The organism is Rathayibacter sp. AY1C5 (genome assembly GCF_002931705.1).
In the GTDB taxonomy this organism is placed as follows: Bacteria; Actinomycetota; Actinomycetes; order Actinomycetales; family Microbacteriaceae; genus Rathayibacter.
This window is the reverse complement of sequence record NZ_PSWD01000008.1, coordinates 1-108,307: the sequence shown is the minus strand read 5'-3', so window position 1 is coordinate 108,307 and position 108,307 is coordinate 1. Positions and strand designations below refer to the sequence as shown.

Here is a 108,307-nt window from a genome sequence, read left to right as displayed (position 1 = left end):
GCCGATGGTACTGCAGGGGGGACCCTGTGGGAGAGTAGGACACCGCCGGACACCATTCACGATGGCCACCCAGAAATGGGTGGCCATCGCTGTTTAACCACCACCTCGGATCCCCGTTGCTCACTGGAGCGCGGTGCGGGTTAGGGTGGTGCGACGGTTACGGCCGTCCTCCCCGCCTTCGGGTGGGTCAACTCCACAGAGCATCACCACGACAGGCGAGGAACGCATGGACGACTCAGGATCCGACCGCAACGACCGGGACTCCGGACGTCGTGACGAGCGGCCGCCTCGCGCCGGCGGCCCCGGCCGCTCCTCGAACGATCGCGGCGGTTCGGGCGACTCCCGCCCCCGCCGCGACGGTGATGCTCGTCCTCCCTATCGTGGCGGTGGCGACTCCCGTCCGCAGCGTGATGGGGACTCTCGTCCTCCGTATCGTGGTGGTGGGGACTCCCGTCCGCAGCGTGATGGGGACTCCCGTCCTCCTTACCGTGGCGGTGGCGATTCGCGTCCGCGGCGTGATGGGGACTCGCGTCCTCCGTACCGTGGTGGTGGGGACTCCCGTCCGCAGCGCGACGGGGACTCCCGTCCTCCTTACCGTGGCGGTGGCGATTCGCGTCCGCAGCGTGATGGGGACTCGCGTCCTCCGTACCGCGGTGGCGGCGATTCCCGTCCGCAGCGCGACGGGGACTCTCGTCCTCCTTACCGTGGCGGTGGCGATTCGCGTCCGCAGCGTGATGGGGACTCGCGTCCTCCGTACCGCGGTGGCGGCGATTCCCGTCCGCAGCGTGACAGTGACTCTCGTCCTCCTTACCGCGGCGGTGGCGATTCGCGTCCGCAGCGTGATGGGGACTCGCGTCCTCCGTACCGCGGTGGCGGCGACTCTCGTCCGCAGCGTGACAGTGACTCTCGTCCTCCTTACCGCGAGGGTGGGGATTCCCGTCCTCAGCGCGACGGGGACTCCCGTCCTCCTTACCGTGGCGGTGAGGACTCCCGTCCGCAGCGGGACGGTGACTCGCGTCCTCCCTATCGCGGTGGCGACTCGCGTCCGCAGCGGGACGGTGACTCTCGGCCTCCCTATCGCGGTGGCGAGTCGCGTCCCCAGCGTGACGGGGACTCCCGGCCTCCTTACCGTGGAGGTGGGGACTCGCGTCCGCAGCGGGATGGTGACTCCCGCCCTTCCTACCGTGGTGGTGGCGACTCTCGTCCGCAGCGTGACGGGGACTCGCGTCCGCCGTTCCGCGGTGGATCGCGCGATGGGGGAAGCCGGCCGTGGTCGGACGATCGTCGGGGCGGCGGAGACCGCCAGGGCGGCGGACGCGGACGCGAGGGCTTCGGCGGCGGACGCGGCGGCCCCCGCGAGGAGCCGGAGCTCACCGAGGAGGAGCGCGAGCGGCGCTCCCTCCAGTCGGTGCGTCCGCGCCACGACGACCCGGACCTTCCGGACGACGTGCAGGCCAAGGACCTCGACAAGGTCGCCCGCAACGAGCTGCGCACGCTCTCGAAGGACAACGCCGAATGGGTCGCCCGTCACCTGGTGATGGCCGGCCGCCTCCTCGAGGAGGACCCCGAGCTGGCGCACCGCCACGTGCTCTCGGCGGCTCGTCGCGCGGGACGCATCGCCGTTGTCCGCGAGTCGCTGGCCATCTCGGCGTACGCGACGGGCGACTTCGCCCTGGCGCTGCGCGAGCTGCGGACCTTCCGTCGGATCTCCGGCTCGGACGAGCAGGTGCCGCTGATGGTCGACTCCGAGCGCGGCGTCGGCCGACCCGACAAGGCGCTCGAGCTGGGACGGTCGATCGACCGCACCACGCTGAGCCCCGGCGCGCAAGTGTCGCTGGCCATCGCCATGTCCGGCGCCCGCCTTGACCTCGGCCAGGCGGAGCTCGCTCTCATGGAGCTCGAGATCCCGCAGCTGGACCCGGACCGCGCGTTCTCGTACAGCCCGGATCTCTTCGCCGCCTACGCACTCGTCCTCGAGGAGGTCGGCCGCTCCGAGGAGGCGGCCGAGTGGCAGCGTCGCGCCGACATCGCGGCGCAGGCCGTCTTCGCGGCCGAGGGCGGCGGTGACGACGAGACGATCGAGGTGATCGAGGAGGAGCACGAGTCGGCCGACGCCGCGTCCGCTCCCGATCGCGCCGAGGAAGGGACCGCGGTCGACGACGCGGATGACTACCTGGACGACGAGGACGAGGACGACCCGACCGCCGTCGACGACGCGGACGAGGACGACGCCCGGCGGACCGTCTCCGAGGAGATCGCCGACGGTGACGACGCGGACGCGGACGACGCCGATGCGACCGCTGGCGCCGAGGCCGACCTCGTCGACACGGACGAGCCGACCTTCGCGGACGAGTCCCTCGAGTCCGACGATCTCGCCGAGACGGACCCGGATGAGGCTCTCGACTCGGCGGAGCCGACCGCCGACGATTCGGTCGAGCCCGCCGACGCCGCTGAGACGGCCGGTTCCCCGGACGCCCGCGAGACCGACGAGTCCGCCGAGCCCGCGGACAGCGGCGAGCCCATCGACTCCGACGAGCCGACCGACACAGAGGAGCCGACCGACTCCGACGGGCCGACCGACTCCGCGGACACCGACGAGCCCGCCGACACCACCGAGTCCGCCGAGCCCACCGAGCCCGCCCACGTCGACGAGTCCGTCGCTACCGACGAGCCCGTCACGACGACCCGCCCCACCACGCCCGCCGACACCATCGAGGAGGACGCCGATGTTCCGCAGCAGCAGGACTGAGCCCACTCCGCTCGACGGCCGCGACTCCGTCCTGGCCGACCTCGACGGGGTCGTCTACAAGGGTGCCGACGCGATCCCCTTCGCGGTGGAGAGCCTCAACCGAGCGGCCGAGACGCTGCGGGTCGGCTACATCACCAACAACGCCTCCCGCACGGACGCCTCCGTCGCCGGGCACCTCTCCGAGCTGGGGCTGAGCGTCCGGCCCGAGGACGTCGTCACCTCCCCCCAGGCGGCGGTCGTGCTGCTCGCCGACCTGGTGCCGGCCGGCTCGACGATCCTCGTCGTCGGGGCGGAGGGCCTCACCTCCGAGGTCGAGCGCGCCGGGTTCACCGTGACGCGCAGCGCGGAGGACTCGCCGGCGGCGGTCATCCAGGGCTTCGCGCCCACGGTCGGCTGGGAGCAGCTGGCCGAGGCCTCGTTCGCGCTCCACACGGGGATCCCGTGGGTCGCGACGAACACCGACTGGACGATCCCCGTCGCGCGCGGCATCGCCCCGGGCAACGGGACCCTCGTCTCGGCCGTGCACACCGCGGTCGGCCGGCTCCCGGTCGTCGCGGGCAAGCCCGAGCGGGCCATCTTCGACGCGGCGACCGCGCGCTTCGGCTCGACGAACCCGCTGTTCCTCGGCGACCGGCTCGACACCGACATCGCCGGCGCGAACGGCGCCGACATGGAGAGCGCCCACGTGCTCACCGGGATTGACCGGGCCAAGCAGCTCCTCGCCGCGGAGCCGAAGCTCCGGCCGACGTACATCCTCGGCGACCTGCGCGAGCTGCACCTGCCCTACCCGGCGACGACGGTCTCGCGGAACGGCACGCACGCCGTCCGCGGCGCCAAGGTCCGCCTCGACGGCGACTCCGTAGTGATCGTGGACGCCGGCGACGACGCGACCGATCTGCTCCGGGCCGCCTGCTCGGTGATCTGGTCGTCCGGCCGCGCGATCTACGGCCTCGACGTGCCGGAGTCGCTCTACAGCTGAGCCTGCTCGGCGGGCTCCCGGCTTCCCTCGCGGCGCAGGAGCCCGTCGAGCCGGCCGGCCAGACCGACCGCGACGATCGCGATCAGCGCGGCGTACGAGAAGGTCGCGGCGAAGACCCCGGTCCCGGCCCCGATCAGGCCGGTGACCGCCGCCGCGAGGAGGCCCGTCAGCGCGAGGGAGACCGAGGCGCCGGTCGAGTCGGCGATCTGCAGGGCCGAGCTGTTGAAGCCCTCCCGGCCCGGAGCGGAGAGCGCGAGCGTCATCGTCCCCATCCGCGGGAACATCGTGCCCATGCCGCCGCCGGCCAGGAACCAGCCCACGCCCGCGACGATCGGGCTGAGGGCGAGCACCGTGACGAGCAGCACGACTCCGATGCCGGCGAGCACGAGCGACGAGCCGAGCCGCATCGCTCCGCCGTGGCTGAGGCGGGTGCCCGGGCGTCCCTGGATGTTCGAGCCGAGAGCCCAGGAGACGGCGCCCGCGGTGAGCATGGCGCCCGAGAGCCAGGGCGGCAGGCCGTACTGCTCCGAGAGCAGCAGCGGCAGGTAGACCTCGGTGCCGAAGAACGCCGCGGCGACGAGGGCGCGGAGGAGGATCACCGACGGCAGGACGCCCCGAGCGCGCAGCGTGCCGTCGGGCAGGAGCGCGCGAACCGCCACGACCACGACCACCACGGCGGCCGCGGCCAGGAGCCCGGCGAGATCGGGCGCGAGCTCGGCGCTCGTGCTCAGCACGACGACTCCGGCCGAGACGACCACGGCGCGGGCGATGCGGCCCACTGCCCGGCGGTCGAAGGGGAGGCGCTCGCGCGGCTCGAGCGAGCGGAGCGTCGGCGCGATCGCAGCGCTCGCGAGGGCCACCAGGGCGACGACTCCGAAGAAGACCCAGTGCCAGCTCACGAGCTCGGCGACGACTCCGGCCACCAGCGGCCCCACCAGCGACGGCACGACCCAGGCCGCGGCGAAGGCGCCGAAGATCCTCGGATGCAGCTCGCTCGGGTAGACCCGTGCGACGAGCACGTAGAGGGTGACGGTGATCCCTCCGCTGCCCAGCCCCTGCAGCAGGCGGGCCGCCACGAAGACCGGCATCGACTGCGCGGCACCCGCGGCGACGAGACCCAGGGTGAAGAGCAGGATCGCGACCACGAGCGACGGCGTCGGGCCGCGGCGGTCGGCCGAGGAGCCGGCCGCGACCATCCCGACCACGGCGGCGGCGAGCGTCGCCGCGAAGGCCAGGGGGTAGAGGGCGCGGCCGTCGAGGTCGGCGCTGACGATCGGCATGATCGTCGTCACGGCGAGCGACTCGAACGCGCAGAGGAAGACGAGGCTCGTCGTTCCGATGGTCGTCAGGAGGAGGGGAGCCGAGGTGATGCCGCGGCGATCACGAGAACGCACCTGCTCAACAGTACGCCGAGCGCAGAGCCGGTCAGCGGTAGACGGCCCAGTCGTCCTTCGCGAGCACCGTCGGGGTGCCCTCGATCTCGACCAGCCAGCCGCGGTCGTCGCGCTCGAGGTAGCGCCCCTGCACGATCTCGGGGGCCCAGCCGCCGTCGCGGGAGGAGATCCAGCGGACGAAGCGGACGGTGCCTCCGCGCCGGAACAGTGTGCCGTTGTGGTCGCTCATGCGGGGATCTTCTTCACGGAGAGGTCGTCGGGCGACGAGGTTTCGGGGAGGAGGTGGAGGCCGAGGCGGCCGTTCGAGGCGTTCGAGAGCTCGCGCAGCCAGTGCGGGTTCAGCTCGATCGCGGCGGTGCCGTCGTACTCGTAGCGGGTGGGGATGCCGGGGTGGAGCCACAGTTCGGACCGGCGGCCCTCGGCGTCCTCGATCGTCAGGAGGAAGCCCTCGCCGCGGCGGAACCGCGAGGTGATCACGGTCTGGAGGTGGGCCAGGGCGCGGTCCTCGAAGGAGTGCGAGCTGGCGGGTGCGCCGTAGAGCAGTTGTCCCATCGCGCGCACCTCCTCACCGTCGGCGGCGCACGGAAGGCGTGCCGCACGGTCGACACTAGGTATTGCTAAGTCGGTTGACTAACAGTCTCGGCGCCGACTGCGCTTTCGGGACACACGCCGTCCGATCGCCGGAGAAGTGGTTCGATGGGGGCAGCGAGTTCCCGTCCGGGGCGCCTGCCGCTCGGAAGGTGCACCTCGATGGACGCTCGGCCAGACCTGTTCGCTCTGCTCGCGCGATTGCGCACGGCGGAGCGCGACTACGACGGCCGCGTGGAGCGCCGCCTGGGCATCGGCGCCACGGATCTCGCGGCCCTGCGGCTGATCGGGGTCGGGGAGCGGCGCGACGAGATCGTCCGCGCCGTCGACCTGTCCGCGGCCCTGTCGATCACGACGGCGGCCGTCTCCCTCCTCGTCGACCGCCTCGCCCGCGCCGGCTACGTGAACCGCACTCCCGACCCGTCCGACGGCCGCGGCCGCATCCTCTGCCTGACGGAGCGCGCGCAGAAGGCCATCGTCGGCACCGACGACCCGACCTACGAGCAGATCCGCGCGATGGTCGCGAAGGTGCCCGAATCGGAGGCCGCGACCGTCGCGGTGCTGCTCGACGGCCTCAGCCGCATCCTCGAGGGGCAGCCGCCGCCCGAGCTCGTCGACTGATCAGCGCTGCAGCGTGGCGCTCGGCGACTCGCCGAACCGCTCCGCGTAGGCCGCGCTGAAGCGGCCCGCGTTCCCGAAGCCCCAGTGCCGGGCGACGGCGGCGACCGTCGTCCCGAGGGGCGGACTCACGGCGAGCTCCTCCCGGGCGCGGTCGAGCCGCACCAGGCGCAGGTAGGCGATCGGGCGCATCCCGAGCACCCGCTGGAACGCGGACTGCAGGCCCCGGACGGTCAGGCCCGACGCCGCCGCCATCTCGGCGGGGCCGATCGGCTCGCTGCAGTGGGCGTGCACGTACTCGACGGCCGTGCGGATCCGTGCGTTCCGGGGGGCGAGGAGCTCGGGCGGGACCGGAGCGGACTCCGGAGGGTAGAGGTCGAGCAGCGCGGAGGCCGTGGCACGGGTGAGCTCGTCCCAGAGCAGCTGCTCGACGCGCTCGCTGCGCAGCGCGCGGGCGGAGTCGGCGACGGCCGTGCGCCACCGGCGGATCGCCGCGGCGTCGGGGCGGTGCTCGGAGTCGAAGACGAGGGACCCGACGAGGCCCCGCTCGGCGGCGACCCGGTCGACCACTCCCCGGTCGAGGTGCACCAGGCGCTGGTCGAAGTCGACGTAGTCGAAGGCGAACGGCCGGCCGACGGGGAAGAGGACTGGACGGTTCTCCTCCATCGCGATCGAGGCGCGGCCGACATCGATCCGGGCGGAGCCGCCGACGATCCACTGCACGACGACGTCGTCCGAGTCGCCCACGCCGCCCGCGAGGCGCCCGGACATCCGCGAGGTGCGGAGGGTCATCCCGCCGTCGCCGATGGCCGCGTAGCGGTAGCTGAAGTCGGCCGCGGTGGTGGCGGCGCGCCACTCGTCGCCGTTGTAGAGCCGCGCGAGGCTGTGCCGCGCCTCGTCCGGATCCTCGCCGCGGGCCTCGAGCCGGACGCGAGGGTGGTGATCGTCCACAGGTCGTTCCGGTGCCTCAGCGCGTGAGGCGCTCGATGAGCTCGCGGTAGCGCGCGGCCGTGCGCTCGACGATCTCGGACGGGAGGGTCGGCGGGAGGCCCTGGCCGTCCCAGTTGTCGGAGAGCCAGTCGCGCACGATCTGCTTGTCGAACGAGCGGCCGCGGATGCCGGCGTCGTAGTCGTCGGCGTCCCAGTAGCGGGAGGAGTCGCTCGTGAGGACCTCGTCGCCGAGGGTGACGACTCCGGTCCCGCGGTCGACCCCGAACTCGAACTTCGTATCGGCCAGCAGCACGCCGCGGGCCAGGGCGATGGTGGACGCCTCGCGGAAGACCGCGAGCGAGAGGGTGCGCAGCGCCTCCGCGGCCTCCTCCCCGACGATCTCGACCGTGCGCTCGAAGGTGATGTTCTCGTCGTGCTCGCCCTGCGGGGCCTTCCACGCGGGGGTATAGATCGGCTCGGGGAGCGCGTCGCCGTCCTGGAGGCCCTCGGGGAGCGGGACGCCGCAGACGGAGCCCGTCTCCCGGTACTCCTTCCAGCCGCTGCCGGAGAGGTAGCCGCGCACGACGCACTCGATCGGGAACATGTCGAGCGTCTTCACCAGCATCGACCGGCCGCGGACCGCCTCGGGGATCGCGCCCGGGATCAGATGGTTGGGGACGTCGGAGAGCTGCGCGAACCACCAGAGGGAGAGCGTGGTCAGCAGCTCGCCCTTGCCGGGGATCCCGGGCTCGAGGACCGCGTCGTACGCGCTGACCCGGTCGCTGGCGACGACGAGCATGCGGTCGGCGCCGAGCACGGGGTCGGCGTCGTCGGGGGTGTAGAGGTCGCGCACCTTGCCGGAGTAGGCGTGCTGCCAGCCGGGCAGCGGCACCGTGGTGTCGAAGGACAGGGAGTCGTCGCGGGTCACCGCACCATTCTCCCCGATCCGGGGGGCTCCGCGGCTCCTGAAGACCTCCTGTGTCCTGGCGGATCGGGGCTGTCAAGCACGCGCGGTCGCCGATCCCGCGCACCTAGCGTCGAGACATGACTTCGCAGAACGACCAGACTCCGCAGAACGACCAGTACACGTTCCAAGACCCGACCGCGATGTTCGCCGACATCGACACGGAGGCCCAGTACCAGGAGGGCTCCGGCCTCGACTCGAAGATGGACGACCCCGCCGACCGCGGCGAGTCGACCTACCGCGGCTCCGGCCGCCTGACCGGGCGCAAGGCGCTCGTCACCGGAGGCGACTCGGGCATCGGCGCGGCCGTCGCCATCGCCTACGCCCGCGAGGGCGCCGACGTCGCGATCGTCTACCTCCCCGAGGAGGAGTCGGACGCGAAGAAGGTCGTCGCGCTGATCGAGGAGGCCGGACGCACCGCCGTCGCCATCCCCGGTGACATCACCGACCACGACTTCGCGGTGGGCGCCGTCGCGAAGGCCGTCGAGGGCCTGGGCGGACTCGACATCCTCGTCAACAACGCGGGCAAGCAGCAGCACGTCGAGGACTTCCTCGAGCTCTCGGACGAGCAGTTCGACGAGACCTTCAAGACCAACGTCTACGCGATGTTCTGGATGACGAAGGCGGCCGTGCCGCACCTCGCCCCGGGCTCCGCGATCATCAGCACCTCGTCGATCCAGGCCTACCAGCCGTCGCCGATGCTGGTCGACTACGCCAGCACGAAGGCCACGATCAACACGTTCTCGAAGGCGCTCGCGCAGCAGCTCGCGCCCAAGGGGATCCGCGTGAACGTCGTCGCCCCGGGCCCGATCTGGACGCCGCTGCAGACCGCGGGCGGCCAGCCGTCCGACAAGCTGCCCGAGGTCGGCTCGCAGACGCCGCTCGGACGCTGGGGTCAGCCGGCCGAGCTCGCTCCCGCCTACGTGTTCCTCGCCTCCCCGGAGTCGAGCTACGTCGTCGGCGAGACGCTGCACGTCAACGGCGGCATGCCCACGCCGTAACACTCGGCGCTCACGGCGGGCCCGGTCGCGGAGCGGAGGAACCTCTTCCGCGCCGTGGCGGGGCCCGCCGTTTTGGTTGTCGTAACAATCGACTGCTGTGCAGGTTCGTGCGCAAGAGTCGGTGCATGACCGATTCCCTGCCGATCCTCGACCTGTCCCGCCTCGACCGGGGGGAGGCGGAGGCCGCCGCCTTCCGCCGCGACCTCCGGGAGACCACGCACGACGTGGGCTTCTTCTACCTCGTCGGCCACGGCGTGCCCCAGGACCTCCTCGACGACGTCGTCGCCGTCTCCCGCCGCTTCTTCGACCTGCCGGAGGAGGAGAAGCTCGCGATCGAGAACACCCTCAGCCCGCAGTTCCGCGGCTACACCCGCTTCGGCGCCGAGCTCACCAACGGCGACGTCGACTACCGCGAGCAGGTCGACATCGGCATCGACCGACCGGCCGTTCCCGCCGGGCCCGGCGTCGCCGACTACGAGCGCCTCGAGGGGCCGAACCTCTGGCCCGAGGCGCTGCCGGAGTTCCGCGAGGTCTTCGAGCGCTGGCACGCGGAGCTCGCGGCGGTCGCGATCCGGCTGCTGCGCACCTGGGCCGTCGCGCTCGACGCCCCGGAGGACGTGTTCGACGAGGCGTTCGCCGAGCGGCCGTTCTCGCTGGTGAAGGTCGTCCGCTACCCGGGCACCTCCGACCCGGAGCCCAAGCAGGGCGTGGGCGCGCACCGCGACGGCGGCGTGCTGACACTGCTGCTGGTCGAGCCCGGCAAGGGCGGCCTGCAGGTCGAGCACGACGGCTCGTGGATCGAGGCACCCGCGATGGAGGGCGCGTTCGTCGTCAACATCGGCGAGATGCTGGAGCTCGCCACGGGCGGCTACCTCAAGGCCACGCTGCACCGCGTGATCTCGCCGCTGATCGGGACGGACAGGATCTCGATCCCGTTCTTCTTCAATCCCGCGCTCTCGGCCACCATGCCCTCGCTCCCGCTGCCCGAGGAGCTCAAGTCCGGCCTCTCGGTCGACCCGACGAACGCGCCGATCCTCGAGACCTACGGCGAGAACGCGCTGCGCTACCGCCTCCGGGCCCACCCGAACGTGGCGGCCGTCCACCACGCGGACCTGCTCGCTCCCACCGTCTGACCCGGGAACGACGAAGGGCCCCCTCCCGCGCGAGCGCAGGAGGGGGCCCTTCGTCGTCAGTGCGTCAGCAGCGCGCGGCGGCCACGGGGACCGTCGCGGTGAACGCGGGCTGGCCGGTCGCCGATCCGGTCACCGTCACCGTGCCGGCCGGCATCGAGGCCAGGCGGGTGGTGAAGGCGGCGGAGGCGGACGAGCCGGGAGCGACCGCGGTGAACGACTTCGAGCCGTAGGCCGAGGTGATCGTGACGTCCGCGGCAGCGGTATCGGTGTTCTTCACGGTCGCGGTGAGCACGATCTTGCCGGCGACGCAGCGCGTGGCGACCGCGGGGACGAGCTCGAGGGTGTCCAGCGGGACGACGGCCGAGACCGACGTGCGCACCAGCTTGTCCGCGTACCCGGTGTAGGAGGCCGTGACGCCGGTCACGTCCGCCGGGACCGAGACGCTCGCCGAGCCGCCGGAGAGCGGGACGGTCGAGGTCCACGAGCCGCCGGTGAAGGTGACCGAGCCGACGACGTCGCCCTTGTCGGCCGCCGCGACCGTCGCCGTGACCGTGCGGCCGTCGGCGGTGAGGGTCGTGGTGGAGTCGACGGCGGTGACGCCGGTCCAGTTCTTCATGGCGGTGAGGACCGTCTGCGGGACGCTCACGAACGCACCGTGCCGCGGGCTGGCCGGGAGGCCGGCGCGGCTCTTGGGCGAGACGTTCCAGTCGGCCGACTGCGAGAGGCGGTTCGTCTGCGAGCTGCCGGCGATGGCCGCTCCGGAGGTGAGGAAGGCCTTGTAGCCGCCGTCGCCGTAGTTGTCGACGAGGAACGCGTAGCCGTCGCCCGTGCCGGTGGTGTCGTTCGGGTCGCCCGCGTTCAGCTTGATGATCTCGGGTCCCTCACCGGCCTGGCCGGTCTCGAGCGAGGTCATCCGGGTGTCGGTGAGCTGCCAGGTGGTGTTCGGGTCGGCACTCCAGTTCGAGGAGGTCGTCCCGGCGGTCAGGACCTTCGACTTCTCGAGGAAGATGTCCTTTCCGGCCTCGAGGGTGCCGGCGGCGCCGCCCTCCTCGTTCTTGGTGAAGCGGTAGTAGTAGTCGCCGATCTTCGTGATCGTCGAGTCGATCCGCGCGTAGCCGGTGTCCTGCCAGGTGGCGGGAGGAGCGGTGAAGGTGCGGAAGTCGCGGGTGATCACGGAGAAGACGCGGGCGTAGAGCTTGTCGCTGTTGGTCTTCGTCGCGTCGGAGTAGAGGCGCGAGGAGAAGAACACGACGTAGGACTGCAGGGCGTCGTCCCAGTACGCCTCGGGCGCCCAGGTCATTCCGGCGGCCGGCTGGTTCACCGTGATGCCGGTGTCGGCGCCGTTGGTGCGGGTCCACTGCACCAGGTCGGTCGACTCCCAGACCTCGATCTTCAGGCTGCCCTTGGACTGGGCGTCGCCCCAGCCGGTGCCGCAGGAGATGCAGAGGTCGGTGGCGACCATGTAGTACTTGTCGCCGTTGTGCGAGCGGAGGATGAACGGGTCGCGCAGGCCCTTCGTGTCGGTCGTCGAGGTGATGACCGCCTTCCCGCCGTTGACCGGCGAGAAGGTGAAGAAGTCGTTGCCCGAGGTCGCGGCCTGGTAGATCTTCTCGTCGCCGTCCGACTTGAAGTACGCCGAGGCGTAGCCCGCGTCGGGAGCGGTGCGGCCGAGCTCGGCGACCGTCAGCGTGAAGGCGCGCGTCTCGGTGACGCCGTTGAGGGTGGCCGTCGCGGTGAGGGTGACGGTCCTGTCTCCGGAGCCGTAGGCCGGCCGGGTGACGACGCCGCCGCCGCGGTAGGGGTCGGCCGCGCCGACCGCCGGAGCCGCGTAGGAGGTGTTCGTCGGCGTGACGAGGGCCGGGTCCGAGGAGGTCCAGGTGATGTCGGTGCCGTTCCGGGCGCCCTTCACCGCGAGGGGGAGGTTCTCGGTGGTGCGCGTGGCGAGCTTCAGCGCGTCGAGGTCGTCGTTGATGCTCGGGGCGAGCACGACCACCTCGAAGGCGATCGTCGCGCCCTGGGCGGTGGTCGCCGTCAGGGTGACCGGGGTGTTCTGCGCGATCGAGCGCGAGACGACGCCGGTGGTCGAGACGACCGCGCTGTTCGAGGAGGTCCAGGTGAGCGGGACGCCGCTGCTGGAGGCGGGCAGCGTCAGGTTCGAGGAGACCTGGGCCAGCGACGGGTTGCCGGCCAGCAGGACGGGCTGGATGTCCGAGCGCAGCAGGGCGGAGGTCGCGGACGCCTTCGCCGCGGCGGTCGGCATGCTCGAGGCGACCTGCTCGGCGGTGAGGGAGGTGTCCCAGAACTTCACGTCGGTGACGTCGGCGGTCACGAGCGCGTCGCCGGAGTAGAGCGAGCGGCCGAGGTAGCCGAGCGTGGACCCGGTCGGGACGATGCTCGCCATCGACTTCGTGGTGTTCGCGGTCGAGATCTGCGTGCCGTCGCGGTAGAGGGTCAGCACGGTGCTCGACCCCGTGCCGGTGCCGACGAGCGTGAGGGTCGTGAACCCGGGGTTCAGCGTGCCGCCGAACGGCATGCGGGTCTCGCCGTTGCTGGTGGGCTCCTTGACGCGGATGCCCGCGAGGACCTGTCCGCTGGGCGAGCCGTCCGGGTTGCGCGGGTTCACGAAGACGTGGTTGCCGAGCTGCGTGGTGTTCCACGGGCCGACGCCGTCGCCGATGACCCAGCCGAACTGGTTGGCGGTGGTCTGCGTCTTCACCGTGTACTCGACGGCGAACGCGTTGTCGGCTCCGGTGACCAGGCCCTGGGGGAGGCTCGCGTAGCCGTCGTTCTTGAACCGGGCGACCTGGTCGCCGCCGGCGTTCGCGAAGGACGCGTCGGTGAGGCCGGTCAGGGTGGCGTTGCGTCCGTTGCCCGAGATGTCGAGCAGGGCCGAGCCGGCGTGGGACATGTCGTAGTGCGCGGTGGGCGCCGGGACGTCGACGGCCTGCGCCGAGACGGGGACGAGAGCGCCGGTGAGGGCGACGCTCGTGCAGGCGAGAGCGGAGAGGAAGAGGGATCGCACGCGGCGCCGAGGCGCGGCGGCAGGGGGCTCCGGGGAGCGTCGTCTCATCGTCGAGACCTTTCCTTCAGGGGAGGGATGCGTCGAGCCGAGGGGACCGACGCGTCTGTTCACGTTAACATGTGGACCGCCTCAGAGCCATGGGGGAATTGCTCGGGCGTCGGGAGCGAACCATGCGCCAGGGGCACGCCTCGGCGCAAGACCTGCACCCGCGAGCGCCCGGGGCGTAGCGTGAACGCACCGCATCCTGGCCCCCGGTGACGGAACCATGCCCATCCGCCTGCCCTGCGAGGACTTGACCATGACGACGCTCTTCCACACCGGAGGCTCCCTCTCCCTCGACGACGCGACCGCCGACGCCGTCGTCCGCTACTCGCTCGCGCTCGCGCAGCAGCACCGGATGAGCACGGTCAGCGTCGCCGACGACTCGGCCCCCTCCTCCGTCGTGACGCTCACCGTCGGGCTCGGCGTCCCCCTGGTCGTCGCGGGCAGCGATGGCGCAGCGGCGGAGTCGAGCGACGAGATCCTCGAGCGCCTCGACGCGCTCGACAGTGCGGGCGGACCGGTGCCCGCCTCGGACGTCGACCCCCGCGCGACGTGGGAGCTCGAGAACGAGTACTGAGCTCTGAGCCGCGGCGCTGCCGGCGCGGATCCGCCCCGCTCCTGCTCCGCGGGGCGCGGAGCGTCAGCGCCGGTAGCCGCGGATGATCTCCTGGGCGAGCGTCGTGATCGGAGTCGACGTCGCTCGCGCGCGGACCCGCAGCACCTCGAAGGCCTGCTCGACCGTGGTGCGGTGGGCGTAGGCGAGGATCCCCTTCGCCTGCTCGATCAGCACCCGGCTGTCGAGGGCGTGCTGCAGCTGCTCCTGAGTGACCGTGCTCTGCTGGAGCGCGCGCTGGTGCAGGATCCCGATCGTCGCGACGTCGGCGAACGCCTGCACGACCGCGATGTCGTCCGGATCGAGCCGCCCCGGCCGGGCCTGGAAGAGGTTGAGGGAGCCGATCGTCGTCCCCGCCGAGCGCATCGGCACGCAGTGCGCCGAGAGCACGTCGAGCTCGACCGCCAGCGTCCGGAACTCCGCCCACTCCTCGCCCACGGCGCGGGCGTCCTCGACGATCACCGGCCGCCCGGTCTCGAAGCACTGGATGCACGGGCCCGACCCGCTGTCGAGCTGGAGCAGCTCGATCAGCCGGGTGTCCTCGTCCGTGGAGGCGAGCACCTCGAGGGAGCCGGAGGAGTCGGCGAGGACGAGCCCCGCCGAGACGGCGTCGAAGAGGGTCGCGCTGCTCTCCACGAGGGTCTGCGTGAAGTCGACGACGTCGTAGTCGTCGACCAGCGTGTCGGAGAGGGCGACGAACGTCTGGATGACGCTGCGCTCGCGGGAGTTCGTCACCATGTGTCGTCCTGGGCGGTGAGAGGGCGGTCGGGGAACCCGTCGTGCCGGGCCACGATGCCGGAGGCGACATCGACGACGGAGCGCTGCTGGGCGAAGGCGTGGGCGCGCAACAGCAGCTGCGCCTCCTCGGCCGTGCTGCCGTAGCGCGCGATGATCATGCCGGTCGCCTGGTGCACCACGCGTCGCGAGCGCGGATTCGTGCTCTCCTCGACCTCGTTGTCGCGCAGCACCGCGGCCAGCACCAGCAGCGCCGTCGCGGTGGTCGAGGCACTGATCCGGCCGAGGAGGGAGTCGCTGAGCGACGTGGGGCGGCGGGAGTAGAGGTCGACCGCGCCGATCGAGAGCCCCGCGATCGAGAGCGGGAAGGCGAAGACCGCGCGCACCGCCGTGGGGCCGATCGCCTCGGTGAAGAGCGGCCAGCGCTCCTCCGCGCCGGTGTCCGGCACCGAGACGGGGCCGGCAGCGCGGATCGCCTCCCAGCACGGGCCCTCGCCGAGGTCGATCTGGATCTCGTCCAGCCGGCTCGCGGTGCTGTCGCTCGCGGCGACGGTCTCGCCGCCGAAGGGGCTGCCGAGCGTGGAGATCGCGACGCCGTCGATCGGGTACCCGCGCAGATACGGGTCGCAGAGAGCGTCGGAGTCGTTCACCGCCCCCATTTTAGCCGTCGGCTCCGCTCGGCGCGACGCTCCGCCGGACCGGCGGGGACGACGACGCGGTGACGCGCCGGAGCCCGCCTGGCTGCGCTGCCCGGGCGCACGAGGCGACGGCCCGTGAAGCGGCTCGTCGGGCGCGGACGGTGCATGGTGCGGGGCGACGGGAGCCGGAGGACGGCGGCCTGCACGGCGACGGAGCGGCTCAGGCCGGGGTCGATCGAGCCGGGACGCTCGAGGGCGGCGATGAGGTCGTCGAGGACGGCGAAGGCGGGATCTGTCATCACGGCTCCTGGCCGGGTGTCCGCGGCCGTTGTTCTGCGCGCCGGGGCGCGGGCGGTGTCGATCGGGTGTCGCCGTGCGGGGTCCGCGCACGACGTCGACGAGGTCCTGCCCGACGGTACGGGGCGCGGATCGACCGGACGACGTGGTTGACCTCCCCGAGGTCCGCCGCTACTCGTGCTCTGCGTTGAGCTCGTCGAAGTCGTTCGTGATGATCGACAGCGGGGTGTACGGCGTGATGAGGAGGAGCGCCGGGTTCGCGCGACCCTCGCCGTAGTTGACGGTCAGCCACTGCGGGGTCGGGGAGGCCAGGGCGGCCTCGACCTCGGCGCGGAACTCGTCGAGGCTCCTGTTGTTGACGGTGTAGGCGGTGCCGTTGTAGATCAGGTCGATGCGCTTCACAGCTGGTCGCCCTTCGCCGGGGGACGCACCGGTTCGGCGGGTTCCGAGATCACGTACAGCCCGCCCGCGGAGTTCGCGAGGTCGGTGAGCGCGGAGATCCAGGCGGGGTTGATGCGGGGCATCCGGCCGCCGAAGTACTTGTAGCGGAGCGCGTGGGAGGGGTGGATCCAGATCGCGCTGCGGCCGTCGCCCATGCTGTGGTCGTCGCGCCAGCTGAGCAGGAACGACTCGTTGCGGCGCAGCTTCGCGGTGATGACGATCTGCAGGTGCGCGAGCACGCGGTCCTCGAAATCGATCTCGACGGTCCCGTCGTAGTGCAGCTTCCCCATCGGCGTCTCCAGCCCCTGATCTCCGGCCGGCAGGCGCCCGCCGTTGCCACCACCCTTCCGCAGACCGGAGGGATCCGACAACCCGGTCTGCCATTCTCTGCTCGATCTGTCCAGGTCTTCCGTCAGCGGCGGTCCTCTGTCAACCTCCTCCCTCCACGCAGCCGGCGCTGCCGAGCATGGGCGGCATGAAGCACATCCTCTTCGCCGACAAGACGATCCTGGTGGGGGACGAGGCGGCCGACGCACTCGTCGAGTACGCCGTCGCCCTCGCCTCGAAGGGCGCGGCCGACACCGTCGAGTACACGGGGATCGGCGCCGACGGCGGGACGGTCGACGCCACCTTCCTCGTGAACGCCGCGGCCGCCCTCATCGTCGAGACCACGCCGAGCGACCTGCCCGAACCGGACAACGCGGCGGAGGTGGCGCGGCTGCGCGCTCGTATCGACGCGCTCACCGGCGAGCATCCGGTGCAGCCCGGCGACGGCGAGCTGACCAGTGGTGCCGACTACGAGGACTCCTACGAGCAGTGAGTGGTTCCCCGTGGTGCGCGTCCGGGCGCGACCGGCGTCCGCTACCACTGCGAGGCTCCGCAGTGAACCCCCTGATCGGCTGAGGGGAGGCGGACGTACCGTGGCCCTGCGGGTCGCCGACGACACGATCACCGGCCGACCGCTACGGGCACGGCCGCGGGTCGGCCGGGGAGGACGGACACCATGACCGGAGACCATCCCTTCTGGGTGCGCCTCGCGCGCAAGGAGCCGCAGTGCGCCATCGTGCGCGGCCGGGTCTTCGAGATCGGCGCCCCCGACGAGCGGGACGGCGCCTTCCTCCTCACGGTCTGGGAGAAGGGGCGGCCCGTCGGGCACGTCCTGAACGTGGATCCGCCCGCCTACAAGCCGTGCGGACCCGGGCACCCGGTCGAGCCGCAGCGGGTCGACGGGGTCGAGGAGCTGCTCGAGCTCCTGGTGCCCCAGCGCACCCGGCTCGCGGCGCACGGCTGACGCCGCTCCCGTCCGCGGGGGCCGCCCGAGTCCTGTGCACCGGGAGCGGGGCGAGCGCTGAGCACCCGCTGACGGACGCCCGGGACGGGGGAGTCGTGCGGCCGGGCGGCGGCTGGCATCCTGACCTCGGTGCGACGAGCGTGCCCGCGAGGGGGAGCCCGATGAGCACCGCCGAGGACGTCGACGACGGGACCGCCGAGTTCGGGTACCGCCCTTCGCTCACCCGCGGCATCGGCCGCTTCGGCAGCTTCGCCGCGGGCGTGAGCTACATCTCGATCCTGACCGGCACGTTCCAGCTCTTCTCCTTCGGCTTCGCGCTCGGCGGTCCCGCCTACTGGTGGTCCTGGCCGATCGTGTTCACCGGGCAGCTCATGGTCGCGCTGTGCTTCGCCGAGCTCGCCGCCCGCTACCCGGTCGCCGGCTCCGTCTACAACTGGAGCAAGCGCCTCGCCGGGCCGACGGTGAGCTGGATGGCGGGCTGGCTGATGGCCACCGCGTCCGTGGTCACGCTCGCGGCCGTCGTGCTGGCGTACCAGGCGACGCTCCCGCAGATCTGGAGCGGGTTCCAGCTCGGCGGCTCCGCGGGGGTGAGCGCGGTGGTCTGGGGAGGACTGCTGATCGCGTTCACCACCGCGGTCAACGCGCGCGGCGTGCAGCTGATGGCCCGGATCAACAGCGTCGGCGTGCTGATCGAGCTCGTCGCGGCGGTGCTGCTGGTGGCGGTGCTCGCGGTGAACGTGGTGCATCCGCCGACCGTGCTGCTCGACACCAGCGGCTACGGCGGGAGCACGCCGGGCGGGTACGCCGGCGCGTTCCTCATCGCCGCGATCGCGTCGGCGTACGTGATGTACGGGTTCGACACCGCGGGCTCGCTCGGCGAGGAGACGGTCGATCCGCGCCGGACCGCGCCGACGGCGATCCTGCGGGCGGTGACCGCCTCCTTCGTCCTCGGCGGCCTCATCCTGCTGCTGGGCATCCTCTCGGCGCCCGACCTCGCCGACCCGGCGCTCGGGCAGGCGTCGGGCGGGCTGCAGCGGATCGTGCTGCAGGTGCTCGGCGGCCCCCTCGGATCGGTCCTCCTGCTCTGCGTTGTCGTCGCGATCACGGTGTGCGCGCTGGCGGTGCACACGGCGGCCATCCGACTGATCTTCGCGATGGCCCGCGACAACGCCCTGCCCGGCAGCCGCGTGCTCGCCCGCGTCGACCCGCGGCGCGGGACACCGGTGGCGCCGGCGCTGGTCGTGGGGGTGCTCGCGGTGCTGATCCTGGTCGTGAACATCGGGACGCCGGCGATCTTCACGGCCGTGACGAGCGTGGCGGTCATCCTGATCTACCTCGCCTACCTGCTGGTGACGGTGCCGCTGCTGATCGCCCGGCTCCGCGGCCGGTGGCCCGCAGCCGCGCCCGGGCGCTTCTCGCTCGGCCGCGCGGGCCTGCCGGTGAACGTCGTCGCGGTGCTCTGGGGCGCGGCGATGACGGTCGACCTCGCGTGGCCGCGCGTCGAGGTCTACGGGGAGGAGCTGCGCTGGAGCGCGGTCGTCGTGATCGCCGCGGTCGTCGGGATCGGCCTGGCCTGGTTCCTCCTCCGCGGCCGGCACCGCCTCGGCACCCTGCCCGCGCACGCGCTCCCCTCGCCGCCGCCGCAGGGCTGAGTCGCACGAGAAGGCCCGTTCGAGGGGGCAGGACGATCCTTCCCGGGCGACTCGGCGGCGGCACCGGGAGGAGGATGGGGGAGCGGGTGCTCGGCCGAGCGCCGCGGGAAGGAGCGCGCGTGCGGAACCGCCTGGCGACTCCGTCCCTGCTCGCGCACGCCGTGCTCATTCAGGCCGTCGCGTTCCTGCTCCGGCCGGCCGCCGTCTACCAGGCGATCCGGCTCGACGTGCCGGCTTGGGCGCTCGGGGCGCTCGGCGCCTCGTTCGCGCTGGTGCCGCTGCTGATCGCGCTGCCGGTGGGCGGGCTGGTCGACCGGGTCGGCGCCCGGGCCGTGATGGCCGTCGGCTCGCTCGTCGCGGTGGGAGCGGCCGCGGTGCTGCTCCTGGCGGGCGGGAGCGTCGCGGGGCTGCTCCTCGGCATCGCCCTGCTCGGCGCGGGGCATCTGGGCTGCGTGGTCGGGCAGCAGACCGTCGTCGCTGGCGGCACCGGAGGGACGCGTCTCGACAGCCGCTTCGGCTACTACACGTTCGCCGCGTCGCTCGGGCAGGCGATCGGGCCCGCGTTCATCCCGGTGCTCGCGGGCGGCTCGGTGCGGCCCGACCCGGCGCCGCTGTTCCTCGTGGGCGGGATCCTCGCGGTGCTGCTGCTGGTCTCGACGGCGGGGATCCGCAGCCCGTCCCCGCGCGGACTCGCGGTGGAGGGGGCTGCGGCTCCGGGCTCGACGCTCGGTCTCCTCCGGGTGCCGGGCCTCGCGCGCGCCCTGCTGACCAGCGCGACCGTCGTCGCCGCCGTCGACCTGACCGTCGTCTACCTCCCCGCCCTCGGCGCCGAGCGCGGGCTCCCGGCCGGCGTCGTCGGGGCCCTGCTCACCGTGCGCGCGCTCGCGTCGATGGCCTCGCGGCTCCTCCTCGGCGCGGCCACCGCCCGGCTCGGGCGCACCCGAGTGATGGTGGGCGGCATCCTGATCTCGGCGCTCTGCCTGGTGCTGGTCGCCCTGCCCGCGCCGACCGTGCTCCTCTTCGTCGCGGTCGCCGCCCTCGGCCTGGGCCTCGGGATCGGCCAGCCCATCACGATGTCGTGGCTGATCGAGCGGACCCCCGCCGACCGCCACGGCCGCGCCCTCGCGCTGCGCCTGGCCGGGAACCGCCTCGGGCTGATCGCCCTGCCCAGCCTCCTCGGCGTCCTCGCGGCGGGGGCCGGAGCGGGCGGTGTCCTCATCGGCACCGGTGCCGCGGTCGGCGCGACCCTCCTCCTGCTGCGCGGGGTGCGCCTGGACTGAGGTGCCCGGGGGCGCAGCGGATCGGCGGCGCGAGCTGCGTTCCCGGGCCTCTCCGTCGGAAGACCGGAGGGTCAGCTGCCCGGCTCCTCCACGCGGACGTCCTCGGCGGCCTTGTCGGCGCGCCAGCCGCGCCAGACCGGCTGGCGGAGGGTGCCGGAGGCGGTGCGCTCGCGGTAGCGGACCTCGCCGACCAGGACGGGCGACACCCAGTGCACGCCGCGCGACTCGAGCGGAGGGACGGAGACGGCGGGCTCCTCGGTGGCGTGCTCGGCCAGGCGGTCGACCAGTCCGCGGCGCTCGCGGTCGCTGAAGCCGGTGCCCACACGGCCGGAGTACGCGAGCCCGTCCTCGCCGGGGATCGCGGTCAGCAGCGCCCCGACCGACCCCTGGAGGCCGCCCTCGCCCTCGCGCCAGCCCACGATCACGACCTCCTGCAGCCGGTGGTGGGTGAGCTTGATCCAGTCGCGCGAGCGGCTGCCCTCCTGGTAGCGCGAGTCGCGGCGCTTGGCGACCACGCCCTCGAGGCCGAGGGTGCGGCTGGTGGCCATCGCCTCCTCCAGGTCGCCGTCGAACACGGACGGGACGTGCACGCGCTCGTTCTCGGCGACCAGCTCGACCAGTGCCGAGCGACGGGTGTCGTAGTCGCTCCCGGTCAGGTCCTCTCCTGCGCGCTCGAGCAGGTCGAAGACCATCAGGTGCACCGGAGTGGACCGGGCGGCCGCCTCGATCTCGCGCGGCTTCGTCAGCCCGCCGCGGGTCTGCAGGGCGCCGAAGTCGGGGCGCCCGCGAGCGTCGAGGGCGACGATCTCGCCGTCGAGCACGGCGTCGGCGGCGGCCTCGGCGAGCGGGGCGAGCAGATCGGGGAACGCTGCGGTCAGGTCGTTGCCGTTGCGGCTCGTGAGGGTCGCGGTGCCGCCCTGCACCCGCACGAGAGCGCGGTAGCCGTCCCACTTCATCTCGATCGCGGCCCCGGGGTCCACGTCGCCGCGGCGTCCGGCCGTGGCGAGCATGGGGCGGTGGCGGCGCGGAGCGGAGTCCTCGGCCGGGCGGTCTGCGGAGGGTGCGGGGCGGGGAGCGGGCGACGCGGCGGACGCGGCCGCCCGGCCCCGTCGCTGCGTCCCGTGCCCGTGAGCGGGACCCGGCGCCATCAGGTGCAGGAGCCAGTTCTTCTCGGCGCCCTCCCTCGAGCCCGTGTGCAGCAGGGCGTAGCGACGGGGCTGGCCGCCGAGCCCGCCGTCGGGGCGGCCGGTCAGCACCGCGATCACCTCCTTCCCCTCGCGCCACTTCTCGAGCGCGTAGGTGCCCTCGTCCCAGATGCGCACCTCGCCGCCGCCGTACTCGCCGGCCGGGATCGTGCCCTCGAAGGTCGCGTACTCGAGGGGGTGGTCCTCGGTCTGCACCGCGAGCCGGTTCGGGTCGCCCTCCAGCGGCGGGCCCTTCGGCACCGCCCAGCTGACCAGGACGCCGTCGTGCTCGAGCCGGAAGTCGTAGTGCAGGCGCCGCGCGTGGTGCTCCTGGATGACGAAGGAGTCGCCCGAGGAGGAGCCCGCGGACCCCGCCTCGGGCACCGGCTCCGGCGTCCTCGACGCGTCGCGCATGCTGCGGTAGGTCGCCAGGCGGTCGGAGGAGGCGTCCGTCGCGGCGAAGCCCGCCATCCGCTCCGGGGTCGGCTCGAGCCCGGCACCCCGGGCGGCGAGCAGCGGGCGGAGGAGGTCGCCGTCGCTCCGCAGCCGCTCCACCACCTCGTCGGGCGACAGGTGGCGCAGGTCCTCGGCACCCAGCTCCTCCCACGTGCGGGGCGCGGCGGCGGCCGGCCGGAGGCGCCCGCGGAGGGAGTAGGGGGCGATGGTCGTCTTCGCCGCGCTGTTCTGGCTCCAGTCGACGAGGACCTTGCCCTCGCGCAGGGTCTTCTTCATGTCCGAGACGACGAGGTCGCGGTGGTCCGACTCGAGCACGCGCGCCAGCTCGTGCGCGACCGCCGAGATCTGGTCGCTGGAGGCGGAGGCGTCCAGCGGGCAGTAGAGGTGGATCCCCTTGCTCCCGCTGGTCACCGGCAGCGGAGACAGCCCCATCCCCTCCAGCAGGTCGCGGGCGAGGAACGCGACCTCGGCGCACTCGGCGAGGCCCGCCCCCTCGCCCGGGTCGAGGTCGAGCACGAGGCGGTCGGGCGGACGGCGCTCGCCGTCGGAGCCCACCCGCCACTGCGGGACGTGCAGCTCGAGCGCCGCCTGCTGCGCCAGCCAGGTGAGCCCGGCGACGTCGTCGACCAGCGGGTACTCGACGTCGCGCGACGAGTGCGCGAGCCGGGTCCGGCTCAGCCAGTAGGGGGCGGAGGAGGGGAGGTTCTTCTCGAAGAAGACCTCGCCCGGATGCTCGGCGGTGCCCACTCCGTCGACCCAGCGCTTCCGGGTGACCGGGCGGCGCGCGAGATGGGGCAGCATCGCGGAGGCGACGGAGGCGTAGTAGGAGAGCACATCGGCTTTGGTGAAGCCCGTCTCCGGGTAGACGACCTTGTCGAGGTTCGTCAGCCGCAGCCTCCGCCCGCCGACCGAGACGATCTGCTGCGAGGCGGCCATCCCCCCATGGTGGAGGCAGGTGCGCGCCGAGGGAACCCCGGACCGTCGCGGGAACCCGCAGCGAGCCGCCTCCACGACTCGGGGTTCCCTCGGCGGCGGGGAGTAGCGTCGACGCACCACGTCCGAAGGAGCCCTCCGTGCCCGACACGATCGCCGACATCCCCCTCACCACGATCGACGGCACCACGTCGACCCTCGCCGATTACCCGCCCGTGCGGCTGATCGTCAACGTCGCCTCCCGCTGCGGCCTCGCCCCGCAGTACGAGAAGCTCGAGGCCCTGCAGAAGAGCTACGGGGAGCGCGGATTCACGGTCCTCGGCTTCCCGAGCAACCAGTTCCTCCAGGAGCTGAGCGACGAGGACAAGATCAAGGCGTACTGCTCGACGACCTGGGGGGTCACCTTCCCGATGTTCGAGAAGGTCCGCGTCAACGGCCGCTCGGCGCACCCGCTCTACGCGGAGCTCACCAAGGCGGAGGACGAGAACGGCAAGGCCGGCCGGGTGAAGTGGAACTTCGAGAAGTTCCTGATCACGGCCGACGGCACGGTCCACCGGTTCCGCCCGACGGTCGAGCCCGACGACCCGCGGATCGTCGACCTGATCGAGGCGTCGCTCCCCAACTGATCCCGCTCAGGGGCGGGCGCGGGGCGGAGCACGCCACCCGTCGCGGCTCAGCGGTCGCGGAGCCCCAGGGCAGAGCAGGCGTCCGCGGGGTCGACGCCCTCGGGGCAGACGATGTCCGAGACGTCGAACGGCGTTGCGCGCGAGAACGGGATCATCTCGATCCCGTCGACGTGGCGCAGCAGCACGAGGCCGCCCTCACCCTCGCGCAGGCTCCGGCGCACCTGGCGCAGGAAGATGCCGGCCATGTCGAGCTCGACGACTAAGGAGCGGCCGCTCACGTCGATCCGGCAGCCGATGACCGGCTGGGAGCCGACGGAGACGGAGTCCGGCACGCGGCGCGGCTCGATCGGCTGCTCCTTGCGGAGCGTCCGCACCGGGGTGAGGGTGGGCAGGCCGGTCGCTCGCGCGGTGTCCGTCATGGTCGTCTCCGTCCGTCGACGTCCGCCGATGGTTCCGGGGACGTCTTCTCGACGGTACTTCGCGTCCCCCGCAGAGGGGACGGGGTTGACGGCCGTGCGATCAGGGGGCAGCGGGGCCCAGGAGCAGCAGGGCCCGGGAGCGGCAGGGCTCAGGAGCCCTGGCGCTGCTCCTCGGGCTCCGGCAGGACCGAGAGCTCGCCGTGCATGCTGGCGACGCTGAGCATCTGCTCGATCCACGCGCGGTTGAGCTTGGGCTGGTGCGCCTCGGTGAAGCGGAAGTGCAGCGGCACCGACGGGTGCAGCCAGACGGAGCTCCGGCCGTGTCCGGTGGAGGCGTCCTCCATCCACGAGAGCGAGAAGGCTTCGTTGCGGCGCAGCTTCGAGAGGACGGCGACCTTCAGGTGCGCGAGGACGCGCTCCTCGAATTCGATCTCGAGGTTCTGCGGTCCGTAGATGAGCGTGGCCACGGGCCCCCTTCGTTCATCGGGCCGGCCCTGGCGGACGGCTCCTCGGGGGACGGTATCCGCTCGGACCCCGGTGCGGGGAATCGGGCGGGAGACACGCCGGACCCCCATTGACAGTCCCGCGGACGGGACGTAGCACTGCCGCGCGTGCTGGGCGCCACGTTAGCCGACGCGTGACGGCGGAGTCGATGCTCCGTCGCGGATCTCCCGTCGGCCGGGGCCGGCCCGGGAGCGAGCGCGGGCACCTCCGGCTGCCGGCCGCGCCGCTCAGGATCCCGTCACGGCCCGGCCGGCGCGTCCCACCCCTCCTGCGGAGTCGCACAGGTGCCGCGGAAGACGTACTGCGACGGCAGCTTCCGCTGGTGGGAGGACCAGTCGATCGCCGGCCGCCGCTGCTCCGGAGGCAGGTAGCCGAGCCGGTACACCGCCATCAGCTCCAGCTCGTCGGGCACGGCGAGCAGCGACTCGATCCGCGCCCACGCTCCCGGCACCTCCATCGGGAACGACACGAACTGGATCCCCATCCCCAGCTCGACCGTGCTCAGCCAGACGTTCTCCATCGCGGCGCCCATGCTGAACACCGAGTAGAAGGAGGAGAGCTCGCCCGGCCGGTACTCGGAGCGGTCGAGCATCACCCCGAGCAGCAGCGGCGATCCCGCGACGAGCCGGCGGTTCTCCTCGCCGAGCGTCTGCGGGACGCGGAGGGAGTTCATCAGGAACTGCCCGCGCTTCGTGAAGACCTGCTTCGTGAAGGGGCGGAGCGGAGCCGGCAGCTTGTCGAACAGCATCCCGTCGCGCCGCCGCTCCATCTCCTCGCTGCTGAAGCGGAAGTAGGGCTTGTAGCGCTCGAAGAACGTGCCGTTCGACATCGCGGTGGTCATGCTCTCGCCGCTGATCGCGGCGATCCGGTCGATCGTCTCGCGCTCCTCGACGAGCACGAACCGCCACGGCTGGCTGTTGAGCTGCGAGGGCGCCCGGCCGGCCACCTCCATCAGGAGCCGCTGGTGCTCCTCGGAGACGGGGTCGGGCAGGAACGCGCCGTTGGTGGTCTTCCGGCGCCGGACGACATCGAGGAACTCCATGCCTCGATCCTGCCCCGATCGATCGCGCAGAGGGGGGAGCGGCGGCGGCCCGGGGCGCGCGCGGTAGCATCGAGGGTCCTGTGCAGGCTCGAGGGAAGCGGTGGAACGGTGAAGACGAGGGTCATCTTCTACCTCCTCGGAGGTGTGTTCGTGCTCGGCGCGGGCATCAACTCGGTCGTGGGCAGCGGCTTCTCGGTGCCGAACCTGCTGACGATGCTCTGCGGCGCGCTGATCCTCGCGATCGCCGGCTGGCAGGCGCTGCGCTCGTACCGCTCCGACCCCGACCGCGACGTCGAGCCCCCGCGCTAGAAGCCGGGGCGCGTCAGCGCAGGGCCGACCCGGCCCTCAGACGCTGGAGCACGCCTCGGTGCCGCGCCGGCCGCCGCGTCCGCCCGAGAGCGGCGAGCACGAACGGAGCCGCCGCCAGCGCGATCGCCGGGTGCCGGCGTCCGTGCGTCCCCGCGAAGGGGATCACCGCCAGCGGGACGGCGGCGGGAGCCAGCGCGGACGCGGCGCGGGGGTCCGACCGCCGCAGCGTCGCCCAGGCCAGAGCGGTGAGCGTCGACGTGCAGATGTAGAGCGCGTGATGGATCCAGTGCCAGCGGCCCGTGCGGAGAGCGCCGGTGGCGACGGCGGTGCCGAGGGCGCAGTTGGCGGAGTAGCTGACGGCGGCGGCGCGCAGCCAGAGCGGACCGGAAGCGCTCGCCCTCCGCCGCGTCCTCACACCTCGCCCCGCGCGAGCAGCAGCCGGTAGGGCGCCGCGCGCTCGACCCGCCACCCCTCGGGCGCCACAGCCCGCAGCTCGGCGGCGGTGAAGCTGCGCCGCACCGACAGCGACCCGTCGTAGTGGAGGAACGAGCCGGCCGCGATCGGTCGCGTGGCCAGCAGGTAGGCCGTGTAGGCCAGCCGCGAGCGCTCGATGTCGTTGTGGAGGGCGCGCGGGGCCAGGCGCTCGCTGTCGGCGAGCAGGTCGGCGAGTGATTCCGGCGACAGGTGGTGCAGCACGTGGTTGGAGGTCACCAGGTCGAAGTGCTCGCCCTCGGCGACCAGGTCGGCGCTGCTCGCGCGGCGGAACTCGACTCCGGGCGGCGCGGGCGTCGACGTGGCGAAGGCGGAGGCGCGCTCGTCCGGATCGACGGCGGTGATCGCCAGGCGGAGGCCGTCCTCGCGGGCCCAGCCGGCGAGGGAGCGGGCGACGTCGCCGCCACCGGAGCCGATGTCGAGCAGGCGGAACGGCTCGTCGGGCCGCAGCAGCGGACGCAGGCGCGAGCGGTAGAGGCCACGCCACCCCGAGACCAGCCGGTTCACGGTGCCGAAGCGGGCGTAGGTGGCGTCGAGCAGGGTGCGGTCGCAGTCCGGGTCGTCCATCAGCTCCTGCTCGGAGACCTCGCGGTGGCGCAGGTCCGGCGCGAGAGGGGCTCGCGGAGTCACTCCCCGCCCCGCTTGGTGAGCAGCGCGAGCTCGACGGTGAGGCCGGGGCCGAACGCCATCGCGCCGATCCGCTCGCCGTCGGCCGCCTCGCCGTGCAGCAGGCGCCGCAGGATGAAGAGGACGGTCGCGCTCGACATGTTGCCGTTGGTCCGCAGCACCTCGCGCGACGGGGCCAGCTGCTCGTCGCTGAGGGCGAGCGAGGCCTGCACCTTGTCGAGGATGCTGCGGCCGCCGGGGTGGATCGCCCAGCGCTGCACGTCGCTCCGCTCGACCTCGGCGCCGGCCAGCAGCGGGGCGACGGCCGCCTCGATGTTCGCTCCGATGATCGAGGGCACGTAGGTGCTCAGCCGCATCGAGAAGCCGTGGTCGCCGATCGTCCACGCCATCTCGGTCTCGCCCTCGTCGGTGAGCGTCGTGGCGAGCGCGTCGAGCTCGAGCACCGGGGTGCCGGGCGCGGCCTCGCGGGCGGTGACGACGGCCGCCGCACCGCCGTCGGCGAAGACGGAGGTCGCGACGATCTGCTCCGGGTCGTTGGAGCTGGTGAGGTGGATGGTGCACAGCTCGACCGCGACGACGAGGACGACCGCCTCCGGGTCGGCCTCGCAGAACTGGCGGGCGGCGCGCAGGCCGGGGAAGGCGCCGTAGCAGCCCATGAAGCCGAGGTGGAAGCGCTGCGTCGAGGGTGCGAGGCCGAGGCGGCGGACCAGCTGGTAGTCGGGCCCCGGGGCGTAGAAGCCGGTGCAGGAGACCGTCACCACGTGGGTGACGTCCTCGGGGGTCATCGACGCGGACGAGAGGGCGCGGCGGGCCGCCTCCGTGAAGAGCTCGGGAGCGCGCTCGGTGTAGACGGCGTTGCGCGCGGCCGTCCCCGGGTCGAGCACCAGGCCGCTCCCCGCGTCGTAGAAGACGCTCGCACCCTCCCGCTCGACCCGGTCGAGCTCGTCGACCACCGTGCTGCGGGTGTCGATCCCGGACGCGTCGAAGGCCGCGCCGATCAGGCGGGACCCGAGCCGGGTCATCGCGGGCTGGGACGCGAAGAGGTCGCGCACCTCGGACTGGCGCAGGACCGTGGTCGGCACCGCCGTCTCGATGCTGCGGATGTGGACACTCACCCGCAGGAACCTATCGCGGAATCCTGCGGGTGAGCGGTGCCCTGGAGCGTGATCAGAGGATCGGCTTCCCGCCGGTGACGGCGATCGTCGACCCGCTGATGTAGCTCGCCTCGTCGGAGGCGAGGAGGACGTAGGCGGGGGCCACCTCGGCCGGCTGCCCGGGGCGGCCCAGCGGGACCTGCTCGCCGAACTCGGCGACGGCCTCCTCCGGCATGGTCGAGGGGATCAGCGGCGTCCAGATCGGGCCGGGCGCGACCGAGTTGGCGCGGATGCCCTTCTCGCCGAGCGCCTGCGCGAACGAGGCGGTGAGGCTGAGGATCGCCGACTTCGTGGCGGCGTAGGGGAGCAGCTGGTACGACGGCTGGTCGGACTGCACCGAGCTCGTCGCGATGATCGACGCGCCCTCCTTCAGGTGGGGCAGCGCCGACTTCACGAGATGGAAGTAGGCGCTGATGTTCGTCGCGATCGTGCGGTCCCACTCCTCGTCCGGGATGTCGGTGACGCTCTCGCGGCTCATCTGGAAGGCGGCGTTGCTGACGAGCACCTCGAGGTGGCCGAAGCGCTCGACGGTCTCGGTGACGACGGCGCGGCAGTGCGCCGGGTCCTGCAGGTCGCCGGGGAGGAGCAGCGCCTCGCGGCCGGCCTCCCGGACCCACGTCGCGGTGTCCTCGGCGTCGTCGTGCTCGTCGAGGTACGAGATCGCCACGTCGGCGCCCTCGCGCGCGAACGCGATCGCGACGGCCTTGCCGATGCCGCTGTCGCCGCCCGTGATGAGGGCGACCTTGCCGCTGAGGCGGCCGGTGCCGCGGTAGGTGGTCTCGCCGTGGTCGGCCTTCGGCGTCAGCTCGGCCTCGGTGCCGGGCGGTGTCTGCTCGGGGGATTCCGGAGTCATGACTCTCCCTCTCGTGTCGTCGGTCGGTGTCTCCATGCAAGCGGGTGGGAGGGAGGGGGCGCAGGGGGTTGACGCCCGGACCGCTCCGTCGTGTCGTCAAGCCCGCGACACCGAGGGCTCCCTGGGTCTTGACTGAGCGTGTCGCCCTTCTTCGGGGCGCTCGGCCAGGAGGTTCGACATGAGCACGACAGACAGGGATCCGGCTGACGGCGGACTGCCGCGACGGGCAGAGGGCTCGGCGGCGGGCGGCACGGCGCGAATCGACTCCGCGGGGGATACGGGAGCGGCTGCGGCGACGGACCGCTCCGTGACTCCGGACCGCTCCGCGACTCCGGACCGCTCCGCCTCCTCGGACCGCTCCGCGACTCCGGGCCGCTCCGCCTCGACGGACCGCTCCGCCTCGACGGACCGCTCCGACTCGGCGCACTCGGCCCCCGAGCACCGCGCGCCCGTCGACCCCGACTCCGCCGAGGCGAAGCAGGCCCGTGCGGCTGCGCGCAAGGACATCCACCAGCGCGAGCGCGACCGCTTCGGCGGCTTCAAGATCGGCTGCGCCTTCTTCGGCTGGCTCGCCGCCACCGGACTCGCCGTCCTCCTGACCGCCCTCGTCACCGCGATCGGGGCCGCCGTCATCGGCACCCAGGACGTCACCGGCGACCTCGCGGCCGACCCCGCCGCGTTCGGCTGGGCGGGCGCGATCGCACTGCTGGTCATCCTCCTCGTCGCCTACTACTGCGGCGGCTACGTGGCAGGCCGCATGGCCCGCTTCAGCGGAGCGAAGCAGGGCGTCGGAGTGTGGGCCTGGGCGGTCGTCGTCGCGATCGTCGTGGGCATCGTCTCGGCGATCACCGGCGGCAGCCAGGCGCTCTCCGCGGTGAGCGGCTTCCCGACGATCCCGCTCGACGCCGGCGACGCCACGGCCGCGGCGGTCGTGACGGCGCTCGCCGCCCTGGTCGTCGCGCTGGTCGGCGCCGTGCTCGGCGGTCTCGCCGGCATGCGCTTCCACCGCCGCGTCGACCGCGAGGGCCTCTCCGGCCTCTCCGTCTGACGCTCCCGTCCCTGCTCCCTCCCCGGAAGCTGCCGCTCCGTTACGCCACGCACGCCGTGTCGCGCACCGGAGTGGCAGCTCGCGGAGGGGAGGTAGGGTCCATCGCGTGACGGGGGAGCGAGGGACGCGGCTGGCGGACGAGCTGCGGGAGTGGGACGCGGGCGCGCTCGCGGACCTGCGGGACGAGTACCTGGCGTTCCTCGAGCAGCGCGGCGAGTCGGCGCTCGAGCGCGACGGCGGCCCCGAGCACGTCACGGCGAGCTGCTTCGTGCTCTCGCCGAATCTGGCGCAGGTGCTGCTCTGCTTCCACCGCAAGGGCCGGTTCTGGGTGCAGCTCGGCGGTCACGTCGAGCCCGGTGACGACTCCACGGCCGACGCGGCCCTCCGCGAGGCGCAGGAGGAGAGCGGAGCGGCACGACTGCAGCCGCTCGGCGTCCTGCCCCTCGACCTCGACCGGCACGCGCTCGGCGACGGCTTCGGCCGCTGCTCCCGCCACTGGGACGTGGGCTACGGTGCGATCGCCGATCCGGACGCTCCCGTGACCGTCAGCGACGAGAGCGACGACGTGGCCTGGTGGCCGGTCGACGCGCTGCCCGCCGAGGTGCCGCCGGGGTTCGCCGAGCGGCTGGCCGGGGCGCTCGCCGCGGCGCGTCTCCTCCGCGATGCGGGGTCGTTCGGCGGCTGATCGAGGCCCGCCTCCACCCACTCCGCGTCCCGGCAGCGCGCCTGCGACGAGTCCTCCCCGTGACTCCGGCGCCGTGCGGCACGATGGGGCGATGAGCAGCACCGCTGACCCCGTCGTCGTCCTCGCCGGTGCGAGCGGATTCCTCGGGACGGACCTCGCCCGCCGCTTCACCGCCGACGGCTGGACGGTGCGGAGGATCGGCCGCTCCGGGCCGGACGCGCGCTGGGGCGACACCGTCGGCATCACCCGCGTGCTCGACGGTGCGCGCCTCCTGGTGAACCTGGCCGGCAAGAGCGTCGACTGCCGGTACACCGCGGCGAACCGCGCCGAGATCCTCCGCTCGCGCGTGGCGACCACCGCGGAGCTGCACCGGGCGGTCGCGGCGGCCGCGACTCCTCCTCCGGTCTGGATGAACGCGAGCACGGCCACGATCTACCGGCACGAGGAGGAGCGGGCGAACACCGAGGACGAGGGCGTGCTCGGCGAGGGCTTCTCGGTCGACGTGGCGCGGGCGTGGGAGTCGGAGTTCTTCGCCGGGGAGACGCCCGGCGTGCGGCGCGTGGCGCTGCGGATGTCCATCGTGCTCGGAGACGGTCCGGCGACGGCGATCCTGCTGCGGCTGGCGCGGCTCGGGCTCGGCGGTCCGCAGTTCGACGGGCCGTGGCCCTCGACGCGCGCGCGCCGCGAGGCCGGCGTGCACCACGAGCACCGGCGCACCCGCGGCCGTCAGCACTTCAGCTGGATCCACGTGGAGGACGTCCACCGGTCGATCCGCTTCCTCGAGGAGTCGACCCTCGACGGGCCGGTGAACCTCGCGTCGCCGAATCCGAGCGACAACACCGAGCTCTCCCGGCTGCTCCGCGCCGCCGTGGGCCGCCGGATCGGCGTGCCGGCCCCGCGCTTCGTCCTCGAGCCCGCGACGCTCCTGCTCCGCACCGAGTCCGAGCTCCTGCTCAAGTCCCGCTGGGTCGTGCCCGCCCGCCTCGAGGACGCCGGCTTCACCTTCGCGCACCCCCACCTCGCCGAGGCCCTCCGCACCCTGGCCTGACCCGCCCCCCGCGAGGCGACCGACCTCCGCCGCGAGCCCGTGTCGCGGAGGTCCGAGTCCGAGCGCGGATCCACCCCACCCCGGCCACCCTCGAGGCGTCGACCGGAACGCGTGCCGAGCGTTCTGGACGCGCCGACCGCGCCCCGCTCTCCGAGTACCCGGCCGGTCTCTGAGTCGACCGCGCCACGCCGCGCGGGGAGCGGCGTGGCCGACATCACGTCGGAGGTCGCGCTACTGCGCGACCTTCGCCGCGATGTCGCTCCGATACAGCCCGCCGTCGAGGTGGATCAGGTCGAGCGCGCGGTACGCCCGCTCCCGCGCCTCGGCGAAGTCGGCGCCGCGCGCGACGACGTTGAGCACGCGGCCGCCGGTGGCGACGAAGCTCCCGTCGACCAGCTGGGTCGCCGCGTGGGCGATGGTGACGCCGGGGACGTCCGCCGCCGCGTCGAGTCCGGTGATGGTCCGTCCGGTGACGGCGTTCTCGGGGTAGCCCTCGCTCGCGAGGACGACGGTGACGGCGACCTCGTCCGTGAACGCGGGCCACGGGACGGAGGCGAGCGCGCCGGTGGCCGCCGCGTGCAGCAGCGCGGACAGCGGGGAGGCGAGGCGGGGGAGGACGACCTGGGTCTCGGGGTCTCCGAAGCGGGCGTTGAACTCGATCACGCGCAGGCCCGCGTCGGTCACGATGAGGCCGCAGTAGAGGAGTCCGACGAAGGGGGTGCGCTCGCGCTCGAGCTGGCGGATGGTCGGGATGGCGACCGTGTCGATCACCTCGTCGACGAAGGCGCGCTCGCTCTCCCAGAGGTCGGCGAGCCAGGGGAGCGGGGAGTAGGCGCCCATGCCGCCGGTGTTCGGCCCCTCGTCGCCGTCGCCCAGGCGCTTGAAGTCCTGCGCGGGGGAGAGAGGGACGACGTCGTGGCCGTCGGAGAGGAGGAAGAGGGAGACCTCCTGGCCGGCGAGGAACTCCTCGATGAGGACGTCGCCGGACTGCAGCCAGAACTCGGCGTGCGCGATCGCGGCGCTGCGCGACTCCGTCACCAGGACGCCCTTGCCCGCGGCGAGGCCGTCGGCCTTGACGACCGAGGGGAGTCCGTACTCGTCGATGGCGCGGGTGGCGTCGACCAGGGTGGAGACGCGGGTCGCGCGGCCGGTGGGCACGCGGGCCATGTCCATCACGCGCTTCGCGAAGGTCTTCGAGCCCTCGAGTGCGGCGGCGGCCCGGTCGGGGCCGAAGGTGGGGATGCGGCGCTTGCGGAGCGCGTCGGCGACTCCGGCGACCAGGGGCGCCTCGGGGCCGATGACGACGAGCTCGATGCCCTGCTCCACCGCGAAGTCGCTGACCAGCCGGGGGCTGTTCGTGTCGAAGTGGATGACCTCGACGTCACGCGCGATGCCGGCGTTGCCGGGCGCCGCGATGATCTCGTGGTGCTCCTCCTCCGCGAGGAGAGCCGTGATGATGGCGTGCTCACGGGCACCCGAACCGAGGACGAGGATCTTCACCCTGACAGGATAGGGCGCCCCGCCCCGGGGCTGGTCCCTGTGACGTCCTCCTCCGCAGGGCGGCGCTGCGGACGCCGACACGCCGGGCGGAGCCGGCGGGAGGCCTCCGGGAGCGAGCGGCGGCGGCAGGATGGATGCATGGCCAAGGGCAGGATCGACGAGGCGAGCGGGCAGTCCGCGGTGCGGGCGGCGCTCGCCGGAGGAGCGGACCGGAACACGACGGCGACGGCGGTGCGGTTCCTCCTGCAGATCATCGAGACGAACGTCCCCGGACGCAGCGTCGAGGTGCGCGTTCCGCCGTTCGGCGCGGCCCAGTGCGTCGAGGGACCGGGCCACACCCGCGGGACTCCGCCGAACGTGATCGAGATGGACGCGGCGACCTGGCTGCCGCTCGCGACCGGCTCCCTGCCGTGGAGCGAGGGTCTCGCGAGCGGGCGGATTCACGCCTCCGGAGTGCGCGCGGACCTCACGCCGTTCCTCCCCATCCTGCGCGTCGGCTGAGCGTCGGCGAGTTAACTTCTCGTAAACGCGGCGGCGAGCCGTCGTCGGATCGTTTGACCTGGGGTCCGCCGTCGGGTTGTCTGGGAATAACCCCCTCACGCGGCACGAATCCTCTCCGGATCCACCGCTCGATGCTTGGAGTCCCCTTCACGATGCGCAGTACTTCCCCGGGCCGACGCGGCCTCACCCGACTCCTCTCCGCGACCGCCGTCGGCGCCGTCGCCGGAGCGGCCCTCCTCGGCGCCACGCCCGCCGTGGCGGCCGAGGGCGATGTCGCCATCGACATCCTCTCGATCAACGACTTCCACGGGCGGCTCGCCGCCGACCGCGCCGTCGCCGGAGCCGCCGTGCTCGCCGGTGCCGTCGACTCCTACCGCGCCGCCAACCCGAACACGCTGTTCGTCTCGGCCGGCGACAACATCGGCGCCTCGACCTTCGTGTCGAAGGTGCAGGGCGACATCCCCACGCTCGACTCGCTCAACGCGATGGGCCTCGACGTCAGCACCCTGGGCAACCACGAGTTCGACCAGGGCCGCGCCGACGTCGACGGCCGCGTCGTGGACGCCTCGGCGTTCCCCTACGTGAACGCGAACCTCTACGACACCGCGACCGGCGAGCGCGCCTACTCCCCGTACGTGATCACCGAGCAGGACGGCGTCTCCGTCGCCTTCATCGGCGCGATCACCGAGGACCTCGGCAAGCTCGTCAGCCCCGCCACGATCTCGACGCTCTCCATCGAGCCGATCGCCGAGAACGTCAACGAGGTCGCCGCGCAGCTCCAGGACGGCGACGCGGCCAACGACGAGGCCGACGTGGTCGTCCTGCTCCTGCACGAGGGAGCCGACGCCGACGCGGCCGAGCTGAACACTCCGGAGGCGGACCCCAAGTTCGGCGCGATCGTCAACGCGGTCGCCCCGAACGTCGACGCGATCGTCTCGGGCCACAGCCACCAGGAGTACGACGCGGGCATCGACGCGGGCCGGGCCTTCCCGACCGTCGTGTCGCAGACCGGCAGCTACGCCGAGAACATCGGCCGCATGTCCCTGACCGTCGACCCGGCGACCAAGCAGCTCACGTCGCTCACCAGCGAGGTCGTGCCGCTGACGAAGGTCGTCGACGACCCGACCTCCGACGACCCGGCCAAGACGATCGTCGTCGGCGCCTTCGAGTCCGACCCCGAGGTCGAGACCATCGTCGCCGACGCCCAGGCCGTCGCCGTCCGCGAGGGCAGCGTGAAGGTCGGCACCATCACCGAGGACATCTCGCGCGCCTACCGCCCGGACGGCACCACGACCAACCGCGGCTCGGAGTCGACCCTCGGCAACCTCGTCTCGGACGCCCAGCTGTGGGCCACCCGTGAGCTCGGCACGCAGATCGCCTTCTCGAACGCGGGCGGCCTGCGCGACGACCTCTCCTACACCGCGACTCCGGACCAGCCCGGCGACGCGGACGGCGTGGTCACCTACGCCGAGGCCTCCGACGCCCAGCCCTTCGCGAACACCCTGGTGACCCTGCAGCTGACCGGCGAGCAGATCTCCGACCTGCTCGAGGAGCAGTGGGTGGGCAGCTCCAGCCACCCGCAGCTGAACCTCTCCACCTCGAAGGACCTCACCTACGTCTTCGACGCCACGGCGCCCGAGGGCTCGCGCATCTCGCAGGTGTTCTTCCAGAACGAGCCGATCGACCCGGCCGCGACCTTCACCGTCGTGACCAGCAGCTTCCTCGCGAGCGGCGGCGACGGCTTCAGCACCTTCACCGAGGGCACCGGCACGGCCGACTCCGGCCGCATCGACCTGGACGCCTTCGTCGGCTACATCCAGGACCTCGGCACCGTCAGCCCCGACCCCGTGCAGCGCACGATCGGCCTGACCGACAACGTCCCGGACTCGGGCGAGTACGCGGTCGGCGACACGATGACCGTCGACCTCTCCTCGCTCCTGTTCAGCACCGGAGCCGCGGCCGACACCACCGTGACCGCGAGCGTCGACGGCACCGTCGTCGGCACCGCGACGATCGACCCGACCCGGGCCGTCACCGACGACTCGACCGGTCGCGCCTCGTTCTCGGTCCCGATCGACGAGAGTCTGGCGGGCGGCGCGCACACCGCGACGTTCGTGCTCGACACCACCGGCACCGAGATCAGCGTCGGCTTCGCCGTCGCGGCCGGCGCCGGAGCGGGCACCCCGACTCCCGGACCGACCACGGAGCCGACGCCCGCGCCGACCACGCCGCCCACCACGGGCCCCGCGCCGACGCCGACCACTGCTCCGGTCGCCGGCTCGCACCACCTCGCCGAGACCGGAGTGGACGCGACCCCCGCGTTCGCCGCCGGGATCGCCGCTCTGCTGCTCGGTCTGGGCATGACGGTCGCGCGCCTGCGCCGCCGCACCGCCGCGAAGTAGCCGCACCGCGCGCACGACGGGCCCTCGACTCCGGTCGGGGGCCCGTCGTCGTGTGCGGGCGAGCCGATGGTCGACCCCCGGGAGCCGTGGCGGGGGGCGCTCCCCGAGGAGCGGCAGCAGCCCCCGGAGACGCGAGAACGCCGCCTCCCGGTCGGGAGACGGCGTCGGAACGCGATGAGGTGCTGTCGCGGAGCGGCGGGGCTCAGTGCTGCGCGGGGACCTGACGGTAGCCGTCGCGGCTGGCGACGAGCACCGTCGACACCGTGCCCCACGCGGCGAGGCCACTGAGGACGACGAGGATTGCGATGCTCATGAGTGTTCTGCCTTTCGTTGCGGCGGCTTCTGATCGATCCGCCGGGATGCTGTGTACAACGTCCAGTGTCCGGCCCCGTGTTCCGTAGGACAATCGAACTGTTCTTGCCCTGACGTGTAGTTTCTCTACATGGACGTGCGACGGCTGGAACTGCTCCGCGAGCTCTCGATGCGCCGCTCGATCACGGCCGTGGCGGAGGCGACGCACCGCACGCCCTCCGCGGTCTCGCAGCAGCTCAAGGTGCTCGAGCGCGAGGCCGGCGTGCCGCTGATCGAGCGCTCCGGCCGCGGTGTGGTGCTCACGGCGGCGGGACGCGAGCTCGCCCGGAGCGCCACCGAGATCGCGATCGCGCTCGAGCGGGCCGACGCCGTCTGGCAGACGTTCAAGAACAACCCGATCGGCGAGGTCACCATCGCGACCTTCCCCACTGCGGGCCAGATGCTCCTCCCGAACGCGCTGGTCGCGCTCCGCAGCGTCGAGGGACTCGTCGTGCAGTGCGAGGACGCGGACCCCGGCACCGACGAGTTCGCCGACCTGACCGCCGACTTCGACATCGTGCTCGCCCACTCGCCCACCGGCAGAAGCGCCTGGGCCGGCCGCGGCCTCGCGATGGCGGAGCTGATGATCGAGCCTCTCGACATCGGCCTGCCGGCCGGGCACCGCCTCGCGGACCGGGCGACGGTCTCGGCGGCGGATCTGGTCGGCGAGACCTGGATCGGCGTCCCGGACGGGTTCCCGTTCGAGCGCGTGATGCAGGACATCGAGACCGCGTCCGGCGAGGCGGTGCGGGTGGAGCAGCGCTTCGCGTCGACCCGCGTGACGGAGGCGTTCGTCGCGGCGGGCCTGGGCATCGCGGTGCTCCCGCGCTACACGGCGGGCGGCGCGGGAGTGGTGGTGAAACCGCTCCGCGGGGTGAACTCCGTGCGGCACATCGTCGCACTGATGCGGCCGGACCGGGCGGAGCGGCTCTCGGTCCGCACCGTCGTCCGCGAGCTGCGCGCGCAGGCGGGCCGGCTCGTGCACGCGCTCTGAGCGATCACGGTGCCGTGCCCTCGCCCGCGCGGGGGAGAATGGAGGCATGAGCGATCCCGCCCGCCCCGAGGTCACCCGCGAAGAGGTCGACGTCCGCCGCTCCCCGCGCGTCTGGCGCATCCTGACCCTCGGCGTCGGGCTCGGAGCGATCGCGGCCTTCGTGCTGACCTTCGCGCTGCCCGAGACGCAGGGCTTCTCCCGCGGGCAGGTCTTCGGCTTCAGCCTGCTGCTCTTCGTGACGCTGTTCGGCGCTCTCGCGGGGCTCGTCGTGGTGCTGCTCGACCGGGTCGTCGGCCGGAAGGTCGTCCGGACCACCGCAGAGCGGATCGTCGAGCGCGAGGACGCGGCCGAGGAGCCCGTGGCCGACGTGCGCACGACGTCCGACGAGGACGACCCGCGGACGGGGTCCGACCGGGTCTAGCCGGCGGAGGCAGGCCGCATTGCGGCCGCGGCACTCCGCCCTGCGCTGAGTGTCCCGCCCGCGGCTCGCGCTCGCGGACGGGACCGCGGCGTCAGCGTCCCCGGCGCGACGAGGAGCGGCGGCTGCTGCTCGGGGCGAACGTCGGGCGCTTGGCGGCGGCGCGCTTGGCCTTCTGCGACTTCGAGATCTTCTTGGCCACGAAGGTGAGCAGGAACGGCAGGATTCGGTAGATCACGGGGGACTCCTCGGGTGCATGCGCGCGGGGCCGCGCACCCTCCGATCATGGAGCGGCGCACGGATCCGCGGCACCCGTTGCGCCGCGCCCGGCGCTGTGCAGAGCTCAGCTCAGCTGAGTGCGCTCCACCCAGTCGAGGTACTCCGGGGTGACGGTGCCCGTGACGTACTCGCCGGTGAAGCAGCTGGTCTCGAGGTCGGTGACGTCCGAGCCCTCGAGGATCGCCGCCTTCATGTCGGCGACCTCCTGGTAGATCAGCTGGTCGGCGCCGATCGCCTCCGAGATCTCGGGGATGCGGCGGTTGTGGGCCACGAGCTCCTGGCGCGAGGGCATGTTGATCCCGTACACGTGCGGGTAGCGCACGGGAGGCGCGGCGGACGCGAAGGTGACCGTGTTCGCGCCGGCCGCGCGGGCCATGTCGACGATCTCCTTGGAGGTGGTGCCGCGGACGATCGAGTCGTCGACGATCAGGACGTTCTTGCCCTTGAACTCGCTCGACATCGCGTTGAGCTTCTGACGCACCGACTTCTTGCGGACCGCCTGCCCGGGCATGATGAACGTCCGGCCGACGTAGCGGTTCTTGTAGAAGCCCTCGCGGTACTCGATCCCGAGCTTCTGCGCGACCTGCATCGCGGCGGGGCGGGAGGAGTCGGGGATCGGCATGACGACGTCGATCGCTCCGCCCGGGGTGTACTGCGCGATGGTGCCGGCGAGCCGGTCGCCCAGGCGCAGGCGCGCCTCGTAGACCGAGATGCCGGACATCACGGAGTCGGGGCGGGCGAGGTAGACGTACTCGAACGAGCACGGGATGAGTCGCGGATCCTTCGCGCACTGGCGGCTGGCCATCCGGCCGTCGGGGGTGATGAAGACCGCCTCGCCGGGAGCGACGTCGCGGACGATCTCGAAGCCCTGCGCCTCGAGCACGAGCGACTCGGAGGCGACGACCCAGTCGTCCGGCGCGCCGGTGTTGCTGCGGCGGCCGACGATGAGCGGGCGGATGCCGAAGGGGTCGCGGAACGCCAGCAGCCCGACGCCGGCGATCAGCGCGATGGTGGCGTAGGAGCCCTCGACGCGCTCGTGCACGCGGGCGACGGCGTCGAACACCTCGTCGGCGTCGAGGTCGCGGCCCGACATCGAGGCCTGCAGCTCGTTCGCCAGCACGTTGACCAGCAGCTCCGTGTCGGAGGTGGTGTTGAGATGGCGGCGGTCGATGCGGAAGAGCTCCTCGGTGAGCTCGCGCGTGTTCGTGAGGTTGCCGTTGTGAACGAGGATGATGCCGTACGGCGCGTTCACGTAGAACGGCTGGGCCTCCTCCTCGCGCTCGGCGTTGCCCTTCGTCGCGTAGCGCACGTGGCCGAGGCCCATGGATCCGAGCAGCGAGCGCATGTCGCGGGTGCGGAACGCCTCGCGGACCTGTCCCGCGGCCTTCTTGATGTGCAGGGTGCTGCCGTCGGCGGTCGCGATGCCGGTCGAGTCCTGGCCGCGGTGCTGCAGGAGGGAGAGGCTGTCGTAGATGGACTGGTTGACCGGTCCGGAGGACACGATCCCAACGATTCCGCACATGCCGGAGGGGCTCCCAAGGGGATAGCAGGGGGGTTTGACGGTCCATCCTGGCACGCGGGGGACTCATCCCCTAATGGTTCGCCGTGGGCGGATCCGTGGTCGCGGGGGTGCTCAGGGCGGCGTCGACCGGCGGATCGGCCGGGCGGTCGGTCGGGGAGCCGCGCGGCCGCTCAGCTGCTCGGAGCCGTCCAGGCTCCGGCGAGGCTGCGGTCCAGGACGCGGCGCCAGCCCTGCGGAGCCGCGGACTCGCGGCTGGTCGTGCCCGCCATCCAGAGCAGGGCCATCAGGTCGTCGTGGGTGAAGTCGGGGGAGAGGGATCCGTCGCGGTGGGCGGCCTCGACGAGATCCCGGCCGAGCTCGATCGAGCGGTCGCAGGCGTCGATGAGGGCGACCGCGTCGGGGAAGCGGCGCAGCATCGCGTCGTTGAGGGCGGGGTCCTCCAGCTGGAGGTCGATCATCCCGGAGACGAAGCGCTCCAGGCGTCCGCGGGAGGACCGCTCGGCGAGAGCGCGCTCGGTCAGGCCCTTCAGCTTCTCGCCGGCGACGGCCGGGATGACGGCGTCGATGAGCTCCTCACGGGAGCCGACGCGGTTGTAGAGGGTGCCGATGCTCACGCCGGCGTGACGGGCGATGTCCTCGAGGGGCGCGGCCAGGCCGCGGGAGCCGAAGACCTCGAGGGCGGCGGCGTGCAGCTTCTCGACGTTCCGCTGCGCGTCCCGGCGCAGGACCTTCTGCTCATCCATGCGATCCTCCCGATGATCTTGAGGCGCCACTCAAGTGATGGTCCAATGAGTCTTGAGGCTGACCTCAACTTAGCAGCCCCGCTCATCGCGCCCCGGGGCGCACGACGACAGGACCTCCCATGCCACTTCTCACCGTCATCGGCGCGGGCCCCGGCCTCGGCCTCGAGATCGCCCGCGTCTTCGGCCGGGCCGGCTTCACCGTCGCCCTCGTCTCGCGGAACCAGGAGAAGCTGGACGGCCTGGCCGCCCGCCTCGCCGAGGAGGGCATCGAGGCGACGGGGTTCGCCGCCGACATCGCGCAGCCCGAGACCCTGACCGCCGCGCTGCGGGCGATCCGTGCCGACCTCGGTCCGATCGACGTCCTCGAGTTCTCCCCCGCCGACTCCGCTCTCACCCCGGTCGGCGTCCTGGACGTCACGCCCGAGAACCTGCAGCCGCAGATCGACTTCTACCTCGGCGGCGCGCTCCGCGCCGTCGGCGAGGTGGTTCCGGACATGATCGCCGCCGGCAGCGGGACGATCCTCGTCACCACCGGCGGCGGCTCCGTCTCCCCGCACGCGGCGCTGGCGAACATCAACATCGCCGCCGCGGGCCTGCGGAACTGGGTCCTCAACCTCCACTCCGCGCTCGAGCCCCGGGGCGTCTACGCCGCCCACGTGGCGATCACCGCCCTCATCGACGGCGGCCACCCGGACGCGGCGGCCGAGGTCATCGCCCGGTCCTACCTCGACCTCCACCGCAGCCGCGACCGCGCCGAGCTGCACTACGTGGCCTGGGACGCGTGACCGCGGGCGCGGAGCGGGAGCCGCCGGTGCGGCGGACCCGGATCCGCGCCGCGGCGGGAGAGGGCAGTCGGTAGGGTCGTCGCGTGAGTGATGAGACGAGCAGCTACGCCCGCGCAGGAGTCGACACGGCGGCGGGGGACCTCGCCGTCGAGCTGATGAGGTCGGCGGTATCGGCGACGCACGACAGCCGGGTCCTCGGCGGGGTCGGCGGCTTCGCGGGTCTGTACGACGTCTCCTTCCTCCGCGACTTCCGAGCCCCCCTCCTCGCGACCTCGACCGACGGCGTCGGCACCAAGGTCGCGCTCGCCCAGGCGATCGACAAGCACGACACCATCGGGCAGGACCTCGTCGGCATGGTCGTCGACGACATCGTCGTGGTCGGCGCCCGCCCCTTCTTCATGACCGACTACATCGCGTGCGGCAAGGTCGTCCCGGCCCGCATCGCCGACATCGTCGCCGGCATCGCGCGCGCCTGCTCCGAGACGGGCACCGCGCTCGTCGGCGGCGAGACGGCCGAGCACCCGGGCCTGCTCGGACCCGACGACTACGACGTGGCGGGCGCGGCGGTCGGCGCGATCGAGGCCGACCAGGTGCGCGGCGCCGACCGCGTGCGCGACGGCGACGTCGTGGTGGCGATGGCCTCCTCCGGACTGCACTCGAACGGCTACTCGCTCGTGCGCCACATCCTCGCCGAGCGCGGCATCGGCTTCACCGACCGCTCCGAGGAACTGGGCGGAGTGGTCGGCGAGGTGCTGCTGGAGCCGACCCGCCTCTACACCCGGCCCCTCCTCGATCTGCTCGACGACGCCGAGCTCGGCCCGGCCGTCCACTCCATCAGCCACGTCACCGGCGGCGGGATCGCGGCGAACCTCGCCCGGGTGCTGCCGCGCGGCTCCTGGGTCGAGGTCGAGCGGGCGAGCTGGAGCCCGTCCGACGTGTTCCGCGCGCTCGCCGGGATGTCCGGCGCGACGCTCGAGAGCACCGAGGGCACCTGGAACCTCGGCATCGGCATGTTCGCCGTCGTCGCGGCGGAGGCGGCCGACGGCGTGATCGCGCGCCTCGAGCGCTCGGGCGTCCCGTCGTGGGTCGCGGGCCGCGTCTCGACCGCCGCGCGCGCATTCGAGGGCTTCGAGCAGGGCGCGAAGGGCGTCGACGGCGGAGCGGTCCGCCTGGTCGGGTCCTACGCGGGCTGATCCCCGGAGGCGCCGCGGATCAGCGCGGTGCGGCGTGCGCGCGCTCCCAGGAGTGCTCGTGCCGGGTCAGCAGCCACGAGCCCGCCGCGCAGAGGGCGCAGGCGGCCGCGGTGGCGAGCAGGGCGGTCGCCCAGGTCGGGGCGTCGCGGCTGACGAGCAGGTTCGCGGAGGCGACCAGCACGCCGAGACCGGCGCCCGCGCTGGTGCCGAGCACGAACGGGCCGTCGCGGCGGCTCGCGACGCGCACCGCGACCATGCCGGCGACCGCTCCCGCGCCTCCGACGACTCCGATGCCCGCGCCGGAGGCCGCTCCCATGAGCAGGCCGAAGCTCACCAGCCCGGGCGGGCCGTCGGCGGCGAGGACGCCGGGCAGGTAGAGGACCAGGGCGACGGCGGCGCCGACCGCGCCGCCCACCAGGATCGCGCCGACCAGCAGGGCGGCGGTGACGTAGCCGACCCGCGCGACAGGCCGCGCGGATCCTCCGGGTTCGAACATTCGCGACTCCATCGACGCGGGCCCGCGGGGCAGCGGGCGGTCCTCGGACAGTACGCCCGAACGCCCCTCGGCGGAACCGCCGTCGGGGATCGGCGGGGCTAGCGGCGAAGGGTCTCGCTCGGGAGCTCGCCGAAGCGCGTCGCGTAGTGCTGGGCGAAGCGGCCACCGCTGATGAACCCCCAGCGGGCGGCGACGTCGCCGACCACCAGTGAGCCGGCCGACCCGGACACGAGCTCCTCGTGCGCGCGCTCGAGGCGGACGTCGCGCAGGTAGTGCCGCGGGGTCTCGCCGAAGGCGCGCTGGAACGCCAGCTGCACGCCGCGGACCGTGAGCCCCGCTGCGTCGGCGATGTCGGCCACTCCGAGGGGCAGATCGGCGTTGGCCTGCACGAACTCCACGGCCCGGCGGAGGCGCCGCGCGCTGACCGAGGGCGGCACGGCCGGCAGCGGGGCGATGCGGTGGGCGAAGGTCTGCAGGGCGGCGAGCGCGGCGATGCGGGCGACGCCGTCGCGCTGCAGCACGGTGGGCGTGTGCGCGGAGGCGAGGGTGTCGCGCAGGAGCCGGATCGCGGCCCACCAGGCGGTCGTATCGCGCGCCACGGGGGCGAACCGCAGCGGGCCGGGCTCGGTGCCGTGCAGCTCGGCGGCGATCGCCTCGAGGTGGGCGGCCTCGAAGTGCACGAGCGCGTCGCGGTACTCGAGGGCCTCGAAGCCGAAGGGCCGGCCGCTCGGGAACATGGCCGGGCGTCCGACGACGAGGCGGTGCTCGTCGCGCCCCAGGTCGAGGGAGGCGCGCCCCGCGGTCAGCCAGAGGGCGACGTAGACGTCGCTCGGGGCCACCGTGCCGCGCACCCGGCCGAGGAAGGAGGCGGAGTGGAGGCTCACGGGCCCGGGCCCGGTCGTCGTGTAGCGGAACGCGAACGGCACGACCGAGCGCTCGGCCCGGAAGCCGGAGCCGTTGTACGAGCCGGCGTAGAAGTCGCGCGCCTCGTCGAGGTCGTTCCCGCGACGCTCCGACTGCCACACGGGCAGCCGTGCGGGCGGGGAAGTGCTCATCCGGTCAGTGTCCCAGGGGGCACCGACATTCTGCACTCAGTGGCGGAAAGCGGGAGAACGTGCTCAGCCGAGCGACCCGCGCTCCAGGTCGGGTCCCTCACCCGCCGGATCCCCGTCCGCACGCGAAACGGGGCCGCCCCGAGGGAGCGGCCCCGATTCACGGGAGGAGTCACGCACGCTTCTGGTGCGGCTCCTCGACGAGGTCCGTGTCGTCGCCGTCGTCCTCGGCGTCGATCCACTTCGAGTAGTCCGGCTCGTCCGGGTGGCTGAGCTCGCGCTCGAGCGCGCTGTAATCGACCGCCGGGCTGAACGACTTCAGCTCACGGGCGATCTTGGTGTTCTTCGCCTTCTGACGGCCGCGCCCCATGGGTGACCCCCTCACGATGACAGGCCAGACGGGCAGTGAGCCGGCTGGGGAAAAGAGCAGACAGGGAAAGTTGAAATCTACGCGGTAGTTTAGCAGACGGGGGACACGCCACCCCGGGCCTCGATCTGCCGGACGGCCGCCCATCCTCGACCGCGTCAGGAGCACCGTGGACAGCGTCGCCCCACCGCGTCCCGTCGTGGTGATCGGCGCGGGTCAGGCGGGTCTGTCCGTGGCCTACTACCTGCGCCGTCTCGGCCTCGTCCCCGGGCGCGACCTGATCGTCCTCGACCGCGGTCCGGAGCCCGGCGGGGCCTGGCAGTTCCGCTGGGAGGCCCTGCGGCTCGGCTCCGCGCACCGCGTGCACGATCTCCCGGGCATGGAGCGGATGGGGCTCTCGTTCCGCACGGCCGATCACCGGCGACCGGCACGGGACGTGGTCCGCGAGTACTACGGGCGCTACGAGGAGGAGCTCGGTCTCGAGATCCGCCGTCCGGAGTCGGTGCGGCGCGTCACGAGTGCGACGCCGCACGACACGGGGTCGCCGCTCGTCGTCGAGTCCGACCGCGCGGTCGAGCGCGCGAGTCTGCTCGTCAACGCGTCCGGCACCTGGGGATCGCCCTTCGTCCCGCACTACCCCGGGCGCGACCGCTTCCGCGGCGTGCAGATCGACCCGACCGAGTACGTCCGCGCCGAGGACTTCGCCGGGAAGCAGGTGCTCGTGGTCGGCGGCGGCACCTCGGCGATCGGCTTCCTGCTGGAGCTCGAGCGGGTGGCGCGCTCGCTGACGTGGGCGACGCGGCGACCGGTGGTCTACCACGACGGCGAGCAGCTGGCGATGGAGTCGGCGGTGGAGGCGGTGGCCGAGCAGGACCGCGCCGCCCGCGCCGGGCTGCCCCTCCCGAGCATCGTCGGCGGCACGGGCGTGCAGCGCACCCGCCGGGTGGTCGCCGGGATCGAGCGCGGGCTCCTGCACGAGCGGGGGATGTTCTCGTCGATCGAGGAGGAGGGCGTGCGCTGGCCCGACGGCTCCTTCACGCGCGCCGACACGATCATCTGGGCGACGGGCTTCCGGCCGGAGCTGCGCCACCTCGCTCCGCTCGGGCTGCGCGAGCGCGAGGGCGGCATCGCGGTCGCCGACGGAGCCTCGCTGACGGATCCGCGCGTCTTCTTCGCCGGCTACGGCCCGACGGCCTCGACCATCGGGGCGAACCGCTCGGGCCGGCGCATCGCGCGCGCGGTCGTGGCGCGCCTGCCCTGAGCGCGCCTGCCCTGAGCCGGTCCGCCCTGAGCGGCGCGGCGCCTCAGATCCTGCCGTCCCAGTCCACCGGCACCACGGAGCCGCGGTAGCGGATCCCGTCCACGCGGATCGGCCCGGCGAGCGCGGGCGAGAGCGGCGCGACGACCAGGGTGTCGCCTCCGGGAGCGAGCCCCAGCGCCGCCGACAGCACGGCGACGGAGGCGGCCGCCGACCAGGCCTGCGGTCGGCAGGCCGCCGGGTACGGCACCGGCGCGTGCACCTCGGCGGCGGGGTCGCCCGAGTGCAGCTCGGGCATCCGGTAGCCGAAGCCCTCGGCCGCGGCGATCAGTCCGCGCGAGAGGGTCGTCGCCTCCGCCCCGAAGCCCTCCCGGGCGAGCCCGGTGACGGCGATCGCGGTGTCGTGGGCCCAGACGGAGCCGCCGTGGTACGACAGCGGCCAGTAGCCGCCCGAGCCGGTGTCCAGGGTGCGCAGGCCGAAGCCCGAGTCGAGCCCGGGGGAGACCAGCAGCTCGGCGACCCGGGCGGCGTGCTCGGGGGAGAGGATGCCGGTGCCGAGGAGGTGGCCGAGGTTGCTGGTGATCGTGTCGACCGGGCGCCCGGCCGCGTCGAGCGCGATCGCCGGGTAGCCGCCGTCGGCGTCGTCGATCCAGAACGCCTCCGCGAAGCGCGCCTTCAGTGTCGACGCCGCCTCGCGCCACTCCGAGCCGTCACGGCCGAGGTGCTCGAGCAGCGCCGCTCCGCCGACCATGGCCTCGTGGGCGTAGGCCTGCACCTCGCAGAGCGCGATCGGACCCTCCGCGAGCGTGCCGTCGCGCCACTGGATCGAGTCGCCCGAGTCCTTCCAGCCCTGGTTGGCGAGGCCGTGCCCCGTGGTGTCGACGTACTCGAGGAACCCGTCGCCGTCGGAGTCGCCGTCGTCGCGGAGCCAGCGCAGCGCCGCCTCCAGAGCGGGCAGCAGCTCCTCGACCTCGTCGTCCGGGAGCCCCCAGCGCCAGGCGTCGTGGAGGAGGCAGACCCAGAGCGCGGTGGCGTCGACCGTGCCGAAGTAGAGCGGGGGCAGCGAGACGCCCTCGCCGGGGATCTCGAGGGTCGTGGCGCGCAGCTCGTGCATGATCCTGCCCGGCTGCTCGGCGGTGTCCGCGACGTGGCGGGTGCCCTGCAGGCCGGCCAGGACGCGGAGGGTGGAGGCGGCGATCCCGGTCCCGAGGGGGAGGAGCATCCGCGCCGCCCAGATCGAGTCGCGGCCGAAGAGGGTGAAGAACCACGGCGCTCCCGCGGCGAGGAAGGGCTCGCCGGGGCGCTCCACGGTGACCATGCGCAGGGCGTCGAGGTCGTCGAGCGCGGCGCGGCACCAGGAGGCGAGGCGGGAGTCGCCGGTCTCGAGCGCGGTCCCCGCCCATTCGGCCGGTCCGGACGCGGCGGCGACCACGGCGGAGGCGTCCTCCGCGGCGACGCTCCACACGACCTCGACGCTCCCGCGGGCCGGGACCACGACGCTCCAGGTGAGCACCGTGCCCGAGATCGAGGCGCCGGGCGCGCGCAGCTCGGCGCGGACCGGGCCGTGGGTCCAGTCGAGGCCGCCGTCCACCGGAGCGGTCGCGAAGGAGGGCTCGTCGCGGAGCCCCGCCTTCACCACGTGCACGAGCGAGAAGTCGGGGTCGAGGGTCAGCTCGACGGTGGTCGCGACCTCGTCGGGCAGCGCCGACTCGAGGCGGATGCTCTCGCGGACGCCGCCGGCGGAGACCTCCCGCGAGCGGACCACGCGGATCCGCGGGTCCGCGGCGGCGTCGTCGAGATGGCGGGCGAGCGCGGTGAAGCGGGCGGAGGAGGCGCCGTCGCGGCCGGTCGCGATCGCCTCGAGCGCCGCGCCGCCCACCCGGAGGGAGGCGCCCGCGAGCACGCGCACGTCGCCGAGGTAGAGCCCGTGCACGGGGCGGGAGCCGACCTCGCCCGCCTCGTCCGACCACAGCTGCACGGGTGCGCGGAGCAGGACGAGGGAGTCGTGGAGGAGGGGCTGGCGGGGCGGGGTCTGTCGGTCGTCGCGCTCGGTCGTCACGGTCGACTCCTCACTGGATCGTCGGTGCTGGGGGCGTGCCGCCGATCGTCCTCCGCCGGCCCCGGGAGTGCCGGAGCGTGGCGGACGGTTGACAGCGGCGTCGTCGGAGGTAACCTTACCGAAGGATTTGATCGATCAAACCGGTGAATCCCGCCAGGTTGGAACGATCAAGAGCACGTCGAGGAGGACGCATGGCACTGCCGACCGTCGAGGACGTCGCCCGTGCCGCCGGCGTCTCGCGCCAGACCGTGTCGAACGTGCTCAACAGCCCGCACATCGTCCGTGACAGCACCCGCGAGCGCGTGGAGAAGGCGATCGGCGACCTCAACTACCGGCCGCACGCCTCCGCCCGCCGCCTCCGCACCCGCAAGTCCGGCACCATCGGCGTCCGGATGGACCGCGTGCTCGACGGCATCTCCGGCAGCCTGCTCGACCGCTTCCTCCACGCCGTCACCGAGCAGGCCGATGCGCGCGGCATGCGCATCCTCCTCTACACGGCGAAGAGCCCGGAGGAGGAGATCGAGCGGATCGGGCGCCTCCGCGACGGAGCCGACGTCGACGCCTTCGTGCTCACCTCCACCTTCTACGGCGACCCCCGGACCGCCTGGCTGATCGAGCAGGCCGTGCCCTTCGTCACCTTCGGCCGCCCCTGGGGCGTCGACGACCGCAACGACCCGCAGCACCTCTGGGTCGACGTCGACGGCGCCGCCGGGCTCGCCCAGGCCACGGCGCACCTCGCCGACAGCGGCTGCTCTCGCATCGGCTTCCTCGGCTGGCCGAGCGGATCCGCGACCGGCGACGACCGCCGCAGCGGCTGGGAGCGGGTGCACCGCGAGCGGTTCCGCGACGCGCCACTGCTCGCCGCCTCCTCCGAGGACGACGTCCAGCAGGCCCGGATCGCGGCCATCGAGTTCCTCCGCTCGACCCCGGAGCTCGACGGGCTGGTCTGCGTCTCCGACTCGCTGGCGCTCGGCGCCTCGATGGCCGCCGTGGCCGTCGGCAGGCCCTCCCTCCCGATCGTCGGCTTCGACAACACCCCCGTCGCCGCGGCCGTCGGCCTGCCGAGCATCGAGCAGGACCTCGACGCGGTGGCCGCGGGCGCGCTCGAGCTCCTGCTGGGCGAGCGCGGCGACGACGTCGTCCACCGCTCGCTCGCTCCGGGCGAGGCCCACCGTCTGATCGAGCCCCACCTCGTGCTCCGCACACCCCTCCACCACCCCGCCGACTGAGGCGCCGTCACTCCGACCGGCGCCCCTCCCCACGAAAGGCCAGACCATGACCCCCACCCACCGCGCGGCACGCTGGGGTGCCGCGATCCTCGCCGGAGGCTTGCTGCTCCCGCTCGCCGCCTGCTCGAGCGGCTCCGACTCCGGTGACGCGGGCGGCGACTCCGCCCTCACCGTGATGATCGGCTCGTCCGGCGACGCCGAGACGACCGCCGTCACCGACGCCGTGAACGCCTGGGGCGAGCAGAACAGCACGACGGTCGACGTGGTCGCCGCCAGCGACCTGACGCAGCAGCTCGGCCAGGGCTTCTCCGGCGGCAACCCGCCCGACCTCTTCTACATGAGCTGGGACCAGTTCCAGACCTACGCGAGCAACCGCTACCTCGAGCCGTACGCCCAGGACGCCGGGAACGCCGACGCCTTCTACCCGGCGCTGCGCGACGCGTTCAGCTACGACGACCGGTTCTACTGCGAGCCTAAGGACTTCTCCACGCTCGGCCTCGTGATCAACACGGACCTCTGGGCGGCGGCCGGCCTCACCGACGCGGACGTCCCCACCGACTGGGCCTCGCTCGAGTCGGCGGCGACGAAGCTGACCGCGAACGGAGTGACCGGGCTCTCCTTCGGCGCCGAGTACGCGCGCATCGGCACCTTCATGAACCAGGCCGGCGGATCGCTCCTCTCGGAGGACGGCACCACCGTCACCGCGGACACCCCCGAGAACGTCGCGGGCCTGACCGAGGTGAAGACGCTGCTCACCGACGGCGTGCTGAAGTTCCCGGCCGCGCTCGACTCCGGCTGGTCCGGCGAGGCGTTCGGCAAGGGCGCGGCGGCGATGGTCATCGAGGGCCCGTGGATCAACGGAGCGCTCGCGGCCGACTACCCCGACGTGAACTACCGCGTCGCCGAGCTCCCCGCCGGCCCCGGCGGGAAGTCGACCTTCACCTTCAGCAACTGCTGGGGCATCCCCGTCGGCAGCGCCACGGCCGAGAAGACGGAGACGCTCGTGTCGGCCCTGACCTCGGACGAGCAGCAGCTCGCCTTCTCGGACGCCTTCGGAGTCATCCCCTCCACCGAGACCGGAGCCGCCGAGTACGCGACGAAGTACCCCGAGAACGCCGCCTTCGTCTCCGGCAACGACTACGCGGTGAGCCCCGTGGCCTTCGCCGGCGCGGCGACCGTCATCACCGACTTCAACTCGGCGCTCGAGGGCCTCGCGACCGGCGACCCGGAGTCGATCCTCGGCGACCTGCAGACCAACCTGCAGGACGCGCTCGACACCGCGAACGCGAAGTAGCCCGGCCGGGAGGCGGCGGACCCGACCGCCGCCTCCCCGTGCCCGACCGGCACGCCCCACCCCGCGCACGTGAGTCGAAGGAGACGCATCGATGAGCACCACCGCCGCCCCCCGGAGCCGCCGCTCCGGCATCCGCGGGCACGAGGCCCGCTACGGCTGGCTCTTCACCCTCCCGGCGATCGTCGTGATCGGCGTGTTCCTCGTCGTCCCGATCGGCCTCGCCCTCTGGGTCAGCGTCAGCAACTGGAACGGGCTCGGCTCGCCCCTCGGGCCGACCGCGCAGTTCGTCGGAGCCGACAACTACCGCGCGGTGCTCACCGACTCCGGCCTGGCGCAGAAGGACTTCGGCACCGCGATCCGAAACAACGTCTACTACGTGCTGCTCGTGGTGCCGCTGCAGACCGCGCTCGCGCTCTTCCTCGCCGTGCAGGTGAACCGGCGGATCCTGCGGGGCCGGGGCTTCTTCCGCACCGCCTTCTACTTCCCCTCCGTCACCTCCTCGATCGCGATCACCGTGATCTTCCTGTTCCTCTTCTCCGCCTCGGGCGTCGTCAACGCGGTGCTCGGCTGGTTCGGCGCCGACGGGCCGACCTGGATGGCCGACCCGACCGGTGTCCTGCACTCGCTCCTGGGCGCCGTCGGCGTCAACGGCTCCGGGCCGCTGGCCGCGGGCGCCCCGCTCGGCCTCACCTGGTGGGACTGGCTGTCCGGCCCGTCCGTCGCGATGTGCGTGCTGATCACGATGGCGATCTTCACCACCTCGGGCACGTTCATGCTGCTGTTCCTCGCGGCGCTGCAGAACATCGGCGCCGAGATCGACGAGGCGGCGCTCATGGACGGCGCCGGCCCGCTCCGGAAGTTCTTCTCGGTCACTCTGCCGATGCTCAAGCCCACGCTCTTCACCGTGCTGACCCTCGGACTGATCGGCACCTGGCAGGTGTTCGACCAGATCTACCTCACCGGAGGAGGGGCGCCGGGCAAGACGCTGCTCACCCCGGCGTACCTCGCCTACGAGTCCTCGTTCACGGATCTCCGCTGGGGTCAGGGCGCCGCGATCGCCTTCATCCTCTTCTTCATCATCGTCGTGCTGACGCTCCTGCAGCGGGCGCTCCTCCGCGAGAAGGGGGAGCCGCGTCGGCGCCCCCGCCGCGCCGCCCGCGCCGACGCCGCGACGACCCTCACCACGGGAGGCATCCGATGAGCACGCTGACCGAGCCCGGCACCCGCGCCCCCGAGAGCCCCGAGCCCGCCGCACCGGTGCCGCACCGCCGCATCCGCCTGGGCGCCCGCGGCCGCGCGTCGCTGATCGGCGGCTACCTGCTGCTGATCGCGCTGGCGCTGGTGTACATCTACCCGTTCCTGATCTCGGTCGCGTCGTCGTTCAAGTCGGACGCCGACGCCACCGCGAACCCGCTGTCGCTGCTGCCCGCGACCTGGTCGTTCGCCTCCTACGAGCGGCTGTTCACCGACGTCCCGCTGCCGCTGTGGACGCTCAACTCGGTGATCGTCACCGTGTTCGTCACCGTCGGCCGGGTCTTCTTCGACTCGCTGGCCGGCTACGCGCTGTCGCGGCTGCGCTTCCGCGGACGGGGCCTGCTGTTCGCGCTGTTCATCGGAGTGATGAGCGTGCCCGCGGTGGTGCTGCTGATCCCGCGGTTCCTGATCCTCAAGCAGCTCGGCCTCTACGACAGCTACGCGGGGATGATCGTCCCGCTGATCGTGGACGCGGCGGGGATCTTCATAATGAAGCAGTTCTTCGACTCGATCCCGCTCTCCATCGAGGAGGCCGCGCGGATCGACGGGGCCGGAGTGTTCCGGACCTTCCGCTCGATCGTGGTGCCGATGGCGCGTCCGGCGATCGTGACGCTGTTCATCCTGTCGTTCCAGGGCTCGTGGAACGAGTTCTCGCACTTCGTGGTGTCTCGGCAGTCGCCGGAGCTCAACACGCTGACGACCGGAGTCGCGTCGCTCGTGTCGGGGCAGCTGGGCACCGGCAACCAGTACCCGCTGCAGCTCGCGGCCGCGGTGCTGATGTCGATCCCGGTGGCCGTCCTGTTCTTCGTCTTCCAGCGGCGGATCATGAACACGACCGAGGGCGCGGAGAAGGGCTGACGCGGGGGCTCCGGCTCCTGCTGAGCGAGCATCGCGCGTGGGTGACCGGTTCCTGCTGATCGAGCAGCGCACAGGGCGCGTATCGAGATCCGTGTCCGTGCGACGGGCCTCGATACGCCCCTGCGGGGCTGCTCGACCAGCATGCGGGAGTGCCGCCGCTACTTCGCGAGGAACTCCAGGACGGCGCGGTTCCACTCCTCCGGGTGGCTCACGGTCACTCCGTGCGGGGCGCCGTGGACGACGTGCAGCTCGGAGCCGGGGATCGCCGCGTGGGTGCGGGCGCCGGAGCCCTCGAACGGAACCGTGCCGTCGCCGTCGCCGTGGATGACGAGCGCGGGCACCGACACGTTGGGCAGGTCCTCGCGGAAGTCGGTGGTCGCGAACGCGGTCATGCAGGCGAGGGCCGCGTGCTTGGCCGACTGCTTCGCCAGAGCGATCGCCTCCTGGCGCTGCTCCTCCGTCACCTTCAGCACGCCGTCGACCGAGAAGAAGTCGGTGGTGAACTGGTCGTAGAAGTCGTCCTCGCTCTTCGTGAGGCCCGCGGTCATCTGCGCGGCCTGCGCCTTCTCGAGCGGGCCGTCCGGGTTGTCGTCCGTCTTCATCAGGTACGGCGGGACGGCCGAGGCGAAGACGACGCTGTGCAGGCGCTCGGCGCCGTACTTCGTGAAGTAGCGGGCGACCTCGCCGCCGCCCATCGAGAAGCCGACCAGGGTGACGTCCTGCAGGTCGAGCTCGGTGAGGAGGGTGTGCAGGTCCTCGGTGAGCGTGTCGTAGCTGTAGCCGGTGAGCGGCTTGTCGCTGCGCCCGAAGCCGCGGCGGTCGTAGGTGACGACGCGGTAGCCGGCCTCGGCGAACGCGGGGACCTGCTCCTTCCATGACTCGCCCGAGAGGGGCCAGCCGTGGATGAGGACCACGGGGCGGCCCGATCCGCCGGTGTCGTCGACGTGCAGGTCCGTGTCCTTGAAGAGTCCGTGGTGGGCGGTGATCTCGGCCATGGCGAGTGCTCCTTCCGGCGCCGACGATCGGCGTCACTTGATGTTCGAGGACGTCCCTGCGAGCGGATGGCCGGGGCGGGGAGGGTTGACAGCTCCTGTCACTCCGCGACGACGGCCGCGGCGAGGCCCCGCAGCGCGGTGTGCAGCCCGGGGCTCATGGGCAGCCCGGCGTCGAGCACCGCGTTCGCGGCGGCGACCAGCACCGGTGCCGCGGGGGAGGAGACCACGGTGAGGCCGGCGGGCGGATCCGTGTCGCCCGAGGGCCGCACGACCAGGACGAGCCGGGAGCTGGGAGCGCTCGTGCTGATCGACGCTCCCGATCGGGCGGGCAGTACCGCGAGGGTGCCGCGGCCGACGAACTCGCGCTCCTCCCGACTGGCGACGGTGAACGCGCCCTCGAGCGGGAGCAGGAGCACCACCGACCCCGGGTCGGCGCGGGGGCTCGGGCGGAAGTCGATCGTGCCGGCCGTGTGCCAGATCCGCCGGAGGAGCACGCCCTCGGCGGCGGCCTCCTGACCGGTGACGGCGAAAGCGGGGTCGGGCCCGGCCTCGGCGTGGCGGGCCCGCAGCCAGTGCCGGGCGGAGTCGCCGCGGAGGGGCATCGGGCGGATCAGCGGATCGGACACGGCGGCTCCCGAGGAACGCGGACCTGAATCGGCCGAGACAGTGAGGAACCATCATCCTAGGAGCGGCGGGAGGCGTCGTCCCTGGAGTGGCGCGTCCTCACATGCCGATGCCGCCCCGGCCGCGCTGAGCGCGACGCCGGAGCGGCATCCGAAGGGTGGTGCGGACTACTGGAATCCGCCGCCGCGGTCCTCCGGGTCCTCGATCGGGTCGGAGTCGGGCGTGTCGATCGAGTAGGTCACGTGGACCGCCTCGCCGACCTCCTTCGCGGAGACGGCGTTGTAGACGAGGTGCGTCTCCTGGCCGTCGACGGCGGCGTAGACGTCGACCTCCTTCTCGTAGCCCCCCTCGGTGCTGACGCGGTTCTCGGTCTGGCCGTCGAACGGCCCGCCCTGGAAGAAGGCGAGGTAGCTCTCGCCCTCGGCGAGTGCGCGGATGTCGTTGCTCATGCCCCCAGGTCTACCACTCGGCGCCTCCCCGCCGCTCGGCCTTGCGCTCGGCGGGAGGAGGAGGGCCGGGGTGCCGCATCCCTCCCGCCGGTCGTCCTCGGCTCCGCGGCCGGGGTCAGGAGGCCGACCGCTCCATCCGGCGCCAGGCTCCGCCGAGCAGCGGAGTGCCTGCGGCGACCACGTAGACCACGGCGGTGACGGCGAAGGTGAGGCGGAGGCCGAGCGTGTCGGCGGCGAGCCCTCCGAGGACTCCGCCGAGCGGCATCCCCGCCCAGGTGCCGGCCGACACGAGTCCGAGCACGCGCGCCTGGAGGGCGGTCGGGATGCGATCGAGGAGGACCGCGCCGAGGATCGGGTTCAGGGCTCCGGCGGCGAGCCCGCAGACGGCAGCCGAGGCGGCCAGCCCCGCGACGCCGAGACCGAGAGCCGGCGCGGCTCCGTAGGTGGCGGCGACGAGGAAGCAGACGGCGAAGGGGATCCGGCGCGGCAGGTCAGGGCGGCCGCGCCGAACGCTCCGGAGACGATGCCGAAGGACGACGCGCCGTCGAGGTGCCGCTCGGCGTAGAGGGGGAGGAGCGTGCTCGACCGGGCGGCGTCGAGGGTGTTGGTGACGAGGACGAGGGCGATGATGCAGCGCAGGAGAGGATCCCGGCGGATGAAGCGCAGACCCTCCCGGAGGTCCGACCAGTAGCCCGTCGAGCTCTCCTCCGGCCCCTCGGGGGTGGTCGACGGTGCCCGGACGAGTGCCGCCGTGAGGATCGCGGACGCGGCGAAGGACGCTGCGGTCGCGAGGCGGCCTACCGCCGCGCCATCGTCGACTTCAACTCCACCTTCGGTCGACGAAACGAACCCTTCCCACTTACTCGTCCAGACGACCCCACCCTGCTCGCCAATGCAGCAGCAGTAGCGGAACGCAGCGGAATCACCCCAGCTGAACTCGCCGACGTCGCAAATCTTGCCCTCAGTGACGTCGAAACCGTCATCGCCGGCGCCACCGCACGACCGTTGGTCGCTCCGAGCTGACCAGGGCTGCATAAGTGGGGAGTGAACGTTCTTTAACGTTTGTTCTCGATCCAAAGGCGAGCTGCTGCACGCGCTGCTTAGACCGTCCCCACGACGATGAGCAGAGCGGACTTGGGTCCGTTCGCGGCAACCGACTCCGCGGACACGCCTGCATCACATGCGCTCTCGTAGAGGCGCCGGCCGGTTTCTCGCTGCAGCACTGCAACGACGGAGGTCAGGTGGGTCGCCAACGCGAGGCTTCCGCTGCCATTTCTGCACGTGCACGGCTGAGGCGTGCGAGGCGCCTAGGGTTCTTGTCGATATTCAGCGGCGGCGTGAGGTGCTCGATCACCGCGGTCTCGACCTCCTTCAGAGGGACTGGCATGCACGCGGGTACGGGCCACACCGCGAGCGTCAGTCGCGTGTGCATCCACAGAGTCAGCCGCTCGTCACCGCCGGGCGCGAGCGCGTAGTTCGCGAACCGCTCGGGATTGGCAGGGTTGCGAGGAACAGCCTCCAGTTGCAGCGATGCCCGAAGGAGCGCGGCGAACGAGCGTCGCACCGTTGAGCTCCCGGTTTGCGGTTTCGACCGCGGGTTCGTCGCGAAGTGACCGTTGAGGTCTCGGGAGACCAGGCTGTCCTCCGCCTTGCCGACGTAGAGAGGCCGCCCAGGCGCAGCGAGCGCGAGTTCTGCCCAAGCCTGGTCATCGCCGTAGATCGCATACAGGCCAGGCCGCGCCGGCACGTGCCCGCCTGCGGCGGTGATCGCCCAGCGTTCTCCGCTCAGCGTGTGAACCGCGGCTGTTACGAGGTCGTTGAGCGGGACGATTGCGGACATGATCGCGACTGTACAAGTCGTGCCCGCAACGGCGGGTCTCGCCCAATGTCGGCGACGCCCACCATGCTGACTGTGTGCGACACATCGACTCTCCTGTGGCTGCCCGTGAGCTCGGTGCCGAGATCCTGAGTGCGCGGCGCCGTCCGCTCGTGCTGATCAGCACCGACGAATCCGGAGCATTTCTCTACGACCCGCAGCACGTCGAAAGCGAAGTCGGACAGCATGTCGACGTTGTGACGATCACCACAGCTGAAGCGACATACGCACTCGAGGCCGTGTTGCCAGCAAAGGCGAACCTCTACGGCGGTGCGGCACGCGCGTATCCGCCTGATTTCCACAGCGCGCCGGACTGGTGGCGCTCCTCGCTGCGCTTCCCGAAGTACCACGGTGTCGAGGAGCTGATCGAGGATGCGCTCGCGCAAGTGGTCACAACGGTCATCGCTCCGGTCGAGCGAGCTCGCTGGGTGAGTGCGACGGTAGAGCTCGTCTCCGGCACGACCGGCAACATCGCTCGCCTCGAAGACGGGGAGCGGGTGATGATCGTCGCCGACCGCCTCTCCTCATTGGCCTCGCTCGCAGAAGGGCTCGAGGTCGGCGGCCACGTCGATGGCTGGCTCCTCGGCAAAGACCTCGCCCCGGAGGCTGAGCAGTTCACCCCCAGCCGGTTCCTCGATGGATCCAGCACGCTCGCCCGAGTGGTCAAGGTCACCGACCGGCGCGTGAATCTCCTGCTGCATCCGCTGGCGCCGGAGTTCGTACTGCGCAGACGGGACGTCATCCCAGGCGTCGACGAGGGCGAGAACGATGACGTTTCCTGCGCCGACATCGTGCGTGAAGGCGAGACGGTTCGTGTACGCGTGACACGAAACGGGCAGGCTCTTGCCCTCTCCCTGATCCACGTGGATCCGAACGCAACGCTCGTCGAGCCGCTGCCTCTATTGAAGGGCGGAGTGCCGTGGCTGCGAGAAGGCGTGCATCAGCAGGTCGCAGCCCCGCCTGCACCGCTGCTCGATCCGACGACCGCGCCGACGTCACCGGCGGAGGAGACCGTGGTGCCGGCGTTCCTGCCGCCCCGGACCGCCGGAGCGAGCGCCGGCACCCGTGATCTGCAGGACATCCGCGACGAGCTCGCAGGGCTCCGCAGCGCTATCGGACGCCTCGGGCACGAACTCCGCGAGGGCACTGACCTCGAGACACTCGATCGCCTGCGCGACGAAGTCACCACGCTGACGGCGCAGCTACGCGAGGAACGCGAGAAGAGCGGCGAACGTGCCCTCATGATCGGCAGGCTGACTCGTGACATCCGCGAGGCGAAGGCTGCGAGGCCCGAGGTCGCGCAGGACCAGGACTCGCCGTCCGGGCGTCGCGACCTCTGGCCCGACCTCGAGTCGTGGATCCGCGACGAGATCCGCATCGCCTGGACGCATCGGGTCCTGGCGGGAGAGAAGAGCCGCTACCCGCTCCAAGACGGCTACCTCGTGGGGTCGGACTTCGTCGGCTCTCTCAAGATCCTCGATGACGGACAGCTGGACAAGATGCTGCGCGCCGCCGTGCACGTGCTCACCGGACGTGCACCCGAGGTGCCTGGCCTGGAGTTGCACGAGCTGCGCACGGGGCTGGGCGGCGAAGACGCGCCGGTGATGCGCGCCGACGGCGCAAAATGCTGGCGGGTCGCGATCGAGCAGAAAACCGCATCGGCACGACGCCTGCACTACTGGGTGCTCCCCGGCAGGCGGATCGAGCTCAGTCGTGTCGTCATCCACGACGACTACACGCCATGATCAGCGAGTGCGAACCGGCGGGGCGACAGCAGCCTTGGATCACCAATAGCGAGCGGCGGAGAAAACATGGGCTTCATTGACAAGTTGGTAATCGGCGGGCTGACGGCCGTAATCGGGACCGGAATCGTGCAGGTAGTCCGCAATGCCAGAGAGGAAGCCCGCCGAAAAAACTCCGTGCCTGAGTTCGACGACCGCATGACGTCTCAGGACTTCGCCGCCGCGGCAAAACGCCTTGCAAAAAGCGCCCCTCGTGTCCACGAGGTCACAGTCGCCGACATGAACGTAAAAATCAAAGTTCGGTCAGTGAGCGGGCTCACAAAATGGACAGCTGAACTCGACTTTAACGATCACGGCAAGCTGTCGGGGCGCTACTGGATTAGGTCCGAGAACGACCAGTCACCAATTCCCGAGCACATCGCCAACGCGCTTCAGGCAGAAATCGAACGACGCTGAATCCGCCATCAAAACTCCACGACTAGGGTTGGATCATGAGCAAGAATTTCGAACAGCTGCCAGAGCTAGAAGACACGACGCTGGTAATCCGCGATGGGGAGAACCTCCTCGTCATCGGCAGCGACAAGCGCTCTGTCGTAAGCTACATGCGCTCGAAGGGCATTCTGGGACGGGCACAAGCGGTTCGCGTGAAACACCTCGCTCCGATGTTACGAACCGCAGCGCAGGTCGGACACACCGTTTCAGAAACCATCGCCGAAACGGGCCTCTGGGTGAAGCTCACGGAGGAGTCGGCGGAGGCCAAGGCGCGGTTCGGCCTGATCGACAGTGACGTTCCCGGCGTTTCATACGCGGTCGCTGGCAACCGTGGCGACATCAAGCAGTGGCTGAAACTCGACACGTCAGCCGGAGCAAAGTTCACCAATCCCAGTCTGCTCTCAGGCCTCGCAAGCGGGCTGACCCAAGCAGCAAGCCAAGCGGAGGCCGAAAGACTGCACGCGATGCTCGCCTCGCTGAACGAGAAGCTTGACCAGCTCCTGCGAGACAACCGCGACGACCTCCTCGGCGACATCGGCGGGATCGAAGAACATCTTCGCGATGCGCGGACGATGCTGACCGCTCAGGGAGAGATCGACTCGCAGACGTGGGACACACTCGCAGCGGTTCCACTTCAGCTCAAGCAGATTCGAAAAAAGGCCGTCCTCAAGCTTGAGGGCGTTGCCGACAACATGGTCACACGCAAGAAAATCGGCGACCTAAGGGCTTGGTTGCCGAAGGCTGAACGGGAGGTGCGGCTGTGGCTCAGTACTATCGCACGGTCGATCGCTGTTTTGGACGATTTCGCGGTGCTCGAGCTAGAGCATACCGCCGCCATTTCTCCTGGGAAGCTTGACGCTAAGCGCCGAGGGATCCAGGAAACCCGCGCTACCGCCATCGCCGACCTCACAGCGGGCGTCGCCGAGCTTATGAAGCGGATGAGCGAGACGGCCGGATGGGCGAATAAGAACGTGCTCGTAAATCACCGGCAAGTACCCAAGGTTCTTGCCTCAATTGAGGAGTCGCGTGGGTCCGTCGGGCGCCTCTACGAGGCACTTGACCTCGAAATGGACTGGGAATCGCTCACCCCGGAGCAGTGGCTGGATGCGCTAAAGCAGGCCCAACAGTGGAAGAACGCGCTCACGCAAGGCGGCGCGTTCGTGAAGGAGAACGGTGGCCCGGTGGCAAGGTTCGGAATCGTTCTTGCGGCACCTTTCGTAGCCAACAAGCTTTTAAGCGGCAAGGGGCCCTTTGGGGGTTCCAAGACCCCTGAGGCCTGAGGCCTGCATATTCAAGCAGGGTCGGCGCAAAGCAATCACGGAAAGCGTAGCGCCTGCTTGCTCCCGCTGATCCTGCAGAGTTGATAGCTTTAACGCCTTGGAACACTTTCCGCTTGCGAATCGCTTGCGCTGCCTCGTCAAAGTTCACAACTCCGACCCCGGTAGGAGTCGTGTTGTGAGAATTGCCGTTCGCGCGACGCACCATCCTGAAATTTCGATCCAGACAAGGCAGCCGACCGTCTAGCTGGAGTACACCTCGCCTACCTTGGTGATTGCCTCCTGGGGTGGCCGAGTTCAACTTCGTGCTTCGATAAAGCGCTCATGGTTGAGGAGCTAGCGTCGCGTGATGAGCCAAGCGTAAGGCTGCGCAGTGCGGGAGCTTTTGGTTGACGCAATGCTGAGAGCTGTCGACGGGCTGACCAGGTGGTGAAGATGTGCAGGGAGCTGACCGACGACGGCGACGGCGCGCGACGGTGATTGTCGACGTTCGTCATATCCTCCGAGAACTCGGACACCGGGTAGTTGCCCGAGCTCTTGCGCGAACTGTGCATGCTCGTCAACGCGGGCGTCAAGGTCGAAGCCGTCCAGTGCTTCCATCAAGAGAATCGGGAGGAGAGGGTGGGGCCGGATTGAGAGCGCATCCATTTCCGGCTCCCGAAAACCGGCGAGTTGCTGGCGCAATGGATGCGCGGTAGCGGTCAGGAGCCGTTCTGCGGTGAGCTCATCGCGGATAATGAGCGCCGCGCCTTCGCCTGCGTCGATGGTCTTACCCGTCGCGAAGCTAGCGACGGCGATGTCGCCGAAGGTTCCGACAGGGGCCGCGTCGAGGGTACTTCCAAAGGCAGCGGCGAGGTCTTCGATCATCGGTAGGCCAGGAACTTCTGCGCTCACAGCGACGGCGTCTGCCGCGATGCCGTGAAGATGGCAGATCACGACGGCTGCTGTGCGGGGGGTGAGAAGGGAGCGTATGCCTTCAGGGTCGATGGTCATGGTGCAGGGATCTACCGCGACGGGGACGACAGTGGCGCCGAGAGAGCGGATGGCGGTGGCGGTGGAGCTCCAGTCGATGGCGGGGGTGAGCACTTCGCTGCCTTCTGTGACGCCGACCGCTTGAAGCGCTGCGCGCATGGCGTAGGTGGCGGATGCGGCAAGTTGGACGTGACGGTGGTCGAACATCGCGGATAGCCGGCGCTCTGCTGTGTCGAAGGCGCCGCCGCCGGTGAACTGGCTGGTAGGGAACGGGGTGGTGCGTTCGGCTGCCCAGCGGTTGATGGCCTTGGTGACGGTGGTGATGAGGTGCTGGTCGGGGTGGGGGTAGTTGGTGGTCACGGTGTTGTCCAGTTCCGGGGCTGGTGGTGGTTTGCCGATCTGGGTGAGGCCTCGGTGGCCCCACCCAGATCGACAGGCTGGGTGGGTGTGGGGTTAATGGGTTGGGCGCCAGGTGTCTTCGAAGCTGGCGGCGAGGGCCGAGTGTGATTCGCGAATCTTCTTAATGTGAGATTGAGCGTTCTGGATTGTTTTCCAGGCCCCTTCCTTTTCGTAGGGTTCGGGATATTTCTTCCATTTCTCAATGTGTTCACGGACCGCTCGACGCTGGCCATCGAGTTTTGCGCGTGCTTGGGAGAGGTTGTCAGCCATGTCGTTGCTCGCTTTCTGAGGTGGTGGGTGGGCTTTAGTGGGTTCGGCGTTGTTCGAGTTCGTGGAGGCGGTCGCGGAGTTTGGTGTGGTTGAGGGTGCCGTTGGGTTGGATGTAGGGCACGAGGTAGGTGGGAGGCGTGCCGCGGGTGCCGGTCAGTTGTTCTTCGGCGAGCCAGGGGAGGTGGGCGGCCCAGGTGGTGTGGTTGATGGCGAGGAGTGCCTGGTATTCCTCTTCAGTGCCGAGGGTGGTCATCGATTCGTTGAGGGCGGTGGTGATGTCGGTGCCGCGGATGTTGTCGCGGCCGTCACGAGCGGCGTGGATGTGAGCGCGGCCGAGGAGGCGGACGGCTTGGCGTCCGGAGAAGACGGCGTTGGTGTCGTTGAGGACGGTGCGGGCTTCGTCGGTGTTGAACGCGATGTTGTCGCGGCGGGCTTGGATAGCCATGATCGCGGCGAGTTCGCTGGGGGTGGGGTGGAGGACGGGGAGGGTGGTGAGGCGGTCGCGAGCGGCGTCGTCGAGGCGGTCGGGGCGGTTGGTGAGCGCGACGACGGAGATTCCGAGTTTGGAGCCGACGTCGCCGAGGAAGCCGAAGAGGATCGCGCGGAGGGAGGAGGTCACTTCGGAGCCTTCTCCGCCGGCGGCATCTCCGCGGGCGCCGAGCCCGGATTCGTCGGCCTCGTCGCTGAGTGCCAGTGAATCGGCGACGCCGAGCTTGCGGTCGAGGGCACGGAGGAAGTCTCGATCGTCTTTGTCAAGGGTCAGATATGAGTATGCTCGAGCGCTTCACAGCAGTGAGGTAGCGCTGAAGAACAGCAGCATCCCTTCTGGCAGAGCCTCTTTCGCCTTGGCCTGGAAGCGCGTGTCTGTGACAGGGCGGTTTCCTGTGAGAACGTCAACTTGATCTAGGACCACTGTGACGGGGCGGTTTCCAGTGGTCCTAGATCAAGTTGACATTCTCACGCCAACGCCGCCGAAGGAACAGACGATCGATTGCTAACGAAGGTAGGCAGGGCGCTCTGGAGGTAGCGACGCGGTGACGACGCCGTCCCCCCATACCACTGCCCACCGTGCCGCGTCCGTGAAGTGCAGCATCGCGACAGTTGGCATGAGGGAGGGCGGGCTTTCACCGCGGCTCACGAGGATGCCTGCCGCGGTGAGAACGAGCACGAGGCCTTGCCAGGTGCGTCCCGGGTAGTGCTCGTCCACGAACGCATCGGTGATGCCGCGGCTCTGCGGGATCCAATGAAGGTGATGCAGGAACCGCGCGAGCTCGCCCGCAGCGCGATGATCGGCGAACTCCTCGACCAACGAAGGAGCCAGTTCTGTCGCGGGGATCACGCGGATGTCGAGGGCTCCCCGCATCTCCCAACCACCGCGAAGTGCGTCCTTCTCAGTCGGGAAGTCGGGCAACTGAGCGACCGCGTTCACTGCTCGCCGCGCATCCTCGGGGGATGCGACGCGCAAGCGTGCGAGGAGCTGCGTGCCAACGAAGAAGCGGGCATCCAGGGCCTCGCTCGAGCGCAGGCTGTCTGCGCGTGCAAGGAGTCGAGCCTGGGCGTCCGTCCAAGAGAGGGCTGTGGGGATGCGGAAGATATAGGGGAGCTGCTCGGGCATGGTGGTCCTGTCCATCGATATTGCGCCGGCCGGATGGTCCTCGCCCGTTCTTCCCCTGGGGCACCCGATCGATGGATCGGGTTGCCGTGCGGCCGGCCAGGTACCGACAGCCGCAACTCTGGAACGTGAGACCGACCCTAGAGCGCACCCCCGACACTCGCGCCCCTCGGACACGCCTGACGTCGCAGGTCTGCACCTGTGTGACGAGGCCATTCCGTGCGGGGCGCCCCCCTCCTCGCCACCGTCTACTCGACGAGCGACTTCCACAGCGACGCACTGCTCTCGCTCATCGCCCAGCCATCGCCGGGCCAATAGATCGGCCACCGCGTGTCGCCGCCCATGCGCTTCTTCATCCAAAACGTCGCGCGGCCGAAGGATTGCTGCATCGTCAGCGGCTCGACGCCGGTGACCTTCGCCACGTCCTCGAGTGGGACAGCCGCCGGCGACGCCGCGGCAAGGATGTCGAGGACCTGGCAGAAAAGCTTGATGGACTTCGCATCGCCAGCTCGCAGGACCTTGAACTCCTCAACAGTCCACTCTCGGGACTCGTCCGTCACAGTCCCGCTACCAGCCATGTCTCTTGCGGGTGCGAGAACACGCACTGATCATCGATGCCATGGACCTGCTCTACACGCGCCGTTTCCACGGGTTCTGCATCGTGTCCTCCGACGGCGACTTCACCCGGCTTGCATCGCGGATCCGCGAGGAGGGTGTCACCGTCTACCGGTTCGGGGAGCGCAAGACCCCCGAAGCCTTCCGCAACGCCTGCGATCAGTTCACCTACCTCGACGTCCTCGGAGCCACGGTGACGGAGGCCGCTCCCCCAGCTCCCACGCGCACTCCTCCCGCCAAATTGCGGAGCGACACCAAGCAGCACGGACGACCGCACGAGGCCGACACGATCGACGAGTGCGCCGCCGAGCGGCCCGCCGAGGAGGACGGTGCGGTCGACGCGGCGGCCGCTGTCCCCACCTCCACCGGTCCTCCGCCCGCGCTGAGCACCAGGAACGGCACGGCGAACAGGGTGACGACGTTGCCGGTTCTGGAGAGGATGTGCCCGACGAGGAGGGCGGCGAGGGGCCGCGAGGAGCGCTCCGCCGCGCTCATCGCGGCCGGCGGTAGGCCTGGACGAGGAAGAACACCTCTTCCGACCCGTCGTCGGTCCTGTGGTCGTCGCTGATCCGCGCCCACTTCCGGTCGAGCTGCGCGAGCTCGTCGCGCAGCTCCCGCAGCTGATCCGCGCTCAGGCGCCAGCTGCGGTCGCTGCTCGTTCCGGCGCTCACCCACTCCTCCGGCAGCGTCGGCGTCGACGCGAGGTACTCGTCGTACTGCTGCGCGGAGACGCGGGAGATCGCCGCTGCCATCTCGCGGAGGGCTCCGAGCTTCTCCGGGTCGCGTGCGACCTCGCTGTCGTCCCACACGGTCTCGAGGTGCTTCGCCCTCCACCAGCGCTCCCGCCGATCCCGGCCCGACTCCGGCGCCTCCTCGATCAGCCCGGCTCCCGCCAGCTTCGTCAGGTGGTAGCTCAGCGTCCCCGGCGCCTCGTCGATGTGCTCCGAGAGCTGCGCGGCCGTTCGCGGGCCGAGCTCCCGGAGCAGCCCGAGCAGGCGCAGGCGGGTGGGGTGAGCGAGGACGCGCATGTGGGCGGCGTCCTGCAGGGGGAAGCGGTCGACCATGACCCCAGCCTAAAGCACAAGAATCGTTGTGCAAGATCCGTTGTGGGCCTGACGGCGCGGTGCTGCGACGACCCGTCAGGGCACGAGCCGCTGCGTGATCGAGGCCGTCGGCCCGCTCAGCGCGATCTCGGCGAGCGCGCCGTTGACCAGGGGCATCTGCGGCGGCTGGTGCCCGATGTCGACGTCGAGGATCACCGGCACGCCGAGATCGCCGAGAGCCCGCCGCACCGCGTCCTCCTGGCTCAGCTCGGGCAGCCAGGCGCCCTCGGTCCGGCCGATCAGGACGCCGGTCGCCTGCTCGAACCAGCCCGCGAGCCGGAGAGAGGTGAGCATCCGGAGCACCGAGACGGAGTCGGACCCGGCCGCCTCCAGGTAGACGACAGTCCCCTCCGGCGCGTGCCGGCGAGCGAAGCCCGGAACGTCGCCGTAGGGCGTGCCCGCGAGCAGGGACACCGTCTCGAGGCATCCGCCGATCAAGCGGCCGGACATCGCCGCGTCCGCTGACCCGTCGAGCGAGCGCCAGCGGGTCGGCTCCTCGTAGGCCCGATCGCGGTCGAGCGGCTCGTCCGCCCACGCACCCCACGGACGGCTCCGGCGTCGCGGCGCGGCGTGCTGCGTGAACGCGGCTCCGGGCTCGAGGCCGGCGACCTCCGTCCAGCGGTGGAACCCGACCGGCAGCTCCCACGGCTCGTCCATCAGATTGGCGCCGTGGATCGTCGCGAGCCCGGTCGTCGTCGTCAGGGGCAGGAGCAGCGTCGAGACGTCCGACCAGCCGACGAACCAGGGCCGGGCCTCCGCGAGGGCGTGCCAGTCGAGCCTCTCCAGCAGCTCGACGGCGAGCTCGCCGCCCCACGGAGGAAGGACCGCGTCCCCGCTCCGGAAGGCGTCGTGCAGGTCGGCCGCCCGATCCGCGGCGGACGCCGGAGCGAGTCCGCCGAGGAGGGCGTGCGGCCGGACCCGGACGTCGTATCCCGCCGAGCCGAGTCGGCGCGCGGCGTCCTGCAGCCGGTCGTGCAGGTGCTCGGGGACTCCCATCGAGGGCGCGGGCACCTCCACCCGGCCTCCGGCGCGGAGGGGCGCGGGGTACGTGATGCTCGCCATCCGACGACGCTAACGTCCCTCGCGGTGACGGGCTTCGAATGCTCCGTCCGGCGAGTACCTCCGCGCCCTTCCTGCCCCGACTCGCGGGCGGCCGCTGAGCGCGATCGCGAGAGGGGTCGGCGCGAGTGCCGCGCCGCCCACCCACCCACTCGTGCGCAGCGCCGCCCGCCGGGAAGAAAGATGGGGACGGGAGGCGCATCGGAACGTGACGTCGCGGTCTCGCGCAGGCGTCTCGGCTCCGCTGCTGCCGGCGGAAATCCGCGCCACGCGGCGCCCCTCAGCTCGTGAGGCGGCCGATCTCGTCCTCGGAGAGGAGGCGGTCGGAGTAGAGCACGACGCGAGCCGCGGGGTCGGGGCTGTGCGCGTCAGGGCCCTCCCACCTCCGGTCGAGACCGAGTCGAGCGACCGTGCGGTGCGATCGCTCGTTGTGTTCCGCGACGACCGCGGTCACGGGGAGCTCCGGCCGGAGCCGCCGCGCCCGCGCGATCCCTGCGGAGGCGACCTCCTGGGCGTACCCGCTGCCCCAGCGGTCCGGATGGACGGTGAACGCGACGTTCCAGGCCGTGTCGGCGAGGAGGGTGCAGCCGCCGATCCCGATCGCGCCGTCCGCGCAGCCCTCGGTACTCCGCACCCGGACGACCCAGCTGCTGAGGTCGTCTCGCGCCCACTGCGCCGTCCGTCGGGCGAGCACCGCCCGGGTCTGCTCGACGGAGCCGTGTCGGAGGAGGGGGTCGCCCGCCGCGATCCGCTCGTCGGAGTACAGCCGCCACAGCTCGTCCAGATCGCTCTCGGCGGGACGGAACAGCCGGAGCCGCTCGGTCGTCTCGTCGGGGCGATCACCGGCGCCGATGGTGCCGCCGCTCGCTCGAGGGGGGACTCGCGACCACCGGCGCGGTCGCCGAGGAGTGAGGCGAGCGCGGTGACCGCGCCTGGACGTCCACCTGCTCAGCCCGCGATCAGGCCGGTGAGGCGGTCGGCGGCGGCTCCGACGGTCGAGACCGCGCTGACCGTGACGAGGCAGGCGACGCCCCAGAACCAGGTGCGACCGGGTGCCCCGGCGCTGCGCCGCTCGAAGGCGAGCCACCAGGCGCCGACCACCGAGACGCACGCCGCGACCACCGAGCCGAGCGCCATGCGGACGTACTCCTCCGGTCCGGGGGAGGACCGGGCTGTGGTCGCGAGGACGATGAGCAGCGGGGCCACGATCATCCCCAGTGCGCCGAGCAGCACCGCGTGGAGGTGACTGCGGGGAGGGGCCTCGGCCGTCGTCGTCGCGGTCCGCGTCCGTGTCGTGTCCATGCCGCGTCCCCCGTCGCCGCGGTCCGGTCCGCGCTGCCCCGACGCTATCCGCTCGCCGTCCCGCCGTCACCCCGCACCTCGAAGTGGGCCGCGTGCCCGGGTGGGGTCAGCACCGCGCCGCCCCGGCCGAACGCCGAGAACGTAGGATGTCCGGGATGACGATCGGACGCCGCCTCTTCCTCTCGGGAGCCGCCACGGGAGTCGGGCTCCTGGCCCTCGCGGGCTGCACGCCGTCGCGTCCGACGCCGACCCGCTCGGTCACGAAGGCCCCCGTGCCCACGCCGAGCACCACCGCCGTCCCCGCGCCGGCCGCCTTCGTGCGCTCCGCCTGGGCCGAGGATCCGTACGCGCTCGGCTCCGTCTCCTACCTGCCCGTCGGCGCGACGCCGCAGCACCGCACCGACCTGGGCACCGCGGTCCTCGACCGCGTCTTCCTCGCGGGCGAGGCCACCGACACGGAGGCGCCCGGCACGCTCCAGGGCGCCTGGAGCTCCGGGGTCCGCGCGGCCGCCGAGATCAGCGCCGTCGCCGACGAGGGCGAGCGGATCGCGATCGTCGGGGCCGGTCTCGCCGGAGCGGTCGCCGCGCGGCGCCTGTCCGACGCGGGCTTCGACGTCACCGTGGTCGAGGCGCGCGAGCGCACCGGCGGCCGCATCGCCACCGCGACTCCGGACGGCTGGCCGATCGCCGTCGAGACCGGAGCCTGGGCCCTCACCGGCGCGGGAGCCGCCCTGCGCGAGAGCATCGCGGACGCGGGCGTGGTCACGACCGCGGTCGACCTCGCCGACGTCCGCTCGAGCGATGCCGACGGCGCGGCTCTCGACACCGGCACCACGGGTGCCGACGCCCTGACCCGTGCTCTCGAGTGGGGAGCGGAGCAGCCGGAGGATCTGGCGCTCGCCGAGTCGTTCGCCGGCTCCGGAGCGCCCGATCCCGCCGAGGCCGAGCCGGGCTCCGGCGACGGCGACGCCGCCCGCGTGGCGGCGCACCTCGCCGGGACGACCGCACTGCGCACCGGCGCCGCTCCCGAGGAGCTCTCCTCCTGGTACGGACTGGGCGACGCCTCCGCCGCCACGACCGCGGAGGAGCTGAGCGACGACTCCGGCGACGCGCTGCTGACCGACGGGCTCGCGCCCCTGGTCGACACCTTGCTCGCTGACGTCGAGGTCTCGCTGCGCGCCGTGGTGAGCGGCATCGGCTACACGGAGACCGGCGTCAGCATCCGCCTGGGCACCGGCGAGTCGTTCACAGCCGACCGGGTGCTGGTCACCGTGCCGATCGGGGTGCTCCAGACGGACGCGATCGCCTTCGACCCGCCGCTCCCGTTCGCGCAGCGCGCGGCCGTCGCGGCCCTCGGCTCCGGTGTCGTCGAGACGCTGTGGCTGCGCTTCGACGAGGCGTTCTGGGAGGCCGACGCCCCCGCGCGCTGGTCGCTCGTCGGCTCCGAGGCGGGCATCACCGAGTGGCTCAATCTTCAGCCGTCGACCGGCGAGGCGGTGCTCGTCGGGCTGGTCGGAGCGGATCAGGCCCTCTCGCTGCAGGATCTCAGCGACGACGAGCTGGTCACCCTCGCGCAGACGGCGCTCGAGCCGTTCGCCGTCGTCCCCGGCTGACGAGCTCGCGGAGCCGCGCCAGCGGCCCCCGCCACTCCGACGCGTGCGCCGCCCCGAGCGGCCGCACCCGGCTGAGCGCGAGGACGAACGCGGCGATGCCGGAGATCAGGCTCAGCACGATCACGTCGTAGAGCACGAACATCACGGGGCCGTCGACCTGGCCGGGGTCGAGGAAGAAGTACGGGTACCAGCCGATGAGGGCCCCGCGGACCAGGGTGATGACGCCCCAGACGATCGGGAAGCCGAGCACGGTCAGCGCCCCGCGCCAGGCGACCGGGCGGCGGCCGGGTCCGAGGATCCAGTCGAGGATCGCGAGCGTCGGGATCACGAAGTGCAGGAGCGCGCTCGACCAGGGCACGTCGACCCGCACGCCGCGGTTGTTGGCCTCGACCGCGATCAGCCCGAAGACGATCCCCGACACGACCATGTAGGTGAGCACGAGCGCCCGCACCGTGCTGAGCCAGCGCGGCTCCCGCTCGCGCGCAAGGGCGACCAGGCCGGACAGGCCCAGCACCACGACCCCGGCCATGTTCGACTGCGTCGTGAAGTAGGCGAAGAAGTTGTCGATCTGGAACGCGCGGAAGCCCAGGGTGTAGAAGAAGTCGCCGACGAGTCCGACCGCGCCCAGCCCGGCGAGGGCCAGGCGGAGGATCGCGAACGCCTTCCGCACACCCGCTCCGATCCGTCGCCGCTGGGCCCGGAGGGCCGGACTTCCGGACGATTCTACGGTCGCCGCGCTCGGAGCTCCCCGAGCGCGCGGCTCCGCCGGACGGAGGAGGCGGGCCCCGCGGAGGCGATCTAGCGTGGAGGGATGGTGCGCGCACAGGACGGGAAGGGTTCGGGTCGGATGTCGTCGGAGGAGGCGTCCCGGCGCTGGAACGCGGTCACTGGTCCGCTGTTCCTCGCGGCGGGAGCGGTCTTCGCGGTCCTCGGGAATCCGGTCTGGCCGGTGTTCCTCGTCCTGGGGATCACGTTCCTCGGACTGACCGCCGGCCCCGGGAGGCCGACGCGCCGGAGTGGAGCGCAGGAGCCGGACCGCGATCGGTGACGCGCGCTTCGCGACGCGGACACTCGCCGGTCGCGTCGCCGGGATAGCGTGCGTGTCATGCCCTTCACGCCGAGCCACGCCGTCGTCGCGCTCGCGTTCTCGAACGGCCGGATCCCAGCCGCGGCCGTCGCCATCGGCGCGATGGTCCCGGACATCGGCATGTACCTCCCGATCGCCGTCGCTCGCGAGTCCACCCACTCCCTCCTCGGCGTCGTCACCGTCGACCTGCTGCTCGGGATGCTCGGCCTCGCGCTGTGGAGCGCGGTCGTCGCTCCGGCCTGGCGCGACCTCGCGCCCGCGCTGGTCCGCTCGCGGCTGCGTCCCCGGCGCTCGCCGCCCCGCGGGGCCGCCGAGTGGATCCGCGTGCTCGTCTTCGCGGCCGCCGGCATCGCCATCGGAGCCGCCAGCCACGTGATGTGGGACGGCTTCACCCACAGGGGCGGCCTCTTCGTCTCGGCGATCCCGCTGCTGCAGCAGGAGCTCGGGCCCTTCCCCGGCTTCCGATGGGCGCAGTACGCGAGCGGCGTGCTCGGGCTGCTCGGGCTCGGGATCGGCGCGGTGGTCTGGTACGTCGGCCGCCGTCCCCGGAAGCTCCGCTCCGACGGCCGGCAGCCGGTGCGCATCGCGGCCGCGGCCGTGGTGCTCGCGGCCGCGGTGGTTCCCGCCGGGATCGTGCTGGCGGGGGCGGGCATCGATCCGCTCGACGCCGCCTACCGGGCGCACGTGGTGCGGGCGGCGATCCTGCTCGTGGGAGGCGGTGCGGCGGCCGCGATCGCCGTCGCGGCGGTCTGGTGGCTCACCGGCCGAGGGGTGCGCGGGGCCGTCGTCTGAGACGACGGAGGACGAGCCTGTCGTCTCAAGGGAGCACGGGCATCCGTCGCGAGGAGGATGCGCCGGTGCATAGCCCACCGATAGCGTCGGACACGGCCCGTTGGGGCGGGCCGCCTTCGGGGGAAGGCACTAAGGGGAAATCGGGGGCTCGCGGCACACGCCGCGGGCCCTCTACCCGTCTCCGGGGGCGCGTCGCCTCAGCGCCGCTTCGAGCGCGGCCGGTTCTGCGCGGCCGGGCGCTGCGGGATGCGCGGAGCGCCCTCGCCGGCGGCTCCCTGGGGGAGCGAGGACGCGGGCGGGATCGGGCGGCGGGTCACCGGGCGCACCGGCTCGCCGCGGCGCGTCTGGCCGGGGATCGGCCGTGAGCGGCGTCCGTAGATCAGCTCGGACGAGTCGAGCAGCCACGGCACCAGCGCCACCGTCACTCCGTGCACCAGCAGGAGCTTCTGGCGGATCCGCCGCGACTTGTGGTTGTGGAGGAACGCCTCCCACCAGTGCCCGACGATGTACTGCGGCATGTAGACCGTCGTGATCTCGGAGCCGTGCTCGAGGCGGTGGGCCTTGATGTACTTGATCAGCGGGTACGAGATGTCGCGGTAGGGCGAGGCCACGCAGCGCAGCGGCACCTCGATGTCCATCTGCGCCCAGTCGGCCTTCAGCTGCGCGGTCTGCGCGTCGTCGATGGAGGAGTGCACCGCCTCCAGCGTCTCGTGCCGTGCCGCGATGGCGTAGTCGAGCGCCTTCAGCGTGGGCTTGTTCATCCGGCCCACCAGCACGATCGCGTGGTCGCCGTTGGCGCCGAAGGTCGTGGTCGGGTCGACCTCGATCTCCTTCTCGACGTCGCGGTAGTAGCGGTAGACGCCGGCCATCAGGACGCCGAGGATCGGCATCACCAGGTAGACGAGCCAGGCGCCGTGGGTGAACTTCGTGATCGTGACGACGACGAGCACCGCGAACGTCAGCGTCGCGCCGAACAGGTTGATGGCCAGGCTCGTGTAGACGGTGCGCGAGCCCTCGCCGTTGCGGATCATCCGCACCCAGTGCTTGACCATGCCCGACTGCCCGAGCGTGAACGAGACGAAGACGCCGATGATGTACAGCTGCACGAGGCTCGTGAGCGAGGCCTGGTAGACGAGCAGGATGATCGCGGCGACGAGCGCCAGGATGATCACTCCGTTGGAGTAGATGAGGCGGTCGCCGCGGGTGTTCAGCGACTTGGGCGCGTAGCCGTCGCGGGCCAGCACGGAGCCCAGCAGCGGGAAGCCGTTGAACGCGGTGTTCGCCGCGAGGAGCAGGACGGCGGCGGTCGCGGCCTGGATGATGAAGAACAGGATCGTGTTGTTGCCGAACGTGGCGGCGGCGACCTGCGCGATCACGGAGCGCTGCGGGGTCGTGGCGCAGTCGGCGAAGCCCACCAGGTGGCAGGCGTTCTCGGCGTAGTGCACGTTCGAGAGCAGGGCGAGGGCGGTCAGGCCGACGAAGAGCACGATCGCGATCGTGCCCATCGCGACGAGGGTGCGCTGGGCGTTCTTGACCTTCGGGGCGCGGAACGCGGGCACACCGTTCGAGATGGCCTCGACGCCCGTGAGCGCCGCGCAGCCGCTCGCGAAGGAGCGCAGCAGCAGGAGGACGACGGCCGCCTGCGTGAGCTGCTCGCCCTGCACGGTGAAGCCCGCCGACTCCGCGACCGGGGTGTCGCCGAAGGCGGTGCGGACCAGGCCGACGACGACCATGACGAAGACGCTCGCGACGAAGAGGTACGTCGGGACGGCGAAGGCGCGGCTCGACTCCGAGACGCCGCGGAGGTTCACGGCCGCCAGCAGCACGACGAAGAGGATGGCCAGCTCGACCCGCAGCGGCGCCAGCTCGGGTACTGCGGAGATGATGTTGTCGACTCCGGAGGCGACCGACACGGCCACGGTGAGCACGTAGTCCACGAGGAGGGCGGCGGCGACCGTGAGGCCCGCCGTCTCGCCCAGGTTGGTGCGGGCGACCTCGTAGTCGCCGCCGCCGGACGGGTACGCCCGGATCAGCTGGCGGTAGCTCAGCACCACCACGACGAGGAGGACGACCACGCACGCGGCCACCCAGGGGGCGAAGGTGAGGAAGGAGAGTCCGCCGAGCAGCAGGATCATCAGCAGCTCCTGCGGCGCGTAGGCCACGGAGGAGAGCGGGTCGCTGGCGAAGATGGGGAGCGCGAGCCGCTTCTGCAGCAGCTGTCCCTCGAGCTTGTCGCTGGGGAGCGGCTCGCCGATGAAGAAGTGCTTGGCGGTGCGCAGCTCGGTCGCGTCGGCCGATGATCCGTCCGCGGCGGACGGGGGGCCCTCGTGTGTCACGAGCGATGACACTACTCCGTGCGAGGGGGCAGTCAAGACGGCCGGGAGCGGGCCGAGCGGAGGCTGATCCCGCGCTGTGACCGGGAGTTTCCCGGTGCGGCGGGGAGCGACGGCCGGCGTCCTCGCGGCCGGCGCCCCGAGCGGGGGGTCAGCGGCCGTCGCGGGTCGCGGCTCCGATCAGGCCGGTGAGGCTGTCGCGGAGCGCGGTGAGCTCCTCGAGGGGGACGTCGAGCCGCTCCACGATCTGCGAAGGAACCTGCAGGGCCTGCTCGCGGAGGGCCGCTCCGGAGGGGGTCAGCGCGACGTCGAGGCGGCGCTCGTCGTCGCTGCTCCGGGCGCGCGTGACGTGGCCGCTCGCCTCCAGGCGCTTCACGAGCGGGCTGAGCGTGGCCGGCTCGAGGCGGAGCGCGGAGCCGAGGTCGGCGAGCGAGCGGGGGCTCCGCTCCCAGAGCGCGAGCATCACGAGGTACTGCGGGTGCGTGAGCCCGAGCGGCTCGAGCACGGGGCGGTACAGCCCGATGACGGTGCGCGCCGCGACGGCGAGGGAGAAGCAGACCTGGTTCTGGAGGGCGAGCGGGTCGGTTTCCACGGCGTCATCCTCTCATCGCGCCCTGATGGTTAGTACACTAAGGATATGACGCGCAAGAAGACCGGCTCCCTCTACCAGCGCTTCAACGCGCGGCTGTTCCCCTGGATCGGCCCGCCGCCGCTCGGCCCGTACGACCAGCCCGAGCAGGAGGCGCCGGCGGGGCAGGCGTGCCCGCTCTGCGGCCGGCCGATGTCCGAGCACGTCATCGACCGCTCCGGTCCGCGCACCCAGCTGTACTGCCCGAGCGACCCCTCCTGAGTCGCACGCCCCCGTTCGGGGGTCAGGGGCTTCGGGCGGCGGGGGCGGATGATGAGCGCATGTCCCGTCTGAGCCCCACCGCCGCCCGCGTCGTCCAGTACAGCCGTTTCGGCGACGCGGACGTCCTCGAGATCGCCGAGGTCGAGCGGCCGAAGCCCGGGGCGGGCGAGGTGCTGGTCGAGGTGCTCTCCGCCGGGGTGAACCACATGGAGGCGTTCATCCGGCAGGGCCAGTTCGACTCCGACCACTCCGCGGCCTTCCCGATGCGCCAGGGCACCGACTTCTCGGGCGTCGTCGTCGCCCTCGGCGAGGGCGTCACCGACATCAAGCTCCGCAGCGACGTGGTCGGCCACGCGCTCGTCGGCTCCCACGCGACCCACGTCGTGGTGCCGCGCCGCAACCTCGTCGCCAAGCCCGCCTCCGTGAGCTGGGAGGTCGGCGGCGCGCTGTTCCTCGCCGGAGTGACCGCGTGGCGCGCGCTGGAGGCCACGCATGTGGGACCCGACGACACCGTCCTCGTCTCCGCCGCGGCCGGAGGAGTGGGCAGCCTCGAGATCCAGCTGGCGAAGCTCCGCGGCGCGACCGTGATCGGCACCTGCGGCGAGCGCAACTTCGACTACCTCCGCCAGATCGGCGTGAAGCCGGTGGTCTACGGCGACGGGATCGCCGACCGCATCCGGGCCGCGGCGCCCGGCGGGGTCACGGTGTTCCTCGACAACTTCGGCGGGGAGAACGACGCCCTCGCCGACGAGCTCGGCATCGCGGCGGGCCGCTTCCACTCCAGCGACGACCGCAAGGAGATCGAGCTGCGCGCCGTCTGGCCCGACGCCGAGACCGCCCAGCGCGACACCGAGATCCTCGGCGAGCTGGTCGGCCTCGTCGGCGAGCAGAAGCTGCGGGTGCTCGTCTCGGGCTTCTACCCCTTCGACCAGGTGCAGGACGCCTTCGACGACCTCGAGAAGCGCCACTCGCGCGGCAAGATCGTCCTCGGCATGAACCCGGTGGACCCGGCGAAGGTCACCAAGGCGCGCGACATCCACGAGGCCGGCCGCTAGCCGCACCCTCCCGGCGGCTGTCCGGGCTGCTCTCCGGGCGGCCACAATGGGGCCGTGGCGCGCCGACGCCCGGGAGGAGTGACGCGATGGAGGAGCCCGTCGTCGCGATCGTCTGGATCGTCTCGTTCGTGGTGGTGACCGTCCTGGTCACCGGGGTGTCGGGGCGGGTGAACTGGTCCGCTCCCGTGGCGCTCGTCGCCGTCGGGGCTCTCGCCTCCTTCGTCCCCGGGATCCCGGAGGTGGTGGTCGAGCCGGACGTGGTGCTGTTCGGGATCCTGCCGCCGCTGCTCTACGCGGCGGCGATCCGCACCTCCGTCCTCGACGTCCGCGCTCGCGGCGACAGCATCCTCCTGCTGTCGGTCGGGCTCGTCGTCTTCACGGTCGCGGTGGTCGGCGCGGTGGCCTGGATGGTCGTCCCGGCGATCACGGTCGCCGCGGCCCTCGCGTTCGGCGCGATCGTGGCGCCCACGGACGCGGTGGCGGTCACGGCGATCGCGGGGCGGCTCCGCCTGCCGCGGCGCATGCTCACGGTGCTCGAGGGCGAGAGCCTCCTCAACGACGCGACCGCGCTGGTGGCGCTGAACGCCTCCCTCCTGGCGATCGTCAGCACGGTCACTCCCGGGCGCATCGCGCTCGACTTCGTGCTGGCCGTGGCGGTGGGCGGCGGGGTCGGGATCGGCATCGCCGTGCTGCTCGGGTTCGTGCGCAAGCAGGTGCAGTCGTCCGTCCTGGACACGAGCCTCTCGCTGGTGACGCCCTACGTCGCGTTCATCCCGGCGCAGCTGCTGCACGGCTCCGGGGTGCTGGCGGTCGTGGTCGCGGGGCTCTACCTGGGCTACCGGGCGCCGGTCATCCAGTCCGCGCAGGCGCGGATCGCGGAGTCGCTCAACTGGCGGACGATCCAGTTCCTGCTCGAGAACGCGGTGTTCCTCTTCATCGGGCTGAGCCTGTCGTCGGTGGTGGAGGCGACGGCCGACTCGGGCATCGGGGTCTGGCAGACGGTCGGCATCGGCGCGGCCGTGCTCGCGGCGCTGGTCGGGAGCCGCGTGGCCTGGATGTGCATGACGACGCTGCTGTTCCGGCACGGTCCGCGCCGGCTGCAGCAGCGCGGGTGGACCTGGCCGACCGCGATCGGGGTGTCGTTCGCGGGCATCCGCGGCGTGGTCACCCTCGCCGCCGCGTTCCTCCTGCCCGCGGAGACGCCGCAGCGCGCGTTCCTGCAGTTCCTCGCCTTCATCGTGGTGGCGGGGACGCTCGTCGAGGGGCTCGCGCTCCCGCGGCTCGTCCGCGCCCTGAAGCTGCCGGCCCCGAACGAGATGCAGGAGCACGTCGAGAAGCAGATGCTGCTCGCCGAGGCGCAGGCCGCCGGGCTAGCCCGGCTCGACGCGGAGCCGCAGGACGGAGTGGAGGACCGCGTGCTCGACCGGCTGCGGCGGAACGCGACGTTCCTCGCCGACGCCCTGGAGAACCCGCCGGAGGGCGAGGGTGTGGAGCCGCTCCCGCAGGCCTACAACCGGCTCCGGCGCGTGATGATCGCGGCCGAGCGGGAGGCGGTGCTCCGCGCCCGCTCCGAGGGGCGGTACCAGGAGCCGGCGGTGGTGAGCGCTCTGGCGTTCCTCGACGTGGAGGAGGAGGCGCTGGCGGTCGGGCGGCAGTAGCGCCGGGAGGGCGGGGACCCCGGGCGGGATCCCCGCCCTCCCGGCGGTGAGGTGTCCGGGCTCAGTCCAGGGTGGAGCGGACCGAGGCGCGGGCCTCGTCGAGCGCGGCGCGCAGGGCGTCGACGCTCGCGGTCGTCACGGATCCCGAGGAGGCGGCGGTGCGCAGCTCCGCGCGCAGCTCGTCGCGGAACTCGGTGAGCAGCACCTCGGCGTCGCGCAGGGCGATCCGCGAGGCGGTGCGCGCGTCGGGCGAGACCGGCGCGGTCTGCTCCGGCGCGGGCTGCTCGGAGGGGGTGCCGGACGTGTCCTGCGGGCGCGGCTCCTCGGCGGAGTGCTCCGGTCGGCGTCCGGGCTCCCGCGAGTCGCGGGCGGCGCTGGCCAGGTCGGCGCGGAGGCTCTTCATCGCCTCCGCGACGCCGAGGCGGACCTCGTCGGCGAGCCGGCGGACGGAGTCGGTGAGCTCCTCCTCGATGTCGCCCAGGTCGGTCGCGCGGTTCGCGAGCTCGGCGCGGCCGGCGTCGGTGATGGAGTAGACGGTCTTGCGGCCGTCGGCCTCCTTCGTGACGAGTCCCTCCTCCTCGAGCTTCGCGAGGCGCGGGTAGACCGTTCCGGCGCTGGGCGCGTAGGTGCCGCCGAAGCGCTCGCTGAGCGCCTGGATCAGCTCGTAGCCGTGGCGCGGCGACTCGGCGAGGAGGTTGAGCAGGTAGAGGCGCAGGCGGCCGTGCGCGAAGACGGGGCTCACAGCGAGCTCCCGTCCATCGGGCGGCGGCCGTCGGCGGGGCCGGCGCCGGGGGAGCCCCAGCCCTCGCCCACCGAGGCGGAGGACGCGGCGACGGACCGGCGGACGACGACCACGTCTCCCGAGACGGAGTTGGCGGCGACGTCGACCCACTTCGAGTCGAGCGAGCCCGTGGTCGAGGTGAAGCCCCGGCCGAAGGTGCCCTTGACGACGGAGCCGTCGAGCTGGAGCGTGCCCGAGACGGTGTTGATGCGGTAGCGGGCGCCGAGGCCCTCGTCGACGCGGATCGTGAGGTCGCCGCTGACGGTGTTGGCCTGGATCCGGTCGGGGGTGCCCTCGGCGTCGACGAACACGCTGCCCGAGACGCCGTCGACGGTGAAGCGGGTGAGCTCGCCGGTCGCGGTGACGTCGCCGGAGACGGTGCGCGCGGTGACGCGGCCGGTGTGGCTGCGGACCGAGAGCTCGCCGTGGACGGTGTTCACCTCGATGTCGCCGTGCAGGCCGTCGACGACGATGTCGCCGCCGACCGTCGAGACGCGGGCGTCGCTGTGGAGACCCGAGACCAGGCCGTCGGCCGAGACGGTGTCGAACTTGAGGTCGACGCCGCGGGGGACGAGGAGGCTGATGTCGGCGCGGTCGCCGCGGCGGCCGAGACCCTTCACGACATCGACGATGGTGTCCCAGCGGAGCTGGACGTGGTCGATCTCGAGGCGGTCGCCGTCCATCGAGACCTTGAGCGGGCGACCGGCGACGCTGTGGACCTCCACGCGGGCGGTCGGCTCGTCGTGGGCGATGACGTCGATCTGGCCGCCGACGAGGGCGACCTTGACCGAGCGGACGACGTCGAGGTCGATGACCTTCGTCTCGCCGGCCTGTACGAGCCATTTCTCGAGGGACATGAGCTCCTCCTCCTGCACCGGGGTGCCTTTCTGAAACGCGATACATCGCGAGTGGACGAGAGTCACGATATATCTCGATCGTTGCGGTCGGCAACGGGGCTCGGCCGGTTCCCAGCGTCGAGGGGCCGGGACCGGGGCGGGGCCGAGGCGGGATGAGGCCGGGGGCCGGAGCCGAGGCCACCGTCGAGGGGGTGAGGCCGCGGCGGGCGCCGTGGTAGACCGGGCGCATGGACCCGATCGCGGCACTCGAGGAGATCGCAGCACTGCTCGAGCGGGAGCGGGCCTCCCGCTACCGGGCGAAGGCGTTCCGCCGGGCGGCCGCGGTGCTGGAGGGGATGGCGTCCGCCGAGCGGGACGACCTCGCCCTCGTGCGGCGGGCCTCCGGGATCGGCGACACGACCTTCACGGTGATCGAGCAGGCGCGGTCGGGCCGGGTGCCCGACTACCTCGCGGAGCTGCGCGGCTCCGCTCCTCCGCCCGCGAGTGCTCTGCGGGGACGGCTGCGCGGCGACCTCCACAGCCACAGCGAGTGGTCCGACGGGGCGACGCCCGTCCTCGCGATGGCGGACGCGGCCCGCGCGCTCGGCCACGAGTACCTGGCGCTCACCGATCACTCGCCGCGGCTCCGGGTCGCCCACGGTCTCAGCGCGGAGCGGCTGGAGGAGCAGCTGGCCCATCTCGCGGGCCTCGACACCGGGCCCCTGCGCCTGCTCAGCGGGATCGAGGTCGACGTCCTCGAGGACGGCGCGCTCGACCAGACGGACGAGCTGCTGGACCGCCTCGACGTGGTCGTCGCGAGCGCCCACTCGAAGCTGCGGCTGCCCTCCCGCGAGATGACCGCCCGGCTGGTCGCGGCGGCCTCGGATCCGCGGACCGAAGTCCTCGGCCACGTCACAGGGCGGCTGGTGTCGGGCGAGCGCGGCACCCGCCCGCCGTCGACCTTCGACGCCCGGGCCGTGTTCCGCGCGTGCGCCGACCACTCCACCGCGGTCGAGATCAACGCCCGCCCCGAGCGCGAGGACCCGCCGGACGAGCTGATCGCGCTCGCGCTCGAGGAGGGCTGCCTGTTCTCGATCGACAGCGACGCGCATGCTCCGGGTCAGCTGGGCCTGCTCGACTACGGGGCGGAGCGGGCGGAGCGGCTCGGCGTCCCGGAGGAGCGGATCGTGACCACCTGGCCGGTCGAGCGGCTCCTGGAGTGGACCCGCGGCTGAGGATCCTCGCGCGTTGCGCAAACGAACTGCGGCCATCACCCCCTTGACAGGAGGCCGTACCGCGGGAGGAGATCCGACGCAAGTGGCGAAATCCCAGCCGCCCACGCGGCATGCTCGGTACCGGTCCGCTCCTCCTGGGCCGCTCCAGCGGTCGGGAGTCGCGCTCCGTCGTACTCTCCGCTCCGACAGACCAGGTGAACCATGGCCACGCAGACCGCTCTCGACGCCGTGCGCGCCGCTCCCACTCTGCTCGAGGCCGTCCGGATGGCGGACGAGCTGACGGTCGCCGCGGTGAGCGACGGCGGCGGCCGCGCGGTGCGCCTGCTCACCCGCGCAGCCCTGGACCCCTCGGACCAGCTCACCGCGATCGCGGCCGTGCACTCGCTCGCGCAGGTCTTCGACGAGGAGGCCGACCTCGCGCTGCTGATGCTGCTCGAGGACGAGCGCCCGTACCTCCGCGAGCACGCCGCCTGGGCCTTCGGCGGGCGCCTGCCCCGCCCCGCCGCGCTCGGGCCGCTGCTGCGCCTGGTCCGCGACGGCGGCTTCTCCGGCATGCTCGCGCAGCGCACCGTCCTGCTCTGGGCCTCCTCGACCCCCGACCTCGTCGCCGTCGCGCTCGAGGGCGCGCTGCTCGGCGAGCGCGAAGCGGCGGCCCGGGCGCGGCTCGTCGAGACCCTGGGCCTCGTGCCCGGCGCGATCGCCGAGCGCACCCTCCTGCACGTGGCCGCCGATCGCGCGGAGGGGCTGGAGGCGCGGGCCGCTGCGACGGACGCGCTCGGCGAGCGCGGCTCCGACGACGCCGAGCTCCTGCTCACCGGCCTGGCCGAGGAGGCGGCGCCCATCGGGCCCCTCGCCCGGCTCGCCCTCGGCGACCTCGCCCCCGCACCGGCCGTGGAGGCAGGGCCGACGGTCGCGCAGCTCTTCGTCCACGCCGACATCGACGGCACCCTGACGCGGGTGGGCGCCGGCGACAACGGCGGCATCGCGACCCTGCTGGTGCGCCTGGGCGACTCCCTCGTCGAGCGGGAGGGCATCGACCGGGTGCTCACGCTCTCGCGCGGGACTCCGGCCGAGGCCGAGCGCGCGCTCGGCGAGCTGCCCGACTCCGGCCACGGCTTCGCTCCGGTCCCGTTCGTGGGGCCGCCCGTCGCCATGCCCCAGGCGTGGAGCCGACGCATCACCGCCGAGCGCGGCATCCGCCGGATCCTGCGCGCGGCCGGCCGGGTCGACGTGCTGCACCTGCGGATGGCGGACGTCGGATCCCTCGCGGCGGCCGCGGTCGCCCGGGATCTCGAGATCCCCGTCGTGTTCACCCTCGCTCCGGACCCGCACGCCCTGATCGCGGGCCTGGACGCGTCCGGCGCCCTCACCCGCGCGGACTTCGGCGAGCGCGACGCCGCCGAGCACTTCTGGTTCCGCGTGCGCCTGGTGCAGCGCCTGGCCGCCGACGCCGCGCACACCGTCCTGTTCCCGCGGGAGGAGCTGGCGGCGACCATCCGCGAGCTGATCGGCGTCGACATCACCGCGCACCCGGAGCGGCACACGATCGTCCCGGAGGGGATCGACGTCGGCCTGGTCGAGCGCGGCGAGGCGGCCGCACGGGCCTCCGCCGCCGGTGAGCCGGTCGCGCTGGACGAGGGCGGGGACCTGGCCTCGCTCGACCTCCTGCTGGAGGAGCTGCCCGAGCACCGCCGCGGCCTCCCGCTGCTGCTCAGCGTGGGCCGCCTGCACCGGGTGAAGGGGATGGCGGCGCTCGCCGAGGCCTGGGCGTCCGACCCCTCGCTCCGGGAGCGCGCCAACCTGCTCCTGGTCGGCGGCGACCTCGCCGACCCCAGCCCCGACGAGCGCGAGCAGCTCGACCGCATCCGCGCCGTCGCGTCCGACGGGCTGCTCCTGGCCGGCCACCGCCCGAACGGGACCGTGGCCCGCTGGCTCGGAGCGATCCGGCACGGCCGACCGGGGCTCTCTGCTCCGGGAGGCGCCTACGTCTGCGCGAGCGTCAAGGAGGAGTTCGGCATCGCCCTCCTCGAGGCGCTCTCCGCAGGACTGGTCGTCGTCGCTCCGGCGACAGGCGGGCCCGCGACCTACGTCGAGGAGGGTGAGACCGGCTTCCTGGTCGACACCGCCGACCCCGCGGCGCTCGCCGCCGGTGCCGCCGCCGCACTGGATCTCGCAGGCGGGCCTCTCGGCGAGCACGCCGCGGCCCGCGGGCGCGCGATGGTCGCCGAGCGCTACACGGTGCAGGCCATGGCTCATGCCCTCTCGGGCGTCTACGCGCACGCGACCGCGGACCAGGAGCGTCCCCTCCGCTCGCCGCTCGTGCTGGGGGCCTCGTGACCCTGCTGATCATCAGCCCCGACTACGCGTCGCACCTGCTGCCGCTGGCGACCCTCGGCACGGCGTGGCAGGAGGCGGGCGAGCGCGTCGTCGTGGCGACCGGCGACGCGACGCGCTCCATCGTGGACGGCTTCGGATTCGAGCACATCGCACTCCGGCTGGGGCGCGGCTCCAACCCGGGCACGATCCGCGCGGAGGAGCAGGCGCCCGACGAGGGCGCGTCCCTCCGCGGCTTCTTCGACGCCACCCGGCGCGGGATGGTCCCGACCCTCGCCTACCAGGCGCGGGAGCGGCTCACCGACCTGCTCTGGGATCCGGCCGGCGTCGCCGCGCGCCTGCGCGTGATCCTCGACGAGGTGCAGCCCGACGCGATCGTGGTCGACCACCTCGCCTTCACCGCGCGCGTGGCGCTGAAGGCACTCCGCGTGCCCTACGGCGACGTCGTGCTCGGCCACCCCAGCGCGCTCACGGTGCCCGGCGAGGTCTACGGCTTCCCTCCGGTCTGGCCGGACGCCTTCGCTCCGGAGCCCGACGACCTCGATGCGCTCCGCGCCCTCTGCGAGCAGGTGCGCGACTCCTTCACCGCGGAGTGGAACGCCGCCCTCACCACCCTCGACCCCGGGGCGGCGCCCAGCGCCGACGCCTTCGCCGAGAGCGGCGACGTCCTGCTGCTCAACTACCCGGGCGAGCTCCACGACTCGGCCCGCACCGCTCAGCTGCCGCCGCACGCGTTCCTCGGCTCCGCCGTCCGCGAGGAGCCCGATGACGCGGAGGTCGAGGAGTGGCTCGCCGCGTCCGAGGATCCGGTCGTCTACGTGAGCTTCGGCAGCTTCCTCTCGGTGCGCGACGACGTGCTCGCCCGGGTCGTCGAGGCACTGGCCGGCGTCGAGGTCGGGGGCAGGCCCGTCCGGGTGGCTCTCGCCTCCGGCGCGACCGAGCGCTCGGCCCTGGGCGAGGTCCCCGAGGGCTGGCTGGTCCGCGGCTTCCTGCCGCAGGTCGCGCTCCTGCGCCGGGCCGCGCTCGCGGTCAGCCACGGCGGCAACAACAGCGTCACGGAGGCGATGACCGCGGGCGTGCCGCTCGTCGTCCTCCCGTTCTCGACGGACCAGTTCGCGGGGGCGGCCGCACTCGAGGACGCCGGGTTCGCCGCCGTGCTCGATCCGAACGCCGCTTCCGCGGGACAGCTCGCGGAGGCTGCGCGGCGTATGCTCGCACTCGACGCTCCCGCCCGGGAACGGCTGACGGCGCTCGCCGAGGGCCTCGCCCGCGAGACGGGACCGCAGCGGGCCCTCTCCGCCCTGAGCGGAGCGACCGTCCAGCGCTAGCCTGGGCCGATGGTCGAGCCGACACCCCGGGACGCGCCCCTGCGCGCCGAGCGGGACGCCGCGCGGGCGGAGCCGATGCTGAGTGCTCTCGGACCGTTCGGGCGCTTCGAGGGGATCGTCCCTCCGCTGTTCGAGGCGGTTGTGCGGATCCTGCACCCCTCCGACGACCCGCCCCGGCGGTGGCGCGAGGTCGCCGAGCGGGAGGGGACGCTCCTGCATCCGCTCGCGCAGTGGTACTCGCTCACCGGCGAGCATCCCGACGAGTACGCGGAGCCCCGCCTCGGAGTGCTCCCGCTCGACGAGCTCGCGGCCGTCGCCGCCGTGCTCGCGGAGCACACGAGCGCTCCCGAGGACTGCCTGGCGGTGTTCTGGGAGGGGTTCGGCGTGCTGAGCGGCGGGTCGCGGATCCTGATCTCCCGCGCGGACGCCTCGGACGAGCTGCCCGAGTGGATGAGCGACACTCGGCCGATCGGCTGGGAGCACCCCGAGACCGCCGCCGCGGCGACGGTCGAGCTGCCGGGGCGGGAAGGGCCTCTGCTCTCGCTCGACGTCAGGGTGCTCGAGGACACCGCGTGGGCGCGCTCGGCGGGCTTCGCCGACGCCTCCGGGCTCGTCGTGCAGACTCCGCTCGCGCTCTGGCCGGAGGACCGGGCCTGGTACCTCGCGAGCGAGGTCGACTTCGACTCGACGCTGATCGGCGGCTCGCGCGCCCTCGTCGACGACCTGCTGCGGCTCTCCGCCGCGGGGCGCATCGAGGCGCTCCTGCTGCCGGAGCAGGTGGACCTCACGAGCACCGGTGACCGGCTCAACCCGAGGCGGCGGTGACGGGGTGAGCGACGAGGACGACGAGCGCTGGCTCGTGGTGAAGGGCCGCCGATGGCGGCGCACCGACCCCTCGCTGCCGGAGGACGTGGTCGCCGGCCTCACCTCGCACCTCGGGCGCGGGCGCTCGGGAGTGCGCTCCGCCAGGCTGCACGAGGACGCGGAGGCGGAGGCGCTGGCGCGCAGGAGGGTCGGGCTCGCCAAGCACGGGCTGGGCGAGCGCGGACCGGCATGGTGGGACGAGCCCGAGGCCGATCGTCTCGAGCGCGCCCGCGAGGCGCTGCGGGCGCTCGAGGAGCTCGACGCTCCGGAGGACTGACTCGGCTTCTGCATCCCCCGAGCGTGCTCGCCGGGCGAGGCGGGCGGGGAGTGCCCGAGCGGATCCGGGGAGAGCGCGCGGAACCGCGGCCTGTGGAGGACGACCGCCCCCGCGGAGGCCGCCGACCGAGGCCGCCCGCCGAGGCCGCGAGCCGAGCCCGCCCGCCCCTAGCGGAACCTCACCACGAAGCCGTCCTCCGGCCCGGTCGGGAAGCTCTGCAGGCTCACGCGCAGATCCTGCCCGTCCTCGACGTCGTACGGGTGCCCCGCGGCCAGGAGCTCCAGCGCCGCGGACAGCAGGTCGACGGTCGCCGGCTCGCCCGGGCACCGGTGGTCGCCTCCGTAGTGCCCGCCGCCCTGGGCGATGAAGCCGTTGCGGTCGACCGGCGACCGGAACCGCTCCGGATCGAAGCGGCCCGGCGCCTCCCAGAGCGAGCCGTGGTCCGTCGCGTAGAGGTCGAGCAGCATCCACTGCCCCGCGGGAAGCGTCTCGCCGCGGAAGTCCAGCTCCCGGCGGGCCCTTCCTCCGACCATCGGGAAGAACGGGTAGAAGCGCCGCACCTCGTTCGCGAACGCGACGCGCTCCTCCTGGTCGGCGAGCCGCTCCCGCCACTCCGGATGCCGGTGCAGCGCGAGCGCCGCCAGGACCACGAAGCGCCCCACCGCGACCGTGGGCCGCAGCACGTTGATGAGCTCCACCGCGGCGACCTCGACGGGCAGGAGGCCGCCGTCCTCCTTCTCGTGCGCGATCCGGTGCAGGGGAGTCGGGGAGGGTCCGGCCGTCCGGCTCGCCTCGATCAGGCCGCGCGCCCACCGCTCGGTCGAGCGGCGGCGGAGTCGCGCGGCCCAGTTGGGCGGGCCGAAGCGCCCGGCGTTGTCGATCATCGCCCGGAGCTCGTCCGTGCGCCGCAGCACCTCCTCCTCGTCGGCCTCGATGCCGGCCCACGACAGGACCGCGCGGCCCAGGACCTCGGCGGCGACGTCCTGGAGGCGGACCCGCTCGCCGGTCAGCCGGGCGGCGGACGCCTGCCACTCCCGCGCGAAGGCCGAGACCAGCCTCGACCGCTGCTCGGGCGTCTCCACCAGATCCAGGAACATCCGCTTCCGCCTCCGGTGCGGCTCGTCCTCGAGGGTCTGCACGCTGCCCTCGTCCTGCAGGAGGTGCAGCACGGAGCCGGGCAGCGCGCCCTCGCGGTCGAAGCGCCCGCCCTCGTAGAAGAAGCGCGCCGCCTCGATGCCGCGCGCCATGATCACGGGCCGTCCGAGGATCCGGGTGCGGAACGCGTCCGCGCCCACGTCGTCGAAGCGCCGCGTCCCGAAGAGGTAGCCGTCGGCGAGGACGGCCGCGCTGCTGTCGATCGCGGGGAGGACGGGGATCGAGGCGGCGATCAGCCGGCCGATCCCTCGGTGTCGTCGCCCTCGGCCTGCGAGGGCTTGTCGACGCCCGCGTCGTCGACGTGGTCGTGGTTCTGCGGGTTCTCCTGCGGCTGCTCGGTCCGGTCGGTCATGGTGCTCCTCTCGCGTCGGCGCGGTGCGCGCCTCGCGGCCACGGTAGGAAGAGCGCGGCGGACCCGGGTACCCCGTTGACTCGCGGGGGAGGGGCGGGCAGACTCCACCGCCCTCAGCGCCTCCGCAGGAGGACCGGCGCGGTCGCCCAGACCACGGCGAGCAGCAGCAGCACGCCTCCGCCCGCCCAGAGGCCTGCCGGCCCGCCCAGCACGACGTCGAACACGAAGCCCACGACTCCGACGAACAGCAGCGATCCCGCCGCGAGGCACACCGTGACCACCCGGTTGCCGAACCGCACCAGCTCGGCCTTCCTCCGCCGCTGGAACAGCAGCCGGTGGGCGATGACGGGCGCCAGCGCCAGGATCGTGACGCACGCGGCGAGCAGGACGAGCACGAGGTAGAGCGCCACGTCGGGCGGCGCGAGGTCGGCGAAGCGCTGCTGGAAGCACAGCGTCAGCAGGAAGCCGCCCAGGATCTGCGTGCCGGTCTGCACGACCCGCAGCTCCTGCAGGATCTCGTTCCAGTTGCGGTCGGATCGCTCCTCCACCGTCTCGTCGCGACCGGAGTCGGGGGCGGAGGGGTCGACGGGTCGGTCGCTCATGGGACGAGGGTAGAGCTCAGGCGAGCAGGGACTCCGCCAGCGAGATCGCCCCGCGCACCCCGGACTCGTCGCCGAGGGCCGGGCGCACGATGCGGATCCGCCCGCCGCCCGTCCCCGTCGCTCCGGGCGCGCCCATCAGCCGCTCGACCTCGGCCTCGACCGCGGGGACGAGCCCCGGCGTCTTCGACACGCCTCCGCCGACGACCGCGAGCCGCACGCCCGCGACGTAGGCGAGCGTCGTGACGAGCTGCGCGAGGTAGTAGGAGCTGAAGCGGAGGTTCGCGGCCGCCTCCTCGGGGCCGAGGCGGGAGCCGTCGACGCCCCAGCGCGCCGAGATCGCGGGACCGGCGACCAGGCCCTCGAGGCAGTCGCCGTGGAACGGGCAGGTGCCGGCGAAGCCGTCCTCGGGGTGGCGGCGGGGCAGCAGGTGCGCGACCTCGGGCCAGCCGCTGCCGGCGAGGAGCCGTCCGCCCGCGATCACGCCGCCGCCGACTCCGGTGCCGACCGTCAGGTAGACGAAGTCGTCGACTCCGGCTCCGGCGCCCCAGCGGGCCTCGCCCAGGGCGGCTCCGTTGACGTCGGTGACCAGCGCGAGCCGGGCGCCCGGTGCGGCCGCGCCGATCGGGCCGAGGACGTCGGTGCCCTCCCAGCCGAGCTTCGGCGTGGAGGTGAGGTGCCCGTAGGTCGGCGAGCCGGGGTCGATGTCGAGCGGGCCGAAGGAGGCGACGCCGACCGCGGCGACGGTGCCGTCGACTCCGTGGCCGCTGACGAAGCCGGCCAGATCGGCGAGAGTCTCGGCGGGCCCGCGGGTCGGCAGGGTCGTCGTCGCGAGGATCCGCTCGGGATCAGCGGCGTCGGCGACCGCCGCGACGACCTTCGTGCCCCCGGTCTCGATGCCGACGAGGAGGGGACGGTCGGCGGTGGCGCTCATGGATCTCCAGGGCTCGTGCGGTGCGTCTCGGGTCTCAGCAGGCGGACAGCGAGCGCACCTGCGCCGACAGGGTCAGGGGGCTGCCGAGGAGCAGCACCTGATCGAGGTCGTGGCCCTGCATCTTCACACGGGTGCTGCGCGGCAGGCAGGTCGGCTCGCTGAGGTAGAGCGGGGCGCCCTGCTTCGCGGCGACCGGGCCGACGGCCAGCGCGTCGGCGAAGCCGGTGGCGGTCGCGAGGTAGACGGTGTCGCCCAGCTCGGACGGCGGGAAGACGTCGTTGAGGCGTCGGCTGGTGTCGTGGCGGTCCGTCCCGGCGATGCGCGACACGGTGCCGGCGATCTTCGCGGCGCGCAGGTCTGCCTCGACGGCGGTCGAGATCGACGGCGCACCGCCGAGCAGCTGCACGGAGGAGGGGTCGAGTCCGGCGAGGGTGTCGCGGGTCGGCTGGTCGAGGCGCGAGCGGGCGCCGTCGACGAGGAGGACGGGCTCGGCGCGGCGGCCGGCGATCGGCGCGACCGAGAGGGCGTCCGGGAAGTTGGTGCCGGTCGCGACGAAGACGTTCTCGTAGCTGCCGTTCGGGAAGGCGTCCTCGACGATCCGGCGTGAGGTGTCGTAGCGGTCGACGCCCTCGATGCGCTCGGTCGGGATCCCGAGGGCCTTCACCTGCTGGAGCACCGACTCGCTCACGGAGAGGGCGCTGCCGACCACGACGATCCGCTGCGGGGCGAGGCGGCGCAGCTCGGCCGCCACCACGGCGGGCAGGACGCTCGGGTCGGTGAGCAGGAGGGCGCCGCCCTGCTTCGCGGCGGCGGGGCCGGCGCTCAGCGCGTCCGGCCAGTTCGCTCCGCTGGCGAGGTAGACGACGGGGGCGCCGTCGGCGAATCCGGAGGCGGTCACCGCGACGGCGGTCGCGTACCGGTCGGTCCCGGCGAGGCGGGCGACGTCGGAGGAGTAGGCGGACGGGAAGAAGTCGATGCCGCTGCGGCCGCCCGGCGGCACGGAGACGACCGCGCGCTCGTCGAGGCGGGCCAGGCGCGAGAAGTACTGGTCGTCGTAGGCGGGGTACCCCGGCTCCACGAGGCGCAGGAGGTAGTCGCCGGCGGGCAGGGCGAGGTCGCCCGTGTCCCACGCGCGGGCGGCGCCGGGGGCTCCGGTGACGGGGACGGTGTCGAGCAGCGAGTACGTCCCTCCGTCGACCCACCAGGCCTGCACGTCGAAGGAGGGGGAGGAGACGCCCGGGACCGCGTCGGCGGTGACCGATCCGGACAGCTCGGCGCTGCGCAGGAGGGAGATGGCGACGGACTCGTCGGTCCCCCGGGTCGTCCTCGCGGCCTCGGCGACCGGGGTGTCGCCGAACCAGGTCGGGTACCAGTCGTCGCTGCCGATCAGGTTCGCGCGGACGGTGAGGGGCTCGCCGCCGGGAACGGGGAGGGAGAAGTCCGCGCCCGTGTTCGCCTGGGCGACCACGTCCCCTTCGGCGTCCTCGACCTGGACGTAGAAGTACGGGTTCTCGGGGGCGGGGTGCTCCTCATCGGCGTCGCGGAGCGCGATGGTGCCGGACAGGACGACCTCGGCGGCCGCCTCCTGCGCGGCGCTCGCGCCCGGGAGATCGGGGGCGGCGACGGCCGGACCGGCGGCGAGGCCGGCCAGCAGGAGAGCGGAGACGCCGATCGCGGCGAGGGGGCGTGCGGGCACGGCGGGCCTTTCGGCAGGATCCGCGGGAGGCCGCGGCGGACACGGTGTCTGAATGCTAGCCGCCGCCCGCCTCCGGGCGAGGGCGGGTGTCGGCGGGATGGGCCCCCGTCCGGGGGACGGTGGTGGTGGATTCCCGGGGCCACCGGAGGAGTCCGCGCGAGCAGGCTCCCCCGGCGACCCGGGTCGGATCCCCTACTTGACGACCGCTGCGGTGGCGGCGGAGGTGCGCGTCGCCGTTGTGTAGTCGGCCTTCTTGCCGGTGACGGTCACCGTGATCTTCTTCCCCACCGTGGCGCTGGTCGGCTTGTAGGTGGCGGAGGTCGCCCCGGAGATCGCGGTGCCGTTCGCCTTCCACTGGTAGGTGAGGGCCACCGGCGAGGGACCCCACGTGCCCGGCTTGGCGGTCAGGGTGGAGCCGACCTTCGCGGTGCCGGTGATCGTCGGGGTCGCGGCGGAGAGGGTGCCCGCCACCACGGCGCTCGTCTTCGCGGAGGTCTTCGTCACAGCGGTGAATCCGGACTTCGACCCCGTGACCGTCACGGTGATCGTCTTGCCGAGAGTGGCGCCGGTCGGCGTGTACGTCGCGGACGTCGCCCCGCTCAGAGCGGTGCCGTTCGCCTTCCACTGGTAGGCGAGGGCGACGGGGGAGGGACCCCAGGTGCCGGGCTTCGCGGTGAGGGTCGAGCCGACCTTCGCCGTGCCGCTGATGGTCGGCGTCGCGGCGGTGATCGCGCCGCCGGTCACGGCAGCGGTCCCGGAGGAGACCCGCGTGGTCGAGACGTAGCCCGACTTCGAGCCCGTGACGGCGACGGTGATCACCCTGCCCGCGTCGCCCGCGACCGGACGGTACGTGGTGCCGGTCGCCCCGCTGATCGCGGTGCCGTTCGCGCGCCACTGGTACGCGAGTGCCACGGGGGAGGGACCCCAGGTGCCGGCGCTCGCCGTGAGCGTCGAGCCGACCGCGGCGGTGCCGGTGACGGTCGGCGTCGCGGCGGTGAGGGCGGTGCCGCCGATGCGCACGACGGTCGATGCCGCCCCGCTGTCGCCTCCGGCGTTGATCGCGCTGACGCTCATCGTGTAGGTGGCGCCCGCCGCCAGGTGCGTGAACGTGAAGGAGCGGGCGGTGGCGGCGACCGTCGTCGACCACGGACCGGCGCCCGCGTTGTCGATGCCGTTGCGCGAGACGCGGTAGCCGGTGATCGCCGGGTTGCCGGCCGACTCCGGAGGCGCCCAGGAGATCGTCGCGGATCGCACGCTGTCGTTCGTGGTGCCGGCGACGCGCGTGGGAACGGAGGGGGCGAAGTAGGCGTCGGCGGTGCGGGTGACGGACGCGGTCTCGCCCGCACCGATCTCGTTGATCGCCCTCACCGTGAAGGTGTACGAGGTGTTCGGGCGGAGGTTCGTGAACGTCTGCGAGCGGCGATCAGCGGAGACGACGGTCGACCAGGGGCCGCCACCTGCGGCATCGGTGCCGTCGCGGGCCACTCGGTAGCCGGTGACGGGACTGCCGCCGCCGTTGGACGGCTCGCTCCACGACACAGTGATGGAGCTGCCCGAGGATTCGGCATGGACCTGTTCCGGTGCCGACGGCATGGAGAAGTCGGTGCTGAAACCGGCGCACGTCTTGAGAGAGTCGGTGAAAGTGCGACGATTCTTCGCTCCATAAGTAGTCGATGCCGACCAAATGCAGAACTCGTAAAAGGCTCCCTGCTCGAGACTGAAATCCGCACTGGTGGTATCGCTCGTGTAGACGTCGTCGTAACCCGGGTAACCCGCGTCGTCCTCGTCCGGAGCGAAGATCAGCTCACTGCGGGCGTGGTACTCGTCGAAATTGCAGGGCTGCCCGTTGCGGGTCGGGGCCTTCCATCGTGCAGACGCGACCTTGGTCGAGGGGTCGACCGTCACGGTGAGGTCCACGGGGCCGGGAGCGCCTGACTGGCGGTGAACATCCGCGGATGCTGCGGTGCTCTGCGTATCTGAAGGCTGAAACTGCTCGTTCTCTGAGCCGCCGGTGGGTGGGACCGAAAGGTCGGACACGCTGACGACCTCGACGCCGATCGAATCGGTGATGTGCGGTACAGCAACGGTGGTCGAGGTGCCGTTCCTCACCTCGACGGATGCCAGCGTGACGGCTTCGTAGAAGATATAACCGGGGTACCAGTACGACTTTTGAAAGACATGGACTCGATAGCCCGCGACCGCTGGCTGGGGGGCGCTCCACGAGACTGTGACGGCGTCTGAGCATCCGTCCTGCACGGCGACGACGTTCGACGGCGCAGCCGGCGAGCCCGCGGCCTGGGCCGGGGTCGCGACGAAGAGGGAGAGGAGCAGGGCGAGGAAAAGGGAGACGCTCAGGGTCTTCGTTCGCATGGAGGAGGGCATCCGGATTCGTCGGAGCGAGAAGGCCGACGACTGTCGGGCCGGAGGGATCGTCCCATGCCGCTTATCGCTGCACTAAGTCCCCCATTCAGGGCGGAATTCGACGGATTCGACAGATGTCATCAGCGCGATGACAAGCGAGGGATAAGGCTCTTCCTCCGAGAGGCGCCGCGTCATCCCTCCGGAAGCCGCCTCAAGGCGAGAGTCGCGGCGGCATCACAGCGCCCCGCGGAAGACCGGCGGTGATTTCCCGCGCCGCACCCACCGTTCACGCGCGTTCCGTGCGCCCCACGGCGAGAACCGCACGATCCTCGCGTGCAAGACTGGGCGCGAGCGTGCTCCATCCCGCTGCGTCTTGCGCGGGGCACGGAGCCACTGGACCCGGTCCGCTCATCCGCATCCTTTCGCAGGAGGACTCGAATGACCGATACCGCCGTGCTCGCCGAGGCACCCGCCCGAACCCCCGTCGCGAAGACGATCCTGATGTGCCGTCCCGAGCACTTCACCGTCGTCTACCGCATCAATCCGTGGATGGACCCGCAGGTCCCCACCGACACCTCCCTCGCCGTCCGGCAGTGGCAGACCCTCTACGACACCTACGCCGATCTCGGCTTCACGATCGAGCTGATCGAGCCCGAGGCCGGACTGCCGGACATGGTCTACGCGGCCAACGGCGGATTCGTGATCGACGGCATCGCCTACGGTGCCTCCTTCACCTACCCCGAGCGCCAGCCCGAGGGCCCGGCGTACATGGACTGGTTCCGCTCGGCCGGCTTCGACGTCCGCGTCCCCGAGGAGGTCAACGAGGGCGAGGGCGACTTCCTCCTCGTCGGCGAGCGGATCCTCGCCGGCACGGGCTTCCGCTCCGCCTCCGACTCGCACGCCGAGGTCGCCCGCGTCTTCGGCCGCGAGGTCGTCACGCTCGAGCTCGTGAACCCGTCGTTCTACCACCTCGACACAGCGATCGCCGTGCTCGACGACACGAACATCGCCTACCTCCCGAGCGCGTTCAGCGAGGAGGGCAACCGCACCCTCCGCGAGCTCTACCCCGACGCGATCCTCGTGTCGGAGGAGGACGCGTCCGTGCTCGGGCTGAACTCCTTCTCCGACGGCCTCAATGTCGTCATCGCGTCCCGTGCGACGGGCTTCGAGCGCCAGCTGCGCGAGCGCGGCTACAACCCGATCGGCGTCGACCTGTCCGAGCTGCTGCTCGGCGGCGGCGGCGTGAAGTGCTGCACGCTCGAGCTGCGCCGCTGACCCACTCTCCGTGGTCGGCGACCAGCAGCGCCGACCCACCCTCCACTGTCCACGATCCGTCGCACTCGACGCCGAGTGCGACGACTCCTGGAGAGTCGATCGTCCCCTCAGGAGGAACGACATGAGCATCACCGACACCGACACCGCCCGCTCCGCCGCCCTCATCGCCGCGGAGGAGGAGCACGCCGCCCACAACTACCACCCGCTGCCCGTCGTCGCGGCCACCGGCGACGGCGCCTGGATCACCGACGTCGAGGGCGTCCGCTACCTCGACTGCCTCGCCGCCTACTCCGCCGTGAACTTCGGCCACTCGCACCCGGTGCTGCTGGAGGCGGCCCGCGAGCAGCTCGGCCGCGTCACCCTGACCAGCCGCGCGTTCCACAACGACCGCCTCGGCCCGTTCGTCACGGCGCTCGCCGCGCTCGCCGGCAAGGACATGGTCCTGCCGATGAACACGGGCGCGGAGGCGGTCGAGTCGGGCATCAAGGTCGCCCGCGCCTGGGGCTACCGGGTCAAGGGCGTCGCTCCGGGCCGGGCGAACATCATCGTCGCGGCGGGCAACTTCCACGGCCGCACGACCACGATCATCTCGTTCAGCGACGACGCGGAGGCGCGCGACGGCTTCGCCCCGTTCACGCCCGGATTCCGCACGGTCCCGTTCGGCGACGCGGAAGCCCTCGAGGCCGCGATCGACGACGACACCGTGGCGGTGCTGATCGAGCCGATCCAGGGCGAGGCGGGCATCGTCGTGCCGCCGGCCGACTACCTCCCGGCCGTCCGCGAGATCACCGCGCGCCGCAACGTCCTCTTCATCGCCGACGAGATCCAGTCCGGCCTCGGCCGCACCGGCGCCACCTTCGCCTGCGACCTGGTCGGAGTCGTCCCCGACGTCTACCTGCTCGGCAAGGCGCTCGGCGGCGGCATCGTCCCCGTCTCGGCCGTGGTCGCGGACGCCGACGTGCTCGGCGTCCTGCAGCCGGGCCAGCACGGCTCCACCTTCGGCGGCAACCCGCTCGCCGCGGCCGTCGGCCTCGCAGTCGTCGAGATGCTCGCGACCGGCGAGTACCAGGCCCTCGCCCGCGAGCGCGGCGCGCAGTTGCACGCCCGCCTCGAGGCGCTGATCGGCCGCGGAGTGGTCGCCGTCCGCGGCGCCGGACTCTGGGCCGGCATCGACATCGACCCGGGGCTCGCCTCGGGCCGCGCCGTCTGCGAGGCCCTGATGGCCCGCGGAGTGCTGGCCAAGGACACCCACGGCTCGACGATCCGCCTGGCGCCGCCGCTCGTGGTCACCGCCGCCGAGATCGACTTCGCCGTCGACGAGCTGGAGGCCGTGCTCGAGTCGCTGCGCTGAGGCGCACCGTCCTCCCTCCGCGAGGTGCCGCTCCGGTCCGCGACACGCTGTGTCCGGCGTGCCCGAACGACATCCCGCGGGAGGGGGAGGGACGTGTTGAGACGGGACGTCTCGATGTCGCGGCAGGCCGTCGCCGCTCTGCGATACTCGCGCGATGAGCACACCTCTCCCGCCGGAGAACACCCCGCCCTCGTCCCCCGACCAACCCGCCGCAGGCCCCGCCTACGGCACGGCGACCCTCCCTCCCCGCCCCCGCGCGACCGGCCCGACCGGCCTCGCCATCGCCGCACTCGTCGTCGGCATCGTCGCGTTCCTCGTCGGCCTCGTGCCGGTCTTCGGAGCACTCGTCGGGATCGCCGCCGTCGTCCTGGGCATCCTCGCCCTCCGCCGCGGTCAGTCGAAGGCGATGTCGATCACCGGCGTCGTCCTCGGCGGTCTGGCCGTCCTCGCCTCGCTCCTGACGACGATCGGCTTCGGAGCCGCCGTGAACTCCGCCTCGAGCGACCGCCCGGCGGCCGTGATCGTCGAGTCGTCCGAGCCCACGACCGCTCCCGTCGTGCCGGCCACGGAGGAGGCGGAGGTCGTCGAGACGGCGGAGCCCGCACCCGTCGAGACGGCGGAGCCCGCACCCGTCGAGACGGTCGCCCCTGCCCCGGCGCCTGTCGAGACGGCGGCTGCTGCGCAGGTCTCGCCCGAGTTCGCCTCGGCACTCATCAAGGCGCAGAGCTACTCCGAGATGCTCCACATGAGCAAGGCGGGCCTGTACGGCCAGCTCACCTCCGAGTACGGGGAGCAGTTCTCGCCCGAGGCCGCGCAGTACGCGGTGGACACCGTCTCCGCCGACTGGAACGCCAACGCGCTGGCGAAGGCCAAGGACTACCAGGCCCAGATGGCGATGGCGCCGGAGGCCATCCGCGACCAGCTGACCAGCGAGTACGGGGAGCAGTTCACGAGCGACGAGGCCGACTACGCCATCGCGCACCTGAACGACTAGTCCCACTCGGACCGTCGCGGCACTGCGCGGCCACTGAGCAGGTCCTCCCGGAGCGCGCCGCCGTCCGTCGCCCACGACCCGGGCGACGGAGGGCGGCGGACCACCGGAGCCGGTTCAGGCCAGGACGGCGAGGGTGACGGGGAGCGCCTCGCTCCACCTGCCGGTCAGCCGCTCCTCGCCCTCGAGGAACGGCGGCGCGAGGACCCGCGCGAGGACGAGAGTCAGACCGTCGGCCGAGGTCGTGGTGGTCCGTGCGTCGCTGCGGACGAGCACCGTCGACGGCGGCCCGGACGCTCCGGCGCCTGATCCGCTGCCCTGCACCGTCGCGGTCGGCGGGCGGACGATGCGCTGCCCGTCCTCCTCGAAATGCTGCTCGACCTCCCGGGCGCCGGTGCGGATCGCCGTGGCGAAGGCGGCGATCGCGACGGGGTCGCCGGCACCGTCGTAGACCCAGCGACGACCGAGGACGGTGTGCTCGACGGTCGCGAGGAGATGCGCGTCACCGCCGGCGAGAGGCGAGCCGCGGTAGGTCAGCGGCACCTGGAGCGGCGGCTGCCCGGTCGACTGGACGATCAGCGTCTCCACTCCCACCTCGCCATCGGGGTCGTCGAACCGGTAGGCGCCGAGCTGCGTGAATCCGCCGCCCTCGCACCAGGGCTGCGTCGGCGCCCATGCCTCCACGATCTCGAGCTTCCCGGGGGTGATCGTCGCACGGTGCAGAAGGGCCATGCACCGAGAGTAGAGCCGGCCGATCCGTCCGGAGGAGTGCCCGTCAGCGAGCGGCGCCCGCCGTCGCCGACTCGGGCAGGCTGCTCATGGGGAGGGTGTACTCGCCCTTCAGCGCCGAGATCCAGACGGTGGTCGGGGCGACGGCGGCGAAGTTCGAGTTGAGCAGCGCCATCAGCGTGGTGTGCAGGGAGTGCGCGTCGATCGTGCCGGCGTCGTTCGCGATCGCGATCGCGCCCGTCGCATCCGAGAGGACCTCGGCGCGGAGCCCGTGCGTCTCCGCCTCGGCGGCCGAGGCGAGGATGCAGTTGTTGGTCATGTAGCCGACGAGGGTGATCGTGTCGGCGTCGTGCTCGCGGAGCCAGTCGAGCAGGTCGGTCCCCGCGAAGACCGTGCCGAACTGCTTCGTGACGTTCTTCCACGAATCCGAGCGGCGCTTCTCGATCTCCGGGTGCAGCGCGAAGGACGGACCCGACGGGTCGAAGATCGGCGCTCCCTCGCCCGCGCTGTGCTGGACGACGGCGATAGGGAGGCCCGCGGCGGCGGCGGAGTCCAAAGCGGCGGCTATCCTCGGCAGCGACTGCGCGTGCGGCGGGTACTGGATCTCGAGCGGACCGCTGAAGTACTCCTGCTGCACGTCGACGAGGATCAGTGCGCGGCGCGGTGTGGTCATGAGGTGCTCCCATCGGTGGCGGACGTCCCCGATCCTCCCGCCCGGGGCTGGGAGCGGCGGTCAGCCACGCGGCCCGCGACCCGGTCGTGGGCGCAGGCCCACACCTCCTCGTGCTCGAGCGGAGTGAGGACGCCGGCGTCGAGCAGCCGGTCGGCCCGCCGCAGCGCGGCCGCGATCGCCGCCTGCTCGGCGACGGCGGGGGAGTCGACGTCCGCGATCACGAGCCGGCGGGCGCAGGCCCGGCGGAGGCGGCGGGTCGAGCGGGCCGAGAGGAGCAGGAGCGACGCGGTCGGCAGGGCGAGCGCGGCCAGCAGGAGGAGCGGCAGCCGGTCAAGCGCGAGCGTCCCGACGGCGCCGGCGGCCGTCACGGCCACGACCAGCTGCGGACCGGCCGCGTGCAGGCGGAGGCGCCTCCGCTCCTCGACGGAGGTGCCGGGCGCGAAGACCACGAGCTCGCTCCGGACGACGCCGTACCGGCTCGCGCCGACGGTGTGGCGGCCCCAGCGGGGACCGGCGTCGAGGAGGCGGAGGAGCAGGTGCACGAGCGCCATCGTCTGCCCGCGACGGCGGGTGCAAGGGGATCCTGACGGAACGCGGACGCGCACCGGGCCGATCCGCACGGTCCGCTCGCGCGACGCTCACGACCCCCTCACGACGCGGGATCGCGCGCCGACGTCCCTCCCCAGCCGATTACCCGTGAGGAAAGCGTGAGGATCCGCTCATTCCGGGCGGGCGCGCTCCTCACGGCGAGTAGAAACATCCAGTGACCTCTTCCGTCGTCCGTGGCGACCCCGACGCCCTCGAACCCTCCCCTCTCTCCTCCGCGCGCGCGGGCGGGGTGAAGGCGTGGCTCCTCGAGGGCCTCCGCGACGACTCCGGAGCGCACCCCGGCCCCCACGCGGCCACCGGAAGGACGCACTCGTGGTGGCGCGTCATGTGCCTCACCGGCGTCGACTACTTCTCGACCCTCGGCTACCAGCCGGCCATCGCGGCGCTCGCCGCGGGCCTCGTCTCTCCGCTCGCGACGATCGTCCTGGTGGTGCTGACGCTCCTCGGCGCGCTCCCCGTCTACCGCCGCGTGGCCCGCGAGAGCTTCCGCGGCGAGGGGTCGATCGCGATGCTCGAGCGCCTGCTGCCCTGGTGGGGCGGCAAGCTCTTCGTGCTCGTGCTGCTGGGGTTCGCGGCCACCGACTTCATGATCACGATCACGCTCTCGGCGGCCGACGCGACGGCGCACGCGGTCGAGAACCCGTTCGCCCCCGCCTGGTTCCACGGGGCGGAGGTGCCGCTCACGCTGGGGCTGATCGCCCTGCTGGGGATCGTGTTCCTGCGCGGGTTCCGCGAGGCCATCTCGATCGCGGTCGTGCTCGTGGCCGTGTTCCTCCTGCTCAACGCGATCGTGATCGCCGTGGCGATCGGGCACGTGGCCGAGAACCCCGTCGTCATCGGCGACTGGTGGTCGGCGCTCACGACCCAGCACGGGAATCCGCTGGTCATGGTCGGCATCGCGCTCATCGTGTTCCCCAAGCTCGCGCTCGGGCTCTCCGGCTTCGAGACCGGGGTCGCTGTCATGCCGCAGATCCGCGGCGACGCGGGCGACACCGAGGACGCCCCCGTCGGCCGCATCCGCGGGGCGAAGCGGCTGCTCATCACCGCCGCCGTCACGATGTCGGCGTTCCTCATCACCTCGAGCTTCGTCACCACGCTGCTCATCCCGCAGGCGCAGTTCCAGCCGGGCGGCGAGGCCAACGGCCGCGCGCTGGCCTACCTCGCGCACGAGTACCTCGGCGAGGGCTTCGGCACGGCCTACGACGTCGCGACGATCTGCATCCTCTGGTTCGCGGGCGCCTCCGCGCTGGCCGGCCTGCTCAACATCGTCCCGCGCTACCTGCCCCGCTACGGCATGGCGCCGCAGTGGGCCGGCGCCGTCCGTCCGCTCGTGCTGGTCTTCACCGTCGTCGCCTTCGTCATCACGATCCTCTTCCGCGCCGACGTCGACGCGCAGGGCGGGGCCTACGCGACCGGCGTGCTGGTGCTGATCACCTCCGCGTCCGTCGCCGTGTTCCTCTCGGCGAAGCGCAGGAAGCAGCGCAAGCGCGCCGTGGGCTTCGCGGTCATCGCGCTGGTCTTCGTCTACACGACGGTCGTGAACGTGGTCGAGAGGCCCGACGGCGTGAGGATCGCGGCGGTCTTCATCGTCGGCATCCTCGCGGTCTCGCTCGTCTCGCGCGTGCACCGCTCGTTCCAGCTGCGCGCCACCTCCGTGGTGTTCGACGCCGCCGCGATCGACTTCCTCACCACGGACGCCGACGACTACGGCGTGATCCGCATCCTCGCGAACGAGCCCGACGACGGCTCCGAGGCGGAGTACCGGGACAAGCTGGCGGAGGAGCAGCGCGACAGCAACCTGCCGATGCGCGGCCCGGTGCTCTTCCTCGAGGTGCATACCACCGACTCCTCCGACTTCGAGGAGGACCTGGTCGTGCAGGGCCGCGTCTGCCACGGCTTCCGCGTGCTGACGGTGACCAGCGGCAACATCCCGAACACCATCGCCACGGTGCTGCTCGAGATCCGCGACCTCACCGGCGTGATCCCGGACGTCTACTTCGAGTGGACCGAGGGCGGCCCCATCTCGAACATGTTCCGCTTCCTCATCACCGGCACCGGCGAGGTCGCCCCCGTCACCCGCGAGGTCCTCCGCCGCGCGGAGTCCCGCCGCGACCGCCGGCCTGGCGTGCACGTGGGCTGACGCCTGCTGCGCGGCCGGGGCGTGGCGGCGCCGAGGTGCCGCTCCTGCTGCAGGATGCCGCCGAGACGCCGCTCCGTCATCGAGACACCGCTGCAGGAGCGGTGCGTCGGCGGAGGAGGCGGCGTCCCGGCGCGCGGCGGCCCCGTAGCGTGGGCGCGGGCACCCGTCGGGGCGCCGACACCGACGAACGGACGACGATGACCCTCGAGGACCAGCGCGCGCACATCCTGACCGGCGCCGTGTACGACGACATGACCCCCGAGCTGGTCGCCGCGCGCGAGCGGGCGGTCCTCGCCTCGAACGCGTACAACGCGAGCTTCGGGCGTCCCCCGGTCGAGCGGGAGGCTCTGCTCCGCGAGCTCGTCGCCTCGGTGGGCGCGGACGCGCACCTCGAGCCGACGTTCCGGTGCGAGTTCGGGTTCAACATCACGATCGGCGACCGCTTCTACGCGAACTTCGACTGCATCCTGCTCGACGGCGCCCCCATCACGATCGGCGACGACGTGCTGTTCGGCCCGCGCGTCTCGATCTACACGTCGAACCACGCCCTCGACCCGGCCGAGCGCGCCGCCGGCGCCTGCACCGCGAAGCCGGTCGTCGTCGGCGACGGCGTCTGGATCGGCGGCGGCGTCACGATCAACCAGGGCGTCACCATCGGCGACGGGGCCGTGATCGGCTCGGGCAGCGTCGTCACCCGCGACGTTCCTCCGCTCACCATCGCGGCCGGCGTCCCCGCCCGCGTCCTCCGCTCGATCACCCCCGACGACCGGACCGGCTACCGCCCGGCCCACTGACGGCGGCCCGCGCCGGCTCCGAGACGTCGGCCCCGAGACGCCTCAGGACGGCTCCCGGCCTCGCGGCGATCCGCCCTCAGGACTTCACGGTCGACAGAGGCTCGGTGATGCTCTCGAGGCTGCGGCGCTCGGCGTCGACGCCGAAGATCAGGGCGATCACGCCGCCGAGGATCATCACGGCGGCGCCGACGAAATAGCCGATCGTCAGCGGACCGCGGTCGCTGCCGTCGCCGATCAGGGCGCCGTAGAGGGCGGGGGCGACCGCTCCGGCGATCTGGCCGAGGGTGAAGAAGTACGAGATCGCCTGGCTGCGCAGCTCGAGCGGGAAGATCTCGCTCACGGTGAGGTAGGCGCTCGAGGCTCCGGCGGAGGCGAAGAAGAACGACACGCACCAGAGGATCGTCTGCGTCGTCGCGGTCAGGACGTCCATGCTGAAGAGGACCGCCGAGACGGCCAGGACCGCTCCCGAGACGCCGTAGGTGAGGAAGATCATCTTCCGCCGGCCCCACACGTCGAACAGGTGGCCGAGCACCAGCGGCCCGACGAGGTTGCCGATCGCGAACGGGAAGAAGAAGTACGAGATCGCGCTCTGCTCGACTCCGTAGAAGTTCTCGAGCACCAGAGCGTAGGTGAAGAAGATCGCGTTGTAGAGGAACGACTGGGTGATCATCATCGTCGCGCCCACCAGCGTCCGCTTCGGGTACTGCCGCAGCAGCACCCGGGCGATGGTGCGGAACGGGATGCTCTCCGTCGCCTTCACGGTGATCGCCTTCGCGTCGTCGACAGGCTCGAGCACGCCGCCCTCCGCCTCCACTCGGCGCTCGATCTCGTCGACGGTGCGCTCCGCCTCCTCCTCGCGGCCGTGCGTCATCAGCCAGCGCGGGCTCTCGGGGATGTGGCGGCGGAGGTAGATGATCGCCAGTCCGAGGATCGGGCCGAGGAAGAAGCCGAGGCGCCAGCCGACGTTCTCGGCGAAGAGCGCGTCGTTCAGGAAGAACAGGTTGGCCGCGGAGCCCAGAGCCGCGCCGCCCCAGTAGGTGCCGTTGATCGCGATGTCGACGCGGCCGCGGTACTTGGAGGGGATGAGCTCGTCGATCGCGGAGTTGATCGCCGCGTACTCGCCGCCGATCCCCATGCCCGCGAAGAAGCGGAACACGGCGAGGAAGACGTAGTTCGGCGCGAGTCCCGCCAGGCCGCTGGCGACCAGGTAGATGACGAGCGTCAGGATGAACAGCTTGCGCCGCCCGAGCTTGTCGCTCAGCCGCCCGAAGATCAGGGCGCCCGCGATCTGGCCGCACAGGTAGATCGTGCCGAGCAGGCCGACCTCGAAGGCCGAGAGCCCGAACTCCTTCGCGAAGCCGGCGGAGGCGACGATCTGGATCTCGAGGCCGTCGAGCACCCACGAGAAGCCGAGGCCGACGACGATCGACCAGTGGAAGCGGGTCCAGGGGAGCCTGTCGATGCGGGCGGGCACGAGGCTCCGGACCGGGCCGCGCGGACTGGTGGATGTCGACATGGCGAGCGCCTTCCTGTCGCCCCGGCGTCGTTGCGGAGGAACGCTGTCCCGAGCGCGGCGAGACGACACTAGACCCGCGGGCGGCTCCATATCGCCGGGCTATTCACCCCTTGTCACGGACCGCCGAGCGGGTGTATTCCGGGGACCGGTGCCCACCCGGGGGCGGAGCGCGGCGCGGAGCTCATCGGTCCGGATCCGGAGCGAGGCGCGGTGGACGCGAGCCCGGATCCGTCCCGCGGGGCCTGACACCGCCCGCCTCCTCGGCCTAGCGTGGAGGCATGATCGACGCGACGCCCGCGGGCACCCCCACCTACGTCCTCAGCGAGGGGCCCGTCTGGGATCCGGACACCGCCCGCCTCACCTGGGTCGACATCGAGGCCGGCGCGGTCCTGTCCGCCCCCGTCACCGCGGAGGGGATCGGAGCGATCTCGCGCACCGACGTCGGCGAGCAGGTCGGCGCCGCGCTGCCCCTGGGCGACGGGCGGACGCTCGTCGCGCTGACCCGGCGGCTCGCGATCCTGGAGGTCGACGGCTCCCTCACGCGCGGCTCCGAGCTGCTGCCGGAGGGGCACCGCTTCAACGACGGCACGATCGACCCGCAGGGGCGCCTCCTGGTCGGCTCGCTGACCCTCGGCGAGTCGGCGGGCGACGACGTCCTGCTGCGCATCGAGCACGACGGATCCGTCACCGTGCTCGACGACGACCTGCGGCTCTCGAACGGACTCGGCTTCTCGCCGGACGGCTCCGTGCTGTACTCGGCCGACACCGAGTCGGGCGTGATCCACCGCCGCTCCTACGCGGACGCCGAGCACGGCCCGCGCGAGCCCTTCGTCGAGCTCGAGGAGGGCGTGTTCGCCGACGGACTGACCGTGGACGCCGACGGCCGCGTGTGGGTCGCGGTCTGGGGCGGGAGCGGCGTTCGAGTGTTCGAGGCCGACGGCAGCCCGGTCGAGGGCGAGGGCATCAGGATCGACGCCCCGCACTCCTCCAGCATCGCCTTCGCGGGGGAGGACCTGGACATCGCGGTCGTCACCTCCGCATCACGCGACCTCTCGGCGGACGAACGGGCGCGTCATCCGCACGCCGGCGGACTGTGGATCGCGCAGCCCGGAGCCCGCGGCCGCGCCGCCACGCGCTGGGTGGAGGGCCCTCTGCCCTAGGCGCGGCCGGTCGCCCGTCAGACGGCGGGCGCCGTCGGCGGGCTCGGCTCCGATGCGGGCTGCGGCACGAGGGTCAGCCGCGAGATGCGGTAGCGGTCCGTCTCGGCCACGCGGAGCAGGTGGTCGCCGACGAGCACGGAGTCGCCCACGACGGCCACACGGCCGATCCGGTCGAGGACGAACCCGCCGACCGTCTCGTACGGACCCTCGGGCAGCTCGATGCCCAGCTGCTCCGCCAGGTCCTCGAGGATCATCCCGCCGTCGACGTCGTGCAGCTGCTCGGCCGCCTTCGCGTCGACCGCCTGGCGGGCGCCGTCGTACTCGTCGTAGATCTCGCCGACGAGCTCCTCGAGCAGGTCCTCCAGCGTGATGATGCCGTCGGTCCCTCCGTACTCGTCGATGACGACGGCGATCTGGTGGCCGTCCTGCCGCATGGTGCGCAGGGCCGCGAGCACCTTCGTCGTACCGGGGACCGCGAGGATCGGGCGGGTGATGTCGGCGACGCTGCTCGCGGTGCCGGCGCGGCCCGCCTCCGGGAACGCGGACATCAGGTCGCGCACGTGGACGAAGCCGAGCACGTCGTCGAAGTCGTCGCCGACCACCGGGTAGCGCGAGTGCGGCTGGTCGAGGACCGCCGCGTAGCCCTCGGCCACGCTGAGCGCGCCGCGGAGGAAGTCGACGTCCGGGCGCGGGCGCATCACCTCGGCGACGCGGCGGTCGTCCGCGCGGAAGATGTCGGTGAGCAGCCGGCGGCTGTCCTCGTGGATCTCGGTGTTGCTGGAGATCATGTCGCGCACCTCGTCGGCCGAGACGCTCTCGCCCTTCTCGCGCGGGTCGGCGCCGAGGAGGCGGACGACGGCGTCGGTCGAGACGGACAGCAGCCAGATCACGGGGCGCATCAGGCGCGCCAGGGCGTTGAGCGGGGGCGCGAGGGCCTTGGTGAACGCGACGGACTTCTGCATCGCCAGGCGCTTGGGGACCAGCTCGCCCAGCACCAGGGAGAGGTACGCGATGACGAGGGTCATCAGGATCAGGGCGACGGTCGAGGCGGCGGAGGCCGAGAGGCCGAGCGACTGCAGCGGCGGCACGAGGTCGGGCGCGATGGTCGAGGCGCCGTACGCCGAGGAGAAGAAGCCGGCGAGCGTGACGCCGATCTGGACCGCGGAGAGGAACGTGTTGGGGTTGCGGACGAGCTCGGCGATGCGCCGGCCGCGCTCGCTGCCGGCCTCGATCGCGCGGACCTGGCTCTCGCGGAGGCTGACGATGGCCATCTCGGTGCCCGCGAAGACGCCTCCGAGGAGGACGAACAGCACGACGAGGCCGATGTTGAGGAGGGTGTCGAGATCCACGCCGACCAGAGTAGGGATGCCGGCCGTGAGAACGCCTCGTGGACTCTCAGGGAGCGGGGTCGGACGGGACGACGCCCCGCCCGCCCGCTCAGGACGCGTCGGCCGGGCGCACGCCGATCGTGAGGATGAGGTTCGCGTAGATGCGGCGGTCGCCCGAGGCGATGGTGAGCGCGACGTCGGGCGTGCGCGCCTCGGCGTAGAAGGCGTGCCGCTCGAGCGAGGTGAAGGGGACGCCGTCGAGGGACCGGCGGAAGGCGTCCTGCGCGGGGACGTCGATCCCGGGCGCGGGGGTCATGACCGTCGCCTCCTCGACGACGATCGCCGAGAGCAGGGCGTCGAGGATCTCGTCGACGGTCAGCATGTCGGGCCGGAGGTTCAGGTGCACCAGGGCGGAGTTCGGTCCGAGCGTGGTGCCGACGGGGTAGTTGCCGTCGGCGATGAGGACGCGGGAGCCGTGGCCCGCGCGGGCGAGCGCGTGCAGGATCTCGGGGTGGAGGAGGGTCGTGGTCAGCAAGAGGAGCTCCTAGAGGTCGTGGAGGTGGGCGACGGACGAGCCGGCGAGCAGGCGGCCGGGAAGCCTCCGCTCCTGGGGGCCGGGCTGCTCCGCCCCGGAGTCGAGGCGGAGGCGGACGAGGGCGGCGGCCTCGGCGGCGATCGCCTCCGTCGGCTGGGCGATCGTGGTCAGGTGCGGGCGGACCACGCGGGCCAGCTCGACGTTGTCGAAGCCGACGACGGAGAGGTCCGTCGGCACGCGCAGCCCGGAGTCGCCGAGGGCGATCAGGGCGCCGACCGTCAGCTCGCGGTTGCTCGCGAACAGGGCGGTCGGCCGGGGGCTCAGGGCGAGGATCCGCTCGACGGCGGCGACCCCGCTCTCGACCGTCAGCGGGCCGCGCACCACGGCGTCGGCGGCGGGGTGCACGCCGCGCTCGGCCAGGGCGGCGAGGAAGCCGGCGGTCCGCTCCCGGGTGGAGGACACTCCGTCCTCCCCGCCGAGCACCGCGATCGAGCGGTGGCCGTGGTCGAGGAGGTGGCGGGCGGCGGAGGCGCCGGCGCCCGCGTTGTCGAGCGCGACGCGATCGGTGACCAGTGCGTCGTCGATCCAGTCGACGGCCACCACGGGGGTGCCCTGCTCGGAGGCGCGGCGCAGCGCGTCGACGTCGCCCGCGGACGGCACCGCCACGATCCCGTCGACCATCTTCTCGAGCAGCAGGTCGACCGCGGCTCCCGGCTCGGGGCGGCTCACGCCGACCAGCACGCCGATGCCCTCTCCGCGCAGGGCCCGCTCGAGGCCCGCGATGATCGAGAGGTGGAACTCGTTGTCGAGGGCGGGCAGCAGCACTCCGATTGTGCGGGAGCGCCGCGAGCGCAGGCCTCGAGCGAAGCCGTTGACGCGGAAGCCGACCTCGGCGGCCGCCGCCTCGATCGCCGCCCGGTTCTCGGGGCGCACGGGGAGCCCGTTGTAGTGCTTCGAGATGGTCGAGAGGGAGAGGCCGGTCAGCCGCTGCAGGTCCTTGTAGGTGGCCACGTCATAGGGTGGCGCGGGGCGAGCCGTAGCCGCTCCAGCCCGGGATCGTGCCGTCGGCGTCCCACAGGTCGAGCCAGCCGGTGCTGCCGGGCCAGAGGAAGACCTGGCCCTTGATCAGCCGGTTGTTGCGCTCGGCGCCGCGCAGCGCCTCCTGCTCCTCGGCCGTGAGCACCAGGGAGGCGGCGGCCAGGTTCGCCTCGATCTGCTCCGGCTTCACCGCGAACGGGATCGGGATCTGGCCGCGGTTCACCGCCCAGGCGAGGCACACGACGGCCGGATGCACGCCCCGCTCCTCGGCGATCGCCCGCACCGCGGGGTGCTCGATGTCGACGATGTCGCCCTCCACCCGGTCGCGCTCCGGCCGCGACGGCGAGCCCAGCGGCGAGTAGCCGATCGGCTGGATGCGGTGGTCGAGGCAGAAGCGGAACAGCTCCGGCTGCTGGAAGCAGGGGTGCAGCTCCATCTCGTTCAGCTGCGGGGCGATGCGGACGTCGGCGAGGATCCGCTCGAGCTTGGGGATGGTGACGTTGGAGGTGCCGAGGTGCCGGACGAGGCCCCGGTCGACCATGCTCTCGAGCGCTCGCCAGGTCTCGAGGAACGCCTCGTGGACGTACGGGCGGGCGTGCGGATCGCGTGCGTCGGTCTCGGCGTGCGGCGGGTGGTGATTGGGGAAGGGCCAGTGCACGAAGACGGCGTCGAGCACGTCGAGGCCGAGATCGGCGAGCGAGCGCTCGACGGAGGCGACGGCCGCCGCGGGCTCGTGCGCGTCGTTCCAGATCTTCGACATGACGAAGAGCTCGTCGCGGTCGACTCCGGAGTCGGCGATCGCCCGGCCGACGCGCGGCTCGTTGCCGTAGACGGTGGCGCAGTCGAGGAGGCGGAAGCCGGCGCGGAGGGAGTGCTCGACCGCGAGGCCGACGGTCTCGGCGTCGTAGCGGTCGGAGCCGAACGTGCCGGCGCCGATGGCGGGGATGCGGCTGCCGCTCGCGAGGACGCGGTGGCTCGGCGGAGTGGGGGCCATGCGGATCCTCCTGGTGCGGCGGCGGGGGCGAAACGTTGCGCTCCACGGTAGGCGGGGAAGGATGGTGGCGTCAACGATGCCGTGGACTGGGGTGCGTAACGTTTCGTGCGGTGGGTGCCTTCGTCCTCCGTTCCTGCCCCGCCTCCCTCGAGAGTCCAGTAGTCGTCGCACTCGAGCGCGACTGCGACGACTCCTGGACTGTCGAGAAGAGCCCTGCCCCTCCGCTCCGCTCACACCAGCCGGCGCGACTCCTCCGTGACCACGCGGAACCAGCGCGCGCCGTAGCCGTCGAGGGGCACCGACACGGCGCCGTCCTCGCCGAGCGGGAGCGACTCGCCGCCGAGGGAGTCGACCAGCCGCGCCCCGGCGGGGGTGTCGGGGAGCGTCAGGTGCGCCGTGCGCGGGTTCGACGCCAGGTTGTGCACCGCGACGGTCGTGCCGGTCGACGCGGACATCCGGTGCGCGAGCACGCTCGGCTCGTCGCAGGGGAGGTGCGTGTACTCGCCCCAGCCGATCTCCGGCGACCGCCGGTACAGCCAGGCGAGGCCCTTCACGTGGGCCAGGAGGGAGTCCGGATCCTGGAGCTGCGCGGCCGCGTTCACGTGCTCGGGTCCGAAGCCGCCGCCGGGAGGGGCGGCGATCAGGTCGGAGGCGTCGGCACGCGAGAACCCGCCGTTGGCGGCGCTGCTCCACTGCATCGGGGTCCGCACGGCGCTGCGGCCCGGGATGTCGGCGTTCTCGCCCATCCCGATCTCCTCGCCGTAGTACAGCACCGGGGTCCCGGGCAGCGAGAAGACCAGGCTGTGGACCAGGCGGACGCGGCGCGGGTCGCCGTCGACCATCGGCGGGAGGCGGCGGACGATGCCGCGCCCGTGGATCCGCTGCGACTGCTCCGGAGCGAACGCCGCGAAGACCTCGTCGCGCTCGTCGTCGCTCAGCTGGTCGAGGGTGAGCTCGTCGTGGTTGCGCGCGAAGTTCGCCCACTGGCTGCCGACGGAGATCTCGGGGCGGCTCGCGAGCGCCTCGACGAGCGGCGCCGCCTCCTCGCGGGCCAGCGCGAGGTAGAGGCGCTGGTTGCCGATGAAGTCGAACTGCATCGACAGCTCGTCCGCGTCCTCGCCGCCGAAGAAGCCGAGCTGCTCCTCGCGGGTCACGTTGACCTCGCCCAGCAGCATCGCCTCGCCGGAGCGCCGCGAGACGAAGCGGCGCAGCAGGCGCAGCCACTCGTGCTCGTCGCGTTCGCCGGGCTCGATCAGATACGGCACCGCGTCGACCCGGAAGCCGTCGACGCCCAGCTGCAGCCAGAACCCGATGAGCTTCGCGATCTCGTCGCGCACGGCCGGGTTCTCGGTGTTGAGGTCGGGCTGGTGCCGGTAGAAGTGGTGCAGGTAGTACTGGCCCGCCTCCTCGTCGCGGAACCAGACGCCGTCCTCCGCGTCCGGGAACACGTTCGCGGGCTGATCGGCGGGCGGCTCGTCGCGCCAGACGTAGTAGTCGCGGTACGGGCTGTCGGGGGAGGAGCGGGCGGCCTGGAACCAGGGGTGCTGGTCCGAGGTGTGGTTGACGACGAGGTCGACGATCACGCGCATCCCGCGGTCGTGGGCGGTCCGGATCACCTCGACGACGTCGCCGTGGTGCCCGAAGCGCTCGTCCACTCCGTAGAAGTCGCTGATGTCGTAGCCGTTGTCGCGGCCGGGGGACCGGTAGAACGGCGCGAGCCAGAGGCAGCTGACGCCGAGCTCGGCCAGGTAGTCGATCCGGTGGACGAGGCCCTCGAGGTCGCCGACGCCGTCGTCGTCCCAGTCCATGAACGTCTTCACGTCGAGGTTGTAGAAGACGGCGGTGCGCCACCACAGGTCGCTGGTGTCGGTGACCCTCATGCGCGGGGCTCCGGGCGGGAGGAGGCGGAGGGTGCGGGGGTGAGTGGCGCACCGCCGTCTTCTAC

General features: G+C 72.3%; 108 protein-coding genes and 1 riboswitch. Of the genes, 47 read left to right on the top strand and 61 right to left on the bottom strand.

The features are described 5' to 3' along the window. Positions 1-235 precede the first annotated feature (235 nt). The gene (locus C5C57_RS17760; RefSeq protein WP_146082403.1) at positions 236-1,423 is read right to left on the bottom strand and encodes a hypothetical protein; all 1,188 of its coding nucleotides are present in this window, start codon (positions 1,421-1,423) and stop codon (positions 236-238) included. Here C5C57_RS17760 and C5C57_RS18485 point away from each other — a divergent pair. Next, positions 1,409-2,749 carry a hypothetical protein gene (locus C5C57_RS18485; protein ID WP_181069133.1) on the top strand — a complete coding sequence of 447 codons (1,341 nt, stop codon included), beginning with the start codon at positions 1,409-1,411 and terminating at the stop codon, positions 2,747-2,749. The two genes, C5C57_RS17760 and C5C57_RS18485, sit on opposite strands and share 15 nt — an antisense overlap. Beyond that, a complete protein-coding gene (locus tag C5C57_RS08790) occupies positions 2,727-3,728 on the top strand; it encodes an HAD-IIA family hydrolase (protein ID WP_104226795.1) in 1,002 nt (333 codons plus the stop codon). Before C5C57_RS18485 ends, C5C57_RS08790 begins: the two co-directional genes overlap by 23 nt. Here C5C57_RS08790 and C5C57_RS08785 read toward each other — a convergent pair. Genes C5C57_RS08785 through C5C57_RS08775 form a run of 3 tightly spaced genes read right to left on the bottom strand, consistent with a single transcriptional unit; the run spans position 3,719 to position 5,674 of the window. Then, a complete protein-coding gene (locus C5C57_RS08785; protein ID WP_104297509.1) occupies positions 3,719-5,122 on the bottom strand; it encodes an MFS transporter in 1,404 nt (467 codons plus the stop codon). The genes C5C57_RS08790 and C5C57_RS08785 overlap by 10 nt on opposite strands. Positions 5,123-5,153: 31 nt before the next feature. After that, positions 5,154-5,351, bottom strand: coding sequence for a hypothetical protein (locus C5C57_RS08780; protein WP_068256013.1), 198 nt, complete (start codon positions 5,349-5,351; stop codon positions 5,154-5,156). Then, positions 5,348-5,674 carry a hypothetical protein gene (locus C5C57_RS08775; protein ID WP_104297508.1) on the bottom strand — a complete coding sequence of 109 codons (327 nt, stop codon included), beginning with the start codon at positions 5,672-5,674 and terminating at the stop codon, positions 5,348-5,350. Before C5C57_RS08775 ends, C5C57_RS08780 begins: the two co-directional genes overlap by 4 nt. A gap of 198 nt (positions 5,675-5,872) precedes the next feature. Between C5C57_RS08775 and C5C57_RS08770 the strand changes: the two genes are divergently transcribed. Further along, the gene (locus C5C57_RS08770) at positions 5,873-6,331 is read left to right on the top strand and encodes a MarR family winged helix-turn-helix transcriptional regulator (RefSeq protein ID WP_181027163.1); all 459 of its coding nucleotides are present in this window, start codon (positions 5,873-5,875) and stop codon (positions 6,329-6,331) included. On the opposite strand, the gene C5C57_RS08765 is transcribed toward C5C57_RS08770, so the two are convergent. Both C5C57_RS08765 and C5C57_RS08760 read right to left on the bottom strand, forming a co-directional pair. Next, a complete protein-coding gene (locus C5C57_RS08765; RefSeq protein WP_104297507.1) occupies positions 6,332-7,279 on the bottom strand; it encodes a helix-turn-helix domain-containing protein in 948 nt (315 codons plus the stop codon). Positions 7,280-7,295: 16 nt separating this feature from the next. After that, the gene (locus tag C5C57_RS08760; protein WP_258072736.1) at positions 7,296-8,186 is read right to left on the bottom strand and encodes a phosphoribosylaminoimidazolesuccinocarboxamide synthase; all 891 of its coding nucleotides are present in this window, start codon (positions 8,184-8,186) and stop codon (positions 7,296-7,298) included. A gap of 116 nt (positions 8,187-8,302) precedes the next feature. Between C5C57_RS08760 and C5C57_RS08755 the strand changes: the two genes are divergently transcribed. Both C5C57_RS08755 and C5C57_RS08750 read left to right on the top strand, forming a co-directional pair. Continuing rightward, complete coding sequence (locus C5C57_RS08755; protein ID WP_104223791.1) at positions 8,303-9,223, top strand: glucose 1-dehydrogenase; 921 nt, start codon at positions 8,303-8,305, stop codon at positions 9,221-9,223. A 125-nt stretch (positions 9,224-9,348) separates the two neighbouring features. Continuing rightward, the gene (locus C5C57_RS08750; RefSeq protein ID WP_104297506.1) at positions 9,349-10,356 is read left to right on the top strand and encodes an isopenicillin N synthase family oxygenase; all 1,008 of its coding nucleotides are present in this window, start codon (positions 9,349-9,351) and stop codon (positions 10,354-10,356) included. Between the two features lie 64 nt (positions 10,357-10,420). On the opposite strand, the gene C5C57_RS08745 is transcribed toward C5C57_RS08750, so the two are convergent. Beyond that, the gene (locus C5C57_RS08745) at positions 10,421-13,378 is read right to left on the bottom strand and encodes an immunoglobulin-like domain-containing protein (protein WP_258066444.1); all 2,958 of its coding nucleotides are present in this window, start codon (positions 13,376-13,378) and stop codon (positions 10,421-10,423) included. Between the two features lie 298 nt (positions 13,379-13,676). Here C5C57_RS08745 and C5C57_RS08740 point away from each other — a divergent pair, with 298 nt between their 5' ends. Beyond that, the gene (locus C5C57_RS08740; RefSeq protein ID WP_104297505.1) at positions 13,677-13,997 is read left to right on the top strand and encodes a hypothetical protein; all 321 of its coding nucleotides are present in this window, start codon (positions 13,677-13,679) and stop codon (positions 13,995-13,997) included. A 63-nt stretch (positions 13,998-14,060) separates the two neighbouring features. On the opposite strand, the gene C5C57_RS08735 is transcribed toward C5C57_RS08740, so the two are convergent. The 5 genes from C5C57_RS08735 to C5C57_RS08715 form a co-directional block, all read right to left on the bottom strand. Then, positions 14,061-14,771: a GAF and ANTAR domain-containing protein gene (locus C5C57_RS08735; protein ID WP_104297504.1), complete on the bottom strand. Its 711-nt coding sequence runs from the start codon at positions 14,769-14,771 to the stop codon at positions 14,061-14,063. Next, positions 14,765-15,418, bottom strand: a complete 654-nt coding sequence (locus C5C57_RS08730; protein ID WP_146082402.1) for a GAF and ANTAR domain-containing protein — start codon at positions 15,416-15,418, stop codon at positions 14,765-14,767. The genes C5C57_RS08735 and C5C57_RS08730 overlap by 7 nt, the downstream gene beginning before the upstream one ends. Further along, positions 15,415-15,705 (bottom strand): hypothetical protein, encoded by a 291-nt coding sequence (locus tag C5C57_RS08725; protein WP_104269342.1) that lies wholly within the window; start codon positions 15,703-15,705, stop codon positions 15,415-15,417. The genes C5C57_RS08730 and C5C57_RS08725 overlap by 4 nt, the downstream gene beginning before the upstream one ends. 169 nt (positions 15,706-15,874) lie before the next feature. Then, the gene (locus tag C5C57_RS08720; RefSeq protein ID WP_104250777.1) at positions 15,875-16,105 is read right to left on the bottom strand and encodes a hypothetical protein; all 231 of its coding nucleotides are present in this window, start codon (positions 16,103-16,105) and stop codon (positions 15,875-15,877) included. After that, positions 16,102-16,434, bottom strand: coding sequence for an ATP-dependent DNA ligase (locus C5C57_RS08715; protein ID WP_104223784.1), 333 nt, complete (start codon positions 16,432-16,434; stop codon positions 16,102-16,104). The genes C5C57_RS08720 and C5C57_RS08715 overlap by 4 nt, the downstream gene beginning before the upstream one ends. A gap of 185 nt (positions 16,435-16,619) precedes the next feature. Here C5C57_RS08715 and C5C57_RS08710 point away from each other — a divergent pair, with 185 nt between their 5' ends. The 4 genes from C5C57_RS08710 (at position 16,620) to C5C57_RS08695 (ending at position 20,367) form a co-directional block, all read left to right on the top strand. Then, positions 16,620-16,964, top strand: a complete 345-nt coding sequence (locus C5C57_RS08710; protein WP_104260837.1) for a hypothetical protein — start codon at positions 16,620-16,622, stop codon at positions 16,962-16,964. A 183-nt stretch (positions 16,965-17,147) separates the two neighbouring features. Further along, positions 17,148-17,435, top strand: a complete 288-nt coding sequence (locus C5C57_RS08705) for a hypothetical protein (protein WP_104223782.1) — start codon at positions 17,148-17,150, stop codon at positions 17,433-17,435. Positions 17,436-17,596: 161 nt separating this feature from the next. Continuing rightward, complete coding sequence (locus C5C57_RS08700; protein ID WP_104297502.1) at positions 17,597-19,087, top strand: APC family permease; 1,491 nt, start codon at positions 17,597-17,599, stop codon at positions 19,085-19,087. A 119-nt stretch (positions 19,088-19,206) separates the two neighbouring features. After that, on the top strand, positions 19,207-20,367 hold the full coding sequence (locus C5C57_RS08695; RefSeq protein WP_258072735.1) for an MFS transporter: 1,161 nt from the start codon (positions 19,207-19,209) through the stop codon (positions 20,365-20,367). 71 nt (positions 20,368-20,438) lie between these two features. Here the strand turns inward: C5C57_RS08695 and C5C57_RS08690 are convergent, their stop codons facing one another. Next, positions 20,439-22,943 carry an ATP-dependent DNA ligase gene (locus C5C57_RS08690; RefSeq protein ID WP_104297500.1) on the bottom strand — a complete coding sequence of 835 codons (2,505 nt, stop codon included), beginning with the start codon at positions 22,941-22,943 and terminating at the stop codon, positions 20,439-20,441. Between the two features lie 137 nt (positions 22,944-23,080). Here C5C57_RS08690 and C5C57_RS08685 point away from each other — a divergent pair, with 137 nt between their 5' ends. Continuing rightward, positions 23,081-23,566, top strand: a complete 486-nt coding sequence (locus tag C5C57_RS08685) for a glutathione peroxidase (protein WP_258059459.1) — start codon at positions 23,081-23,083, stop codon at positions 23,564-23,566. A 47-nt stretch (positions 23,567-23,613) separates the two neighbouring features. Here C5C57_RS08685 and C5C57_RS08680 read toward each other — a convergent pair whose 3' ends face one another. From C5C57_RS08680 to C5C57_RS08670, 3 genes are all read right to left on the bottom strand, one after another. Beyond that, on the bottom strand, positions 23,614-23,985 hold the full coding sequence (locus C5C57_RS08680) for a hypothetical protein (protein ID WP_104297499.1): 372 nt from the start codon (positions 23,983-23,985) through the stop codon (positions 23,614-23,616). A gap of 149 nt (positions 23,986-24,134) precedes the next feature. After that, the gene (locus tag C5C57_RS08675) at positions 24,135-24,452 is read right to left on the bottom strand and encodes a hypothetical protein (protein WP_244229547.1); all 318 of its coding nucleotides are present in this window, start codon (positions 24,450-24,452) and stop codon (positions 24,135-24,137) included. A gap of 275 nt (positions 24,453-24,727) precedes the next feature. Further along, positions 24,728-25,531 carry a nitroreductase family protein gene (locus C5C57_RS08670; protein ID WP_104233823.1) on the bottom strand — a complete coding sequence of 268 codons (804 nt, stop codon included), beginning with the start codon at positions 25,529-25,531 and terminating at the stop codon, positions 24,728-24,730. Between the two features lie 108 nt (positions 25,532-25,639). Between C5C57_RS08670 and C5C57_RS08665 the strand changes: the two genes are divergently transcribed. Beyond that, complete coding sequence (locus C5C57_RS08665) at positions 25,640-25,840, top strand: hypothetical protein (RefSeq protein ID WP_104223776.1); 201 nt, start codon at positions 25,640-25,642, stop codon at positions 25,838-25,840. 13 nt (positions 25,841-25,853) lie between these two features. Here the strand turns inward: C5C57_RS08665 and C5C57_RS08660 are convergent, their stop codons facing one another. From C5C57_RS08660 to C5C57_RS08645, 4 genes are read right to left on the bottom strand one after another with little or no spacing between them, the layout of a single operon-like run. Continuing rightward, positions 25,854-26,255, bottom strand: coding sequence for a hypothetical protein (locus C5C57_RS08660; RefSeq protein ID WP_104297498.1), 402 nt, complete (start codon positions 26,253-26,255; stop codon positions 25,854-25,856). Continuing rightward, positions 26,252-26,962: a class I SAM-dependent methyltransferase gene (locus tag C5C57_RS08655; RefSeq protein WP_258060494.1), complete on the bottom strand. Its 711-nt coding sequence runs from the start codon at positions 26,960-26,962 to the stop codon at positions 26,252-26,254. Before C5C57_RS08655 ends, C5C57_RS08660 begins: the two co-directional genes overlap by 4 nt. Next, positions 26,959-28,074 (bottom strand): type III polyketide synthase, encoded by a 1,116-nt coding sequence (locus tag C5C57_RS08650; RefSeq protein WP_104288444.1) that lies wholly within the window; start codon positions 28,072-28,074, stop codon positions 26,959-26,961. The genes C5C57_RS08655 and C5C57_RS08650 overlap by 4 nt, the downstream gene beginning before the upstream one ends. A 52-nt stretch (positions 28,075-28,126) precedes the next feature. Further along, on the bottom strand, positions 28,127-28,966 hold the full coding sequence (locus tag C5C57_RS08645; RefSeq protein ID WP_104295684.1) for an SDR family oxidoreductase: 840 nt from the start codon (positions 28,964-28,966) through the stop codon (positions 28,127-28,129). Positions 28,967-29,144: 178 nt separating this feature from the next. Here C5C57_RS08645 and C5C57_RS18095 point away from each other — a divergent pair, with 178 nt between their 5' ends. From C5C57_RS18095 to C5C57_RS08630, 3 genes are all read left to right on the top strand, one after another. Further along, a complete protein-coding gene (locus C5C57_RS18095) occupies positions 29,145-30,014 on the top strand; it encodes a hypothetical protein (protein WP_219827751.1) in 870 nt (289 codons plus the stop codon). 106 nt (positions 30,015-30,120) lie between these two features. Continuing rightward, positions 30,121-30,699, top strand: coding sequence for an NUDIX hydrolase (locus C5C57_RS08635; protein WP_258072734.1), 579 nt, complete (start codon positions 30,121-30,123; stop codon positions 30,697-30,699). A 91-nt stretch (positions 30,700-30,790) separates the two neighbouring features. After that, entirely contained in the window at positions 30,791-31,747 is a 957-nt protein-coding gene (locus tag C5C57_RS08630; protein WP_104226810.1) for an epimerase, read from the top strand. Between the two features lie 231 nt (positions 31,748-31,978). Here C5C57_RS08630 and purD read toward each other — a convergent pair whose 3' ends face one another. Then, complete coding sequence (gene purD, locus C5C57_RS08625; protein WP_104247381.1) at positions 31,979-33,247, bottom strand: phosphoribosylamine--glycine ligase; 1,269 nt, start codon at positions 33,245-33,247, stop codon at positions 31,979-31,981. Between the two features lie 138 nt (positions 33,248-33,385). Between purD and C5C57_RS08620 the strand changes: the two genes are divergently transcribed. From C5C57_RS08620 to C5C57_RS08605, 4 genes are all read left to right on the top strand, one after another. Continuing rightward, on the top strand, positions 33,386-33,748 hold the full coding sequence (locus C5C57_RS08620; protein WP_104223770.1) for a sterol carrier family protein: 363 nt from the start codon (positions 33,386-33,388) through the stop codon (positions 33,746-33,748). A gap of 152 nt (positions 33,749-33,900) precedes the next feature. After that, complete coding sequence (locus C5C57_RS08615) at positions 33,901-36,150, top strand: bifunctional UDP-sugar hydrolase/5'-nucleotidase (protein ID WP_181069131.1); 2,250 nt, start codon at positions 33,901-33,903, stop codon at positions 36,148-36,150. Between the two features lie 442 nt (positions 36,151-36,592). Continuing rightward, positions 36,593-37,495: a LysR family transcriptional regulator gene (locus tag C5C57_RS08610; protein WP_104223768.1), complete on the top strand. Its 903-nt coding sequence runs from the start codon at positions 36,593-36,595 to the stop codon at positions 37,493-37,495. A gap of 46 nt (positions 37,496-37,541) precedes the next feature. Next, entirely contained in the window at positions 37,542-37,916 is a 375-nt protein-coding gene (locus tag C5C57_RS08605; RefSeq protein ID WP_104247383.1) for a hypothetical protein, read from the top strand. Positions 37,917-38,007: 91 nt separating this feature from the next. Here C5C57_RS08605 and C5C57_RS18090 read toward each other — a convergent pair whose 3' ends face one another. The 3 genes from C5C57_RS18090 to C5C57_RS08595 all read right to left on the bottom strand — a co-directional run bounded on the left by C5C57_RS18090 (position 38,008) and on the right by C5C57_RS08595 (position 40,457). Further along, a complete protein-coding gene (locus C5C57_RS18090) occupies positions 38,008-38,151 on the bottom strand; it encodes a hypothetical protein (protein WP_181069129.1) in 144 nt (47 codons plus the stop codon). Positions 38,152-38,256: 105 nt separating this feature from the next. Beyond that, positions 38,257-39,714: an amidophosphoribosyltransferase gene (purF, locus tag C5C57_RS08600; RefSeq protein ID WP_104247384.1), complete on the bottom strand. Its 1,458-nt coding sequence runs from the start codon at positions 39,712-39,714 to the stop codon at positions 38,257-38,259. A 170-nt stretch (positions 39,715-39,884) separates the two neighbouring features. Next, positions 39,885-40,457 (bottom strand): TetR/AcrR family transcriptional regulator, encoded by a 573-nt coding sequence (locus tag C5C57_RS08595; protein ID WP_104297496.1) that lies wholly within the window; start codon positions 40,455-40,457, stop codon positions 39,885-39,887. A 119-nt stretch (positions 40,458-40,576) separates the two neighbouring features. On the opposite strand from C5C57_RS08595, the gene C5C57_RS08590 reads away from it, so the two are divergent. Both C5C57_RS08590 and purM read left to right on the top strand, forming a co-directional pair. After that, positions 40,577-41,242 (top strand): SDR family NAD(P)-dependent oxidoreductase, encoded by a 666-nt coding sequence (locus C5C57_RS08590; RefSeq protein ID WP_104256047.1) that lies wholly within the window; start codon positions 40,577-40,579, stop codon positions 41,240-41,242. Positions 41,243-41,325: 83 nt separating this feature from the next. Next, entirely contained in the window at positions 41,326-42,435 is a 1,110-nt protein-coding gene (purM, locus tag C5C57_RS08585; protein WP_104297495.1) for a phosphoribosylformylglycinamidine cyclo-ligase, read from the top strand. Positions 42,436-42,454: 19 nt separating this feature from the next. On the opposite strand, the gene C5C57_RS08580 is transcribed toward purM, so the two are convergent. The 3 genes from C5C57_RS08580 to C5C57_RS08570 form a co-directional block, all read right to left on the bottom strand. Then, positions 42,455-42,931: a hypothetical protein gene (locus C5C57_RS08580; protein WP_104226816.1), complete on the bottom strand. Its 477-nt coding sequence runs from the start codon at positions 42,929-42,931 to the stop codon at positions 42,455-42,457. 98 nt (positions 42,932-43,029) lie between these two features. Next, the gene (locus C5C57_RS08575) at positions 43,030-43,986 is read right to left on the bottom strand and encodes an AraC family transcriptional regulator (RefSeq protein WP_104257888.1); all 957 of its coding nucleotides are present in this window, start codon (positions 43,984-43,986) and stop codon (positions 43,030-43,032) included. A 169-nt stretch (positions 43,987-44,155) separates the two neighbouring features. Further along, positions 44,156-44,353, bottom strand: a complete 198-nt coding sequence (locus C5C57_RS08570; protein WP_097167615.1) for a DUF3073 domain-containing protein — start codon at positions 44,351-44,353, stop codon at positions 44,156-44,158. A gap of 166 nt (positions 44,354-44,519) precedes the next feature. Here C5C57_RS08570 and C5C57_RS08565 point away from each other — a divergent pair, with 166 nt between their 5' ends. Continuing rightward, positions 44,520-45,611 (top strand): FAD-dependent oxidoreductase, encoded by a 1,092-nt coding sequence (locus C5C57_RS08565; RefSeq protein ID WP_104247388.1) that lies wholly within the window; start codon positions 44,520-44,522, stop codon positions 45,609-45,611. A gap of 43 nt (positions 45,612-45,654) precedes the next feature. On the opposite strand, the gene C5C57_RS08560 is transcribed toward C5C57_RS08565, so the two are convergent. Next, positions 45,655-47,667, bottom strand: a complete 2,013-nt coding sequence (locus C5C57_RS08560; RefSeq protein ID WP_104247389.1) for a glycogen debranching N-terminal domain-containing protein — start codon at positions 47,665-47,667, stop codon at positions 45,655-45,657. 191 nt (positions 47,668-47,858) lie between these two features. Between C5C57_RS08560 and C5C57_RS08555 the strand changes: the two genes are divergently transcribed. From C5C57_RS08555 to C5C57_RS08540, 4 genes are all read left to right on the top strand, one after another. Continuing rightward, complete coding sequence (locus C5C57_RS08555; RefSeq protein WP_104247390.1) at positions 47,859-48,896, top strand: LacI family DNA-binding transcriptional regulator; 1,038 nt, start codon at positions 47,859-47,861, stop codon at positions 48,894-48,896. Positions 48,897-48,942: 46 nt separating this feature from the next. Then, complete coding sequence (locus tag C5C57_RS08550) at positions 48,943-50,190, top strand: extracellular solute-binding protein (RefSeq protein ID WP_104247391.1); 1,248 nt, start codon at positions 48,943-48,945, stop codon at positions 50,188-50,190. 91 nt (positions 50,191-50,281) lie between these two features. Continuing rightward, complete coding sequence (locus C5C57_RS08545; RefSeq protein WP_104247392.1) at positions 50,282-51,391, top strand: carbohydrate ABC transporter permease; 1,110 nt, start codon at positions 50,282-50,284, stop codon at positions 51,389-51,391. Then, positions 51,388-52,302 carry a carbohydrate ABC transporter permease gene (locus C5C57_RS08540; RefSeq protein WP_104238713.1) on the top strand — a complete coding sequence of 305 codons (915 nt, stop codon included), beginning with the start codon at positions 51,388-51,390 and terminating at the stop codon, positions 52,300-52,302. The genes C5C57_RS08545 and C5C57_RS08540 overlap by 4 nt, the downstream gene beginning before the upstream one ends. A gap of 158 nt (positions 52,303-52,460) precedes the next feature. On the opposite strand, the gene C5C57_RS08535 is transcribed toward C5C57_RS08540, so the two are convergent. The 5 genes from C5C57_RS08535 to C5C57_RS17755 all read right to left on the bottom strand — a co-directional run bounded on the left by C5C57_RS08535 (position 52,461) and on the right by C5C57_RS17755 (position 56,210). Next, positions 52,461-53,297, bottom strand: coding sequence for an alpha/beta fold hydrolase (locus C5C57_RS08535; RefSeq protein WP_104247393.1), 837 nt, complete (start codon positions 53,295-53,297; stop codon positions 52,461-52,463). A gap of 98 nt (positions 53,298-53,395) precedes the next feature. Further along, entirely contained in the window at positions 53,396-53,923 is a 528-nt protein-coding gene (locus tag C5C57_RS08530; RefSeq protein ID WP_104247394.1) for a hypothetical protein, read from the bottom strand. 165 nt (positions 53,924-54,088) lie between these two features. Then, positions 54,089-54,370, bottom strand: coding sequence for an oligoribonuclease (locus C5C57_RS08525; protein WP_104223758.1), 282 nt, complete (start codon positions 54,368-54,370; stop codon positions 54,089-54,091). A gap of 115 nt (positions 54,371-54,485) precedes the next feature. Next, positions 54,486-54,848, bottom strand: a complete 363-nt coding sequence (locus tag C5C57_RS18480; protein WP_258072398.1) for an MFS transporter — start codon at positions 54,846-54,848, stop codon at positions 54,486-54,488. Between the two features lie 759 nt (positions 54,849-55,607). Continuing rightward, positions 55,608-56,210, bottom strand: coding sequence for a GIY-YIG nuclease family protein (locus C5C57_RS17755; protein WP_146082401.1), 603 nt, complete (start codon positions 56,208-56,210; stop codon positions 55,608-55,610). A gap of 74 nt (positions 56,211-56,284) precedes the next feature. On the opposite strand from C5C57_RS17755, the gene C5C57_RS08515 reads away from it, so the two are divergent. The 3 genes from C5C57_RS08515 (at position 56,285) to C5C57_RS08510 (ending at position 59,760) form a co-directional block, all read left to right on the top strand. Continuing rightward, positions 56,285-57,991: a hypothetical protein gene (locus tag C5C57_RS08515; protein WP_146082400.1), complete on the top strand. Its 1,707-nt coding sequence runs from the start codon at positions 56,285-56,287 to the stop codon at positions 57,989-57,991. A 66-nt stretch (positions 57,992-58,057) separates the two neighbouring features. Further along, the gene (locus C5C57_RS17750) at positions 58,058-58,444 is read left to right on the top strand and encodes a hypothetical protein (protein ID WP_146082399.1); all 387 of its coding nucleotides are present in this window, start codon (positions 58,058-58,060) and stop codon (positions 58,442-58,444) included. A 35-nt stretch (positions 58,445-58,479) separates the two neighbouring features. Further along, positions 58,480-59,760: a hypothetical protein gene (locus C5C57_RS08510; protein WP_104247397.1), complete on the top strand. Its 1,281-nt coding sequence runs from the start codon at positions 58,480-58,482 to the stop codon at positions 59,758-59,760. A gap of 333 nt (positions 59,761-60,093) precedes the next feature. Here C5C57_RS08510 and C5C57_RS08505 read toward each other — a convergent pair whose 3' ends face one another. From C5C57_RS08505 to C5C57_RS08490, 5 genes are all read right to left on the bottom strand, one after another. Then, positions 60,094-61,089 (bottom strand): aminotransferase class I/II-fold pyridoxal phosphate-dependent enzyme, encoded by a 996-nt coding sequence (locus C5C57_RS08505; RefSeq protein ID WP_181069127.1) that lies wholly within the window; start codon positions 61,087-61,089, stop codon positions 60,094-60,096. A gap of 93 nt (positions 61,090-61,182) precedes the next feature. Beyond that, on the bottom strand, positions 61,183-61,398 hold the full coding sequence (locus tag C5C57_RS17745) for a hypothetical protein (RefSeq protein WP_146082398.1): 216 nt from the start codon (positions 61,396-61,398) through the stop codon (positions 61,183-61,185). A gap of 34 nt (positions 61,399-61,432) precedes the next feature. After that, entirely contained in the window at positions 61,433-62,017 is a 585-nt protein-coding gene (locus tag C5C57_RS08500; protein WP_104297493.1) for a hypothetical protein, read from the bottom strand. 375 nt (positions 62,018-62,392) lie between these two features. Then, positions 62,393-63,013 (bottom strand): hypothetical protein, encoded by a 621-nt coding sequence (locus tag C5C57_RS08495; RefSeq protein WP_146082397.1) that lies wholly within the window; start codon positions 63,011-63,013, stop codon positions 62,393-62,395. Positions 63,014-63,024: 11 nt separating this feature from the next. Continuing rightward, positions 63,025-63,138, bottom strand: a riboswitch (SAM riboswitch). A 120-nt stretch (positions 63,139-63,258) separates the two neighbouring features. Then, on the bottom strand, positions 63,259-63,570 hold the full coding sequence (locus C5C57_RS08490) for a hypothetical protein (RefSeq protein WP_146082396.1): 312 nt from the start codon (positions 63,568-63,570) through the stop codon (positions 63,259-63,261). Positions 63,571-63,599: 29 nt separating this feature from the next. Between C5C57_RS08490 and C5C57_RS18475 the strand changes: the two genes are divergently transcribed. Further along, the gene (locus C5C57_RS18475; RefSeq protein ID WP_258072394.1) at positions 63,600-64,193 is read left to right on the top strand and encodes an NYN domain-containing protein; all 594 of its coding nucleotides are present in this window, start codon (positions 63,600-63,602) and stop codon (positions 64,191-64,193) included. Here C5C57_RS18475 and C5C57_RS08480 read toward each other — a convergent pair. The 4 genes from C5C57_RS08480 to C5C57_RS18470 form a co-directional block, all read right to left on the bottom strand. Beyond that, positions 64,117-64,689, bottom strand: a complete 573-nt coding sequence (locus C5C57_RS08480) for a winged helix-turn-helix domain-containing protein (RefSeq protein WP_104247403.1) — start codon at positions 64,687-64,689, stop codon at positions 64,117-64,119. The genes C5C57_RS18475 and C5C57_RS08480 overlap by 77 nt on opposite strands. Positions 64,690-64,764: 75 nt before the next feature. Further along, positions 64,765-65,790, bottom strand: a complete 1,026-nt coding sequence (locus C5C57_RS08475; RefSeq protein ID WP_104247404.1) for a S66 peptidase family protein — start codon at positions 65,788-65,790, stop codon at positions 64,765-64,767. A 277-nt stretch (positions 65,791-66,067) separates the two neighbouring features. After that, positions 66,068-66,595 carry a GNAT family N-acetyltransferase gene (locus tag C5C57_RS08470; RefSeq protein ID WP_258072738.1) on the bottom strand — a complete coding sequence of 176 codons (528 nt, stop codon included), beginning with the start codon at positions 66,593-66,595 and terminating at the stop codon, positions 66,068-66,070. Between the two features lie 140 nt (positions 66,596-66,735). After that, complete coding sequence (locus C5C57_RS18470; protein WP_258072395.1) at positions 66,736-67,089, bottom strand: hypothetical protein; 354 nt, start codon at positions 67,087-67,089, stop codon at positions 66,736-66,738. Between the two features lie 155 nt (positions 67,090-67,244). Here C5C57_RS18470 and C5C57_RS08465 point away from each other — a divergent pair, with 155 nt between their 5' ends. Further along, the gene (locus tag C5C57_RS08465) at positions 67,245-68,702 is read left to right on the top strand and encodes an NAD(P)/FAD-dependent oxidoreductase (protein WP_159940124.1); all 1,458 of its coding nucleotides are present in this window, start codon (positions 67,245-67,247) and stop codon (positions 68,700-68,702) included. Here C5C57_RS08465 and C5C57_RS08460 read toward each other — a convergent pair. Beyond that, on the bottom strand, positions 68,653-69,372 hold the full coding sequence (locus C5C57_RS08460; protein WP_104233845.1) for a Pr6Pr family membrane protein: 720 nt from the start codon (positions 69,370-69,372) through the stop codon (positions 68,653-68,655). The genes C5C57_RS08465 and C5C57_RS08460 overlap by 50 nt on opposite strands. A 141-nt stretch (positions 69,373-69,513) precedes the next feature. On the opposite strand from C5C57_RS08460, the gene C5C57_RS08455 reads away from it, so the two are divergent. Both C5C57_RS08455 and C5C57_RS08450 read left to right on the top strand, forming a co-directional pair. Beyond that, positions 69,514-69,750: a hypothetical protein gene (locus C5C57_RS08455; RefSeq protein WP_146082395.1), complete on the top strand. Its 237-nt coding sequence runs from the start codon at positions 69,514-69,516 to the stop codon at positions 69,748-69,750. 57 nt (positions 69,751-69,807) lie between these two features. Beyond that, entirely contained in the window at positions 69,808-70,581 is a 774-nt protein-coding gene (locus C5C57_RS08450) for a DUF4184 family protein (RefSeq protein WP_104247407.1), read from the top strand. A 197-nt stretch (positions 70,582-70,778) separates the two neighbouring features. On the opposite strand, the gene C5C57_RS08445 is transcribed toward C5C57_RS08450, so the two are convergent. Further along, positions 70,779-72,917 (bottom strand): APC family permease, encoded by a 2,139-nt coding sequence (locus C5C57_RS08445; RefSeq protein ID WP_374952928.1) that lies wholly within the window; start codon positions 72,915-72,917, stop codon positions 70,779-70,781. 148 nt (positions 72,918-73,065) lie between these two features. Next, a complete protein-coding gene (locus C5C57_RS08440; RefSeq protein ID WP_104297492.1) occupies positions 73,066-73,506 on the bottom strand; it encodes a MarR family winged helix-turn-helix transcriptional regulator in 441 nt (146 codons plus the stop codon). 45 nt (positions 73,507-73,551) lie between these two features. On the opposite strand from C5C57_RS08440, the gene C5C57_RS08435 reads away from it, so the two are divergent. The 3 genes from C5C57_RS08435 to C5C57_RS08425 all read left to right on the top strand — a co-directional run bounded on the left by C5C57_RS08435 (position 73,552) and on the right by C5C57_RS08425 (position 76,477). Beyond that, the gene (locus C5C57_RS08435; protein ID WP_104223750.1) at positions 73,552-73,764 is read left to right on the top strand and encodes a hypothetical protein; all 213 of its coding nucleotides are present in this window, start codon (positions 73,552-73,554) and stop codon (positions 73,762-73,764) included. Between the two features lie 59 nt (positions 73,765-73,823). Further along, the gene (locus tag C5C57_RS08430) at positions 73,824-74,819 is read left to right on the top strand and encodes an NADP-dependent oxidoreductase (RefSeq protein WP_104238704.1); all 996 of its coding nucleotides are present in this window, start codon (positions 73,824-73,826) and stop codon (positions 74,817-74,819) included. 86 nt (positions 74,820-74,905) lie between these two features. Then, complete coding sequence (locus tag C5C57_RS08425; protein WP_104247408.1) at positions 74,906-76,477, top strand: sodium:proton antiporter; 1,572 nt, start codon at positions 74,906-74,908, stop codon at positions 76,475-76,477. A gap of 61 nt (positions 76,478-76,538) precedes the next feature. On the opposite strand, the gene C5C57_RS08420 is transcribed toward C5C57_RS08425, so the two are convergent. Both C5C57_RS08420 and C5C57_RS08415 read right to left on the bottom strand, forming a co-directional pair. Next, positions 76,539-77,219, bottom strand: coding sequence for a PadR family transcriptional regulator (locus C5C57_RS08420; RefSeq protein ID WP_104247409.1), 681 nt, complete (start codon positions 77,217-77,219; stop codon positions 76,539-76,541). Next, a complete protein-coding gene (locus C5C57_RS08415; RefSeq protein ID WP_258072396.1) occupies positions 77,216-78,115 on the bottom strand; it encodes a DUF4097 family beta strand repeat-containing protein in 900 nt (299 codons plus the stop codon). The genes C5C57_RS08420 and C5C57_RS08415 overlap by 4 nt, the downstream gene beginning before the upstream one ends. Positions 78,116-78,342: 227 nt before the next feature. On the opposite strand from C5C57_RS08415, the gene C5C57_RS08410 reads away from it, so the two are divergent. From C5C57_RS08410 to C5C57_RS08390, 5 genes are all read left to right on the top strand, one after another. Then, positions 78,343-79,329, top strand: a complete 987-nt coding sequence (locus C5C57_RS08410) for a PHP domain-containing protein (protein WP_104247410.1) — start codon at positions 78,343-78,345, stop codon at positions 79,327-79,329. Between the two features lie 201 nt (positions 79,330-79,530). Next, on the top strand, positions 79,531-81,666 hold the full coding sequence (locus C5C57_RS08405) for a glycosyltransferase (protein WP_104247411.1): 2,136 nt from the start codon (positions 79,531-79,533) through the stop codon (positions 81,664-81,666). Then, the gene (locus C5C57_RS08400; protein WP_104247412.1) at positions 81,663-82,991 is read left to right on the top strand and encodes a glycosyltransferase; all 1,329 of its coding nucleotides are present in this window, start codon (positions 81,663-81,665) and stop codon (positions 82,989-82,991) included. Before C5C57_RS08405 ends, C5C57_RS08400 begins: the two co-directional genes overlap by 4 nt. 9 nt (positions 82,992-83,000) lie before the next feature. Next, entirely contained in the window at positions 83,001-83,816 is an 816-nt protein-coding gene (locus C5C57_RS08395) for a hypothetical protein (RefSeq protein ID WP_104247413.1), read from the top strand. A 4-nt stretch (positions 83,817-83,820) separates the two neighbouring features. Next, entirely contained in the window at positions 83,821-84,132 is a 312-nt protein-coding gene (locus C5C57_RS08390; RefSeq protein ID WP_104223799.1) for a biopolymer transporter Tol, read from the top strand. 167 nt (positions 84,133-84,299) lie between these two features. On the opposite strand, the gene C5C57_RS08385 is transcribed toward C5C57_RS08390, so the two are convergent. The 5 genes from C5C57_RS08385 to C5C57_RS08365 all read right to left on the bottom strand — a co-directional run bounded on the left by C5C57_RS08385 (position 84,300) and on the right by C5C57_RS08365 (position 91,238). Next, positions 84,300-85,427 carry a cytochrome P450 gene (locus tag C5C57_RS08385; RefSeq protein ID WP_219827750.1) on the bottom strand — a complete coding sequence of 376 codons (1,128 nt, stop codon included), beginning with the start codon at positions 85,425-85,427 and terminating at the stop codon, positions 84,300-84,302. A 325-nt stretch (positions 85,428-85,752) separates the two neighbouring features. Further along, complete coding sequence (locus tag C5C57_RS08380) at positions 85,753-86,241, bottom strand: DUF6328 family protein (RefSeq protein ID WP_104223741.1); 489 nt, start codon at positions 86,239-86,241, stop codon at positions 85,753-85,755. A gap of 16 nt (positions 86,242-86,257) precedes the next feature. Further along, positions 86,258-87,172 carry an ROK family protein gene (locus C5C57_RS08375; protein WP_104260859.1) on the bottom strand — a complete coding sequence of 305 codons (915 nt, stop codon included), beginning with the start codon at positions 87,170-87,172 and terminating at the stop codon, positions 86,258-86,260. A 34-nt stretch (positions 87,173-87,206) separates the two neighbouring features. Then, entirely contained in the window at positions 87,207-88,868 is a 1,662-nt protein-coding gene (locus tag C5C57_RS08370) for a cell wall-binding repeat-containing protein (protein WP_104297490.1), read from the bottom strand. Between the two features lie 192 nt (positions 88,869-89,060). Then, positions 89,061-91,238, bottom strand: a complete 2,178-nt coding sequence (locus C5C57_RS08365; RefSeq protein WP_181069125.1) for a fibronectin type III domain-containing protein — start codon at positions 91,236-91,238, stop codon at positions 89,061-89,063. A 429-nt stretch (positions 91,239-91,667) separates the two neighbouring features. Here C5C57_RS08365 and ddaH point away from each other — a divergent pair, with 429 nt between their 5' ends. The 3 genes from ddaH (at position 91,668) to C5C57_RS08350 (ending at position 94,849) form a co-directional block, all read left to right on the top strand. Then, entirely contained in the window at positions 91,668-92,504 is an 837-nt protein-coding gene (gene ddaH / locus C5C57_RS08360; RefSeq protein ID WP_104226838.1) for a dimethylargininase, read from the top strand. A 121-nt stretch (positions 92,505-92,625) separates the two neighbouring features. Beyond that, a complete protein-coding gene (gene rocD, locus C5C57_RS08355) occupies positions 92,626-93,855 on the top strand; it encodes an ornithine--oxo-acid transaminase (RefSeq protein WP_181069123.1) in 1,230 nt (409 codons plus the stop codon). Positions 93,856-94,009: 154 nt separating this feature from the next. Then, positions 94,010-94,849 carry an Ltp family lipoprotein gene (locus C5C57_RS08350; protein ID WP_104297488.1) on the top strand — a complete coding sequence of 280 codons (840 nt, stop codon included), beginning with the start codon at positions 94,010-94,012 and terminating at the stop codon, positions 94,847-94,849. A gap of 114 nt (positions 94,850-94,963) precedes the next feature. On the opposite strand, the gene C5C57_RS08345 is transcribed toward C5C57_RS08350, so the two are convergent. Genes C5C57_RS08345 through C5C57_RS08335 form a run of 3 tightly spaced genes read right to left on the bottom strand, consistent with a single transcriptional unit; the run spans position 94,964 to position 96,790 of the window. Next, a complete protein-coding gene (locus C5C57_RS08345; RefSeq protein WP_104227321.1) occupies positions 94,964-95,578 on the bottom strand; it encodes a hypothetical protein in 615 nt (204 codons plus the stop codon). Between the two features lie 43 nt (positions 95,579-95,621). After that, on the bottom strand, positions 95,622-96,248 hold the full coding sequence (locus C5C57_RS08340) for an isochorismatase family protein (RefSeq protein WP_104297487.1): 627 nt from the start codon (positions 96,246-96,248) through the stop codon (positions 95,622-95,624). Then, positions 96,245-96,790, bottom strand: coding sequence for a DUF6611 family protein (locus C5C57_RS08335; protein WP_146082394.1), 546 nt, complete (start codon positions 96,788-96,790; stop codon positions 96,245-96,247). Before C5C57_RS08335 ends, C5C57_RS08340 begins: the two co-directional genes overlap by 4 nt. Before the next feature lie 221 nt (positions 96,791-97,011). Here C5C57_RS08335 and C5C57_RS08330 point away from each other — a divergent pair, with 221 nt between their 5' ends. Both C5C57_RS08330 and C5C57_RS08325 read left to right on the top strand, forming a co-directional pair. Then, a complete protein-coding gene (locus C5C57_RS08330; protein ID WP_374953599.1) occupies positions 97,012-98,997 on the top strand; it encodes an amino acid permease in 1,986 nt (661 codons plus the stop codon). A 197-nt stretch (positions 98,998-99,194) separates the two neighbouring features. Continuing rightward, positions 99,195-99,791, top strand: a complete 597-nt coding sequence (locus C5C57_RS08325) for a sugar O-acetyltransferase (protein WP_104248278.1) — start codon at positions 99,195-99,197, stop codon at positions 99,789-99,791. Between the two features lie 76 nt (positions 99,792-99,867). On the opposite strand, the gene C5C57_RS08320 is transcribed toward C5C57_RS08325, so the two are convergent. Continuing rightward, positions 99,868-101,307, bottom strand: a complete 1,440-nt coding sequence (locus C5C57_RS08320; protein ID WP_104225083.1) for an MFS transporter — start codon at positions 101,305-101,307, stop codon at positions 99,868-99,870. 278 nt (positions 101,308-101,585) lie between these two features. Here C5C57_RS08320 and C5C57_RS08315 point away from each other — a divergent pair, with 278 nt between their 5' ends. Further along, entirely contained in the window at positions 101,586-102,467 is an 882-nt protein-coding gene (locus tag C5C57_RS08315) for an SMP-30/gluconolactonase/LRE family protein (RefSeq protein WP_104239634.1), read from the top strand. Between the two features lie 17 nt (positions 102,468-102,484). Here the strand turns inward: C5C57_RS08315 and C5C57_RS08310 are convergent, their stop codons facing one another. From C5C57_RS08310 to C5C57_RS08290, 5 genes are all read right to left on the bottom strand, one after another. After that, entirely contained in the window at positions 102,485-103,816 is a 1,332-nt protein-coding gene (locus C5C57_RS08310; RefSeq protein ID WP_104233863.1) for a hemolysin family protein, read from the bottom strand. Between the two features lie 88 nt (positions 103,817-103,904). Further along, positions 103,905-104,330: an RbsD/FucU family protein gene (locus C5C57_RS08305; protein ID WP_104225080.1), complete on the bottom strand. Its 426-nt coding sequence runs from the start codon at positions 104,328-104,330 to the stop codon at positions 103,905-103,907. 9 nt (positions 104,331-104,339) lie between these two features. Next, the gene (locus C5C57_RS08300) at positions 104,340-105,341 is read right to left on the bottom strand and encodes a LacI family DNA-binding transcriptional regulator (protein ID WP_104248273.1); all 1,002 of its coding nucleotides are present in this window, start codon (positions 105,339-105,341) and stop codon (positions 104,340-104,342) included. 1 nt (position 105,342) lies between these two features. Further along, positions 105,343-106,362, bottom strand: coding sequence for an aldo/keto reductase (locus tag C5C57_RS08295; RefSeq protein ID WP_104248274.1), 1,020 nt, complete (start codon positions 106,360-106,362; stop codon positions 105,343-105,345). 230 nt (positions 106,363-106,592) lie between these two features. Further along, entirely contained in the window at positions 106,593-108,242 is a 1,650-nt protein-coding gene (locus tag C5C57_RS08290) for an alpha-amylase family protein (protein ID WP_104248275.1), read from the bottom strand. Positions 108,243-108,307: the final 65 nt, after the last annotated feature.

Excerpts from the sequence above, each read along its gene's own strand:
- C5C57_RS08790 (WP_104226795.1), top strand. The coding sequence starts at position 2,727 with ATGTTCCGCAGCAGCAGGACTGAGCCCACTCCGCTCGACGGCCGCGAC.
- C5C57_RS08780 (WP_068256013.1), bottom strand. The coding sequence starts at position 5,351 with ATGAGCGACCACAACGGCACACTGTTCCGGCGCGGAGGCACCGTCCGC.
- C5C57_RS08775 (WP_104297508.1), bottom strand. The coding sequence starts at position 5,674 with ATGGGACAACTGCTCTACGGCGCACCCGCCAGCTCGCACTCCTTCGAG.
- C5C57_RS08770 (WP_181027163.1), top strand. The coding sequence starts at position 5,873 with ATGGACGCTCGGCCAGACCTGTTCGCTCTGCTCGCGCGATTGCGCACG.
- C5C57_RS08755 (WP_104223791.1), top strand. The coding sequence starts at position 8,303 with ATGACTTCGCAGAACGACCAGACTCCGCAGAACGACCAGTACACGTTC.
- C5C57_RS08750 (WP_104297506.1), top strand. The coding sequence starts at position 9,349 with ATGACCGATTCCCTGCCGATCCTCGACCTGTCCCGCCTCGACCGGGGG.
- C5C57_RS08740 (WP_104297505.1), top strand. The coding sequence starts at position 13,677 with ATGACGACGCTCTTCCACACCGGAGGCTCCCTCTCCCTCGACGACGCG.
- C5C57_RS08735 (WP_104297504.1), bottom strand. The coding sequence starts at position 14,771 with ATGGTGACGAACTCCCGCGAGCGCAGCGTCATCCAGACGTTCGTCGCC.
- C5C57_RS08725 (WP_104269342.1), bottom strand. The coding sequence starts at position 15,705 with ATGACAGATCCCGCCTTCGCCGTCCTCGACGACCTCATCGCCGCCCTC.
- C5C57_RS08715 (WP_104223784.1), bottom strand. The coding sequence starts at position 16,434 with ATGGGGAAGCTGCACTACGACGGGACCGTCGAGATCGATTTCGAGGAC.
- C5C57_RS08710 (WP_104260837.1), top strand. The coding sequence starts at position 16,620 with ATGAAGCACATCCTCTTCGCCGACAAGACGATCCTGGTGGGGGACGAG.
- C5C57_RS08705 (WP_104223782.1), top strand. The coding sequence starts at position 17,148 with ATGACCGGAGACCATCCCTTCTGGGTGCGCCTCGCGCGCAAGGAGCCG.
- C5C57_RS08700 (WP_104297502.1), top strand. The coding sequence starts at position 17,597 with ATGAGCACCGCCGAGGACGTCGACGACGGGACCGCCGAGTTCGGGTAC.
- C5C57_RS08690 (WP_104297500.1), bottom strand. The coding sequence starts at position 22,943 with ATGGCCGCCTCGCAGCAGATCGTCTCGGTCGGCGGGCGGAGGCTGCGG.
- C5C57_RS08680 (WP_104297499.1), bottom strand. The coding sequence starts at position 23,985 with ATGACGGACACCGCGCGAGCGACCGGCCTGCCCACCCTCACCCCGGTG.
- C5C57_RS08670 (WP_104233823.1), bottom strand. The coding sequence starts at position 25,531 with ATGGAGTTCCTCGATGTCGTCCGGCGCCGGAAGACCACCAACGGCGCG.
- C5C57_RS08645 (WP_104295684.1), bottom strand. The coding sequence starts at position 28,966 with ATGACTCCGGAATCCCCCGAGCAGACACCGCCCGGCACCGAGGCCGAG.
- C5C57_RS18095 (WP_219827751.1), top strand. The coding sequence starts at position 29,145 with ATGAGCACGACAGACAGGGATCCGGCTGACGGCGGACTGCCGCGACGG.
- C5C57_RS08630 (WP_104226810.1), top strand. The coding sequence starts at position 30,791 with ATGAGCAGCACCGCTGACCCCGTCGTCGTCCTCGCCGGTGCGAGCGGA.
- C5C57_RS08620 (WP_104223770.1), top strand. The coding sequence starts at position 33,386 with ATGGCCAAGGGCAGGATCGACGAGGCGAGCGGGCAGTCCGCGGTGCGG.
- C5C57_RS08615 (WP_181069131.1), top strand. The coding sequence starts at position 33,901 with ATGCGCAGTACTTCCCCGGGCCGACGCGGCCTCACCCGACTCCTCTCC.
- C5C57_RS08610 (WP_104223768.1), top strand. The coding sequence starts at position 36,593 with ATGGACGTGCGACGGCTGGAACTGCTCCGCGAGCTCTCGATGCGCCGC.
- C5C57_RS08605 (WP_104247383.1), top strand. The coding sequence starts at position 37,542 with ATGAGCGATCCCGCCCGCCCCGAGGTCACCCGCGAAGAGGTCGACGTC.
- purF (WP_104247384.1), bottom strand. The coding sequence starts at position 39,714 with ATGTGCGGAATCGTTGGGATCGTGTCCTCCGGACCGGTCAACCAGTCC.
- C5C57_RS08595 (WP_104297496.1), bottom strand. The coding sequence starts at position 40,457 with ATGGATGAGCAGAAGGTCCTGCGCCGGGACGCGCAGCGGAACGTCGAG.
- C5C57_RS08590 (WP_104256047.1), top strand. The coding sequence starts at position 40,577 with ATGCCACTTCTCACCGTCATCGGCGCGGGCCCCGGCCTCGGCCTCGAG.
- C5C57_RS08580 (WP_104226816.1), bottom strand. The coding sequence starts at position 42,931 with ATGTTCGAACCCGGAGGATCCGCGCGGCCTGTCGCGCGGGTCGGCTAC.
- C5C57_RS08575 (WP_104257888.1), bottom strand. The coding sequence starts at position 43,986 with ATGAGCACTTCCCCGCCCGCACGGCTGCCCGTGTGGCAGTCGGAGCGT.
- C5C57_RS08570 (WP_097167615.1), bottom strand. The coding sequence starts at position 44,353 with ATGGGGCGCGGCCGTCAGAAGGCGAAGAACACCAAGATCGCCCGTGAG.
- C5C57_RS08555 (WP_104247390.1), top strand. The coding sequence starts at position 47,859 with ATGGCACTGCCGACCGTCGAGGACGTCGCCCGTGCCGCCGGCGTCTCG.
- C5C57_RS08550 (WP_104247391.1), top strand. The coding sequence starts at position 48,943 with ATGACCCCCACCCACCGCGCGGCACGCTGGGGTGCCGCGATCCTCGCC.
- C5C57_RS08545 (WP_104247392.1), top strand. The coding sequence starts at position 50,282 with ATGAGCACCACCGCCGCCCCCCGGAGCCGCCGCTCCGGCATCCGCGGG.
- C5C57_RS08540 (WP_104238713.1), top strand. The coding sequence starts at position 51,388 with ATGAGCACGCTGACCGAGCCCGGCACCCGCGCCCCCGAGAGCCCCGAG.
- C5C57_RS08535 (WP_104247393.1), bottom strand. The coding sequence starts at position 53,297 with ATGGCCGAGATCACCGCCCACCACGGACTCTTCAAGGACACGGACCTG.
- C5C57_RS08525 (WP_104223758.1), bottom strand. The coding sequence starts at position 54,370 with ATGAGCAACGACATCCGCGCACTCGCCGAGGGCGAGAGCTACCTCGCC.
- C5C57_RS17755 (WP_146082401.1), bottom strand. The coding sequence starts at position 56,210 with ATGTCCGCAATCGTCCCGCTCAACGACCTCGTAACAGCCGCGGTTCAC.
- C5C57_RS17750 (WP_146082399.1), top strand. The coding sequence starts at position 58,058 with ATGGGCTTCATTGACAAGTTGGTAATCGGCGGGCTGACGGCCGTAATC.
- C5C57_RS08510 (WP_104247397.1), top strand. The coding sequence starts at position 58,480 with ATGAGCAAGAATTTCGAACAGCTGCCAGAGCTAGAAGACACGACGCTG.
- C5C57_RS17745 (WP_146082398.1), bottom strand. The coding sequence starts at position 61,398 with ATGGCTGACAACCTCTCCCAAGCACGCGCAAAACTCGATGGCCAGCGT.
- C5C57_RS08495 (WP_146082397.1), bottom strand. The coding sequence starts at position 63,013 with ATGCCCGAGCAGCTCCCCTATATCTTCCGCATCCCCACAGCCCTCTCT.
- C5C57_RS08480 (WP_104247403.1), bottom strand. The coding sequence starts at position 64,689 with ATGGTCGACCGCTTCCCCCTGCAGGACGCCGCCCACATGCGCGTCCTC.
- C5C57_RS08475 (WP_104247404.1), bottom strand. The coding sequence starts at position 65,790 with ATGGCGAGCATCACGTACCCCGCGCCCCTCCGCGCCGGAGGCCGGGTG.
- C5C57_RS18470 (WP_258072395.1), bottom strand. The coding sequence starts at position 67,089 with ATGGACACGACACGGACGCGGACCGCGACGACGACGGCCGAGGCCCCT.
- C5C57_RS08465 (WP_159940124.1), top strand. The coding sequence starts at position 67,245 with ATGACGATCGGACGCCGCCTCTTCCTCTCGGGAGCCGCCACGGGAGTC.
- C5C57_RS08455 (WP_146082395.1), top strand. The coding sequence starts at position 69,514 with ATGGTGCGCGCACAGGACGGGAAGGGTTCGGGTCGGATGTCGTCGGAG.
- C5C57_RS08450 (WP_104247407.1), top strand. The coding sequence starts at position 69,808 with ATGCCCTTCACGCCGAGCCACGCCGTCGTCGCGCTCGCGTTCTCGAAC.
- C5C57_RS08435 (WP_104223750.1), top strand. The coding sequence starts at position 73,552 with ATGACGCGCAAGAAGACCGGCTCCCTCTACCAGCGCTTCAACGCGCGG.
- C5C57_RS08430 (WP_104238704.1), top strand. The coding sequence starts at position 73,824 with ATGTCCCGTCTGAGCCCCACCGCCGCCCGCGTCGTCCAGTACAGCCGT.
- C5C57_RS08425 (WP_104247408.1), top strand. The coding sequence starts at position 74,906 with ATGGAGGAGCCCGTCGTCGCGATCGTCTGGATCGTCTCGTTCGTGGTG.
- C5C57_RS08415 (WP_258072396.1), bottom strand. The coding sequence starts at position 78,115 with ATGTCCCTCGAGAAATGGCTCGTACAGGCCGGCGAGACGAAGGTCATC.
- C5C57_RS08410 (WP_104247410.1), top strand. The coding sequence starts at position 78,343 with ATGGACCCGATCGCGGCACTCGAGGAGATCGCAGCACTGCTCGAGCGG.
- C5C57_RS08405 (WP_104247411.1), top strand. The coding sequence starts at position 79,531 with ATGGCCACGCAGACCGCTCTCGACGCCGTGCGCGCCGCTCCCACTCTG.
- C5C57_RS08395 (WP_104247413.1), top strand. The coding sequence starts at position 83,001 with ATGGTCGAGCCGACACCCCGGGACGCGCCCCTGCGCGCCGAGCGGGAC.
- C5C57_RS08380 (WP_104223741.1), bottom strand. The coding sequence starts at position 86,241 with ATGAGCGACCGACCCGTCGACCCCTCCGCCCCCGACTCCGGTCGCGAC.
- C5C57_RS08375 (WP_104260859.1), bottom strand. The coding sequence starts at position 87,172 with ATGAGCGCCACCGCCGACCGTCCCCTCCTCGTCGGCATCGAGACCGGG.
- C5C57_RS08365 (WP_181069125.1), bottom strand. The coding sequence starts at position 91,238 with ATGCGAACGAAGACCCTGAGCGTCTCCCTTTTCCTCGCCCTGCTCCTC.
- ddaH (WP_104226838.1), top strand. The coding sequence starts at position 91,668 with ATGACCGATACCGCCGTGCTCGCCGAGGCACCCGCCCGAACCCCCGTC.
- rocD (WP_181069123.1), top strand. The coding sequence starts at position 92,626 with ATGAGCATCACCGACACCGACACCGCCCGCTCCGCCGCCCTCATCGCC.
- C5C57_RS08350 (WP_104297488.1), top strand. The coding sequence starts at position 94,010 with ATGAGCACACCTCTCCCGCCGGAGAACACCCCGCCCTCGTCCCCCGAC.
- C5C57_RS08345 (WP_104227321.1), bottom strand. The coding sequence starts at position 95,578 with ATGGCCCTTCTGCACCGTGCGACGATCACCCCCGGGAAGCTCGAGATC.
- C5C57_RS08340 (WP_104297487.1), bottom strand. The coding sequence starts at position 96,248 with ATGACCACACCGCGCCGCGCACTGATCCTCGTCGACGTGCAGCAGGAG.
- C5C57_RS08325 (WP_104248278.1), top strand. The coding sequence starts at position 99,195 with ATGACCCTCGAGGACCAGCGCGCGCACATCCTGACCGGCGCCGTGTAC.
- C5C57_RS08320 (WP_104225083.1), bottom strand. The coding sequence starts at position 101,307 with ATGTCGACATCCACCAGTCCGCGCGGCCCGGTCCGGAGCCTCGTGCCC.
- C5C57_RS08315 (WP_104239634.1), top strand. The coding sequence starts at position 101,586 with ATGATCGACGCGACGCCCGCGGGCACCCCCACCTACGTCCTCAGCGAG.
- C5C57_RS08295 (WP_104248274.1), bottom strand. The coding sequence starts at position 106,362 with ATGGCCCCCACTCCGCCGAGCCACCGCGTCCTCGCGAGCGGCAGCCGC.
- C5C57_RS08290 (WP_104248275.1), bottom strand. The coding sequence starts at position 108,242 with ATGAGGGTCACCGACACCAGCGACCTGTGGTGGCGCACCGCCGTCTTC.